This window comes from Pseudoalteromonas sp. Z9A6 (assembly GCF_011378805.1).
Lineage (GTDB): Bacteria > Pseudomonadota > Gammaproteobacteria > Enterobacterales > Alteromonadaceae > Pseudoalteromonas > Pseudoalteromonas distincta.
In genome coordinates, this window is the sequence record NZ_WTKZ01000007.1 from 1 (window position 1) to 115,343 (window position 115,343).

The following is a 115,343-nucleotide window of genomic DNA, read 5'->3' on the forward strand; positions in this document are numbered from 1 at the left end:
GAAAAGCCCGAAGCGCAACACTGGATATCACCTATGCGCCAGTGACACTGAAAGTGCCTTACAATAAAAAAGGACACTCTCTCCCAGTTTACTATGTCGGCTGTGCAGAGCGAGGAAACGCTGAGAACGATTTAAGCTGGCACTTATTAACTAGTGAACCAGTCACCAGCAAAGAAGACGCCTTAGCCATCATCACCTACTATGAGCACCGTTGGCTTGTTGAGGAATACCATAAAGTCTGGAAAAGTGATGGCACGAATATCGAAAGTTTACGCCTTCAAAGCCAAGATAACATGGAAAGGTTGGTGACGATTAATGGGTTTATTGCGACGCGAATATTGCAACTAAAGTTCACCAATGAGCAGCCTGATTCTCCAAGTTGTGAACAACTGCTACCTCCTAAAGCATGGAAGTTATTGTGGTTAAAGAGAATAAAAACACCATTGCCTGAAACTGCTCCAAATATGTCATGGGCGTATCGAGAACTGGCAAAGTTAGGGGGTTGGAAAGATACCAAGCGCACAGGGCGTGCATCTGTGAAAGTGTTATGGCAAGGATGGCTTAAATTACAAGCCATCCTTGAAGGCTACGATTTAGCAAAATCTCTTGAGTCAGACTTGTGATCAAGAGACAGCTTTTAAAGCGCCTTTTTATTGTCTTTTAATTACCTCTGGCAATAAACTCAATCCGATTGCCGCTAGGCTCTCTTATCATCATATGTTGGGTTGGGCTGCTACCTAAGTTTTCGGGTGCAAACTCTATAATAATATTATTTTGCATTTTTAAGTGTTCATGTAGCTCGCTTAACTTTTTGATACTTTCAACACTGAGTGCTAAATGGTGTAAGCCCACATTTTCTGCTCGATTAAACTCCACACGTTTTGCATCGTTTTTCACGCGCCATAATGTAATGGTTATTTTATTGTTTGATAAAAAATAAGCAGGATAGGCTGGGTCATTTCCTAGCGTTTTAAAGCCAAGTACATCAGTAAAAAATGCTTCGGATGCATCTAAGTTTGATACGGTTAAACCTAAATGATCAACGCCACCAACCCAGTTTTTAATCTTTTTTGGTGTATCAGCAATAGCTGAGGCTGATAGAAAGAGTAGGGGGGAAAGGCTAAGTAGTAACTTTTGTTTAAGCATGAGATCTCTTATTAATTAAATACAATTAACAAGAAGACCTAGTTAAATACGGTTACCTTACAAAAAAGTTAGGTATTTATAATCTGTTTTAGCAGCTTAATAAACGCTGCGTTACTTTTGATTGAGGGTTTTGAAAAACATCTTCAGTAGGGCCGTATTCAACTACTTCGCCTTTATCGAGTACAACCACATAATCACTGATGTGGCGCACTAGACTTAAATGATGGGTGATCATCACATACGTAAGGCCTGTGTCGCGCTGCAGCTTAAGTAATAAATTCACTATTTGAGCGCGTATAGAAGGGTCTAAAGACGAAACGGCTTCATCAAGCACAATCACCTTAGGATCTAAAATTAATGCACGAGAAAATGCAACACGCTGTAGTTGCCCCACACTAAACATATGCGGGTAGTAGTGTTTATGATCGATTAACAAACCCACCTTTGAAAGCGTTGCATCAATCTTTTCAGTGCGTTCACTAGCATCAAGCTCAGTATTATATTGCAGGCAATCATCAAGCATTTCGCCAATGGTTAACCCTGGGTTGAGCGATGCCGCTGAATCTTGAAAAATCATACGAATATGGCGACATTGATTATCACGTACGCCATTATCTTCGATAATATTATTCTCGAGTAAAATTTGCCCGCTATCGGCACTATCAGCTCCTGAAAGTAGTTTTGCCAACGTACTTTTACCTGCGCCTGTTTCGCCAATTATGGCAATGCTTTCACCTCTACCTACGCAAAATGAAATGTTTTTAAGAACTTCAAACTTTTTACGTGAAAAAAGCCCAGCTCGCACATTAAAGGTTTTACTAAGCGCTTGTACTTTTAACAGTGGCTGCATTACTTCATGTCCTTAATTAACGGAAAGTGACACGCATAACTATGCCCATGATGCTTAGTCAGGGCTGGTGTAACCACACAGGCTTTTTGCGCTTGTGGACAACGCGGCCCAAGGCGACAGCCAATAGGCAAATGTTGCAGAGTAGGGATAGTCCCTTTAAGCGCATAAAAAGGTTCTTTATGTGCTAAGCCTTGTTCGTAGTCTGGCAGGCTTTTTAGTAATGCTTGCGTGTATGGATGGCGAGGCTGTTTAAATATTTCATGGGTTGGGCCTGCTTCAACCATTTGCCCGCAATATAAAACATGAATGCCATGCGACCAATGTGCAATCTCTTCCAGTTCATGAGAGATCATCAAAATAGACATGTTTTTAAGTTGGTTTAAGCTTTTTAGTAATCTAAATACTTGTGCGCGAGTTGTGCTCTCAAGCGCTGTAGTTGGCTCATCAGCGATTAATAACTTAGGCGTGCGGGCAATGGCCATTGCAATCATTACTTTTTGACATACGCCTTCTGAGAGCTCATGAGGGTAACTACTTAGTACTGCTTCGTGGTTTTTAATACCCACCTTATGAATAAGCGCTTTTACTCTGTCTTTTCTCTCGCGGTTGCGCTTTAAAAAGAAACCTTTAGTTGCGATCTCTGGCAATGTTTCGGCAATTTGGTCAAATATTTTAGCGGTTGGGTCAAGGCAGCGACTTGGATCTTGATAGATCATCGCTATATCTTGGCTTACTATTTTACGGCGTTTCTCTGGGCTTAAACGCATTAGGTCTACGCCGCGCCAATGAATACGGTCTGCAGTAATGTCCCAGCGTTCGTTTAATACTCCAATAATCGCTTTTGCTATTAGGCTTTTACCAGAGCCAGACTCGCCTACTAGCGCATGTACTTCGCCTTCTTTTAAGCTAAAACTCACTCTGTCTACGGCTCTAATTACAGTTTCAGAGGTGCGTAGTTCAATTGTTAAGTTACGAACATCGAGTAATTGCATTTAATCAGCCTTACGTGCTTTTAGCACTTGTCGTAGGCCATCGCCTACTAAATTAGTAGATAACACGGCTAAAAATAACAGTACACCAGGTAGCGCTACAGTCCATGGCGCTAAATAAATAAGGCCTAAGTTTTCGGCTAATATTGCGCCCCATTCGGTCGTCGGTGGTTGAGCCCCTAATTTTAAAAATCCCAGTGCTGAAATATCTAATATCGCAGTAGAAAGCGCCATCGTGAATACAACCACAATATGCTCATAAATATTAGGGAAAATACCGCGCGATATTATATGCCAATTAGATGCGCCATCGAGTCTAAACGCAGTAATGTAATCTTTACTTAATTCATCAACAATTAGGTTGCGCACCGAGTGAATAAATTGCGGTAGTAACGCTAAAATAATTGCCCATACGGTATTCATTAAACCAGGGCCGAGTATGGCGATTATTATTATGGCCAATAACAAAGAAGGAATAGAAAGTGTTATATCAAGTAAATGATTTAAAAAGCTTGAACGCAACCCTTTACTGATCCCTGCAAAAGTCCCCACTAATACACCAAACAGGGTCGTGATTAGGGCTGCTACAACAGAAAGTCCAAACGTATATGTTGCACCATTCATTAAGCGCGAGAGTACATCACGGCCTAAATCATCGGTGCCTAAAATAAAGCGTACATCGCCCATTTCTCGCCATGAGGGCGGTATGAGTAGTGCATCACTATGCTGTTGGTTTACGCCATAGGGCGCTAAAAAAGGAGCTGTGGCGGCCAATAATGCAAACGCCATAAATATCCATAAACCAACCAAAGCTGGGTGATTGTTTTTAAATTTGCGCCAAAATCGCGCAAGTGGCGATTTATTCGACTCTTCAGAAAATAAATTAAACTTTGCCATGGGCCTGATTCCGCGAGAGTGGATCGAATAAAGTGTAAGTAAGCTCAGTTATGATAGTGGCTAAAATAACAAATAAAGATACCGCCATTAACCCACCTTGAATTGCAGGAAAGTCGCGCTGATAAATACTATCGATTAACCAACGGCCAATACCCGGCCACGAAAAAATAACTTCAGTAATCATCGCAAGCGTTATCAAGGTGCTAAATTGCAAACCAATTTGCTTAATTACTGGTAGTAGTGCATTACGCAGTGCATGGTGCATGATAAGTTGACGGCGGTTTAGGCCTTTTGCCCTAGCTGTTTTAATAAAGTTTTGATCCATTACTTTAAGCATAGACTCGCGTGTAAAGCGCACTAATACCGTGGTTGGATACATGGCCAGTACAATAGTAGGAAGTGTTAAATGGCGCAGTGCATCAACAAAGGCCATCCCTTTATATGGAAATCCAGCGAGAGCAATATCAATTAATATAAACCCTGTACTGGCGGGTATTTCGTAAAGGAGGCCCATTCTGCCCGACATAGGAAACCAGCCAAGCTTTAATGAAAAAACCATTATCAACAACAATGCGAGCCAAAACACAGGCATCGAATAACCTACCATAGTGACAGAGTTTATAAGTTTATCGGGCCAGCGTTTATGATAGCCAGAGCCTAAAATACCAGTAGGTACACCAATAACAACCGATACAATTAGTGCATATACGCTTAGCTCTAAAGTAGCCGGTAGTAAGTCAATAATATGGCTAAATACGCTATTACCAGAGGCAAACGAAAGCCCCCAATCGCCTTGAAATATTCTCCCTAAAAAGGCAATGTATTGCATAAAGTAATTGCTGTTGTATAAATATTTATCTTCAAGCTCACTATGCTGTGCAAAGTTACCACTTGGTATGCCACTTAAGTTACTTAGCGGATCACCGGGGAATAAATACGCCAGTGAAAACGTAAATACGCTGAGCATTAGTATCATAAAAAAGAACAAACCAAGGCGACGTAAAATATAATCTACGATCATTATTTCTTCCTCGCATTAGCAAGCGAAATAGCACCAAACGGGCCAAGTGTTATGCCTTCCACATCAGCGCTACTTGCTTGAAAGCGCAGGCCATGAGCAATAGGTAATAACGGCAACTCTTTAATAATTAAGCTTTGTGCGTCTTCGTAGTATTTTTTACGTTTGTTTAAATCAGTGGTGTCTAGTGCTTTAGTAAGCAATAAATCAAATTGGGGATTACACCAGTTTGCAGGGTTTTTGCCACTAAAAGTAGCGGTGCAACTCAGCAGCGGGCTAAAAAAGTTATCAGGGTCGGGTGTATCTGCGGCCCAACCAAGTAATACACTGTCGTGCCTATGCTCGCCAATACGTTGAATAAACGTATTCCACTCATATTCTACAATACTGACGTTAACGCCTACTTTGCGTAAATCACTTTGCATAAGCTCAGCCATTTTACGTGCGTTGGGATTATAAATACGACTCACAGGCATAGCCCATATCGTCATATCAAAGCCATTAGGCAACCCTGCTTCAATAAGTAACTTTTTAGCAAGTTCTGGATCAAACGTAGGTATATCTTCTTGTGGCTCAAATGCCCAAGAGGTTGGCGGCAAAATAGATTGTGCGCGAGTACCGTTACCGTAATAAACCGCCTGCATTATTTTATCTACATCTATTGCGTGCGCAAGCGCTTGGCGTACGCGTAAGTCGTCAAACGGGGCACGCTCTGTATTAAATGCCCAATAACCTATGTTTAAGTTTGTTTCTTTTTCGACGTTTATATCATCACGTTGCGCTAAAATGCTCAATTGTGCACTACTTGGATGAGCCGTTACATCGCACTCTTTAGTCAGCATTTTTGCTATGCGCGTAGTGCCATTAGGGGTTATATCGTAAACCAATTGCTCAAGTGCAACGTCATGCTTCCAATAAAGTGGGTTACGGTAAAAGCGCACAAGATGATCTCGGCGGTATTCTTTATAAATATACGGGCCGGTGCCAATAGGGTACTGATCAAATAAGTTTTTTTGATTATTTTTCTTAAGTTTCATGGCGTATTCTTCTGAAAGCACCACGGCAAAGTCGGTAGCCATATTAGCTAAAAAACTACTTTCAGGATTAAACAATTCAAAACGGACTTGGTAGTCAGACACGCGCACAATTTTGCGAATAAGTTGATCAATTCCTACACTTTGAAAATAAGGGTAATCGGCATCGCCCACAAAGTGATATGGATTATATACATCGAATAATCGGCTAAAGGTGAATATAACGTCGTCGGCGTTAAAGTCCCGCGATGGGGTAAAATAAGAAGTTGTATGAAACTTTACATCTTTACGTAGGGTAAAGGTAACCGATTTACCATCTTTGCTAATTTTCCAATCGGTCGCCAGCTCACTTTGAAACTCTGCCGTAACAGGGTCAATGCTAATTAAGCGGTCGTATAATTGGTTAGCAATTATATCAATAGTTGAACCGGTGGTCGTGACTTGCGGATTAAACGACACAGGGTTAGCTTCAGCGCAATAAACTAAGCCTTGGTTTTTTTCTTCTATGATTTCTTCTTTGCTATCAAGGCAACCAACTAAAGTGGTGGTAAGCAAAACAAGTAATAATTTATGCACCCGCATAACCTCTGACTATTGTTGATCCAACAAGTTGTATTTTTTAAGATAACCACGTAATTGATGATACGTTAAACCAAGTACTTCTGCAGTTTTCTTTTGATTAAATTGGCTATGTTCGAGTGCCTTATTAATCATGTTTATTTCAAAGTCGTTTGAACGCTCTTTTAAGCTGCACGGAAATTGAATATCAACGGCTGAATCATTGCTTGTTTGAGTAATCGGCGGCGCAACAACAATAGGCTCTGCATTAACCGTTTGAGCCGCTACAGGTGCTTTAATACGCGCTTTTGGTCTAAATGGGCTATCGAATGGGTCTAAAATAATCTGGTGAACGGGAATATGTTCACTACCGTGGCGATACAAACTGCGTTCAACCACATTTTTAAGTTCACGAATATTACCAGGCCAATCATAACTAAGCAGTGTTTCTGTTGCGCTTCGGGTAAAACCGCTAAACAGTTCCCACTCTAAATCGCGCGCCATGTTCATCGCAAACTGCTCAGCAAGAAGCATAATATCGTCTTGGCGTTCGCGCAGTGGTGGTAGGGTAATTACATCAAAGGCAAGGCGATCGAGTAAATCACTTCTAAATTCACCTTGCTCGGCCAAATAAGGAAGATCTTCGTTTGTCGCACACACTAAGCGGGTATCTACTTTTACAGTTTGTTTGCCGCCAACACGTTCAAACTCACCGTATTCTATAACGCGCAGCAGTTTTTCTTGTACCATAGCTGAGGTATTAGCTAATTCATCTAAAAACAGTGTGCCGCTGTTAGCGCGTTCAAAACGACCTTCGTGACGTTTACTTGCCCCCGTAAAAGCACCGCTTTCGTGGCCAAATAATTCACTTTCGAGTAGGTTTTCGTTAAGCGCTGCACAGTTGAGTTTTACGTAGTTTTGATCCCAGCGTTTTGATAAAAAGTGTAAGCGTGCTGCTATTAGCTCTTTACCTGTGCCGCGTTCACCAATAATAAGTACCGGTTTATCTAAATTAGCCAGTTGCGATACCTGATCTAATACAGACAGAAAGCTATCTGATTGGCCGAGTAAATTATCCTGTTGGCGATATTGGCTCATATTTCCTAACTCTTGGTCATTTTTACTAACAGTTAGTGTATTTCATAATTAAGGATAACTAAAGAAATTTGTATATTTAGTTTAACGTAATGAAAATAAAGTGTATTTTAACTTTTAAAAAGTTGGCAAGCATATTGATACTAGTTATAGCAGACTAACTAAGTTTTAATTACAGAGGTAAATGTTATGGGAATTTTTTCACGTTTTGCAGATATTGTTAATTCTAATATCAACGCCATTTTAGATAAAGCAGAAGACCCAGAAAAAATGGTTCGTCTGATTATTCAAGAGATGGAAGATACGCTTGTTGAAGTACGTTCTACATCAGCTAAAACATTGGCTGAGAAAAAAGAAATTGTACGCCGCTTAGATACACTTAAAGCGCAGGTAAGTGATTGGCAAGATAAAGCCGAACTGGCTTTAAGTAAAGACCGCGACGATTTAGCGCGTTCAGCATTACTTGAAAAGCAAAAGTCGGCAGATGCAGTTGCTTCAGTAGCGAGTGAGCTTGAACATGTAGAGTCTCATATTGAGAAATTACAGCAAGAAGTAACGACGTTACAAGAAAAGCTAGCAGATGCTAAATCTCGTCAAAAAGCGATTATACTTCGCCAGCGTTCGGCTGAGTCGCGCCTTGAAGTGAAAAAGACACTTGATAGCTCAAAAGTAGAAGAAGCACTTAACCGCTTTGAACGTTACGAAACCAAAATTGATGGACTAGAATCTCAAATTGAGTCGTACGATTTAGGTAAAAAGACGTTAGCGGATGAAATTGCTAATCTACAAAAAAATGAAAAGATAGATGATGAGCTAGCCGAACTTAAAAAGAAGTTAGCTGATAAATAATTACATATAAAAATATATGGGGCCCATGTGCCCCAGCTTAAAAACATCAAAACGGATTGTCAGGAGAGGATTATGTTTGATCCAGAGATATTAGTTGCACCATTTATCTTGTTTATGATTTTTGTTGCTCCGCTGTGGCTAATTTTGCACTACCGTAGCAAAAAACAAGTAAGCCAAGGTTTAAGTGAGCACGAACATCGCCAATTACTTGAGCTTGCACACAAAGCTGAAAAAATGGCTGATCGATTAGAAACACTTGAAGCATTGCTTGATCAAGAGTCACCACAATGGAGACGCAAAGTATGAGTGCCAAACGCGAATTATTAAGAGACCCACAACGCGGTAAAATAGCCGGAGTATGTGCGGGATTAAGTGACTACTTTAATATGGAGTTATGGTTAGTTCGCATTATATTTGTTAGTGCGGTACTGCTAACGGGTGGCCCATTATTTGTGGTAGCGTATATTGCAGCTTGGTTCATTTTAGATAAAAAAGAGCCCGCAACAGCGCAAACTAAAAACTCAACTAAAACTGACGATCCGCTAGAAGTAAAATTTAAAGTATGGCAAAAGGGCGAGCCACCGCGCCGCGCATTGCAAGATTTAAAAGAGCGTTTAACGCGTGTAGATACTCGCCTTCAAGATATGGAGCGCCATGTTACTTCAAGCGAGTTTACGGTGAGCCGTGAAATTAACAAACTTTAAAGGATTTAATAGCACCTTATTTGCAGCGTGATAAATTACGGCAAATTAGGTGCAAGACACTTTATGAGCCAATCATTTGCAAAAAAGACCTTTAAAAGCATTAAAGGCAAAGCACAAAAAGCCCTTCATCGCAGTTTAGACCAACACGTAAAGCTTGCCGTAACTGGCCTAAGTGGTAGTGGTAAAACTGCCTTTATTACCGCGCTTGTTAAACACTTAACAACCCAAGCGGACGATAAAAACTTACCTTTTTTTGATGTAATGCGCGAGCACCGCCATGTGGCCACTAAAGTTGTGCCGCAAGAGGCGTTAAAAGTCCCTACGTTTAATTATACCCGCGCGCTAAATTCATTATTACCAAGCGATGGGGTGCCTACATGGCCTGCATCTACCGAGCGTATTAATACGCTACGCTTAGCAATAAAGTATCAAAGTAATGCAGGGCTGCGCGGCCATTTTTCACCGCAATCAACGCTTTATTTAGATATTATTGACTATCCGGGTGAATGGCTCCTTGATTTACCTATGCTTGAGCAAAGCTATGCTCAATGGTGCGAGCAGCAATATCCGTTATTAACTCAGCCTTCGCGCGTAAACACATCAAGTGACTTTTTAGCGGCCGTTGAGCAACTTGACTTAAACGCTCCCGTTGATGAAAACGCACTTGCCCATATTGCTCAGCTTTATCAAAGCATGTTGGTAGGGCTTAAAAAAGACACCAAACTCGCCATGTTACAACCTGGGCGCATGCTAATGCCTGGCGACTTACAAGGCGCGCCATTGTTATTGTTTTTTCCGGTATCGGGTAAAATAAACAGTGACGATGTCGTTGCGGGTTCTAATTTAGCGCATTTAATTAAGCGTTTTAACGCCTATATAAAAGAAGTTGTAAAACCATTTTATAATGAGCATTTTAGACACTTCGATCGCCAAATCGTACTTGTAGATGTACTTAGTGCTTTAAACGAAGGGCACGAAACACTTCAAGAGCAAAGCAGTGTAATAAACCAATTACTCGCACACTTTAACTATGGTGAGTCAGGCTTTTTTAAACGTTTATTTAAGCCCAACATAGACAAAATATTATTTGCAGCTAATAAATCAGATCATATAAGTGCAAAACACCATAAAGATTTAGCACTACTGCTTGATTCGCTCGTGCATGAGCAAAGTAATCATTTAAAGTTTGATGGTGTAAAAATAGAAACCATGGCTATGTCGTCAATTACAGCAACGCAACCGCGCCAAGTTACCGACAAAGGCCAAACGCTTGACTGTATTTATGGTAAACCGCTAAACGAGCCAGATTGGCTTACGTATTTACCGCCGCAACCTCCCTCGCGGATGCTTAATAAAAATGAGTGGCCAGCACAGGGATTTGAGTTTTTATCGTTCTCTCCAATGCCGAGCCCCGATAAACAACTAAAACATATTAGATTAGATCATGTCATGCAGTACCTGCTAGGAGACAAATTAACATGAGTGAGTCAAACCAACCATTTCAAGCAGGGCGTCGTATAGATACGCAAAGCATTGAGAAAAACGAACCTGTTTTAGCACCTGCAAAAATTATTCAGCACGGACAAAGTGATTACGAAGAACTTGAAGATGAAGCACTAGAGCCAGAAATAGATCTGGAACCTGTTTACAAAAAGTCAAAGTGGCAAACACTTAAAGGTGTTTTTGCTATTAGTTTTATAGTGCTGGTGCTTTTAGAGTTTGCATACTCGTTAGTATTTGCTTTCGAGCAGTCAATTATTTTAGGCAGTGTTTATTTAACCGCGGTTGTAAGTGGTGTACTGCTAATAGGGCGCTTATTGTGGCGAGAGTACCGAATGCTGCGCAGTTTAAAGCGTAACCAACTGCACCGAGTTGAAGCCGACAGGCTTTTAAACAGCGAGCAAGTAGGCGGTGCATTACCTTGGCTCGAAAAGCTCAATAAACACCAGGAGCTTGATAACTTTGAAACCTTTAAAAACCAAGTAGCGATGCATCACAGCGACAAAGAAATAATGACGCTGTACGCCAACAGTTTATTAATAACCCAAGACACCAAAGCTAAAAAGCTTATAAATCGTTTTGCGACTGAATCCGCACTGCTAGTTGCCCTGAGCCCACTTGCGCTGGTGGATATGATGGCTGTGCTTTGGCGTGGTACTAAGTTAATTGAACAAATTGGTAAAATTTACGGCATTGGTTTTGGTTACGCAAGCCGCATTAAGCTTTACCGTATGTTGATAAAACAAGTTATGTTTGTAGGCAGTGCTGAGCTTGTATCTGACCTTGCTGCAACTGCACTAAGTGCTGAGCTTTTAGGTAAGCTTTCGGGGCGGGCAGCGCAAGGGGTCAGTGCTGGTATTTTTACAGCGCGTATTGGTTACAAAGCAATGGAGCTTAGTCGCCCATTACCACGGCTTGAAAACAAGCGCAGCTTACTAAAAGGCACTGTGCAAAGCATCGCAGGTAAAATTATGAGCCGTAAAAAGGCTGATTCAACGTAGTAAAGGTAGTGGCAATATTTGTGTACAAACGTGCGCTGCATGGTTTTTACACAAATAGCCATCTGAGCATCCGGCATGCTTGCTGTTTGTAAGCGCATACGTTTTGATTGTTGAATCGCAAAAACATAATAATCAAAAAATGAGCCTACAATGAGCAAGCATCATATAAACACCCAGTGTATTCACGGACCACAAAAAGCAAACGACCCGCACGGCGCACTCACTTCTCCTTTGTATCAAACCTCTACCTTTCATTTTGAAAATGCCGCACAAGGTGCTGCGCGTTTTGCAGGCGACGAACCTGGCTATATTTATACGCGCTTAGGAAACCCTACAACCACAGAGCTTGAACAAAAAGTTGCTCAACTAGAGAGCTGTGAAGCAGCTGCTGCTACCGCAACAGGTATGGGGGCTGTATCTGCCTCAGTACTGAGCTTTTTATCGCAGGGAGATCATCTTGTTGCCTCAAGTGCTTTATATGGTTGTACCTTTGCGTTTTTCTCGCATATGTTGCCGCGCTGGGGAATCGAAGTCACTTTTGTTGATATGACCAACGAGGATGAACTACGCGCTGCCATCAAAGCTAATTCAAAAATGATATTTGTAGAAACGCCAATCAACCCCACTATGGCGGTTATTGATTTGGCACTTATTGGCGCAGTTGCTAAAGAGCACAGTTTAATTAGTGTAGTCGACAACACCTTTTTAACGCCGCTACTGCAATCGCCTAAAAAATACGGCATCGACATTATAATGCACAGTGCGACCAAGTACTTAAACGGCCACGGAGACGTAGTAGCGGGTATTGTATGTGGATCGCTTGAGCACATAACACACATTAAAATGACCGTATTAAAAGATATTGGTGCAACCATAAGCCCACACGATGCATGGCTAATTAATCGAGGCCTAAAAACACTCGCTATTAGAATAGAACGCCATTGTCAAAGCGCACAAACAATAGCGCAATATCTAGAAGCTCACCCACAAGTAAGCACCGTATATTATCCGGGGCTTAAATCGCACCCAGGTTATAAGTTTATTGGTAATCAAATGAAAGCCGCTGGTGGTGTTATTGCGTTTGAAATAAAAGGCACACTACAAGATGGCGCACAATTTATTGATAGTATGAAACTTTGTACACTTGCAGTAAGCCTCGGCGACGCTGAAACACTGATTCAGCATCCTGCATCTATGACTCACTCGCCTTATACGCCAGAGGAGCGAGCTGCCGCTGGAATAAGTGATGGGCTGATCAGACTCTCGGTTGGGCTTGAAGATGTTAACGATATTATTAGTGATTTAGACCAAGCTTTTACTAAAATTGGTTAGGTGTATTTAATTGTATACACTTAAAAATAAGCTACAGGCCTTTATTTAAAGGTCTGTATTTCTAATGTGCCATTAGTGTAATTTTAAATTTACGATATAGTTGATCGCGCTAAATACTGATGTTAGCCTATCTATTAAACTTTTCTTCACTTTTGCATAGTATGGGGTCATTCGATATTCAACAGGTTTGAGTATCACACTGACACCGATTTAGGGCTCACACCCAAGAAGGTACTTATGGCTAAAGCAAGTAAATACACATCCAAAACACCAGACGAAAATGGTGTTATACACTGGAGTGATGAGGAAAATAAAATTTGGTCTGAGCTTGTAGCGCGCCAACTTGCGTGCATTGAAGGCAAAGCCTGCGATGAGTACATGCAAGGGTTAAAAAAGATTAACCTGCCGCACGACCGTATTCCGCAGTTAAGCGAACTAAACGAAGTGTTGCTGGCCACTACCGGTTGGCAAGTTGCGCCAGTACCTGCGCTTATCGACTTTGATGAGTTTTTTAGATTATTGGCAAACAAGCAGTTTCCGGTAGCTACATTTATTCGTAGCCGCGAAGAATTTGACTACCTACAAGAGCCTGATATTTTCCATGAAATATTTGGCCATTGCGCCATGCTAACTAACCCTGACTTTGCCGAGTTTACGCATAAGTACGGGCAATTAGGTTACGCAGCGCAGAAAAAGGACCGTGTATACCTTGCGCGTATATACTGGTTCACAGTCGAATTTGGTTTAATGCAAACCGAAGATGGCCTGCGTATTTACGGCGGCGGCATTTTATCAAGCCCAGGAGAGACTCAGTATGTATACTCAAATACGCCAGAAATTAGCCCAATGAACGTGCTTGATGTACTGCGTACGCCGTACCGTATTGATATTATGCAACCACAGTACTACACCATAAATTCGATTCATGATCTGTTTGATATATCACAAATGGATATTATGACTTTGGTTGAGCGAGCTAAAGAGCTTGGTTTGCACGACCCAAAATTTCCACCAAAAGAAAAATTAGCCAGTTAAACATTAATGCTAAAAAAGCTAAAAGTAAGGATTTAGAATGTCTTCATTAAGTGCACAAAAATGCGAAGCCTGTCATGTAGATGCGCCAAAAGTATCTGACGAAGAGTTAGCGCAATTAATTACTAAAATCCCAGACTGGGTACCAGAAGTACGCGACAGCATTATGCAGCTTGAGCGTGTTTATAAATTTAAAAACTTCAAACAGGCTATCGCGTTTACTAACAAAGTAGGCGACATGGCAGAAGACGAAGGCCACCACCCAGGTTTATTAACCGAGTGGGGCAAAGTAACCGTTACATGGTGGAGTCATTCAATTAAAGGCCTTCACAAAAACGATTTTATTTGCGCAGCTAAAACAGACGACGTATTTAACGCGCTGTAATTAAAAATTAATTGAGCAAACCCAAAAGCACTTATTTTATAAGTGCTTTTTTGGTTTTGGGAGGTTGTTGCTAACAATGAGCAGCAGCTCGGTATTAATTTTATCGGCGTAGGTTGGGTTGAGTGAAACGAAACCCAACTTTTTACGTCTTAGAATATTCAATTTTATTGTTTTCTCTTAAAGAGTTAGACTCAGAGTGAAGAAAGTTAATCATTTAAGGCTTTTTATATGGAATATGTTTATCACTACACTTCTGCGGATGGTTTAAAGGGAATTTTAGAGAGCAAAAGTTTATGGGCTACTAACGCAGAGTATCTTAATGACTTTAGAGAAATTAAAGAAGGTATTGATAAGATAAAATCGCTTAGAGATAGCTTGTCTGAATTTTCACAAAGAAAGCTTGAAGAAATTTATGCAAAGCATAAAAACTTGCCTTTGGATGTAGTTCAAAAAGCAATGCAAAACGAGGAAGTACATCTTGCGAACCATTTTTTACAATTCCTTTGGGACATCATTGAAAAAACTGAATTAGATGAAATTTATACTACTTCATTTACAACTGAGCGAGATAGTCTAAATCATTGGCTTACTTATGGGACAGAACAAACTTCATACTGTATCAAGTTTAATAAAGAAGAGTTGCACGATGACTTGTACTTTAGGCAACGAAAATTTTTAAGCAGCTATGATGCTGTTGAATATAAGCCGGCTACGAATATTTTAAACTCTGTGCTCGAGAAACATTATCTGCCAGAGCTATTAGGCTATATCTTAAATTCAAATCCAGATGAAAAAGAGCAAGATGAAAAATGTGCAATAGCAGCTATTGAAGCTTTTAATGAAGTTATCTTTAAAGTAGCTAGTATAAAAAATAGAGCATTTGAATACGAAAAAGAATATCGTTTTACATTATTTTATCCTGGAATAGTCTCATTAAATGGTAATGAAAAAGTTGATTATTTTGATTTTATAGACTCGTCACATTTTGAATTCTTGGAACCAGAACATGGCGAGTTTTTTCCTTTACATTATAGAACTTTGAAGTCAGGAGTAATTGCTCCATATAGAGCGATACCTTTTCCTAAAAATTCAATTGAAGAAATTATAGTTGGCCCATCAGAGAACAAAGACTTGGCTGTTAAAGGTCTAAAGTCTCTTTTGAGTTCATTGAATTTTAATGTAGAAGTGTCCAAGACTCAAACTTCATTTAGAAGAGTTTAAAAAGCTCCAAACCAACGGCTTAGAGCTTTTCTATATACAATTAAAGTTTAGCTAAAACACTTAACTTCAACGTATCGTTGGGTTTCGTTTCCCTCAACCCAACCGACTATTAATCATCAATTGAGCGTAGTAGGGCGTTTATGCCAACCTTTTCACGTGTTTGTTGATCTACCTTTTTCACGATAATTGCAGCGTAAAGGCTGTGGGTGCCATCTTTAGATGGTAGTGCGCCTGGTACAACTACTGCGCCTGCTGGTACGCGGCCGTAGTGAATTTCGCCGGTTTCACGGTCGTAAATACGGGTGCTTTGGCTGATATAAACGCCCATTGAAATTACTGCGCCTTCTTCAACAATTACGCCTTCAACAATTTCAGAACGTGCGCCAATAAAACAGTTGTCTTCGATGATAGTTGGGTTAGCTTGTAGAGGCTCTAAAACGCCGCCTATGCCTACGCCACCTGATAAATGTACGTTCTTACCAATTTGTGCACACGAGCCTACAGTTGCCCATGTATCAACCATGGTGCCGTCGTCAACGTATGCGCCAATATTTACGTACGATGGCATAAGTACGACGTTTTTACCTACAAAGCTGCCTTTGCGCGCTACAGCGTTTGGTACTACGCGCATACCACCTTGCTGAAATTGCTCTGGCGTGTAGTCGCTAAATTTAAGCGGTACTTTGTCATAAAACTGGTTTACACCGTCGTTCATTGGTTGGTTGTCGCGAATACGAAACGACAGTAATACTGCTTTTTTAAGCCACTGGTGTACAACCCATTCACCTGATATTTTTTCGGCAACGCGTGCTGCGCCACTATCAAGTAAATCAAGTGCGTCAATAATGGCTTGTTTTACGTCGCTTGATACTGTGCTTGGGCTAATGCTATCGCGGTTGTCCCATGCGTTTTCGATCATCGTTTTTAAATCTGACATGTGTGTCCTCTATTCTGTTTCGGCGTTGAATTTTTTACGTAATGCCTGATGAATTTTTGCTTGCTCTTCATCAGTCAGCGCTTGGTATTCGTTATTAGATACAACAAAGAAATCCTCGGCACGTTCACCTACCGTTGTAATACGGGCAGCGTGAATGTGTAGTAAATGCGCTTGGAAAACTTCGGCTATTTTGGTTAGTAAACCTTGTATATCGACGGCTTGAATTTCTATTAAGCTACGGTCTTTGCGTGCATGTGGGCGCAACACAATTTTAGGTTTAATATTAAAATCTTTAAAGCGTTGAGAGCGGCTCTTTTTAAAGCGAATTTTTTTACGTGGATCGCTAAGTGCTTGCTCAAGCCCGCGTTTAATTGATTGCGCTCGACCACTTGCAATAGGGTCGCCACTTACTTCAAGTATTACAAAACTAAACAGGACGTAACCGTCTTTTGTGGTCAGTACTTGCGCGTGCTGTATTTGTGCTTTTTTAGAGCCAATTACACTCACTAATCTCGCAAATAGCGCACCAGAGTAGGGGCTGTATACAAATACTTGTGTACCACCATGCATTGCTTTGTTAGATACAATTACACTGGGTTGGCTTAAATCGGTGCTACTTAATAAATGCTCACTTTGCCACGATATTTGCTGTTCGCTAAAGGCGGTAAAGTAATTGGCTTTAAAGCGACTCCAAATTAAATCAATTTTATTCTCAGGGTAACCTAAGTTGAGTAGACGTTGTTTAGCTTGGTGCTTTTTATCGCGAATTTGGTCGCGCTGATCCATTGGGTTTTCAAGCCCTAGGCGTAATGCGCGCTGCGTGTGCAAGTACAATTCACGCAGTAGGGTGTTTTTCCAATCGTTCCATAAGTTGTCGTTGGTTGCACGTATGTCGGCAACGGTTAAACAATATAGGTAATCGAGTTGGCGCTCTGTTTTAATACGTGTTGCAAAGTCTTTTATTACGGCAGGGTCGTTAATATCTTTACGCTGCGCGGTAACCGACATAAGTAAATGATTACTTACAAGCCATGCAACTAATTTTGCATCAGAGGATGAAAAACCATGTAATTTAGCAAAGGCTATAGCATCAACAGCGCCAAGTTCTGAGTGATCTCCCCCTCGGCCTTTAGCAATGTCGTGAAATATACCGGCTAAATAAAGTAACTCAGGCTTATCCATGCGAGTGACTATTTCACTACAAATCGGAAACTCGCTAATGCCTGTTTTATCAAAATATTCGTAAATATTTTTGATTAATTTGTGAGTATGCTCATCTACGGTGTAGGCGTGAAATAAATCGAACTGCATTTGCCCAAAGATATTACGCCACTGCGGTAAGTAGGCGGCAAGCATGCCGTGCTTGTGCATAAGCGTAAATGCGCGGCCCATGCCATTAGGGTGTTTAACTAAGCGTAAAAAGGCTTCACGACAGGCTGCATAATCTTGTAAATCCCCCAATAATCGGCGGCGTACTTGGCGAATTGTACGAATAGTGCTTGGGTAAATATGCGTTATTGCAGGGTTGTCTGCTATGTGCTCAAACAATACAAAAAGTTGGTCACGTCTAAAAAATACAGATGGATCTTTTACACGTATTTGATGGCCCACTTGTTCAAAGTTTCTGTCGAGCTCTATCACCGTTTTTTCACTACTTTCGGGCATGATACTTTGCTCAAAGTATGAAAGTAGCATTTGGTTAAGTTCGCGCACGCGGCTCATTATTCTAAATAAGCGCTTCATCATTCGCTCAACAGAGGCTTTACCGTCGCTACCAAAACCTAAAATTTCGGCGGCTTGTGGTTGATGATCAAACAATAAGCGGTTTTCAGCCCGACCTGCGGCTAGATGCAGTGCAAAGCGAATATTCCATAGGTTCTCTAGGCACTCAGAAAGCTCTTGAAACTCTTCATGGCTTAAGTAACCGTGACTTATTAACTCTTGCAGGGTTTCGGTTCTAAAGTGCTTTTTTGCAACCCAAATAATAGTTTGCAAGTCGCGCAAGCCACCGGGGTTTTCTTTAATGTTTGGCTCAAGATTATACGCGGTACCATGGCACTTTTTGTGACGTAAGTTTTGTTCTTGAACTTTGGCAGTAAAAAACTCACCGGAGCGCCATACGGGTGTTTCTAGAATATGCGTTTTGAGTTTTTCAAACTCAATATGATTACCAAAAATAAGGCGGCTTTCAAGTAAGCTGGTGGCAAAAGTAACGTCTTCACGTTTTTGATCAATGGCTTGTTCTATAGTGCGCACGCTGTGACCAATCTCTAAGTTGAGATCCCATAGCATGGTGACAAACTGGCCTATTTTTTCGCATATTTCTTCGCTTGGCGGTTTAGTTACAAGCAATAAAAAGTCGATGTCGGAGTAGGGATGTAGCTCCCCTCGTCCGTATCCGCCTACTGCTATTAATGCTAAATCAGGTTCGCACGCTAAGTCGTAAACATGAAAAAGCTTAATTAGTAGGCGGTCAATAAACTCAGCCCGGGCATTAATTAAATTCCCAACCGGTTGTTTAGAAAATTCGTTATGTAACCATTTATAAAAATAGCTAGAACAATCGCGATAATCACTAAGTTGCTCAGCATCGCTGAGCAACTTTTTTACTTTGTTGGGTAATGCCACGTGGGCTGGCTCCTAATTTCTTATTTATTATTAGTGTTCTATGATCCTGTCGATAGTATCATCTGATCGTAGCGTTAAAATTTCAACACCATTTTCAGTCACTAATAAAGTATGTTCCCACTGTGCAGACAAGCTGCGGTCGCGAGTTACTACAGTCCAATCATCTTTAAGTAGCTTACATTGGCGTTTACCCGCATTAACCATTGGTTCAATTGTTAAGCACATGCCCGCTTTTAGAGTTTCGCCAGTACCCGCTTTACCGTAGTGCATTACTTGTGGTTCTTCGTGAAATCCTGCGCCAATACCGTGGCCGCAATATTCACGAACAATAGAGTAATTAAAACTTTCGGCATATTTTTGAATAGCAGAGCCAATATCACCTAAGCGCACACCTGGTTTTACCATTTTAATAGCAAGGTATAAGCTTTCTTGTGTTACTTCTGAAAGACGCTTAGCTTGGATGTTTGGTGTTCCAACGTGGAACATTTTAGAAGTATCGCCGTGGTAGCCATCTTTAATGACTGTTACGTCAATATTTACGCTGTCGCCTTCTTTTAATGCTTTGTCATTTGGAATTCCGTGACAAATAACATGATTAACTGACGTACAAACTGATTTTGGAAAGCCATGATAATTTAACGGAGCAGGGATTGCTTGTTGCACATTAACAATATAATCATGACAAAGTGTATTTAGCTCATCGGTGGTAACACCCGGCACTACATGAGGGCCGATCATTTCAAGTACATCGGCCGCTAAGCGCCCAGCTACGCGCATTTTCTCTATTTCTTCAGGGGTCTTGATAATAGCGCTCATTGAGGCTCCAAAGTTGAGTTTCTAACATTTATCGCCGAACAAATTTTGCACGCGACGTTGAGTATTTAATTTTAATATGGTATAAAGCGCGCCGTCTTTTTACAAATAAATTCTTAAATGATTTTTTGTATTTAAGGCAAACACAATTTTATTTTAACACACACACGTATCGTCACATACACTTGGGTGCATTTGAAGTTTAATTACTTCGGTGTTGGTGCTATGGGATATGTGGAGGCCTAACCCTAAACAACTATAGAGGATCTATAAAATGGCAAACGTTTCAATGCGCGATATGCTTCAAGCTGGTGTTCACTTTGGTCACCAAGCACGTTACTGGAACCCTAAGATGAAGCCTTTCATCTTCGGCACACGTAACCGTGTACATATCATCAACCTTGAGCAAACTGTACCAATGTTCAACGACGCACTTAAGTTTTTATCAAGTGCTGCAGCAAACAAAGGTAAAGTTCTTTTCGTTGGTACTAAGCGCGCAGCAAGCGACGCAGTTAAAGCAGCTGCTTTAGAAAGCGATCAGTTCTTCGTAAATCACCGTTGGTTAGGTGGTATGTTGACTAACTGGAAAACTGTACGTCAATCAATCAAGCGTCTTAAAGACCTTGAAGCACAAAGCCAAGACGGTACTTTCGAGAAATTAACTAAGAAAGAAACGTTAATGCTTAACCGCGAAATGGAAAAGCTTGAAAAGAGCCTTGGTGGTATCAAAAACATGGGCGGTCTTCCAGACGCGCTTTTCGTTATCGATGCTGACCACGAGCACATTGCTATCCGTGAAGCAAACAACCTAGGTATCCCTGTTGTTGCAATCGTTGATACTAACTCTAACCCAGACGGCGTTGATTACATCGTTCCTGGTAACGATGATGCTATCCGTGCTGTAAGCCTTTACACTAGCGCTGTTGCAGCTGCTATCACTGAAGGTCGCGAGAATAACATCGTTGCTCAAGCTGAGAAAGACGATTTCGTTGAAGCTGAGTAATTAGCTATCATCAAGTCTTCATCTTTTTAAGGTGAAGACTTGTTATTCTTGTAGAGCGGGTAACCCGCTTATCTAAACCAGATTTCAGATTTGAGGATTTACTAATGGCTGTAACTACTGCCCTAGTTAAAGAATTACGCGAGCGCACAGGCGCTGGCATGATGGATTGTAAAAAAGCGTTAACTGAGACTGATGGCGACATCGAGTTAGCGATTGAAAACATGCGTAAAAGTGGCGCTGCTAAAGCTGCTAAAAAAGCAGGTAACATTGCTGCTGAAGGTACTATCATCATCAAGCAAAACGCTGGTGTTGCAGTACTAGTAGAAGTTAACTGTCAAACAGACTTCGTTGCAAAAGACGTAAGCTTTTTAGCATTTGCTGATAAAGTTGCTGAAGCTGCAATTGCTGACACTCTTACTATCGAAGACTTACAAGCTAAGTTTGAAGAAGACCGTGTTGAGCTAGTAACTAAAATTGGCGAAAACATCAACGTACGTCGTCTGCAGTACATCGCTGGTGAAAACCTAGTTGAGTACCGTCATGGCGACCGTATCGGTGTTGTTGTTGCAGGTGTTGCTGATGAAGAAACACTTAAGCACGTTGCAATGCATGTTGCTGCTTCACGTCCAGAGTACTTAACTCCTTCAGACGTACCAGCTGACGTTGTAGAAAAAGAAAAGCAAGTACAAATCGAAATCGCGATGAATGAAGGCAAGCCTGCTGAAATCGCTGAGAAGATGGTTGTTGGTCGCATGAAAAAATTCACTGGTGAGGTTTCTCTTACTGGTCAAGCTTTCATCATGGAACCTAAAAAATCTGTTGGCGATATTCTTAAAGAGAAAAACGCAACAGTTACTGGCTTTGTACGTGTAGAAGTTGGTGAAGGTATCGAGAAGAAAGAAGAAGATTTTGCTGCTGAAGTTGCTGCTCAAATTGCAGCTGCTAAAGGTCAGTAAGATTAACTATTTGTGATGCAAAAGGAAATTAGATGCAATTAAAGTACTATTTGGTTTTGCTTCACAGCTAGAAATTCTTTAAAATAACCGCGCTTTTATGTTTAACATAAGCGCGGTTATTTTTTATCCATAATTCAATAAAAGTTGGCCCCTATACTATGACTATCAATCGCAAACCTATTTTTAGACGTGTTCTTCTCAAATTAAGTGGTGAAGCTTTAATGGGAGACGAAGGCTTCGGCATCGACCCTAAAGTTTTAGACCGTATGGCACAAGAAATTAAAGAGCTAGTAGAGCTTGACGTAGAAGTGGGTTTAGTTATTGGTGGAGGTAACTTTTTACGCGGTGGTTCACTTGCAGAAGCAGGTATGAACCGCGTAGTAGGCGACCACATGGGTATGCTTGCAACGGTTATGAATGGCCTTGCAATGCGTGATGCGCTACACCGTGCATTTGTAAACTGTCGTTTAATGTCGGCTATTCCGCTAAATGGTGTATGTGACGCTTATAACTGGGCTGAAGCAATTAGTTTATTGAAAACTGGCCGCGTTGTTATTTTTGCAGCGGGCACCGGTAACCCATTTTTTACTACCGATTCTGCAGCGTGTTTACGCGGTATTGAAATTGAAGCGGATACAGTAATTAAAGCGACTAAAGTGGATGGCGTGTACAGTGATGATCCTGTTAAAAACCCAGAAGCGACGCTTTACAGCCACTTAAGCTACAATGAAATCATTGAAAAAGAATTAAAAGTTATGGATTTAGCGGCATTTACTCTAGCCCGCGATCACAATATGCCATTGAGCGTATTTAATATGAATAAATCAGGCGCGCTAAAACGCGTAATTATGGGTGAAGAAGAAGGAACACTTATTTCTTCACAAGCCTCAGATGAAATAATCAAATAATTAGGATTAAACCGTGATTAACGATATTCAAAAAGACGCGCAAGCGCGCATGCAAAAAAGTGTAACTGCACTAGGTAGCCAATTATCTAAAATTCGTACTGGCCGTGCACATCCTGCAATCCTAGATGGCATTATGGTGTCGTACTACGGTGCACCAACGCCTTTAAACCAAGTTGCTAACGTAACAATTGAAGATTCTCGTACACTTGCTATTGGTGTATTTGATAAGTCTTTAGCGCAAGCTGTTGAAAAAGCAATTATGGCGTCTGACTTAGGTTTAAACCCTATGTCGGCAGGTACTGTTATTCGTGTACCACTTCCTCCACTTACAGAAGAGCGTCGTAAAGACCTAATCAAAATTGTACGTGGTGAAGTTGAAGGCGGTCGTGTTGCTATTCGTAACATTCGTCGTGATGCTAATGGCGATGTAAAAGGTTTATTAAAAGATAAAGAAATATCTGAAGATGAAGCGCGTCAATCAGATGATGCGATTCAAAAACTTACAGATAAGTTTATCAAAGAAATGGATACTCTATTAGCTGCTAAAGAAGCAGAGTTAATGGAAATCTAAGTAGGGCCTGTTTATCTTTTAAGGTAGAGTTTGCAGTAGTGTGTTTGGTTTTAAGGCAAGGCATAGCCTATGTAGTGTGGTTATTTCCCATTATTAGGCGATAGCAATGCATAAAATCTAAAAACGCGCTGCCCAAAGGGTTCTGCCTAGATTGAATAAATTACAATCCTGAAAGGTCGACAGGACCTATTAAAATTATTAGTTTTGAAACGCCGTCTAGGGTATACTAGGCGGCGTTTTTTTATGGAATACTCGATATTTATGGTTCTAGATGCTGACACAATTTCACAGCAATGTTTACCTAAACATGTTGCTATCATCATGGATGGGAACGGACGTTGGGCACAAGCTAGAAATAGACCTCGTGTGTATGGGCATAAAAAAGGAGTAGACGCAGTTCGTCAATCTGTTCAGTTTTGTACTAAATTAGGGATACAATCGTTAACCTTATTTGCTTTTAGTAGTGAAAACTGGCGCCGCCCTGAAGACGAAGTAAACACTTTAATGGAGCTTTTCTTATTTGTTTTAACAAAGGAAGTTAAAAAGCTTCATAAAAACAATGTAAAACTGACCATTATTGGAGATTTATCACGATTTTCTGAAGGATTACGTAGCAAGGTAGACGCTGCGCATAAGCTGACTGAAAATAATACCGGATTGCGCTTAAATGTTGCAGCTAATTACGGTGGTCGTTGGGATATGGCTAACGCGGCTAAACAACTTGCTTTGCAAGTTGCGCAAGGCACACTCAACGCAGAAGATATTACAGAAGAGCGCTTAGCACAGCATATGAGCATGGCAGATCAGGCTGAACCTGATTTACTTATTCGCACTGGTGGCGATGTTCGTATTAGTAATTTTTTACTATGGCAAGTTGCTTATGCAGAACTTTACTTTACCGAGATACTTTGGCCTGATTTTAATGAAGCAGCATTTGCTGAGGCTATAGCGTGTTACGTTGCCAGAGAGCGACGTTTTGGTTGTACGGGCGAACAAATAAAACAATTACTCGCTCAAACCTAAATAGAATAAGGGTCACATTTTGTTAAAACAACGAATTTTAACCTCACTTGTGCTTGCACCATCGGCATTAGCTTTGGTTTTTTATACACCGCTTACGTTATTTAGTTACTTTGCCGGTGCAATAGTATTATTAGGCGCATGGGAATGGTCTGCGTTTATGGGTTTATGCGATAAGCTCAAACGTGGTGCTTTTGTTGTATTGATTGCAGCCTTACTTGGCCTGCTTAATTTACATTGGCCTATTGAATCACTATGGGAAAATGGCAAGCTAGTAGGTGATGCAAATTACGTATTTACGCTTTCGTTTGCTTGGTGGATTGTTGCTAGTTATTTAATTTGGCGCTATCCAGAAATGGCTAAAGCGTGGAATGAAGGTTTAGTAATGCGCGGCATTGCAGGTTTATTAACACTTGTGCCGTTATGGCTTGCACTAAATACGCTGCGCAGTGCGCAATATGCTGAATCAACACATTTTGGCTCTGTACTTATTTTAGTCGTATTGGGTATTGTGTGGAGTGCAGACGTTGGTGCTTATTTTTCAGGTAAGAGCTTTGGTAAGCATAAACTTATGCCAAAAGTGAGCCCTAATAAAACAATTGAAGGGTTAGCAGGCGGTGTAGTCGCTTCTATCATTTTTGTTTTAGCATTTTGTCACTTTACCGATGTTGACTTAGGTGTTTGGCCTATCTACGCGATAATGACTGCATTTATTGCATTGTTCTCTGCGGTAGGTGATTTACTGGAAAGCATGTTTAAACGTGAAGCCGGTTTAAAAGATAGCGGCCGTTGTTTACCTGGGCACGGCGGTATTTTAGATCGCATTGACAGCTTAACGGCTGCAGCTCCAATGTTTGTAATGTGCTATGCGTGGACTCTTAGTTTATGAGCCAAAAGCAATTGCTGGTTATTTTAGGCGCAACAGGTTCAATTGGTTTAAGTACACTAGATGTTGTATCGCGCAATAAAGAGTTATTTGATGTTTTTGTTTTAGCTGCAGGGCAAAACGCAAAAAAAATGGCTGAGCTGTGTATTGAACACGAACCACTTTATGCGATTATGGCTACCCAGCAAGCCGCTGAGCAGCTATCTGCTTATTTAGCTAATACACAATGCCAAACGCTTGTTATGCACGGCGAGCAAGCAATGTGCGACTTATGTGCTCACCCAGATGTTGATGTCGTGATGTCGGCAATTGTAGGTGCAGCTGGTTTACTGCCAACATTAAGTGCAGTAGAAGCAGGTAAAAAAGTACTCCTTGCTAATAAAGAATCGTTAGTTATGTCAGGTCAGTTGTTTATTGATAAAGTTAAACAACATAAAGCGACCTTGCTGCCAATTGATAGCGAACATAATGCTATTTTTCAATGTCTACCTTCTTCGTTACAAAATGCCAAAGGCGATCAAAATTTACAGCAACATGGCGTAAGTAAAATTTTGCTAACCGGTTCTGGTGGCCCGTTTTTAACGCGCGATATAAACACACTAAAAGATGTAACTGTAAGTGAAGCCGTGGCGCATCCTAACTGGTCGATGGGTCAAAAAATATCAGTAGACTCGGCCACTATGATGAATAAAGGCTTAGAGTTTATTGAAGCTAAGTGGTTATTCAATTGCGACACCAGTGATATAGACGTAGTGATTCATCCACAAAGTATTATTCACTCAATGGTGCAATATCATGACGGTTCTATTTTAGCGCAAATGGGTAACCCTGATATGCGCACGCCAATTGCCCATGCACTTGCATACCCGGAGCGAATTAATGCAGGCGTTAAACCGTTAAACTTCTCTGATATATGTGATTTCTCATTCACCAAGCCTGACTTTTCTCGCTATCCAAATTTACAATTAGCGATTGATGCGTGTAGTGCAGGGCAGGGCGCGACTACAACGGTTAATGCTGCAAATGAGATAGCAGTAAGTGCATTCTTAAACGGTAAAATTGGTTTTACTGATATATACAAAATAAATGCACAAACGCTTGAAGCTGCAACGTATACCAATGTACAAAGCTTAGATGAAATTTTAGAGTGCGATAAATTAGCGCGTATTAGCGCTTCAGAATTTATAACAAAAGTGGCGCATTAATATGTTTGATTTTTTTTGGAATCTTGGCTCATTTATTTTAGCGCTTGGTATTTTAGTGGCCATACATGAATATGGCCATTTTTGGGTTGCACGAAAAATGGGCGTTAAAGTGCTGCGTTTTTCAATTGGCTTTGGTAAGCCATTGTTAAAATGGCACGATAAATATAATACCGAATATGTGATTGCGGCTATTCCATTAGGCGGTTATGTAAAAATGCTTGATGAGCGTGTTGATGACGTGCCGGCAAACCAACGTCACTTGTCGTTTAACGCTAAATCTGTACATGCACGTATTGCCATAGTTGCAGCGGGTCCAATGGCCAACTTTTTGTTTGCCATTTTTGCTCTTGCTGTAATGTATATGGTGGGTGTGCAGTCGGTAAAGCCTGTGGTAGGTAGCATTACCGAGGGTAGCCGGGCAGAGCAAGCGGGCATTATGCCTTCTCAACATATTATAAAAATTGGTGATGATGATATAACGACATGGCAAGATGCCACGTTTGCACTTATGTCTAATTTAGGTGAAGAAAGCGTTGAAGTGATAGTGCGCGATAAAAACCTTCAACCACGTGTTAAAACGCTTAATTTAGAGGGGTGGAAACTAGATCAGCAAGACGTGCCACCACTAAGCTCGTTAGGTATTGTACCGTTTAGACCTCAAGCCACTTTAACAATTGCCGCGGTGACTAAAGATTCAGCTGCAGAACACGCTAATTTACAAGTTAATGACAAAATTTTGGCTGTAAACGGTGAAACAATAAGCAATTGGCAGCAATTAGTTAATCTTATTACGCAATCAGCTAACAAATCTTTACAATTTAGTGTAAAAAGACAAGATACTATAAAAGCCATTACAGTAACCCCTAAAGGGCGCATTGATAATAACGGTATTGAGCAAGGCTTTTTAGGCGTTGCTCCTGTTGTACAGCAATGGCCTGATGGTTATGTAGAGACTAGACATTACGGCCCGCTCGATAGTATCGTGCGAGGCACAAAAGAAACGTGGCGCTTAATTACACTCAGTTTTGATATGATTGGTAATTTAATTACAGGCCAGGTTTCGGTTAAGAATTTAAGTGGCCCCGTGGGCATTGCAGTAGGCGCTGGAACTAGCGTAAGCTATGGGTTAGTGGCCTTTTTAAGCTTTTTAGCCTTAATAAGCGTTAACTTGGGTGTATTTAATTTATTACCCTTACCAGTGCTTGATGGTGGACACTTAATGTATTACATAATTGAACTTTTTCGTAAAAAGCCGGTCTCTGAAAAGACACAAGAGTTTGGTTTTAAAGTGGGCGCCTTGTTGCTCATTTTTCTAACATGTTTCGCTTTGTTCAATGATGTATCGCGTTTGTAGTTTTACAGCGTGGCAAATTACTAATTAGAACACGATTGTAAAGCACCACTTTAGTAGGGTGTTATGCGGTAATACAGTTGTAAAGGATAAAGATAATAAAATGGCTATAAAAAAACATTTGGCAGTAACAAGTTTATTGGGTGCAAGTTTTGCAGCCCTAGGCCAAAACTCCTTTATTGTTGAAGACCTGAAAGTTGAAGGTTTACAGCGTGTAGCACTTGGTGCAGCGCTAACACATATTCCTATTAACGTAGGCGATAATGTTGATGACTATACGATTTCAAAAACAATAAAGTCACTTTATCGTTCTGGGCACTTTGATAACATAAAAGCCCTTCGTGATGGCAACAACGTTATTTTTAAAGTAACGGAACGTCCTACCATCAGCTTCATTGAGTTTGAAGGCAATAAAGACATTAAAGACGAGCAGCTTAATGAGTCTCTTGATCAGCAAGATATTCGCCAAGGTGAACCACTTGATAAAACCGTTATCGATAGTATCGAAAAGGGCTTAGTTGAGTTTTTCCACAGTATTGGTAAATACAACGCTAAAGTAGATATCAGTATTACTAAGTTGCCTCGTAACCGCGTTAAACTTAAATTAGAGTTTGATGAAGGTGATGCAGCTTCTATCCGACAAATTAACTTAGTGGGTAATGAACTTTTTTCTAATGAAGAGCTTCTTAAACTTGCTGAATCGCAGCAAGATTTACCTTGGTGGCAGTTTATGGGTAGCGATCGCTACCAAAAGCAAACCATTGAAGGCGATTTAGAAAAAATTCGTAGTTATTATTTAGACCGTGGTTACCTACGTTTTAATATCGATTCAACGCAAGTATCAGTGAGCCCTGAGCGTGAATCAGTTTACGTTACAGCTAACTTAACTGAAGGCGTAAAATATACCGTTAAAGGCTTTGACTTTATTGGTGACTTGCTTGGCCGTGAAGACTTAATTAAAAGTGTTATCCCACTTAGAGCAGGTGAGCTTTACAATGGCTCAGTCGTTACTTCGTCAGAAGAATTTATTAAAAGCTACTTAGCACGTTTTGGTTACGCTAATGCTGAAGTGCGTACAATTCCAGAAATTGACGACGAAAAGCAAGAAGTACAACTAACACTATCGGTTAATCCAGGTAAGCGTGTATACGTTCGTCGTATTATTGTTGGTGGTAACCAAAATACAGCTGATGAAGTACTTCGCCGTGAAATGACACAACTTGAAGGCGCCTGGTTATCTAATCAAAACCTTGAGCGTTCAAAACTACAAATTCAACGTTTGCCTTATATGGAAACTGTTGATTTTAACGTAGTGCCTGTACCAGGTGTGGATGACCAAGTAGATGTAGACTTTACTGTAAAAGAGCAATCAGCGGGTAGCTTTAATGCTGGCCTTGCTTATGGTTCTTACTTAGGTCTGCAGTTTAATATTGGTGTAACAGAATCTAACTTTTTAGGCACAGGTAACCAAATTGGTTTAAACCTTAATACCTCTACAGGTTCTGAAAGCTTAAGCTTATCGTACACAGACCCATACTTTACGCCAGATGGTGTATCGCAAGGCAGTAGCATCTTTTACAGAAACTACGATGCAAGTAAATTTAGCCTTGTTGAATATAAATCGAAAAGTTATGGTTTAGGCACAAATATTGGTTTTCCAATTGATGCTGTAAATCGTGTTAACTTTGGCGCCCGTTGGATTAAAGAAGAGCTTTCGGATATTGCAGAGTACGAGCAAACGCGTGTACTTCGTGAAACATTCTTAGATCCAGATAACCCAGATGCAGGCTTTGACTTTACTAAGTATGAGCTGAGTGTTGGTTGGTCGCGTATCACCGTTAACCGTGGTTTATTCCCAACAGCGGGTTCGCGTCAAACTCTAAACTTAACAGCAACAACGCCTAACTCAGATCTTCAGTACTTTAAACTGAATTACGATTCGCGTTTTTACTGGCCTATATCAAATGACCACCGTTGGGTATTCTCGACGCGTGCAGCACTTGGTTATGGTAATGGTTATGGTTCTACAAACGGGTATGAGCAAACACTTCCATTCCAAGAGTACTTCCGTATAACGGAAATGGAACTACGTGGCTTTGACCGTAATACAATATTACCACGTGCTGTATCGCGTATACCGCAGTCTATTCCAGGTACGCCAGGTGCAGACGGTACTACAACCGGTAGCATTGGTGGCGCATCAGAATTTGATATTCTAGTGCCACAAGGCCGTATTGGTGGTAATGCTAAAGCAGTGGCAGGTATGGAGCTAATTGTTCCTACGCCATTCTTAGATGAAGAAAATACCAGCTCTGTACGTACGAGCTTCTTTGTTGATGCTGCTAACGTATGGGATACAGAGTTTAATGTAGACCGTTTCCAAAACCTAGCACCAGATGAGCGTGCTAAATTAGATGACTATTCAGACCCTATGCGCTTTAGGGTGTCAACCGGTCTTTCATTACAATGGATCTCTCCAATGGGTCCAATGCTGATCAGTTTTGCGTATCCATTGCAAAAAGAAGAAGATGACGATACGAAAACCATCAGCTTTAACATTAGTAACACTTTTTAAAGGAGTTTTTTATGACTAAATTATTTAAATCAACAGCTGTAGCAGTTTTAGCAACTTTAATGATGGGTACTTCTGCGAGTGCACTTGCACATAAAGTAGGTATTGTTGACATGCAAGAAATCTACAAGCAAATTCCTCAAATGGCTAAAATTGAACAGTCTTTACAAACTGAGTTTGCTGAGCGCCGTCAAGAGCTTGAAAAGCTACAAGGCGATATTCGTTTTGAAGCTGAAAAATTTAAACGTGAAAGTACCACTATGAGCCAAGCTCAAAAAGATACATTACGTGAAAAAATTCAGGGCATGCAAAAAAATCTTGCTGAACAAGGCCGTCCTTTAGAGCAAGAAATTAAAGCACGTCAAAACCAAGAGCTTGCTAAAGTTCAAGGTGTAATCATCAAGACGATTGAAGAGATTGCTAAAGATGGTGACTTCGACGAAGTTAAAGTAAAAGACACAACAATTTACTTTAACCCTAAAGAAGTGACTGATCTTTCATCTAAAGTTGTAGCCGCTGTTAGTAAGAAATAATCACTCTATGCAAAATTATACGCTTTCGCAAATTGCGGAACTTCTAGGCGCCGAACTTCAGGGTGATGGCGCTTTAGAAATAAAAAAAATAGCGACACTTGCAAATGCCCATTCTGGGCATATTGCATTTTTAGCGAACTCAAAATATCGCACGCAACTTGAGACCACTCAAGCTAGCGCTGTAATAGTAAGCCAAGCCGATGCAGAGTACTTTAGTGGTAGTAAAGTTATTGTTGCTAATCCGTATGTAAGTTACGCAAAATTAGCGCAATTTATGGATACGACGCCACGATCAGCATCTACAGGTATTCATCCAAGCGCTACGGTGCATCCAACAGCTATTGTTAGTGACAGCGCCGCAATTGGTGCTAACGCAGTCATTGAAGCTAATGCAGTGATTGGTGACAACGCGCAAATTGGTCCGAACAGTTTTATCGGCGAATGTGTTAAAATAGGTTCTGGCACTAAGCTTTGGCCTAGTGTGACTATTTATCACGATGTTGAAATTGGTTCAGATTGTTTGTTTCAAGCAAATAGTGTTGTAGGTAGTGATGGGTTTGGTTATGCGAACGAACGCGGGCAGTGGGTAAAAATACCTCAGCTTGGCTCTGTGATCATAGGTAATAAAGTTGAAATAGGTGCAAGTACCACAATCGATCGTGGCGCACTGGACAATACCATCATTCATAGCAATGTTATTATCGATAATCAGTGTCAAATAGCGCACAACGTTGAAGTTAATTCAGGCACCGCAATCGCGGGCTGCACCGTACTTGCAGGAAGCGTTACCATTGGTAAAAACTGTCAAATTGGTGGCATGGTTGCAATTAATGGTCACATGTCTGTATGTGATGGTGTTATAATTACCGGCATGAGTATGGTGACAAAATCAATCACCGAACCAGGTATTTACTCATCTGGTATGCCCCATACAACAAACAAAGAATGGCGTAAATCAATAGCTCACTTGCGTAACCTTTCAGACATGAAATCTCGTCTTAAAGCGCTGGAAGCATTGGCTAAGTCATAACGTTGAACACTAATAAGGATGCTATTTTGGCAAACGAATTAAATAGCCTTGATATTCAAGAAATTTTAAGTTTATTACCGCACCGTTACCCGATGCTATTAATTGATCGTGTTATTGATTTTACACCTGGCAAATCTTTACATGCTATTAAAAATGTTTCTATAAACGAACCTATATTTACTGGCCATTTCCCAAATCAGCCAATTTTTCCTGGTGTGCTAATATTAGAATCAATGGCGCAAGCCACGGGTTTATTAGGTTTTAAAACAGTAGAAAATCGTAGTGAAAACGAACTATATTTATTTGCTGCTGTTGATAACGCACGTTTTAAACAGCCAGTGATCCCAGGTGATACAATGCATCTTCATGTTGAGTTTTTAAAAGAACGTCGCAACATTTGGAAGTTTGCTGCAGAAGCTAGAGTCGACGGCAAAGTTGTATGTAGTGCCGAAATTATGTGTGCGAGAAGAGAGTTTTAATAGTGATCCATTCTACAGCAATAATCGAACCTGGCGCTAAACTAGGCAACAATGTCTCAGTTGGTCCGTATAGTTATATTGGCAATGATGTTGTTATCGGTGATAACTGTATTATTGAGTCTCATGTTGTTGTTAAAGGGCCATCAACTATTGGCTCTGGCAATCATATTTTTCAGTTTGCGTCTGTGGGCGAAGCCTGCCAAGACAAAAAATACAACAACGAGCCAACCACATTAATCATGGGTGATAACAATGTTATCCGTGAATGTGCCACTATTCACCGTGGTACAATTCAAGACCAAGGCGTTACTAAAATTGGTAGTAATAACTTATTTATGGCTTATACACACGTTGCACATGATGCAGTAATTGGCGATAACGTAATTTTTGCTAACAATGCAAGTGTGGCCGGCCATGTACATGTAGGCGACTGGGTTATCTTAGGTGGTAATTCGGGAGTTCATCAGTTTTGTAAAATTGGTGCACATGCCTTTATTGGTATGTATTCAGGTGTTAACAAAGATGTACCACCTTTTGTTACTACCATTGGTATGCCAGCAGGTCCTGCCGCTATCAATAAAGAAGGCATGAAACGTCGTGGTTTCGAAAGTGATGAAATTATGGCTGTACGCCGTGCATACAAAGCGTTTTACCGTAAAAGCTTAGGTGCAGACGAAGCGATTGAATCGCTTAGTGAAGATGCCGAAAAGTACCCTGCTGTGAAATTGATGGTCGACTTTGTTAAAAGCTCAGAGCGCGGCATTGTAAGATAATTCGCGCGTTTTGCTCTAAGCATAAAAAACCACCCTAGATGATAAATCGAAGGTGGTTTTTATTGCCCACGGTTTAGACCTAATTCAGTTAATACTCAGCGAGCTCAAGTTAGTATGCATCTAATTTGTATAATAAAAGTCATCCTATGCGTTTACCTAAGTTAGTTGTCACTCTTTTTATTACTTCAGCGTTAGCCGCTTGTAGTAGCCAACCTATTGTTAAATCATCTACTGGAGAGGTTACTCAAGTTGGTAAAGCATCTTTTTATGCTGACAAATATCACGGGAGAACAACTGCCAACGGAGAGCGCTTTAGCCAACAGGCCGCCACAGCAGCCCATTTAGAGTTCGACTTTGGCACTAAGGTCGTTGTTACCAACCTCGCTAATAATAAATCAGTCACGGTAAGAATTAACGATAGAGGCCCGTATGTGCGAGGTCGTATTATTGATTTATCAAAGAGTATGTTTAAAAAGATAGCCGACCCTAAAGTCGGCGTTATTGATGTATCAGTAACGGTTTTAAAACCGGGTAGTTAGCGCAACATAGTCGGGATAAGTGCTACTGAGCTCTTTATGAGAGCCTTGTGCGACTACTTTGCCGTCTTCTAACCATACAACATTATCCATTTGAGCAAGAAGGGCAGGATCGTGCGTAATTGTCAGCACGCTGGCGTTATTCATAACGTGCATTATTGCTTGCATTACCCCTTGCTTAGATTGATTATCAAGACCCTCAGTTGGTTCATCAAGTACTAAAATAGCAGGGTTTTTAAGTAATGCTTGGGCAATGGCTATACGCCTAGATTGACCTTGCGACACGTTACGCCCGCCAGTGCCTAATCGTGTTTTTAAACCTTCTTTTAGCTCATTAAACCATGGGCTCAATTGAGCTAATGCGAGCGCTTCAATCATTTGCTCTTTGGTTGCATTTGGCGCGGCATAACGTAAGTTTTCACTTAATGTGCCATCAAAAATATGGTGCTGCTGGGCGAGTATATTTATAACATTTGCGCGTATATCATTATTTAACGAATGTAAGTCAACAACGCTATTTTGATTGTTTAGCGTTATGCTGCCTTGTTGCAAAGGCCATAAACCAGTAAGTAAATTTACAAGCGTCGTTTTACCGCTGCCGCTTCTACCTACAATTGCTACCTTTTGCTGAGGCATTAGTTCAAAACTGATATTAGTTAGCGCTGTTTGTTCACCATATTGGTAGCTAATATTGTTAAGTACTAACGTGTGATTTTGCGCGCTAAAGTTTTCATCAATGTCTACATGTTTACTTTCAATTTGCGAACTAGCTGCTTTATCTTCAAGTGTAAACAATCGCTCTGCTGCTTTTAAAACACTTGGAAGCTCTATAAACGCGTTGGGTAGTAGTAATACGCTTTCAAAGCTTGCCAGTACAAACAAACTTAACATAGCAAGTTCTACATTTACCATACTGCTTGCGTAAACCAGTGGGACAATGGTTACTATGCTAGCAAGCATGGCTAATTGAACAACCAACAAGCTTAATCCATCTGAGTTTGCCAGTGCTTTGTGGCGAATAAATAATTGCTGATTGTACTGCTCGCTTAATTCGTCGCACTTATTAAGTTGCTGCGAACGGGCTTGATAAATACTAAGCTCTCTAAGGCCTGTAAGTGTATCTGAAAGCTCAGAGCGAAGTTGTGCACTCAGTTGTGTTTCTTTATGGCTGTTTTTAGTGAGCTTTGCGCTGAGTAGGGCAGGTATAACCACACCAATAAGTATAATGCCAGTAAAGCAAATAAGGGCGACGTTGCCATTATAGGCCGACATAAACAGCACGATGATTGGCACACTTAAAAGAGCGACCAGCATAGGAAGTAAAACGTTTAAATAAAATTTATCGAGTGCGTCTACATCGTTTTGTAATCGGTTAACTAAATCAGCGCTGCGGCTCATTGCTAAATCAACATTGTTAAGCTTACTTAACGTTGTAAAGACATTGGTACGTATTTCACTTAGTAATAAAAACGTGGCGTTATGAGTAACTAGGCGTTCGCCATAGCGCGATGCTGTTCGCACAATTGCTAAAAAACGAATCGTGCCGGCAGGAGTAAAATAATTCATTTGCACGCCTGCAATACCTGCAGCGGCCATTGATGCTAAAAACCAACCAGATATAGCCAATAAACCCACATTAGCTAATACCGTAATCGTCGCTAAAAATGTACCCAATAGCATAGCTTTGTAATGAGGAGCACAAAGCTTTAATAAGCGAATAAAATTACGCATGCGCCACCCCTTGTTCAGCCGTTTTTAGTAAGTCAGCAAATGCACCATTTTGCGCTGCAAGTGTTTCAAAGTGACCTTGCTCAGCTATTTTTCCATCGTGCATCACAATGATATTGCTGGCATGTTTAACGGTATTTAATCTATGGGCAATAACTAACACTAAGTTGTTTTTAGCATATTCATTAATAGCATCTTGAATAAGCAGCTCTGTTTGGCTATCAAGGTGCGCAGTGGGCTCATCAAGCACTAAGACTGGTGCTTGTTTTATAAATGCGCGAGCCAGTGCAATACGTTGTTTTTGACCGCCAGAAAGCCCTTCGCCTTGCTCACCTATCAGCGTGTTAAAACCATCGGGTAGGGTATTAATAAATTCAAGCACACCAGCTTGTTTTGCCGCGTGTTCAAGCTCTTGCTGTGTGGCAGTGGGTTTGGCCAATTTAATGTTGGCAGCAATGGTGTCGTAAAATAGCGTCGCTTGTTGTGGTATCCATGCAATATTATTTTGCAAGTAAGTAATATCGGTTGTACTTAAACTCTGATCATTAATAGATAGGTTGTTAATCACCTCAGGGTGAAACCCTAATAAGCAATCAAACAACGTACTTTTACCTGAGCCACTACTGCCCACAACTGCAATTAAGCCTTTATTTGGCAATGTTAAATTTATATTTTTAATCCCTTCGTTACTATCTGGGTATATAAAATTGAGGTCGGTAATACTTATGGAGTTAATTGCATTTAAAGTTAAATTGTTTTCAGGCGAGCTTGTAGTCACTGACGCATTTTCGTCACTTGGCAGTGGTGCATTTAAAATCGCAACCATATCGGCAGCGGCACTAATGCCTTGTAAACGTGCATGGTAATGGCTACCTAGCTGGCGCAGTGGTAAATAAAATTCAGGCGCTAAAAGTAGCACCACAAAGCCAGTAGCAAAATCAAGAGTGCCAAAAAACAGTCTAAAACCAATAATTACTGCGACTAATGCCACGCTAATGGTGGCTAAAAACTCAAGTGCAAATGATGATAAAAACGCGATTTTTAAAACATCGAGTGTAGCGTGTCTAAAATCATCTGAAATTTTAGCTATTTGTTTAAGCTCGGTACGTGTTGCATTAAATAGCTTGAGTTGAGTTAAACCTTGTACGCGGTCAAAAAAGTAATTGCCCAGTACAGCAAGTTGCTTCCAGCGTTTTTGGTTTAAAGCTTCGGCTTTTGAGCCTACTAAAATCATGAAAAAAGGAATGAGCGGGGCGGTTAATAAAAATATCAGCCCAGCTTTATAATCTGTCGGAAAAATAACAACTAATATTGCCAGCGGAATAAGCGCGCTGTAAGCAGCACCAGGTAGGTATTTAGCATAATAGTCGTGGAGTGCTTCTACGCCATTATGTAGGGTATTTAATGTAGCGCCTTGGCCGTGTTGTTCTATATAGCTTGGCCCAAGTAAGCTGAGCTTATTTAGAAGTGTTTGGCGCATAGCCGATTTTATTTTAAGTGCAGCATATGCACTCAAGCGTTCGCTTAACGCTAAAAACACCGCGCGCAATAAAATAATGCCTGCTAAGGGCCATAATAAATGAGTAACTTGGGCTAAATTATTACCTTCAAACATAACGTTGTGAATAGTTTGCGCAAGTAAATAAGCACCTGCAATCATCAGTAATGCGTTAAAGGTACCCAGTGCTATGCTTAACTTTAACCACACTGCAGCGGGTTTACTTTGACGCTTTAAAAAAGCGCGCAGTGATTGCTGCTGCGCGCGATCTGGTCGGGGGTTAGTCGTCATCTTTTGTGTTGTTAGCATCGTTTAATAAATCGTGCATGGCTTGTTCATCATCAGCAATGCTGTTTTTATTTTGATGAAATTCGTACCACATTACATTTATTACACCTAAGGTACAGGCCAAAAGTACACCTAAAATCCAAGCGAAATACCACATAGTTTAGTCTCCTTAGTAGCTACCGTGAGTGTTGTTTTCAATTTCTTCAACCGTTACTCTGCGCCACATTTTTACATAACACCAGGTGGTGTAAGTTAAAATAAGTGGAACAAAAATACACACTGCAACAAACATTACATTGAGCGTTTTATGGCTCGATACCGCATCCCAAATTGTTAAGCTAATATTTGGATTGTTGCTTGATGGCATAATAAATGGGAACAGTGAAACACCGGCCGTCATAATCACGCCAATTAACATTAAGCTTGTTGAAATAAGTCCAAGTGCTGGTTTGTTCGATTTAGAAAACAATAGCGCACTTAGTGCCATTACAAACGCTAAAATAGGAAAGGTCATAGTCCATGGGCGTTCACTGTAATTGCTAAGCCACGCGCCTTGGGCTGTTGTTACTACTTTAGCTAATGGATCTGCATGACTTTGTGTATCAGGCATAGATACAATTTGGTAACCCGTTAAATTAGCAACCCAAAAACCAGCGCCTGCAAACAGTATAATAAACACAATCAGTGAATAACGACCATATTGCCCTGAGCGTTCTGCTACTGCATCAGCTGTACGAAGCTGTAACCACATACCAGCATGAGCAATTAGCATAGTGATACTCACTAAACCAGCAAGCAAACCAAACGGGTTAAGTAAACCAAAAAATGAACCTTGGTAGCTAACACGCATTAAGTTATCAATATTAAATGGTACGCCTAAAAATAAGTTACCAAAAGCTACACCAAAAACTAATGCTGGAATTGCGCTGCCTGCAAGCAGACCCCAATCCCAGTTATTACGCCAGCGTTTTGAGTCTACTTTACTGCGGTAATCAAACCCTAGTGGTCTAAAAAATAGAGCAAATAGTACTAGCATCATGGCAAAGTAAAAGCCCGAAAATGCAGCTGCATAAACCATAGGCCACGCTGCAAATAACGCGCCACCTGCGGTAATAAACCATACTTGGTTACCATCCCAGTGTGGACCAATGGTATTAATTACCGTACGGCGCTCTGAATCTGTTTTACCAACTAGGCGAAGCAACATAGCAACGCCCATATCCATGCCATCGGTAATAGCAAAGCCAATAAGCAGCACACCAATGATCAACCACCAAAGCATTTTTAATGTTTCATAATCAAAAATCATGATTGCTCTCCTTCAGTTTTCTCAGCTTTGTTTGGTAATTCAAAATGATACTTACCAGTATGAAGCGAGCTTGGTCCTTGCTTAACAAAGCGGATCATCAGCCAGCCTTCAACAATGGCTAAACCAGTATAGAAAACAATAAACCCAGTTAAGCTAATTAAAATATCGTTTACTGTTAGTGACGACGTGGCTAAAAAGGTCGGCAGTATTTCAGATATAGCCCAAGGTTGACGACCATACTCGGCAACAATCCAGCCAAACTCAATCGCTATCCAAGGTAGTGGAATACTCAATACGGCAGCCCATAACAACCAGCGTTTTTGCTCAATAACGCGGTGTGCGTTGTAGTAAAATGCCAATATAAATACACCTAGCATGGCCACACCACAGGCAACCATAATCCTAAATGACCAAAACATAGGGCCTACTTTAGGAAAAGAGTCTTTAACAGCTTTTTGAATTTGTTCTTCAGTAGCATCTACAACATCAGGTGTGTAGCGCTTAAGTAGCAAGCCATACCCTAAATCATCTTTTAGAGTATTAAATTTGGCAATATTATCTGGCGTATCTTCACCGTTTCTGAGTTTTGTAAGGTATTCATAAGCAATCATACCGTTGCGAATACGTACTTCATGTTGTTTTTCTAGGTCGTTAATACCCGTTACTTGCTCATCTAGTGAGCGCGTAGCAATTAACCCAAGTGCGTAAGGTATTTTAACCGCCGCATGTGTTACTTGCTCTTCTGAATCAGGAAAACCAAATGCGGTAAACGCAGCCGGAGCTTCTTCTGTGTGCCATTCGGCTTCAATTGTGGCAAGTTTCACTTTTTGGACTTCGCCTACTTCGTAGCCTGATTCGTCACCGAGTAAAATTACACATAAAATTGATGCTAAACCAAAGCCCGATGCGACCGAAAAAGAACGTTTAGCAAACGCTAAATCACGACCTTTTAATATGTACCAACTACTTATGCCCAGTACAAACATAGATGCAGCTACATAACCTGCTGATACGGTATGAATAAACTTAACTTGTGCTACAGGATTAAACACAAGCTCAGCAAAGCTGGTCATTTCCATGCGCATGGTTTGATAGTTAAATTCAGCACCTACTGGGTTTTGCATCCAACCGTTGGCAATCAAAATCCACAGCGCCGACATGTTAGTACCAATGGCCATTAAAAAGGTTGCACCTAAATGTTGGCGTTTAGAGAGTCTGTCCCAGCCTAAAAAGAACATACCTACAAAGGTCGATTCTAAAAAGAATGCCATTAAACCTTCAATTGCCAGGGGAGCCCCAAAAACATCACCTACGTAATGGGAGTAATAAGACCAGTTAGTACCAAACTCAAATTCCATGGTAAGGCCTGTCGCCACACCAATTGCAAAGTTAATACCAAACAATTTTCCCCAAAACTTAGTCATATCACGATAAATTTCGCGACCGGTCATAACATAAACCGATTCCATAATAACTAAAATCCAGGTCATACCTATCGTTAACGGTACGAATAAGAAATGAAAGAGAGCGGTAACAGCAAACTGTAATCGCGATAGATCCACAAAGGTTTCATCTATCATTATTGGCTCCTTGAGAGTGACGGATTAACAGGGCAACATTTAATTGGCAAAGTTAAGGTTTAATGAACTTTCAGTAATTACTGAAAGTTTGTAATAGTATTTACTTTTGTGCAATTTTTGTCAACATACATATTAGTAAAACTTAATATATATTTCCTATGCTACATCAGTATTAAAAACAAACAACATAAAGCCTTAACTTACGTGATAAAAAACCAGTTATTTAAAGCGTTTAACCAAACAGTAAAACACGGTAAACTAACAAGCATGAACGCCTGGTTTACTTGTGAAATAAAATCAAATGAATAAAGATAAAAAACAACTACGAATTGGTATTGTGGCAGGTGAACTGTCGGGCGATATTTTAGGTGAAGGTTTAATTAAAGCCCTTAAAAAACATTTTCCGGACGCCATTTTTGAAGGAATAGCAGGACCTAAAATGCAAGCGCAGGGCTGTAAAACACTTTACGACATGGATGAGCTTTCGGTAATGGGGCTTGTTGAGGTGCTAGGGCGTTTGCCGCGTTTGCTTAAAATACGTAAACAACTCGTGCAGCATTTTGTAGATAACCCACCTGATGTATTTATTGGTATTGATGCACCCGATTTTAACTTACGCGTTGAAAAGCCACTTAAAGATGCGGGCATTAAAACAGTACAGTATGTAAGTCCATCTGTTTGGGCGTGGCGCGAAAAGCGTATACATACAATAAGTGCAGCCACTAACTTAGTGCTTGCGTTACTGCCATTTGAAAAAGAGTTTTACGATAAACACCAAGTGCCATGTACATTTGTAGGACATACCTTGGCTGACGACATTGCACTTGAGCACGACGATACTAAAGCACGTGCAGAACTCGGCTTAAGCCTTGATGACAAAGTACTGGCGTTACTTCCTGGTAGCCGAGGCTCAGAAGTTGGTTTACTAAGCGAAACTTACATTAAAACAGCCGCAGAGCTGCAAGCTAAAAACCCCAACCTTAAAATTGTGGTGCCGTTGGTTAACGTAAAACGCAAAGCGCAGTTTAGTGATATATTAAACGCTACCGCACCGAAACTTAATGTTAACCTGCTTGATGGGCAATCTAAATTAGCGATGCAAGCTGCTGATGCTATTTTATTAGCCTCGGGCACTGCAACACTCGAAGGCATGCTTTATAAAAAGCCAATGGTTGTGGGCTATAAAATAAAGCCTTTGAGCTATTGGATTTTTAAAACTTTATTTACGTTTAATATTAAGTACTTTTCGCTGCCTAATTTATTAGCCGACGAAGAGCTTGTGCCTGAGTTTTTACAAACCGAGTGTAATGTGACTAACTTAACAAACGCACTTACCCCTATGCTCAACACAGATAACAAAGAGCTAAAAGCACGCTTTTTAGCTATTCACGAAAAAATTAGATTAAATGCCAGTGAACAAGCAGCCAATGCTGTGGCGGAGTTAATAAATGCAAATTGATAGACCCAATGTATCCTTAATTGCTGGTGTAGATGAAGTAGGGCGCGGCCCGCTTGTTGGTGATGTAGTCACTGCCGCCGTCATTTTAGATCCCACTAAACCAATTGCAGGCTTAGCAGATTCTAAAAAACTAACGGATAAAAAACGCCAAGCACTTGCAATTGAAATAAAAGAAAAAGCATTGTGCTACGCGTATGGACGCTGCAGTCCAACAGAAATTGATGAGTTAAATATTTTGCACGCAACGATGCTTGCCATGAGTCGCGCAGTGGAGGCATTAAGCACACAACCTGAATTTGTATTTATAGATGGTAATCGATTGCCAAAACTCACTATGCCAGCACAAGCTGTTGTTAAAGGTGATAGCTTAGTGGCCGAAATTTCAGCAGCGTCTATTTTAGCTAAAGTAGCGCGCGATGACGAAATGCTTGAGCTTGATAAACGCCACCCAGAATATGGTTTTGCAGGGCACAAAGGGTATCCCACTAAAGCGCACTTTGCAGCGCTTGAACAGTACGGTGCAATTGACGAGCATCGTAAAAGCTTTAAACCTGTGCAGCGCGTTTTGGCGCAAGCCAATGGTGAGGGCTAAGCATGGCTGCTCCTGATTTTGTTCATTTAAGAGTTCATTCAGACTTTTCGATGGTTGATGGCCTTGCTAAAACAAAGCCAATAGTCGCAAAAGCGCAAGAGCTGCAAATGCCAGCCATTGCAATTACTGATCAAATGAACTTTTGTGGTTTAGTGCGTTTTTATGGCGCCACGCATAATGCAGGTATTAAACCTATAGTGGGTGCTGACTTTTGGGTTCGTAGCCCAGAGTTTCCTGATGAGCCAAGCCGCTTAACCATATTAGCCAAAGACAACGACGGCTATAAAAACATTACCTTATTAATATCTAAAGCGTATCAGCGTGGGCATGTATTTCATCGCCCTGTGATTGACCGCGAGTGGTTAGTTGAGCTAAAAGCAGGCTTAATTATTCTCTCAGGCGCTAAAGACGGTGACTTAGGTAAAGCGTTATTAAAAAATAATCCGACTGTAATTGAATCGGTTGTTAGTTTTTATAAGCAGCATTTTAGCGATAACTACTACCTAGAGCTTGTTCGCACCAACCGACCGCTTGAAGAAGATTACTTACACATGGCGGTAGAGCTTGCTGCTAAAGAGCAGCTACCGGTTGTAGCCACCAACGAAGTGGTGTTTTTAAAGCCCGAAAACTTTGAAGCGCACGAAATTCGTGTTGCTATTTTTGACGGTTACACGCTCGATGATAAGCGCCGCCCTAAACGGTTCTCTGAAGAACAATATCTAAAAACACCTGAGCAAATGGCTGAGTTGTTTAGCGATATTCCAGAAGCCCTACAAAATACCGTAGAAATCGCTAAGCGTTGTAATGTAACTGTGCAATTAGGTACTTACTTTTTACCTGATTACCCAACCGGCTCGCTTAAAATTGAAGACTTTTTAGTTAAAGTGTCACAAGACGGCCTAGAAGAGCGACTACAGTTTTTATTCCCCGACGAAGAAGATAGAAAAGTAAAACGTGTTGAATACGATGAGCGTCTTGCAATTGAGCTCGGTGTAATCAACCAAATGGGATTCCCAGGTTACTTCTTAATCGTAATGGAGTTTATTCAGTGGAGTAAAGATAATAATATTCCAGTTGGACCTGGTCGTGGTTCAGGTGCGGGTTCGTTAGTTGCGTACGCGCTTAAAATTACCGACCTTGATCCACTTGAGTTTGACTTACTCTTTGAGCGATTCTTAAACCCTGAACGTGTATCAATGCCCGATTTCGACGTCGATTTTTGTATGGATAGACGAGACGAAGTAATTGATCACGTGTCGGCTTTGTATGGTCGAGATGCGGTTTCGCAAATTATTACCTTTGGTACCATGGCTGCAAAGGCGGTAATACGCGATGTAGGGCGAGTGCTTGGCCATCCTTACGGGTTTGTTGACCGAATTTCAAAATTGATTCCGGGTGACCCCGGGATGACACTTGCCAAAGCGTTTGATGTAGAACCGCGCTTGCAAGAAGCCTACGATGGCGACAATGAGGTAAAAGACTTAATCGACATGTGTCGCATCCTTGAAGGGTGTACACGTAATGCCGGTAAACATGCGGGTGGCGTAGTAATATCGCCAACCACTATTACCGACTTCGCTGCGCTTTATTGCGATGACGAAGGTAAGTTTCCAGTAACACAGTTTGATAAAAACGATGTAGAAACAGCCGGCTTAGTTAAGTTCGATTTCTTGGGTTTACGTACACTGACTATATTGCAGTGGGCGGTCGATATGACCAATGTGCGCATGAAGCGCCAAGGTAAAGACCCCGTTGATATAAACACCATTCCACTGGATGATAAAAAAAGTATTGAGTTGTTACTTCGCGCTGAAACGACCGCTGTATTCCAGCTAGAGTCGCGTGGTATGAAAGACTTAGTACGCCGCCTTAAGCCCGACTGCTTTGAAGATATGATTGCACTTGTGGCTTTGTTCCGACCAGGTCCACTGCAATCAGGCATGGTAGATAACTTTATCGACCGAAAACTGGGCCGCGAAGAAATCTCATACCCAGATGCGCAGTATCAGCACGAAAGCTTAAAACCAATACTTGATCCAACCTACGGCATTATTTTGTATCAAGAACAAGTAATGCAAATTGCGCAAGTACTGGCAGGTTACACGCTAGGTGGCGCCGACATGCTGCGTCGTGCTATGGGTAAGAAAAAACCCGAAGAAATGGCAAAGCAGCGTTCAACATTTGAAGATGGCGCAAGAAATAACGGCATTGACGGCGAGCTTGCGATAAAAATCTTCGACTTGGTAGAAAAGTTCGCAGGTTACGGTTTTAACAAATCTCACTCAGCAGCTTACGCACTCGTATCGTATCAAACATTGTGGATGAAAACGCATCATCCTGCAGAGTTTATGGCTGCGGTAATGTCGGCCGATATGGATAACACCGACAAAATAGTTATTTTGGTGGATGAATGTGAAAACATGAAGCTCACCTTATTACCACCAGACGTAAATGCAGGTGAGTTTAAGTTTACAGTAAACCTTGAAGGTGAAATTGTTTACGGCATTGGCGCGATAAAAGGCGTAGGTGAGGCTCCGGTTGAAGCAATTTTAGAAGCGCGTGCAAAAGGCGGCCCATTTAAAGATTTATTTGATTTTTGTGCCCGTGTTGATTTAAAACGCTTAAATAAACGTGTTACTGAAAAATTAATTTACGCAGGTGCTTTGGATCAATTAGGACCAGAGAAAACCCAATCTGGGCGTGCTACATTACTAGCCAGTTTAAAAGATGCTATGCGTGCGGCCGATCAACACAACAAAGCTGAGCAATTAGGACAAAGTGACTTATTTGGTTTATTAGCCACTGAGCCTGATGAAGTTGAACAAGCTTTTATTAAAGCCACAGGGCTTACTGATAACGAGTGGTTAGATGGCGAAAAAGAGACGCTAGGCCTTTATTTAACTGGGCATCCAATAAATCAGTACCGCCGTGAGCTTAGGCATTACACTAGCGGAAAAATAGTTGATTTACAGCCAACTAATCGTGATGTGTTTGCAACGGCAGCTGGTTTAGTTATTGCTTCTAGAGTATTAATTAATAAAAAAGGAAATCGTTGGGCCTTAGTAACTTTAGATGACAAGAGTGCACGGATTGATGTACGCTTGTATTCAGACGAGTTTGAAAAGTACCAAGATATGCTCCAAGTTAACAATATCCTGGTAATATCTGGACAGGTCAGCTTTGATAACTTCTCCGGTGGTATTACAATGACCGCCAGAGAAATAAACACCATTGCTCAAGCGCGTGAAAAGCGTATTAAAGCGATTAAAATGACGCTGAACATGGTGCAAATCGAGGCAGGTTTCTTCGATAAATTACAAAAAGTACTCGAACCCTATAAAATGGGAACGTGTCCGATCAAGGTTTATTACCAACGTCCAGATGCGTTGGCGCAATTAACTCTTGGGATCGAATGGTGTGTTACGCCAAGTGACGACTTAATCCATAAGTTATCACTAATGGCTGCGCAAGATGTAGAACTAGAATTTAACTAATTAGGTAGTTTAGAGCATGAGCCTCAATTATCTTGATTTTGAGCTTCCAATTGCAGAATTAGAAGCAAAAATTGAAGAATTACAAAGTATCAGCCGCGCTGGCGAATTAGACCTTGAGTTAGAAGAGGAAGTCAGCAAATTAAAAGAAAAAAGTGCCAAACAAAAACAGGAGATTTTTTCTAATTTAGGCGCTTGGCAAGTATCACAGTTAGCACGTCATCCGTTGCGTCCTTACACTCGAGATTATATCGAGCGCATTTTCACGGAATTTGACGAGTTTGCTGGCGATCGTACTTTTGCTAACGATCCAGCTATTTTAGGTGGCATTGCGCGTTTAGATGGCGAACCAGTAATGGTTATTGGCCAACAAAAAGGTCGTGATACTGCTGAAAAAATTAAACGTAACTTTGGTATGCCAAAGCCAGAAGGTTACCGTAAAGCATTACGCTTAATGGAAATGGCTGAGCGTTTTAAAATGCCAATCATGACCTTTATTGACACACCAGGTGCATACCCAGGTGTTGGCGCTGAAGAACGTGGTCAATCTGAAGCAATCGCACGTAACTTAAAAGTAATGGCGTCACTTAAAGTGCCGACAATATGTACGGTTATTGGTGAAGGCGGTTCAGGTGGTGCATTAGCAATTGGTGTTGGCGACAGAGTTAACATGTTGCAGTACAGCACTTATTCTGTAATTTCGCCTGAAGGTTGTGCGTCTATTCTTTGGAAAAGCGCTGACAAAGCACCGCTTGCAGCAGAAGCAATGGGTGTAACTGCAGAGCGCGTTAAAGAGCTAGACTTAATCAACAACTTAGTTGATGAGCCACTAGGTGGTGCACATCGTAATTACGATGCTATGGCACGTAACTTAAAAGTACGCCTTAAGCGTGACCTAGCAGACTTACAAGCGCTTACGCTTGAAGAAATGCTTGATCAACGTTACAAACGTTTAATGTCGTTTGGTTATTGCTAAACACATTAATTGTTAAAAAAGCCGCTTATGCGGCTTTTTTGCTTTAAAATGTTCAGAGTTTTTATATAAAAGTGCGGCCATATGCATACAACAGCAATTTATCAGCAATTAAAAAAATCACTAAATAGCTATATTGAGCAAGGTAACACTGTTTTTACTGTGGCGCTTTCTGGTGGTGTTGATTCTGTGGTGTTGCTGCATTTAATGCGTGCTTTAAGAGCCGATAATCCTGCAATTGATGTATCGGCTATTTATGTTCACCATGGCTTGAGCCAGTATGCTGATGACTGGCAACGCTTTTGCAAGAATGTATGTATTGAGCTTGATGTGCCTTTTAAAGTCGCAAAAGTTGTAATTGAGCAGCAGTCGCGTACGAGCCTTGAAGCCCAAGCTCGCGATGCACGTTACAAAGCACTTGATGAGCTAAGCCCACAAGGCAGCATTGTTTTATTGGGCCAACATTTAAACGACCAAGTAGAAACGTTTTTACTGCGCTTAAAGCGTGGCTCGGGTTTAAAAGGGCTTGGCGCCATGCACCAAGCGCGTTTTCTGCAAAGTGGCCGTGCATGTTTTAGGCCATTGTTAAACGTAAAGCGAAGCGATATAGAAGCGTTTGCAGCGCGCTTTAGTATTAACCACATAACTGATGACTCAAATACAGATGAAAGTTTTGACCGTAACTTTTTACGCTCAAAAATAGTACCTGTGTTAGCCGAGCGCTTTACTGGGTTTGAACAATGTACAGCACGAAGTATTGAGCTACTACAACAGCAGCAAACACTACTTGATGAGTACACTCAGCTTGATTTAAATAAGTGTATTAACGAGCACCAAGCACTGTGCATTAGCCAAATAAGTGAATACAGCTCAGCGCGTATTGCAAATATAGTACGTGCGTGGCTTGCATTATTTACACAAGTCATGCCATCGCAAAAGCAGCTTGAGCAAATTATTAATCAAGCAATGTGCGCAAAAAACGACGCACAAATGCGTATTGATTTGCTCGATGGGCAAATACGTCGCCATCAAGGTTATTTGTATTTTGTAACACCAAGCGAAGTATTAACTGATATTGAGCTGAATCATTCGCAGCTAAAACTTGCAGACGGGCGCTTATTAATTAAAAGCATTGGTTTTGGAGTAAGACCTCCACACTCAAATGAGCAAGTAATAGTGCGCTTTAATTGTAATAGCGCACGTATTAAACCATTTAAAAAGCCTGGTAGTAATACAGTTAAGCATTGGTTTAAAGATGCAAAAATAGCGCCGTGGCTACGCGCCAGTGTGCCACTTATTTTTTATAATGATGAATTAGTTCAAGTGGTTGGTTATTTTATAAGTGCTAAGCATGTTGATGAAAATGGTATTGTTTGGGAGTGTAAATAAATGAGTAAACAGCCGCATGTTGGCTTATCGTTAGTAACAAAAGCGCCAATGGGTATGCTAATAACAGCGCTTATTGCTGTTATCGCTAATGTTTTACTTGAGTTAAATATAGTTACGTTAGGTTATGCAGTCGCTGGTGGGATTGCATCTGCAGTACTTTTATTAGCTTATTGGTTAGGTAAAGGTGGATTGTTTTTTATTTTAGGCGTGAGCCTGCCACTGCTTTTAGTATTATTTACACCGCTTGCGACTATTACTGCATTACTTAATTTAATTAGCGGGTTCTTTTTTGGTTTTTGTGCTGCGTTGTTTATTTATAAATTGGTAAGTGCAAAGCCTAGCGGGGGAAGCTAGGCTTTTTTATTTAATGCAGTTAAGTAAAGGCTAATATGCTTTTGCGCAGTTTCTACCTGATGCCTTTGCTTTGTATAAACCTTTATCTACTCGAGCAAATATCTCAGTTTCGCAATCTTGGCTGTTAGCTAAAGTAAAACCAATACTGGTTGTTACTTTATACTTAGACATTAATGGCGATTTTCTTACTAAGCACATTATACGCTCAGCAATCACTTTATTAGTTGTAAACTCAGGGTCTTCAATAAGTAAAGCAAACTCATCACCACCAAATCTAAATACCGAATCAGTGCCGCGTATACTACTACACAGTACTTTTGAAAATTCTTTAAGTGTATCGTCACCAATTTTATGGCCGAAGTTGTCGTTAACTTGTTTAAAGTTATCCAAATCAAGCAACATTAAACTAAATGGACGTTGATAACGGCGACAGTTTTCAAGCTTTTGAAGTAAAAAGTCATTAAATTGACTACGATTATTTAAACCGGTTAACGCATCCTTTGTGGCAAGCTTTAGTACGCGGTTATACATCATCGCATTACGAAGTGGATAAACCAACGCAGTATGTAATGTATGTAATTTTTTCTCAATTGCGTGACCAAGCGGGAATTTACTAAAATAGATTAGCTGCCCTAAGTGGTCTTTATTAATCGCTAAATCAAAAATATAGGGTGTACTACTTGTATCACTTTGTGATGTTTGAGCAGTACCTAAAGTTGATTGAAACTGCAATCCAGAAAAATTGAGCAATTGTTTTGCAAATTTAGCGTAAATAGCCAGAACATCCTCGATCACTAAGCTTGTTTGTAGCTCTGCGACGAGTTCATGCGTTTCAGTTATTTCATTTGTTGGCGAATGTTCAGCTGAAAACGGCAAAAAATCACTGCGACCAGACACACGCTGCGTCAAAATATGGACGTTTTCCATTAAATTCTCCCCCGAGGGTGTTACTTTGCAATAACTAAGCTATTTTTGTGCCATATTTTAAAATTGCATGAAAAACATATGGTTGTTATATTTACTTACAAGCTACTAGTTTAATTTAAACGCGAGGCTGCATTTGCAAAGTATTAATGCTCAAATTTTTGGCTTATTAGTCGCGGCAGTTCTTTTTGTGTGGTTTTTTAAGCGCATTGGCTTGCCGCCTATTTTAGCGTACCTAGCAACGGGGGTTTTAGCCGGTAGTCATGGTATTGGTTGGCTTACACAATCTCACGAAATAGAGTTTGTGGCTGAATTGGGCATTGTATTTTTGTTATTTAGTTTAGGGCTAGAATTTTCTGTTTCTCGGCTAATGGCAATGCGAAATCTAGTATTTGGTTTGGGCTCATTACAAGTAGGTATAACCAGTTTACTCTTCATTATTATTCTATATTGCTTAAACTTTTCATTACTCACCAGCTTTACCATTGGCACAATTATGGCGCTTTCTTCAACTGCTGTGGTTGTTAAGCTATTAAAAGAAACGGGTGAGCTTAATCAGCGCCGTGGGCAATTGGCTGTTGGTGTTCTACTTTTTCAAGATATTGCTGTCGTTCCTCTATTAATAATACTTCCTTTATTTGCATCAAGTGACTCTCAAAGTATTGGCTGGGCTTTAGCGTTTGCCCTAAGTAAAGGCGCATTTGTATGTGTGCTTCTTTGGGCAATTGGTAAGTGGGTATTGCCCATTGTGTTTAAAGAAATAGCGCAAGTACGAACCGATGAGTTATTTGTACTTACCACCATATTAGTCGCGTTGTTTGCAGGTTTTTTAACGTATATGTTTGGCTTGTCTATGGCGCTAGGTGCTTTTTTAGCCGGAATGATGTTAGGTGAGAGCCATTACAGGCATCAGTTAGAGGCCGATATACGCCCATTTCGCGATATTTTAATGGGGCTATTTTTTGTTACTGTTGGTATGCAGCTAGATATTTTATTTGTACTAGGGCATATCATAATAATTATTGGTGCCTTGCTGGGTTTACTGGTATTAAAAATTGTAGTGGTAGCCTTTAGCGCGCGGCTAATGCATGAGCGAAACCAAGATTCACTCGCCTGTGGCATTATGCTGTGGCAAATGGGGGAGTTTGGCTTTGTACTTATTGCACTTGCTGGCCAGCATCAATTATTAAACTCAGAGCAAGCTTCATTTTTAATTGCCCTTGGTGTGCTTTCAATGGCATTTACTCCATTTTTGATTGATAAAACGCCAGTAATTTTAAAGCGTTTAGGCATACTCGATCGCCCAAGTTTGGCGCTCGAGAGTGAGCCACAAAGTAGTACGCTTTATAGCGACCATGTTGTTATTTGTGGTTTTTCGCGAGTTGGGCAAACTATAGCGCGTTTTTTAAAGCCCGAAGCAATTGACTATGTTGCGATTGAAAGTAACCCAATTTTAGTACAAGAAGGCAAAGCGGCGGGTGAGCCTGTCATATTTGGCTATGTTAAACAAAAAGATATTTTAAAGTGCGCAGGAGTAGAGCGAGCTCGCTTGGTTATTATTACTTTTACAGAGTTTGATCATGCACAAGTTGTTATTGATGCCATAAAGCAAATAGCACCCAATGTTAAAATACTCATTCGTACCCGTGACGATAGCCAGCTAGATTATTTAAAAGAGCTAGGTGTAACCGAAGTAGTACCTGAGTCGTTAGAGGCAAGCTTAATGCTCGTGTCGCATGTGTTGTCTATGTCGGGAGTACCGATGACGCGTATTGTGCGCAGAGTAAGTAAAGAGCGTCGTAATCGTTATCCGTTAATGCAAAGCTTTTATGCAGGCTATTTTAAAGATAACGAAGATACATCAAGTGACCGGTTAGAGTACTTACATGTAGTTGCTCTGCCTGATAAAGCTTATGCAGTTAATAAAACAATCGAAAATCTAAATTTAGAAAAGCGTCGAGTACTGGTAAAAGCACTGCGCAGAGAAGGGGCCGAAATAGACACGCCATCAGCACAAACAATCTTATTGGCTAATGACGTTTTAGTGTTACAAGGTAAACCAAGGCGTGTTGAGCGGGTAGAGCACTACCTGCTCGACGGAATAGAATAACGTTTCTGTTTGGGCTTAATCTAGTTCTAAAAACTTGCGTATCTCCGGTAATTTTTTCATACCGTCTTCATAACCAATTTGCATTAAATGCTGGGTGTAGCGTTTTTCAAACAATAGATAACTGGTTAAGCTCGATTGCGAATGTTTTTTAACACCTATGGTACGTAGCAATACTTTAATGGCCCATGGCATATCGTCGTAATACTGCGCTGCAATTGCGTTAAAGTTTTGCGAAGGGTTAATTACAAAGGTATCTATTTGTTTAAGTTCTTGATGTTTATCACGAGCGGGTAATAGCCCTAATGTTCGGTTAACACGAGCCAAACGCTCTAAATCCGATTGCATAGTGTCGGTAAATACACTGTCTAGTAAATGCCCCGCAACAGCAGATAGTCCAGGATAATGTGGCGAATAACCCGGCGGGTGTAATTCTTTAGGTTGGTCTACCCCAATAATAAATATTTTTTCAGCGCCTAAATGAATCGACGGACTCAGCGGAGAAAGTTGATGTATAGAGCCATCACCAAAGTAATGGTTATAAATATTTACACTTGGAAACACCATAGGAATGGCACTTGATGCCATTAAGTGCTCAACATTAATACGAGTTGCGCGGCCTTCGCGTTTAGCACGTTGCCAAGATGTTTGTGTATTAGATTGAAAAAATGCAACCGAGTCACCCGTTGTATAACTTGAGGCTGTAATCGACAGCGCATCTAAATAATTACGGTGTAAATTGCGCTCAATGCGGTGTAAATCTAAAATCTCGTTTAATAAACTACGCAGAGGGCGGTTATTTAGCAGACTCGCTGGCGGGTGGTTAATATGCTCTGACTGAAAGCTCGTTAAGATATTGCGAGCAATATGACCAAACACGCTTAAAAAGTCACTTTTATAGACCATAGAGGTTGAAAAGTTTTTCCAAACTGATTCAAGCTTTCGTACAGCCAAATGCGCACAAGAAGCGTAACATGCCAATGCAGCTGAGTTAATAGCGCCAGCGGAGGTGCCATTTATTACTCTAAATGGCAATGGAGCAGTACGAGGCATACTATGAGCTAGCGCTTTTAGCACACCGACTTGATAAGCAGCTCGTGCGCCACCACCTGTAAGTAATAAGGCAGTTTTAGGTTTTTGTGGATCAACTTGCTTGATTTTCATATTGGTGGTTAAACTGTTCTACGTCTTTACTTTATTTATTAACTGTAAGTCTTTAAGCTAGAAGAATCAAAGGATAACTGCCCTAATGCTTATTACATTATTTAATCACCCAATTTAGTAGGTAACTTACTTTGCTATAATTGCCGTATTATAAAATGTCATAGTATTTGTGTAAGAATGAATTTAATCCACTTAGCGTACTCTAAGTGATATCGCATTTTAATTTTTATGGAGTTCGTATGTCAGATAAACCAGAAGCATCAGATGTTCAAAAACGTCCACCTAATAACAATATTCTTTTCGCCGTTATTATTTTAATAGTCGTAGCATGTGCGGCCGCCTTCGTATTGCTCACACCAAGTGACGAGCAAGAAACACGCACTGAGGTAGAGCCCGCAGTTAAAGAGCAACCTATGATGGAGCTTAAACCCGAGAATGACCCAGTGGTAGACGCGCCATCTGTAATGCCAGAAAAACCAGCCGAGCTTGAAGTACCAGCACAAAGCCCAAGTGAGCCAGTGCCTGAAGTAAAACCACTACCAACACTTAACGAAAGTGATGCAGTTGTGGTTGCTAAAATGGATGAGTACCTAAGCGACTCAGTAATGAGCCTAATGGTGACCGACGATGTAATTCGCCGTGGTGTTGTATTTGTAGATAACCTAGCTAAAGGTAAGGTAGCTAAAAAGCACACGCCTGTTGTACAGCCAGAAGAGAAATTTAGCGTTAATGAAGGGGATATCCTCACAATTAACCCTAACAGCTACGAGCGTTATACCCCGTATGTGAAAATATTTACCAGTATGAGTGCAGCGCAAGCCGTTCGCATGTACGAAGAGTACAAGCCACTTATAAATAATGCATACAGTGAAATTGGTTACGGCGATGACGAGTTTAATCAAACGCTAACCGATGCAATCGATTTATTACTTGATACGCCAGAGCCTGAAGGTGACTTGCCGTTACTTCGCGATTCAGTGACGTATCAGTATGCGTTTTCGGAGTGGGAGCAATTACCTGCTGCGCAAAAACAGCTTTTACGTATGGGTCCAGAAAACATGAAAAAAGTAAAAGCAGCACTTCGTGATATAAAAGCGCAGTTAGAGAACAATTAATACGCACTAAAACAGCTAAATACGTCGCGATTGTATATGAAGTATGCAATCGCACTTTCTTTTTAGATTATCCCTTGAATAACAGGGCAAAAGTAGAGATAATCCTTCCCGCGCCAACCAAGGCCCTCAATGGTAGTCTTATTGGTCCTCTCGCAACACTAGCAGGCGAACCTGGTCAGGCCCGGAAGGGAGCAGCCACAGTTTGTGACGTGTGTGCCGAGATGTGGCTGGTAAGACTGCCACCCAAATTCCTCATTTGGGTGTTTGAACTAATAAATTTATCTCTTCAAAATAATTCATCTTATTTAATAATACGATTTGTTCATAGATTACTTTATAAATTTCCTTATAGATTTTTGTGTCGTTTTTGTAAAAATTATTACTAATAACCACATTATAGTGTTAACTAAAAGTAAAATAACCTCCCTTTTAAACATTTTGTTCATCCTCGATTCGTAAATACGACTTAAGTCTAGATTGTGTAGTACGAAGTTAGGATTAGAATAATGCCAAATTTAGAAAGGGGCTCAAAATGAACTTGGAACGTATTCGCAATAGTAATCTGCATAATAAAGTTATGTCTGCTGAGCAGGCAAGTCTGTTTATTAAAGATGGAATGACTGTAGGGATGAGTGGCTTCACTCGTGCCGGAGAAGCTAAAGCAGTACCCAGAGCATTAATTGAGCAAGTCAAAAAAAATCCTATCAAAATAAATTTAATGACGGGCGCATCATTAGGTAATGATCTCGATAAGCTATTAACGGAAGCGGGCATTTTAGCGCGTCGTATGCCTTTTCAAGTAGATAGTACTTTGCGTAAAGCGATTAATAACGGCGAAGTTATGTTTATTGATCAGCATTTATCTGAAACGGTTGAGCATCTACGAAATCATCAATTAACCATGCCTGATGTAGCTGTTATTGAAGCCGTCGCTATTACCGAAGAAGGGCATATTGTGCCTACTACATCGGTCGGTAACTCAGCCAGTTTTGCTATTTTTGCCAAACAAGTCATCGTTGAAATTAATATGCTGCATAACCCGAATCTTGAAGGTTTGCACGATATATACATTCCTTCGTATCGTCCTACTCGCCAACCAATGCCGTTAGTTAAAGTAGATGATAGAATTGGTAGTACTGCTATTCCTATCGATCCTGCAAAAATTGTTGGTATTGTTTTTACTAACCAAAGCGACTCGTTTTCTACCGTTACCGACCCAGATGAAGACACCGCATCTATCGCGCGCCATTTAGTTAACTTTTTTAAAGATGAGGTGGCTCAAAATAAATTGCCAGCTAATTTAGGTCCGCTACAAGCAGGCATTGGCAACATTGCAAATGCGGTAATGATGGGATTACTCGACTCTGACTTTAAAGACCTAACAATGTACTCTGAAGTACTACAAGATTCGACGTTTGACCTAATTGACGCAGGTAAGCTGAGCTTTGCATCAGGCAGCTCAATTGTTTTGTCAGAGCGTTGTAACGCGCAAGTATTTAATAATTTAGAACAATACAAACACAAGCTAGTGTTACGCCCTCAAGAAATTTCGAACCACCCTGAAATAGTGCGCCGTTTAGGTATTATTGCAATAAACACTGCACTTGAGTTTGATATGTATGGCAACGTAAATTCAACGCATGTTTGTGGCACACGAATGATGAATGGTATTGGCGGCTCTGGTGATTTTGCTCGTAATGCTCATTTAGCAATATTTGTGACTAAATCGATTGCTAAAAATGGCGCTATTTCAAGCGTAGTGCCTATGGCGAGCCACGTTGATCATAACGAGCATGATGTTGATATATTAGTAACTGAGCAAGGTTTAGCTGATTTACGCGGTTTAGCACCGCGTGAGCGTGCTGTACAAGTTATTAAGCATTGTGTGCACCCAGAATATCGCGAAGCGATGTTAGACTATTATGAGCGCGCTTGTGAGCGTGGCGGGCATACCCCTCATTTACTAGAAGAAGCGTTTAGCTGGCATATTCGTCTTGAACAACAAGGCAGCATGAAAAAAGTATCTGTAACCGATGCTCAAGTGCAACTGTCTGCATGAGCATTTTGGTTTATTAATATTGAATTAGTAAGTTTTATACTTACTTTTGAACCGCACTAGTGTCAGCTCAATCAGCTTTGATTAGTGCGGTTTAATAAAAACTTTAAGCCCAAAATAATTTTATACCTACTCTTTGCATACCTTTCCCAGCCACCTTTTATTATTTTATTTACTTAGGTTTAGGTGCTATTACCGTTATTAAGTGTGTAATGTGTTTATTAAAAAATAGAGATGCTTAAATGGCGTTTGACAGAGGGTTAGAAGAGCGACCTTACAGTAAAACTAGTTAAGGGCTTGGTTTATATTTTGCCTGAAGGTTTTGAGTCTGATTCTGATTTAGCATATTGGGTAAATACGTGCGTTAACTTTGTAGAGTCTTTACCGCCCAAACCTTTTAAAAAACGACCCGCACTTAAGTAAATTAGCGAAGTATCACCTTAATTAAAATAAGCACTGCAATCAAATTACTGGCGCTATGAGTATGAATAACGCATAATTGAGCGACTGCTCACTTATGCGTTTTTTTACTTATGTATGATTCATACTGTTTCAAAAGACGCTTTAAATTTTTTAGTAAATAAAAGAGAGAATGTAATGATTAAAGTAAGCGTATTATACCCAAATAATGAAGGTGCTACTTTCGATATGGACTACTACTGTAAAACACATTTACCCCTAGTTGCAGAGTTAGTTGGTAAAGCGCTTATATCAAGTAGTGCAGATGCAGGTTTAGCAGGTGGCGCACCGGGCGAAGCGCCAACTTATATTGCTATGGGGCATTTAGTGTTTGAATCGGTAGAATCTTTTCAGCAAGCCTTTGCACCTCATCAAGAAGTAATAGCGGCTGATTTAGTTAATTTTACTAACGTGTCTCCAGTAATTCAAATTAGCAATATTGCTGGGTAAATTACACGCTAAAACTAATTTAAGAATTACTTAATAACCCCTACTGTATTTAATACAGTAGGGGTTTTATTTTAACTGCAATAAAAGGGCTAGCGCTCTGTTTTAAGTAATATTAGTTCTAATATTTAGATGTATTAAACCCGCCCTTGTGTTGATTATGAAAATGATAAAAGTTATCATTTAGATTGTTGGCTATCTGCACTTTTCCCAGGAATTATCATGTTTAACCCTAATTATTTGGCATTAAGTATTGCTGCGTCTTTATCTGTTTTTTCTAATATAGCTTTTTCACAACAAAACGACGATATTGAAAAAATAGAAGTAACTGGCCGTGCCCAGCAATTTTACCTAGAAACCGAAAGTAAAATTGGTACTAAAACGGATTTAGATCTTATTAAATTACCGCAATCTGCGCAGGTATTAACCGAGCAACTTATTATTGACCAAGCCGCGCGCGACATTACCGATTTATACCGCTCAATTGCGGGTGTGAGTGAATACAGCTACTCAGGTGTAACTTTTCGTGGTTTTAGAGATGACGCCAATGTATTTTATGATGGTGTGCGTGGCGACCCATATTCGGGCTTTGGTGTACCGCAGTTATTTAATGTTGAACGTGTTGAAGTATTAAAAGGGCCTGCCTCTGCTTTGTATGGCGGTGGCGAACCTGGTGGGATGATTAATTACGTAACCAAAAAGCCAAGCTACACACAAAAACGCGAACTAAAGCTTACTTTGGGTAACTACAACACCCGTGGTGCATCACTCGATATGACAGGTGGTTTAAGCGATACAATGGCTTATAGATTGGGTGGTTACTATGAAGAGCAAGACAGCTTTCGTAACAATGCAGACTCAAAAAATACCGAGCTGACAGGTGGATTGTTATTTGATTTAAGTGATTCAACAACCCTAACCACAAGTGTTGACTACATTAAACAAGACCTAGGCGGAAACCGCTTACGTGGCGTACCGGTAGATGACAACGGCAACTTTTTAGTTGACCCAAGTTATAACGCTAATGAAGCGGTTGATTATCAATATATGGAAGCGTTGGTGCTTCAAGCCGAGATAAGTCATTACTTTAGTGATGATTTTTCTGTAAGTAGCACACTGCGTTACATGGATAACGAACGCGATCAAGGCTACCATGAGTCGCAAAGTTGGGTAGATGTAAATGGTGATGGCGAAGCAAACATTGATGACGAAACCATCAAACGAGAATACCGTAAGCAATTTCGTGCCAATAAAGAAGCAAGTATAACCACCGACTTTGTTTATAACTTTGGAAAAGGACAATTAACCCATCAGTTTTTATTTGGTGGTGATTACCACACCGTTGATACCGAATATGACTACTTTCGTGCCCGATATGAGGCCGATGGCGTCGCTAATTTAAATATTTTTAATTTAAACTACGGTGAAACCGACCCAAGCACTTATAACCTCACCGACATGAACCGCGATGGCGTTGATACCGACCGATTTGGTGTATATGCACAAGACGTAATTAGCATAGGCGAGCAGTGGACAATTATTGCAGGTTTACGCTATGACCATTTTAAAGAGTTTAATCAAGAAACTGGTTTTAGTTACTCAGATAACGATATAACGCCGCGCGTTGCTGTTACTTATCAGCCAGTAGAAAACACATCGGTATATATTAACTACTCAGAGAGCTTTAACCCTACATCGTCAGCCGACCAAGAAGATGTAGAAGGCGAAGGTAATTTAGAACCAGAAACCGGCAAGCAAACCGAACTGGGTATGAAAAACCAATGGCTCGACGGCAAAATTATGAGCACCTTTGCAATTTATCAAATTAATAAAGAAAACGTGGTAATGAGCAACCCTGACGATACGGGAGCTGGAGATGGCATTGCTGCACTTTTAAATATAGGTGAAGTAGAAAGCCGAGGGTTTGAAACAACTTTAGTCGGCGATTTATCAGCGCACTGGACCGTAACGGCTAACTACGCATACAACGATACGCAAGTGGTAGACGGCGTAACGGGTGATACGCTTTCAAATACATTTGGAGATGGTTCGCGCTTTGCTAATGCACCACGCCACCAGGCAGGTTTATGGACTCGCTACGCTATTGATTCAATTGACTCATCAATTGCCTTTGGTGCAAATTACGTAAGTGAGCAACTGAGTACCGGTGGTCAAAAAGTAAAACCATTTACCGTATTTGATATGAGCTGGACGAGTCGCTTTGACAACGTATTGCTGAGTGTAAATATTAATAACCTGTTTGATAAAGAATACGCGGTTAGTGGCTTTACTGAGCGTAATGGCCACTTTCCCGGTAGCCCTCGCGAAATTATTGGGCAAATAACCTACAAGTTTTAATACTTATTAGCGCGAGAGTTACTCGCGCTTTTTTTTAAGTGTCGCCTTGCACCTTTTTATCACTATTAAATTTAGCGGCCTCTTGAGTCGTGTTAATAGCCGTAATAGGGAAGGGAATTACAATACCTTCTTTTTTATAGCGTTTATGCAAGGCTTTTATAAAAGCAGATTTAACCCAAAAGCGATTAAAGTACTCTTTAGCTCTAAGCATTACCGTAAAGTTAATGCTTGATCTATCAAAGGTATGAAAAACCACAAAGGTATTGTAATCATCAACGCCCCATTCGTGTGAAATAAGTATTTCACGAGCTACTTCAAGTGTTACTTGTTCAACAAATTCTAAATCTGAATCGTAATGTACACTTATATCAACAGGTACGCTTAGCTCTTTTTCAGGGTAAAAGTAATTAATAATACGCGACTTAGATAATTGGCTATTAGATATAATAATCATATTGTTAGGTAGCATTTTAACCCATGTAGAACGCCAGCCTATATGATCAACAAAGCCTTGCTCCTTAGATTCAAGCTCAATAAAATCACCCACCCTTATAGGTTTATCTATTACTAGCTGCACGCCAGAAAAAAAGTTTTCAAGGGTGGGTTGCAAAGCAAGAGCAACAGCCAGTGACGTAATACCTAACGAGGCAATAATGGGCGTAATAGAAATACCTAACGTGCCCATTAAAACCAGTAATCCCACTGACGATAATGTAACGCGTATCACGCCTTTAATTATGCTTTTTGAATTAAAAACCACGGCAGATTGTTTACCATAGTAATTAATAGTGCCAATAATAAAGCGGTCTAAAAACATAATAAGTGCAAGCAGAGCTAATACAATATTAATGCTATTAAAAGGGATCTGTTGAGAAATAGAAGTACTAATAATGAAAGTGTCGTGCTCTAAAATGGTGAGTAGCACAATAATTGTGCACAGTGTTAGCGGCTTAGATATTGACTCTATTAGTAAAGTGTCGAATATAAACGTGGTTTTTGAAGTCCATTTTTTTAGCCAGTACATTACAAAAAAACGAATTAAAAACAGTAGTATAGCTATAAGTAAAAGGGAGGGTGCTGCGCTTAACCAAGGTGTGCTGTTAGAAAATTCCAGCGCTTTATTTAGCATAACTTAAACCTGTTCAATATAGTTTTATATATATTGCAGCAAGTTATGTACCTTTGTTTGGGTAAAGTAGCTGCCGAGTTTAGTCGGCAGCAAATATTATACTTTTTTGGCTAACCACATACCGCCTAGGACGGCTGCAAAAAACAATAAAAACTCCATTTTAAGAGATACCAATTGAACCAAACCCGGGCCTGGGCATATACCACTTAAACCCCAGCCTAAACCAAAAAGTACCGAGCCGATAATTAAGCGTGCATCAATTTTTTTTAAATCACTTAAATTAAACGTTCCTGAAAGAAGTGGCTTCTCTTTTTTTGCAACCCATAACCATGTCAGCATCATTATTAGCATGGCAACAGCCATCACTATAATTAAGCTTGCGTCCCATTGGTTTCCATAGGTAAGAAAGTTAATCACTTTAGCAGGGTTTGTCATCCCGCTAATAATAAGTCCTAAGCCAAATATAAAGCCTATAACAACCATCATAATTGCTTTCATTATTTATCCTACAAGGTTTGCTGTAATGAAGGCGACAAGCATAAATGTGCATGTTGCAACCCAAGAGCGAGTAGAAAAGCGCGACATGCCGCACACACCATGGCCACTTGTGCACCCATTAGCTAACGTTGTACCAGCGCCAACTAAAAGCCCTGCAACAACAATAAGCCAAGGCGGTAATTGCAATTCGCCTTCTAATAAAGATGGCGCAAATACCCTTACGGCCACTCCTGCCAACAACAACCCTAAAATAAAGTATAACTGCCAACGAGAGTCTGAATTTGCTTTAGCGAATACAGACTTAACAATGCCTGATATGCCCGCAATTTTTCCGTATAAAACCAGTAATAACGTACACGCTATACCTATTAATGCCCCGCCTATTGCAGCCGATACTGGGGTGAATTCTGTTATCATTTTTAAATTTCCCAAACAATAGAAACGCCTAAACCGGTTTGTTTCATTTCGATTGATAATTGTTGATTAGGCGCTAAGTAGTTAGCACCCGTTACTTTTTTTGCTGGCGAATAAAAAGCCATAGCGTTTAATTGTACCTTGTTGGTAAAAGAATGGCTAAAGCCAGTAGTAAAATGCCACTCTTGAACACCCGGCGCTAAAATATTTAATATAACTTGAGAAGAAGGAATAGGCTGCTCGGTGTAAGACACCCCAAAACGAATCTTTTGTTGCGATGTACGCTGCCATTGATAACCAAGCTTATAAATAGTCATATCGTTCCAGCCAAACCCAGCGCCGGCGTTAGCTCCTAAAGGCGCTGACATTAAATTATTGACTGGATTTGCAATGCTTTTTACTTCGCTGTAATTTATTTTTTGCCAATCAAATACAACCTGATTACTTGGGGTAAGCTTGTAGGCTGCGCCAAGTTGAAACGAACTTGGTAGATCAAATCCGCCTTGCTCTGCAAACAAACCTTTATAGCTATCAAACTCTTGCATAGACACTGATGAGCGGTAACTTGCCCCCCAGCTTAATGACGAATTTATATCTTGGCTAATACCCAGTTGAATGCCTAGGCCTGTGCTTGTATCGGTACCATTATCAGTGAGCGCCTCTGGTGATTGCGAAAAAGGAGCAAAGTTCCCAAGCCCTTGTGCTTCAAACTGTTGCACCACGTAAATAGGGGATACACCAAGGCGTGTTTGTTCATTCAACTTATAGCTTACTGTTGGGCTAATAAAGAGTTGTTTTAAATCAACGCCTGTTGTACCAGCGTAAAAAGTCCCCTCAGGAGAGGATTCTGCGCCGTACTCGGTATTCATACCGCCGTTGCCATACACTAATAAACCAATATTTACTTTTTCATTTAATTGATGGCCAATAGCAAACTCTGGAATTGCAAATACGGTGTTGTCGCTTTTTTGTGTTTTTGTTTCAAGATAAAATGCGCCAGGGTAAAAAGTATCTACTTTTGATGCAGTATATTTTCGTTCAGGTGAAAAAAGCTCTAAGCCCAGTGATAGCTCTGTTCCTTTAGGTAAAAAAGTTGCTGGATTATTAGCGCCAGACATTAACTCTTCTGACAGCGCTACACCTGCACCAGCCATGCCTTTGTGGGTCATGCCATAGCCGTGAGTAAAATAACCATTAGTAGCAAATGCACTGAACGAACCTAACGCGCACGTTAAAGCTAAGCCTGAAATTAACTGTTTTTTCATTTTAGTAAATACATAAAGTTGGAATGGGCGGACAATAGCTAATTTTTGATATTCTAAAAAGGAATTTAAATAGATTAGTTATAATAAAAGGTAATACGGCAATGGTTATAAAGTTAAAATAAATGAGCGTAGATTGCTATTCAGCCTTAACTTAAGTTAAAAGGTTCGCTAACGTATTGAGCTATAGTGATATTTAAGTATGCAATCGGTAGCTATAAACTTTGGTAGTAAAAGCTTGCTGGTAAAAGGAGCGTTTACGTATTAACAGCAGTTTAAAATATATTTATTAATTAACGTTTAGCTCATCCAAACAATCACTCTTAAATAACGCCATTGTATGTAAAAGCAAAGCGGTGATTAATATCACCGCTTTTAAAAATTACATAGATTCGAGCGTTTTACCGCGTGTTTCTTTTATGTATTTAACAACAAAAAATATGCTTATAAGTGCCGATAACGCATAAAAGCCATAAGCACCGGCAAGGCCAATGTTAGCCAGCATAATAGGGAAGGTCATGGTAATGGCAAAGTTAGCAATCCATTGTGCGCTAGCTGCAACAGCAAGCGCTGCACCACGAATACGATTATTAAACATTTCGCCTAATAATACCCATACAACAGGGCCCCAACTTAAGCCAAAAAATACCACAAATAAGTTAGCCATAATCAGTGCAAACGTACCCATGTTATCGCTAAGGGCAAGTTTGCCTGCTTCATCAAGGCCTGCACTACCAAATATATAAGTAAGCGCGCTTAAGCTAATAAACATACCAATACTGCCTACTAAGAGCAGTGGTTTACGGCCAATTTTGTCAACTAATGCAATGGCAATAAAGGTTGATACAATATTAGTAGTACCTGCGAGTACATTTATAAATAGCGATTGCGACTCATCAAACCCAGCGGCTTGCCAAAGCTCAGAGCCGTAATAAAACACCACGTTAATACCCACAAATTGCTGAAATACACTCAGCGCAACACCCACCCAAACAATTGGGTGTACTTTTTTACTGTTATCAATAAATAAATCACGAATACTTGGCTTTTTATCGCTATGCAATGAGCGTTTAACATCGCTTATTTGCGCATCAACGTTGTCGTTCGAAATTTTACTAAATACCGCTTTTGCATCATCCACTTTACCTTGCGCCACTAAATAACGAGGCGACTCCGGAATAAACAAAACACCGACTAAAAACAACACAGCAGGCACAAGCTCAGCCCAAAACATCCAGCGCCAAGCGGCTATATCAAGCATTAAAATATTTTGCGCGCTGCCTGCTGCATCAGCAATTAAGTAGTTACTTAAAAAAGCAGCAAATAAACCCAATACAATAGCGAGTTGTTGCAATGTAGCTAAACGACCACGTAGTGCTGGTGGTGCCACCTCTGCAATATAAGCTGGCGCTAATACTGACGCAGCACCAATACCTAGACCACCAAATAAACGGTAAAAAATAAACTCCGCAGAGCTTTCGCTAATGCCCGAACCAAATGCACTAATGGCAAAAATAATCGCAGTGATGATCATAATTGCACGGCGACCAAACTTATCAGCCAGCGGCCCCGCAGCAAGTGCACCCAAGGCACAGCCTAGTAACACAGACGCTACATTAAAGCCCGTAGCTACACTGCTTGAATTAAATGCATTACCGAGTGCCGACACTGTGCCGTTAATAACGCCTGAGTCAAAACCAAATAAAAAGCCACCAATAGCAGCCACGGCAGAGATAAAAATTACGTAAAAAAGAGAGGTGTTTTCAGCTGTGTTGGCTGAGTGGGAAGGCGGTGTGTGCGTTGTCATTATATGCCCTGAAAGTTAAATTAAATTTAGGGGAGCATAATATCGTAAAGCGTTATGGTTGAATACATTTGTGCAGGTATAACGATTTAGCGGGGATAAATTAAGCCGTTCTAATACCTTTAAATTAAAGGTATTAGTCTAAAGGCGTTGGATTAAGTACTTTTAACTTAAGTACCGTTTTTTGAATAGCGCAGACTGAATCTCAATAAACAATGTGCTTTGTATGGGAAGTAGCTGTTGAATCAATATTACTGATCTGTACCTTTTGGTTTTTTGCAATTGCATAACCTGGTATGAGGTTATGCAATTGTTTACATGTAGTTATTTGGTGTTAAGGTAAATAAATTGAATATAGGGACATTATCGGTTTATAAGCGATAATTATCGTAGACTGGGCTGTTAGGTGAACTTCGTGGTTTTAATGTATGAGGTATTATGATTAAAGGTTTTTTGAAAAAAATAGATGCACTAGGATTTAGTACTGAGGAACTTGAATCTGGCAGTATTAAAATCGGCTTAGATTGTTGTCCATTTTGGCAGGTGATACTTGAAAACCTCGACGAAGATCGCATGTTACCTTACTTTTATATCCGTCAAAGAAGAGTTGAGGAAGTTACGGATCTACATGACATCATACCAACTGTTTTAACCACTATATCCAAATGCAAAGGCCATAGTTCATTTCGCTTTTTAGGTGAGCATAATGAATTTAGTGGAATAGATGATGAATTATATGGGATGTACTGGTTTCCAGCACAACCTCTCAATGAGCGTATAAGAAAAAATAGTCAAGCTGACCTAAAGTGCCTCTACGATATTCTATTCGATTTATACATTTTTCATATGTATCAAGGAGACATACTTGGTGCAAATGATTCTGATCCTGATGATTTTTCAAGTGAATCACCAGAGCTTGATTTATGGATAGAGAGTATAGTCAATGCTGTTGGAGAAGATGAATCATATGTAGCGAATCTACGGAAGAACCCTAATTGGTTTTATTTCAGAAGCTTTTCTGCAGGGTTTTCTATATTTAGAAGCTCTCATATAGCTCGAACACTAAATGGTTTTGTCTTAAAAAATGAAGGGGGTATTAAAAGTATTGAAGGTGTGGAATCATCAATCGAGATCCATAACGATATTCAAAACTCAATATCACGAAAAGAAAAAGCCTTTGCTAAAGCAATTTTAGAATCCATAGGAGATTGCTCAGAATTCAGGGTTATTCCGCAGGAGAATCAACTAGTATTTATTTCAGATTCGCATGTACTTATGAAGTACACAAATAGTGGTATGGAGTCCGTCAATTCAGAGAAAGAATTGATTAGAGCTCGACAGCAGCATGAAATAGAACTTCTCTTTGGTAGTCAAAAGTTTGTGTGGAATATTTCAGACAGGAGTAAAAGTGCTGAATTTGAAGATTTAGTTCTTGAGCTGCTAAACAGAGAAGCATGGATCTTTTCTGTCAAAAAGGTTGCACCGACGAATCAAGGTGATAATGGTAGAGATTTAATCTGTGAATACAATATGCTTCACAACGAGCATCAAATTTCCAAAGACGAAAATTCAATAAAAATTGGGAAAATGATTGTTCAATGCAAAACAAATTTAAGTACTTCGAAGAAATCATCTGTCGGAAAGGCTGATGTTGATGTTGCAGATACTATTTTTGACTATAGGCCTGAAGGATATATGCTTGTTGTTAATACTCAAATTACAAGAGACCTTACCGAGATGCTAGAGCGACAAAAGGACCGTAAAGAGCAAAACTCTATTGTTTGGTGGAACTCCTTTGATGTGGAAGAGCGCCTACGGAAAAATCCAGATATTTTATCTAGATATAAAAATTTGGTCAGTTATGCATAATTCACCATACAAGTAGTTTAAACGGAATAGAAACAGGCGATTATAGCCAAGCATTTTTATCCGCTTAACTGGCGTGAGGCCGAGGAACTACTCTTTTTAAGAAAAACAGTCTGTTGTATTAGTTGCAAATAATGCATTATCTAACGCTTTGAAATGTTTGGAGTTAATTGAAGGGACTCATTATTTAATTGAATTTGGCTGTTGGAGTTATTCTGCAGCCTTGTTATGTTTAGGCGGCCATACGTGAGAATAATTGATGAAAAACCTTGGAGTTGGACTCTATATGAGCATGATAATGAGTATTTCTTATCTGTGATGTGTGGTTCTGTCGGGTTATATAGTCGAGATATCATTTTAAGCGTTGATGAAACTGAGGGTTATCTAACCCGAGGAATTGACGAGATAATTGAAATGGCAAAGATAATTTCTTTTAGTCCTCAAAAGTTTAAATCCAGGCATATTGTTGGTTTTCATGAAAAACTCGCTGCTATAGTTGCAGATGAAAAATTTTGAAACTATTTTAAAAATACAATCTAACAAGTTGTTCGCTTATCAACGCTAATCCATAACTAACATTAAATATTTTTAGCACTAATCATAGTGCTAAATCTTCCCCAGTCTTTGTCTTACACCTCAAAGTACTCTTTTTGCAATTCTATATTAAGCGCTTTAGGGCGAATGCCTTGTACTAGGCTGTATACTTCTTCTTTTGTGTAACCTGCCGAATTTAAAATAAGCGCAGCGACCAAACCTGTACGTCCTGTGCCGCCTTTACAATGTATGGCAATGGTTTGTTTGTGTTGTATGGCCTGTAATATGTCGGTTTTGTGGGTGTTCCAGCTTGATGTAAAAGGTTGTTTGGGTGCTTCGTCGTCATTTATTGGTAAATGAAACCAGGTTATATCGTGCTTATTGCACTCAGTATTAATTGTTTGTACGTTGTTTTTTCAAGCTCCTTTTGAGGCATAAGTGAAAGCAGCATGTGAGTGCCAGCCGCTTTTAATGTTGCGATTGAATCCGCTAAGTTTTGTGTTTTTGTGCCAGGGCAAGGCGTAAAAATAATATTTGCGCCGTTATTGAGTGATAAAATATCGTACGGGTGCGCGCTCATGGTAAGTCCTTTATTTTTAATGAATTTGCTTTATAAGCTCACTATAGCGTGTTTTAGTTACAAGTTTAAGATTGAATAATAAGCACAAATGCTAGATACTGTTTTTATATACAGTTGTGGCGATATTATGAAAAAAGAATTACCAGCAAAATACTATTTAGCGCATTTTAGAGAGCTTATTGAGTTTGTAACAAGTAAATGTATGCATTTACTTGAGCCCAAACACCGCGAATTTATTAGTAAAATTAATCAGCTAGATGAGCAAAGCCAATGCATGTTGGCGCGTGTGTACTCGCGAAAGCCTTATTTAGTGCAGGCGCAATCGCTTAATTATGAAGAAATAACCTCGCCGCATCAGGCTATTTATACGCTAAAAAAAGCGGGTATTTTATTTGAGCCAAACGAGCAGCATTACCAGCAGCTTTTAGCGCACTTAACTAAACCTTCTTTGGTTGAGTTGCTAAGTAATTACAGTGAGCAAATAAGCTTTAAAAAGAGCGCCGCTAAAGGCGCGCTGGTGGATGTTGCGCGTGAGTTTTTTAAAGCATGCCCACAAGAGCTTGCGCCACTTTATAGCCAGTATGTAATTAACAACCGCAGTGATTACTACGAGTATTTTGAGTTTTTATTTGCAGGCAAACTAAGCAGTGGTGATGTGAATCATCAAAACCGTTTTGTAATGCGAGACTTAGGCTTAACCGCTACGCGCGAAGGACACAGCGAGAGCTTGTCGCGTTTTGAAACACTTGACGAAGCGCAATCAAACTATTTATTAAACCGTTACCGGTTAGCATTTAAAAATATTACAGATGAGAGCGATTACGTCGCTTTAGCGTCGCAGGTTTTAGAGCAAGCTGCACATGGTGCAATAGCCGTTGTATTAAAAAACAAACTATTAGTTAGGCTTTATAGGCAGCTAAAAACAGTTGATAGCGAACTTGCTTTTAGTTTACTTGAAGGGTGCGCGGATGATAGCGAAGCACAAGAAATTCAAATAAGAGAGCAATACAGGCTTGGCAATAAAGAGTGGGTAAAAGCACGATTAGAAGCCATTATCGAAAATCCACTTACTGATGATTTACTTTATTTTGCTGACGATTTTTTAATGCGTAAGTTTAATAAAAAAACACGTTCGCGTTTAAGTGCCATGCTTGCCGACACCCAATGCGTGCTAAAAATAGATGAACTGTACCGAGGTGAAGTAGAGCAGGGCGTAAACGATTATTATACTCGCCAAGGTATGCAGGTATTTAATACCGAAAACACGCTTTGGCAAAGTTTGTTTGGTTTAGTATTTTGGCATGAGTTATTTGTGGAGTCACCTTATCCGCCATGCAATGAGTTTGATATTTATCCGCAAGTATTAAGGCTTGGTAATTTTTATGAAGCGCAGCAAACACAGATAAACGAGCGCTTAGCTCAGTGCCAAACGTCGCAAGCATTACTTAATTTAGTATGCAAACATGCAGCGCAATACTTTGAGCAACCTAACGGTTTGTTTAGGTGGCGCAGCAATTTATTAGAGCCACTAGAGGCGCTTATTTTAAACAGCCCTATTAAGGCGCTAATTGCGCACTTAACAGCCATGAGCAAACATTATTTACAGCTAAAAGACGGCTACCCCGACTTAATGGTAATTAATAATGGCCAAGTACATTTTGAAGAAGTAAAAGCGCCGGGAGACAAACTTAGGCGCAACCAACTTACCACTATTGATAATTTAAAAAATGTGGGCTTTACAGTACACATTGCTGCGGTTAAATGGTTTGTAGATCCTAACCGTATTTACAGTGTGGTCGATATAGAAACCACAGGCGGCTTAAAAGGCGGTAACCGAATTACCGAAATTGGCATCGTTAAAGTGCAGCACGGTAAAGTAATAGATACTTGGACGACTCTTATTAATCCGCAGCGCCATATACCTGGATTTATAACGTCACTAACTGGTATAAGCGATAGCATGGTTTACAACGCGCCTGTATTTGCCGATATAGCACAGCCACTATTAGATAAACTCGCAGGCAGTATTTTTGTAGCCCATAACGTGAACTTTGACTACGGCTTTATTAAAAAAGAGTGTGAGGTTGCAGGGCACTTTTTTAAAATGCCAAAAATGTGCACCGTGGTTGAATCGCGCAAAGCGTTTAAAGGCTTAAAGTCGTATTCGCTGGGGAATCTCTCATCGCATTTTAATTTAAATTTAACCAGCCATCACCGCGCATTGGCTGATGCAACCGCCACTGCAGAGCTGTTATTACTTATTCAGCAATCGCAAATTAGTGAATAAGCAGTAAATCTTAACGTAAGAAGTAGTATAAATTAAAAGCACTTAGCTTGTTTTAGCTAAGTGCTTTTTTCGTGGTAAGAAGCCAGTAACCAGCATAGTGCCTACAATTACAAATAATGCGCCTAGTAACGTATTTGGCCCTATTTTCTCATCTAAAAATAAATGCCCCCAAAAAATGCCAAATAGCGGAATTAAAAACGTGACTGTTAACGCCGAGGTAGGGCCTATATCGTCGATTAATTTAAAAAATAAAATATAAGCAAGTGCGGTACACACTACTCCTAATACGAGTACACCTAGCATAACGTTGGTGCTTGGTATTTCTCGTATTGGCATAAATAAGATAAGAGGTAATACCATAAAGGTTGAAGCCCACATTGAGCCATGGGCGTTATCAAATGGGGCCAGTTTAGGAGCGTTTTTAGTGTAATGCGATGCAATGGCATAGCAAAGTGATGCACTTAATGCCGCTACTATGGCCAAAATTGATTGGCTATTTAATACAAAATGATTTTGCCCAACAAGTATTGCAACACCTATCAAACCCAGCACCATACTTTTTGTGGGCTTTGTTTTAGTCCATAAAATTCCAACTACAACACCCCATATTGGTGTTGTAGAATTTAAAATTGAGAGTGTGGATGCGCTGATAGTTTGAGCTGCGTAAGCAAAAAATAAAAACGGCAGAGCTGAATTAAACGCGCCTATAATAAAAAAGTGTTTTTTGTGTTCAGTAAAGGCTAAGTGGCGTTTTAAGTACAGCGCCACAATAAAGAGGGTGAGTGCGGCAAAGCCTACTCTAAACTCAATTAATACCGCAGGCCCTAAACTATTGGCGGCCATTCGCATAAATAAAAAAGAAGCGCCCCAAATAGCGGCCAGAAAAAATAATCGCAGTAAGCTTGCTAAGGTCATGATAGTATTTTAATTATGCGGATTGGATTTTAGAATAACAGGGTTTATAAAAAGTGTAAGCCATATTCGGAACCGGCATATAAAAATAATAAATTAACGATAAGAATGAAAAAATTCTCAGTAGCTGCAGGTTCATTAAAGCAACAGTAGCAATTTGATTAAATAGTTCCTTTATTAAACTGCATCGGGTTTAAAAGCACAAAATGTAAGTTGATTGTGAGAAATGCGAAGGGACTGTAACAACTTATCTAATTGAGTTGGTTGAATAAAACTAACTTTCGGTTTGCTTCTTTTCAAAGTCGCTTTTAACTATTTCAAGTGCTTTTAGTACTTCTTCTGGAGCAACATCGTGTTGCTCTAGTATCATAATTAAATCTACTGCAAGTTTAATATGTGTAGGGGCTTGATCAAGTGGACTTGTCATTTAACTCTTTCTTTTTTGATATTTGGCTAATGGCAACGTTTATTGCGGTTTGTACACGTTGTTCCATATGTATACGTTCTGATTGCGGTAAATAAAACGCCATATCTACATCGTAGCGAATATATCGTGGCGGGAGCTGATTTAGTACCGTACAACAAAAGTCAGCCATTACATCTTCATCATATTTTTCATCAAGTTTAAGTTTGATAACTTCCTCGACTACAATCTTTTCGTAATAGTTGTGTATGTCTTCGTGTAATCGCATATTCCCACCGCTTTAAAATAATCCGTTTAACTGAGTCTATACTATGGCTTGCTATAAATCGATAGCGGCTTTAAATAGTTGTTTATGAACATTAATTAGTGAGCTCAAATTACGCTGATAACCTCCGCCTAGGCCGAACATTAGTGCGATTTGGTGTTGCTTACAAAAGTTGAGAGTAAAAAAGTCGCGTTTATATACGCCATTGAGCGATACATCAAACAAGCCTAACTCGTCTTTTGTGTAAATATCAGCACCTACATTATACAAAATAATATCGGGGTTATGAATGCGCACGCAAAAATCGAGTGCTTGCTCTAATGTAGCGAGGTACTCAGTGTCGGTTGTTTTAGCGGGCAATGCAAAATCGTAAGTAGACTCTTGCTTATTGCGAGGAAAATTTTGTTCACAATGAATTGAGCAGGTAATAATTTGGTCATGATTTTGAGTGATTTGTGCTGTGCCATCGCCTTGGTGTACGTCGCAATCAAAAATTAAAACAGTGTCGGCTTGCTCTGTATTTATTAAATGTGCTGCTGCAATAGCTAGATCGTTAAAAATACAAAAACCGCTGCCATAATTACTGTATTTATTAAATGTGCTGCTGCAATAGCTAGATCGTTAAAAATACAAAAACCGCTGCCATAATTACTGTATGCATGATGATAGCCACCACTTAAATTAGCCGAAAAACCATGTTTTAGCGCGTGTTCACTACTTTGGATGCTTGCCCCAACTGATAGTAATGTGCGCTCTACCAATTCATTTGAATAAGGAAAGCCCATTTTTTTATGGCTTTATTGCTAAGCGTGCCGTTTAAAAAGTTATTTATATAAGTTTGATTATGGCATAGCGAAAGCTGAGCAGGCGTTGCTTTTATAGGTGAAGTGAAATTATTGGGCGTTAAGCCTAAGCCTTCAATTTCTGCTTTAAGCTTTTGATATTTTTGTATTGGAAAACGATGGCGCTCAGGAAGCGTTAAAGCAGAATATAGCGGGTGGTAAAAAAGTTGCATCAGCGTAACTGTTGTTTTTCGACTTGTTGAATTTTATCTTCGGTGGCAGAAATTGCTTTTCTGCAGCGGCCTAATCGAGCGTGTGTGCTTAATATTTCAAGGTTAAGCTTTTGTGCTTTAGCAGGCGACGCTTTATCCATTTGCATTTTTCGCTCTTCAATCATAAGTACTAAACGGCGTTCAAACTCATGGTTTTGTTTTAATTCGTCGTAAAGCTCATGGGATGATTGCATTACTTTTTGCACAGCTTGCTTATAAACTGTTTGCTTAGGGCGTGGTTTATAATGGCTTTTGTTTTCTTTAACCCAAATAGGCGTTGATTTAATAACATTGAATACAGCTTGTATTTGAGCTGCAATACGTTCAAGCGCGTAGGTATAAGCATGGCGATGCTCGCTTGGCGGTAACCTCGAAACTTCATCTTCTATTTCTATCACGTAATCGACTAGGTTCATGCTTTTGGTACTAAAAACTGCGCGGTCAAACAAGCTAGGTTGTGCTTGCATGTAACGATTTTTAGAAAAAAGTTTAGCTTTATCAAATTGCTCAGCTTGTTGTTTTAGCGTTGCAACTTGTTGACGTAGTTTATCTAAAGCCATTGAATGCATATTAAAAGTAAGCCTCGTAAATTAGTTTTAATGCTAAAAGTATAACCATAGTATTAAATACTGGGCGAATAAATTTGCTACCAAAACGTATTGCTGAATGCGCCCCAAACCATGCGCCTAGCATAATAAAAAAGCCCATTGTTATGCCAAGTAAAAAGTTTACATGGCCGAGTGCAACAAAGGTAATTAAAGATATAAAGTTAGACACAAAGTTCATTGAACGCGCTAAACCACAGTTGAGTAGCAGGTTCATTTTGTAAAGCATGCCATTAGAAGCAGTCCAAAAAGTACCCGTACCTGGGCCTGCTAAACCATCAAAAAAGCCTAATGCTAAACCCTGTAGCCATTGTTTTATTTTCATCGCTTTGTTGAGTTTAGGCAGTTCATCGCCTTCTGTGGTACTTAAATTACCAAATAAGCTATAGGCGGCAACTAAAATAATAATAATGGGTAGTAGTTTGTTTAAAAAATCGATACTTAAATGATCAACAATAACAGTACCTATCAATGCACCTATTGCAGTAGCTATGATGGAGGCTGCCCAAAATTTCGGGCTAAATAAATTCTTTTTATAGTACGTATAACTAGCTGTTAAGGAGCCAAAACTAGCCGCGAGTTTATTGGTGCCTAATGTTAAATGTGGAGGTAAGCCTGCAGTTAATAAAGCGGGCACAGTTAACATGCCACCGCCACCGGCGATAGCGTCTATAAAACCAGCGGCAAGTGCAACAGCACATAAAACAGCCCAGGTTGTTGGATCGAGTGCGAGTTCAAACATTAATAATCTATTTGTCTTTTAAAAGGTGGTAGGGTGTCGAGCATGGCTTTACCGTATCGCTTAGTAACTAAGCGTCTATCGAGAATAGTAATACAGCCTTCATCACTCTCTTTTCGCAGCAGTCTACCACAGCTTTGCACCAATTTCTTTGCGGCGTCTGGTACGGTAATCGTTAAAAACGGGTTGCCACCTTTGCTTTGTACAAACTCTGCTTGCGCTTCTTCTATTGGCGAAGTAGGTACCGCAAACGGAATTTTAGTAATTATTAGGTTCTCTAAATATTTACCAGGTAAATCAAGACCTTCCGAAAGGCTCTGGGTTCCAAATAAAATACTGCCTTTGCCTTCGTCTACATTTTTAGTGTGTAATTTAAGCAACGCTTCTCGCGACATCTCACCTTGTACTAATAAGTTAAAACCTTTTGTTCTAAGAAACTTTGTTACGTGGCCCATTTGCCAGTAAGAAGCGAATAGTACAAGGTTCGCTTTTTTATCATTTAGGTACTCTGGTAAAGTTTTAGCTAGGTGCTCACTAAAGTCTTTATCGGTAGGTTCTACTTTAGATACCGGAATACGTAAAGTGGCTTGTTTTGGGTAATCAAAAGGAGAAGGTACTTTAATAAATTTAACGCCTTCTTCTTTAGCAAGTCCTGTTTCGTAAGCAAAGTGATCAAACGAGCCCAGTGCACTTAATGTCGCAGAGCACAAAACAGCGCCCGCGCATTCTCGCCACAATTTATCTTTTAGGTAATAACCGACCTCGATAGGGCAGTCGCTTAATAAGTGGTCGTGATGGCTTTTATATTCAAGACGTTTTATCCACCGTGCATGGGGAGCACCTTCGCCTTTTTTTGCGTAACTAAACCATAGTTTGTTTAGTTGCTCTAAGCGGTTTATGTATTGACCGCTTTCGCCTAGTATTGGGTCGGCAACGTAAGGTTTTATGTCGCCGTCGCTTACATCTTGGGTAAGGGTGTCGTGCATTTTGTTCAAACAGCGCAGCGCATCTTGCGTGGCTTCGCTTATGTCTTTCGCTTTACTGTGCAATGATTCTGGGATTTCACCGTGCTCAAAACGATAAGTATCGTCTTTTGAGTATTCAAAGTCGGCATTATCAAGAATATCGCGAACTACTTTTAAATCTTTATTCGCATCGTTAATACTGTCGCAAAGTTTAAAGTTTTGACCAATGGCTCTTTGCCCCACTAAAACCTTCGCCATTTTCCCGCTAAACTTGGTGAGCTTATCAAGCCATTCTATTGTGCCTTTAATCGTTGCTGCGGCCGATGAGAAATCGCGTGTTATATGTGCTAAATGATGCGCTTCATCAATTACATAAATGGTGTTGTCGGGCTCTGGTAAAATTTTACCACCGCCTAAGTCTAAATCGGCAAGTAGTAATGAGTGATTAATTACTAGTACGTCCATTTGCATTAATTGATTACGAGCAAGCTGAAACGGACACGTTTGATGCGCCTTCATTTGGCGCTGGCATGAATGTTTATCGCAGGCTATTAAGTTCCACACTCTATCGGGTACAGTATCGGCCCAGCTGTCTCTATCGCCTTGCCATTTTTTATTAACATAGGCGTTATATAGATCATTCAAACACTTGGTTTCCATTGTGCTCAGTGGTGAAGTAAGCGTTGGCATAAAGTCCATTTGTGTTTGGCTATCGCCGTTTACAGCATTATGTAATTTGTGGGCACAAATATAACGATGGCGACCTTTTACCAAATCAAATTTAAAGTCGAGGCCTGAATGCTTTTTAAAAAATGGCAGTTCTTTTGCTATTAATTGTTCTTGCAGTGCAACAGTTGCGGTAGAAATAACTAGCTTCTTTTTTTGCGCTAAGGCAAGCGGTAATGCGCCTAAACAATAGGCAAGAGACTTTCCTGTACCGGTGCCAGCTTCAATTACGCAAATACGCTGCTTTTTATGGTATTCGCCAGCAAGCGTTTTTGCTATTTCGGCTACAAGGTAGTTTTGACTGCTACGAGGGCGATAATCGTTTAGGTTGCTAGCCACATGCTGGTGTACTTGCCTAATTGTTTTTTTTAGTGAGCTCGATAGCATGTGATGATTTACCTAAAGTATGTATATAATTACAGTGCTATGGATTTTAGAGTTATAAGAGTGTAACTACAAGAAGTGATGAGATTAATTTAGCAAAATAAAGTCTCTGAGTGTTTATTTTGGTTGAATGTATAGCTTTAAAGCATTTTGAATTAAGTAAGAACTTACATATATATGTATAAGGTTTAGTAATAGTGTACCTAACAGCCGGTTTTATTGTTTCCTCACATGCTTATGATACTGCAAACGGCATATGTTACGAAGCGTGGTTTTGTAGTGATAAAGGACCTATAAAAACGGTGTCGGCTAACGAAAATGCACTGTTTTTTATCAAAAGCAAAGATGCTGAAATAGCGAATGAAATATTAGCAGCTGAGTCACTTATTTTTAATATTAAAAGTCTTGAGTTAAAAAGCTTTCAGCAAGAAGATATGTCGGCCTGTTACTTCAAGTCACTTAAACACTTTTATTGTGCTACTAAAGCTTTAAAGCAGCGTGGAGTTGTATTATTTGAAGAAGATATTCGACCAATAGAGCGCTACCTAATGGAGCGTTTTATAAAAGGAGGTGCTTGGATAACGGGTAATGTATTTAAGCAAGATGGCTATACATTAATAACCAACGCTAAATTAAAAGCGAATGATGAGTATTCCCCAGCTCTTAATAAACTCTCGTTGGACATTGAATGTAACGAAAGTGGCGTCTTGTTTTCTGTTGGACTTGTGGGCTGTAATTTAGACTGTGTTTTAATGATTGGCGAGCCAGATAGAGAAGCTGCAAACCTAGAGTTTGATATTATTTGGTGTGTAGATGAGGCTGAGCTGTTAAGGGGGGTAGAGCATTTTATTAAGCTTAGCGATCCTGATGTCATAATTGGCTGGAATGTAATTGAGTTCGATTTTTCGGTTATTCATGAAAGAGCTGAAGCACTTGGGGTTAAGTTATTACTGGGTAGGGGAGAACAACCTTTATATGTTCGAAAAGGACACTTTACTCGAGTATCGATTTCCGGGCGATGTGTGGTTGATGGAATAGACACATTAAAAAACGGTACATATAGTTTTGAGAGTTTTTCTCTAGCTAATGTTTCAAATCAAGTGTTGGGTGAGTCTAAATTAATCGACACGGCTAATAGTTTGCAGGAAATTATTAGGCAATTTAACGAAGATAAACTTTCTTTAGCAAAATATAATCGACAAGATTGTATTTTGGTAAATAAAATTTTTGATAAATTAAAGCTACTCGATTTTTCTATTATAAGAACAAAGCTTACGGGGTTAGAGCTTGAAAAAAAGGGCGGCTCTGTCGCTGCTTTTATTAATATGTATTTACCATTACTGCATCGCAGTGGCTATGTTGCCCCAAATATGGGCGATCATGGACATACATTTGAAAGCCCAGGCGGTTATGTCATGGAGTCTATTCCTGGGCTTTATAAAAATGTCATTGTTTTAGATTTTAAAAGCTTGTACCCCAGTATTATGCAAACTTTTTACATTGATCCACTTGGATTAATAGAAGGTCTGCAAAATCCTGAACATAGTGTGCAGGGGTTTAATGAAGCCGTATTCTCGCGAGAGAAGCATCACCTCCCTCTACTTATTAAAAGCCTGGCATCTCAAAGGCAGCTTGCCAAAGATAATCAAGATCAAATGCTTTCTCAAGCAATTAAAATAATAATGAATAGCTTATATGGTGTTTTAGGCTCAAAAGGGTGCAGGTTTTACGATCCTAGGTTATCGAGCTCTATTACGTTAAGAGGGCACGAAATAATGCTACAAACTAAAAAGTGGATAGAAGATCTTGGTTATAGCGTTATTTATGGTGATACCGATTCTACATTTATTAAGTTGGATGATGAGCTAACACCAGATGAGTGTAATGAAATTGGTGTGTTTTTAGCTAAAAAGATAACTATAGATTGGATTAACGAGATTAAACAAACGCACAACTTAACAAGTCATTTAGAAATAGAATTTGAATCTCTTTATAGCCCTTTCTTTTTACCAACAATAAGAGGGAAGTTAGTTGGCTCTAAAAAGCGCTACGTAGGTAAATTAATTAAACCAAACGAATCAAAACTAGTATTTAAAGGGCTAGAAACAGTAAGAAGTGATTGGACTATACTTGCTCAGCGGTTTCAATATGACTTATTTACAAACCTTTTTGATGGAAATTTAAATATAAATGACCTTGTAAAAGACTATACAACAAAGTTATTTAAAGGTGAGTTTGATGATTTACTCATATTTAAAAAGAGATTAGGTCAAAACTTAATCGATTATAAAAAGAATATCCCTCCTCATATTCAGGCAGTTAAGAAACATCAGAAAAAAAATAGCGAATTTACAGTTAATAGAGGCGAATTTGTTACATTCGTTTACACAATAGGCGGAGTTGAGCTGTATCAAGGCCTTCATGGCTATGACTATGCAATTTATTTAGAAAAACAGATTGTACCGCTTTTGGATATGGTAGAGCCGTTAATCAATCAAAATGTAAATAATCCGAAGAAGAATCAGTTTTTATTATTCTAATTAGTATCACAATTAGATGACTTTGATTAAACAATCCACTTTTATGCTTGTAAATCGTACGATACCCCCTATTTCACTAAAAATATCATAAAAAACCTCTTTGCGGTTAATGTTTGATTAACAAAGGTTGGCTTTTTAGTTTTTTTTGTTTACTATTTGTTTGGTCGCTGTTAATGGCATGTGGCAATAAAAAATAATTAAATAATAGTTGCTTCTATAAAGTTGTAACACCAGGGAGAATCAAATGTTAAATAATCAAGTTTCAAAGGCAGTTCGCTTAGCGATTGCATTTGGTGCAGTATCTACTGCTGCATTTTCGGCAAGCTCGTTTGCTGCAGAAGAAGATAGCGTAGAAAAAGTAGAACGAATTGAAGTTACTGGTTCACGTATTAAACGTACAGATTTAGAAGGTGCTTCGCCAGTAAACATTATTACAGCAGAAGATATGCAGATTGAAGGTAACTTCACTGTGGCTGATGCACTTCGAGGCAGCAGTTTTAACTCATTCGGTTCATTTTCAGAGCGTTCAGGTAGCTCTGCACAATCTCAAGCTACTATTAACTTACGTGGTGCTGGTTCTAGCAGAACGTTAGTTTTATTAGATGGTAAGCGCATGCCGGGTTCACCAACACTTGGTGGTCAATCAGCAAATTTGAACTCAATCCCAATGGCTGCTGTTGAACGCATCGAAATTTTAACTGATGGCGCATCTTCAACTTATGGTTCTGATGCAATGGCTGGTGTTGTTAACATCATCATGAAGAAAAACTATGAAGGTCTTCAGTTCCAAGGCGAAGCAGGACACCGTGATCAAGATGAAGGTACAACTTCAGCTAGTTTCTCGGTAACCGCTGGTTACTCTACAGATAAAGGTAATGTAACATTTGCTTTTGACCACCAGAGACGCGAAGGTATATCTGATGGTGATCGTGATTATACTAAAGCTTCAGCAACAGATCTTGATGGTGATGGCGTAATTCAGGCATACGAAGAGACTAAAGGTTGGTCTATCTACGGTGCGACTGTAGCTTCACCTGATTTTTCAGAGGCTCAAGCATCACCAATATGTGACGACTTAACAGCAGAGTACGGTGAGGATACTTTCCGTAAGTTTGCAGCTGACAATGACTGGGGCAGTGAAGGCTCTACTTACTGTATGTTTGCTTTCGCAAATGTATCTTATAATAAAGCTTCTATCGACCGTAATACTGTTTATTTAGATGCAAATTATGAATTGAATGACGATATAGAATGGTATGGCCGTGCTATGTTTGTTCAAAATAGCTCATTTGGTCGTTATGCTCCACCTGCCGCAGCATGGAATAATTTAGCTGCAGACAATGAAGCAAACCCTTATGATGAAGAAACAACTGGTTACTGGCGTTGGGCAGGTATTGGTAATCGCGATGGTAACGTTGATGATTACAGCCAAGACTACCTAATGGGTTTACGCGGTGATTTAGAGTGGAATAATGCATCTTGGGATGTTTATTACCATACCAATAAAGCTGATAACAAATCTGTAGGTACTTATTACCTTAGCTACGGTGGCTTAGCTTACAACCAAGCAAATGGAATTGATTTAGGTTCTGATGAAGGTGTTGCAAATATGAAAGCAACAACTCTACAAAGCTCATCTTCTACTTTCAATCAATACAATGCCGGCATCGGATTTGATTTGTTTGAATTACCAGGCGGTACGGTAGCGCATTATTTTGGTGCTGAATTTTTAGAGCAAACGTATGCTGATATTTACGATGGTCAGTCAGAAGCTGGTTTAATAGGCGGCTCTGCAGGTAACTCTGCGCTTGGTGATCGTGACATTACCGCTTTCTTTTATGAAGTTGCAATGCCAGTAGTAGATTCTCTAGAAGTTAACATTGCCGTACGTTACGATGACTACTCTGACTTTGGTGATAATGTTGCTCCTAAGATATCTGCTCGTTGGCAGGCAACGGATACTGTTGTAGTACGTGCTTCTTACTCTGAAGCTTTCCGCGCACCAGGTCTTGACCAATTAAATGCCGCTACTACTTTTAGTGCTGAATCAGCGATTGATTACTCTCAAGGTGATACATCGTCTAAGCAAATTGATACATACTACAAATCAAATACAGAGTTAGGTCCTGAAACATCAGAATACACTAACTTAGGTATAGCTTGGGATGTGATTGAGAACTTCGGTGTTAAAGCTGATTACTTTAATTTATCAATTGATGACGTTATTCAAACTAAAACTGTTCAAGGTCTTCTATCGGATGAAGCGGCTGGCAGAATAACTGCTTTCGCACCTGGTTCTGATGTAAGTAATGAAACTTTTTACTTAATACGTTCAGAAACTGGTCGTTTATTAGAAGCTGGTACTGGTTACTTCAACGGCAATGGTTTTGAGATTGAAGGTTTAGATTTAACTCTTTACGGTCATATCGATACTAGTGTTGGTGAGTTCCGCATGAACACTGTAAATAGTTTTGTATTATCTTACGATGAAGAGCGTGGCGGTAGAGTTTATAATACTGCTGGTTGGAGTGGTCAACCTGACTTCAAATCTAATACTACATTAACTTGGGCGCTTGACGACCATAGTGTAGCTTGGAACATGAACTACACGTCATCTACTTCTGAGAATGAAGCACCAAATGAAGATGGTATTTTAGAGCAAGATGGTGAACTTGAAGATTGGTTGATTCATAACCTTACGTACAGCTATAACGCAGGTGTTTATGGTACAGTTCGCTTATCAGTAAGCAACTTAACAGACGAAGATCCTGTACTTACATCTACAGGCGCTTACGATAACGCTGATTTATATAACAACTATGGTCGCGATTACCGTATCAACTATACAATTAACTTTTAACTTGTTAATTTTTTAATAAAAAAGGGCTGAATTTATTCAGCCCTTTTTTTATAAAAATGCTTCGTATTAATGTCTGTTTATGCATCAGGATTTTTAAATGAAAAACTTAAAAACTTCGCGTACTACATACCTAAAATAAGACTATATCCAGAACTTTAAATTAGCAGAAGTAGATAAAGTGAAGGCATCGTTACCATAACAAGCCCTAAGTATAAGAGTGCCTATGATTAATACTGTATATTTTATCTGAAATAGACTGGGTTGCTTGAAGCTAATATGTCCAAATCCTCGCACGAAGATTTTACACCTCTCACTGTACCACTACAAACGCCAACTCGAAAAGAAAATGAAAAATCTCATTCATAATAAAATGCTTTCTGTAATTGATAAAGAGTGTGGTGCAAATATAAGAAGAAATATGAAACAGATTTCTCTAGTAATGCACGACTCTGGAAATAACAACTCAGAATCTGTTTGCTGTGCTACTCATTAGTTACAATTTATATCAGTTGTATTGGCATAGCATAGAGAATGGTTAGGAGGTTTAAGCTAAATTTTATTGAATAAATGTAACTCATTAAAAAGTATAATAATACTCGTTTAGCAGCCAATATTTATATACAATAAAATGAGACTGTACTTAATTATTAGAAATAAAATATCAAATTAAGTGCATAAAAAGCTCGGCACTTGAGCCACTGGCTCTCTATTAAAATCTTCAACTTATCTCAGAACAGGACAAAATAATGATGAAAAACTATTGGAGTGATTATTGGGCTCAAGGCTATCTAACCTCATTTGGACAAGATATAGAGAGTAATTATACGGGTAAATTAAAGTCTTGTTGGTTGGAGTTTGCTGAAAAGTTAAATTTTAATGACAAAGTACTTGATATTGGTACAGGGAATGGTGCTCTTATTCGATTAATTCAAGAGAATAGTAGCGTTCAATTTAATGTCATAGGTGTAGATAAAGCTATTGTTAATGAAAAAGTAGCCGGTATAGAGTCATTAAATATTTTATCTAATGTAAGCGCTGAAGTCTTGCCTTTTGAAACAGCAGAATTTGATGCGATAGTAACACAGTTTGCTATCGAATATAGCGAGTTAGCGAGAAGTATCCCAGAGCTTTTTAGGGTATTAAAGAAAGGAGGTCTATATCAAATTGTGTGTCACGAAATGGATTCGGATATAGTGAAGCCAAATGTACTAATATTAGAGTCTGCAATTCGGGTGCAGAGTGAATTATTAGTTCCTTTAAAACAACTAATAAGCGCACTAAAAAAAGAGGATAAAGATCTGATTAATAGCAATATTTCTATTATTAATGAATATGTGGAGTTAGAAAAAAAGATACACCCACTTGCAATAAAAGGTACCAGGTACACTGATTTTTATCATTTTATTTTAAAGAATAGAAAGATAGATCTCGAGAAAGCTTATTACCTATTTTCTCAAGAGTTAGAAGGGCTGATTTATAGGTTAACTGATTTAAAGCAAGCCGCTTTGAATGCCCAGCAGCTTAAACAACTGTTAGCTTCAAGAGGGGATGTGTATAAAGAAGTTCTTGTTGATTCAAATAAAGAGTATATAGGCACACTTTACAGGGGCTATAAACGCTAAAATTAAGTCTTATTAGCCTATTCTAATATTAATATCCCTACCTGTTAAAAAGCAATAAAATCTCCCCATCTATAATTATCTTGGGGCATATCTAATGAGGCTGTCACTTCAACTGATAGAGTCGCAGCCGTCTTCGTATTCTTTAAACAAAGCTTTATTAAATTGTGTTGTTGAAAGCAAACTTCAAATTTACTCTATAGTCCAACGAATCAGGGCAGTGTTTTAATATCGTTGAGTTATAAAAGTCATTATTTGCGTCACATTGCTCCAGTCATAACGATAGCATATCTCCTATGTTGCTTTGAATAAGGGACAATGTATGTTGCATATTTATACTACTGTTCCCTAAAACTGTGCCTAAGCATTTTTTATCGGGATATCTGTGCGTGCTTCCGGTTCGCTTCTATCTCATCATTTTTTGCTACTTTTATATCTATATTTCTCATCCCTAAAAGAAAATTAGTAATTTACTTAAGATGATTATTAAGATTTAATTTTGCAAAAAAAAACAAAAGTTAATGTTTTGCAATAATGCAATAATGCAAAAATAACATCATGTTTGTTTTTTGTTGCGTTAGAGCGTTGTAAGCGTTGTAAATAAAGGGGTTTATTTGGTTAGCTAAGTGTTGACCTTTTGCATAAGTTGGGACTACTATTCAAATCGAAATAGGTATTGTGATTAATTACAGACCGTTTTGAAAATAAAACAATTAAAATAGTATTCTAGGGAAAATTAAATGTTAAACAATAAAGTTTCAAATGCTGTTCGCTTGGCGATCGCTTTTGGTGCTGCTTCAACAGCAGCTTTTTCTGCAAGTTCATTTGCTGCCGAGACGGGAGTGGATAAAGTAGAGCGTATTGAAGTAACAGGCTCTCGTATCAAGCGAACTGATCTTGAAGGTGCATCACCTGTAAATATAATTACTTCAGCGGATATGAAGGTTGAGGGTAATTTTACTGTTGCTGATGCATTACGAGGAAGTAGTTTTAACTCTTTTGGCTCATTCTCTGAGCGCTCGGGTAGTTCAGCTCAATCTCAAGCTACTATCAATTTACGTGGAGCTGGCTCGAACCGAACTCTTGTTCTGCTGGACGGCAAACGCATGCCTGGTTCACCTACATTAGGTGGTCAATCTGCAAATTTGAATTCTATTCCAATGGCTGCTGTTGAGCGTATCGAAATATTAACCGATGGTGCATCATCTACTTATGGTTCAGATGCAATGGCTGGTGTAGTAAACATCATAATGAAAAAGAATTATGAGGGTTTACAATTTCAAGCTGAAGCCGGTCATCGCGAGCAAGATGAAGGTACTACCAATACAGGCTTTTCTGTAACGGCAGGGTACTCTACCGATAAAGGTAATGTAACAATTGCATTCGATCATCAAAAAAGAGAGGGGATTGCTGATCGCGACAGATCTTATACAGCACCACAACTAATCGACCGTGATGGTGATGGTACTATTCAAGCATATGATGAAACTGTAGGCTGGTCTTGGTATGGCGCAACAGTTTTATCACCTGATTATTCTGAGGCACAAGCATCTCCAATTTGTGCAGATCAAGCTGCAAAATATGGTGACGATGCGTTTAAAGAAATAGCAGCAGATACTGATTATGCACCAGGCTCTAATTACTGCATGTATGCGCACGCTAATGTATCTTATAATAAAGCTTCTATTGATCGTAATACAGTTTACATAGACTCAAATTATGAGTTAAGTGATTCAGTTGAGTGGTACGGACGTGCAATGTTTGTACAAAATAGTTCATTCGGCCGTTACGCACCGGCTGCTGCACAATGGGCATCATTGAGTGCTGATAACCCAGTAAATCCTTATGGCGAAGATGGAGCATTAGGTTTATGGCGCTGGGCTGATTTAGGTACGCGTGATGGTAATGTAGATGATTATAGCCAAGATTATTTAACTGGTTTACGCGGAGATTTAGATTGGAACAATGCTACTTGGGATATTTATTTTCATACAAATAAAGCTGATAACAAATCGGTTGGCACCTATTACCTGAGTTATGGTGGGCTTGCACATAACGAAGCGAATGGTATTCCTCTTACATCAGACGTTGGTGTAGCTAATATGAAAGCTACCACTTTACAAAATTCATCATCAACATTTAATCAAATTAACGCAGGTTTTGGCTTTGATTTATTTGAATTACCAGGTGGCGATGTAGCACATTATTTTGGAGCTGAGTATTTAGAGCAAACTTATGCCGACATTTATGATGGTCAATCTGAGGCAGGACTAATCGGTGGTTCAGCCGGTAATAGTGCTAGAGGGGAGCGTGATATAACAGCCTTTTTCTACGAAGCGGCTCTACCGGTTTCAGATTCAGTTGAAGTAAATTTAGCTGTTAGGTATGATGACTATTCAGATTTTGGCGATAATTTAGCACCAAAAGCTTCAATTCGTTGGCAGGCAACGGATACTGTTGTTGTTCGCGCTTCATATTCTGAGGCATTCCGTGCTCCAGGTTTAGATGAATTAAATGCTGCAACAACATTTAGCGCTGAGGATGCAACAGATTTTGCTCAAGGAAGTACATCAGATCAGCAAGTTGATACATATTATAAATCTAATCCTGATTTAGGCGCAGAAACTTCAGAATACTTAAACTTTGGAGTTGCTTGGGATATTGTTGAAAACTTTGGCGTTAAAGTAGATTACTTTAATTTATCAATCGATGACGTAATACAAACTAAAACCGTTCAAAGTTTATTATCAGATGAGTCGGCAGGCTTAATTTCTTCGTTCTTACCTGGGTCAGATACATCTAATGAGACCTTTTATCTAATCCGTGCTGAAAATGGTCGCTTACTAGAAGCTGGTACGGGATATTTCAATGGTAATGGTTTCGAAATTGAAGGTCTAGATTTAACTCTGTATGGTAATATTGATACTAATGTAGGTATGTTCCGCTTTAACTCTGTCAACAGCTTTACCTTTTCTTATGAGGAAGAAGTTGGAGGTAGGGTCTATAATACAGCGGATTGGAGTGGCCAGCCGGATTATAAATCGAATACAACGATAAGTTGGTCATTAGATGAGCACAGTGTTGCATGGAATATGTCTTACACAGCATCAACATCTGAAAATGAAATTCCAAATGAAGATGGTGTATTAATTCAGACTGGTCGCTTAGATAGCTGGTTGGTTCATAATCTTAACTATACCTATGATGCAGGTGATTTAGGCTCGATCAGTCTTGCTGTTAATAACCTAACAGATGAAGATCCAGTTCTAAATTCTAAGGGTGAATATACAAACCCTGAGTTGTACAACAACTACGGTCGTGACTATAGAGTTAGCTATACTATAAAATTCTGATAGCAGTAACCAAATGCAGAATTTATTTAGTAATGCCGTTCACTTAAGGTGAGCGGCATTTTTGTTTCTGGTATACCATTGCTTTCAGGGCTTGGCTGATTCTGACGAAACTTCCTCTCCTAAAAGCCGTAAAAGTAAGCTTTCTGTGGTCGCATAAAATAACTAGGTATTATTGCCGCTACTAAGGAATATACTAACCTTATTATTTTAAATAAACGACTAATAAAACTCAGTTGGTACCGTAAGAAATCTCCCTTAAGTGTGTTGTGCACCCCATTATCTGTATGTAAAAAACTTCTTAATATTAATAGATTATCAAGCATATAATGCTTTTTCTTGATGACCAATTATTATATAAGTTGCTAATATTCGGCTGATAGGTAACGCATTGGCTCTGTCATCAAGGTCAGTATACTTATGATTTTCTTTTCGATTAACTAACCTAGCAATAAGTATATAAGGAAGCCTTGGTTAACTGGCTCAATGTAAGTTGAATTGATTTATCACTTATGCTAATGCGTTAATAACTTTATATAGAATATTCTTTAAGTGGAATTTATAAATGAGATTTATTATCAGCTTTTTGTCATTATCAATAACTATGCAGATCAAAAATCAAACTGTTGATTCTAATGTCAGCCTTCTTTACCTTAAAGTAACAACCCTGGTCATTTTATAAGTTTCTTAGGTGAGCGATAAAGGAAGCAAGTCTACGAGTTTTTCTACTTAATAGGTTTGATGTTATTAATAATTTTGAGTGAGCTAGAAGTTTGCATTAAAAAACCTGAATTTCTCAAAGTAATTCGCCTCTCACATAGCCAAGGAGCTATTCAAGAGCTCTCAAAGCTTCTGTATTTAACTTTTTATTTTTAATTAAAGTTGGAAATACCTTAATTATTGATTATATTAAATGTTGTATATAATTTAAACTTAGTATTTTATAGAGTTTAAGACTGATTAATGGATATAATTCTTATAAAGAGGGAAATATGAAAGCGATAGTAAAGTTACTGCTCATTTTCAGTGTATTACTGTTTAGTCAAAATGGCCGTTCAGAAGAAATTACTGAGTGCGATACAAAAGTATGTAAGCAACGTTTTAAAGATTTTAAAAAATATGCGCGCAAAGATATTCCACAGGCGACGGAGGTATTAGGGACATTTTATTACAAAGGGTATGGTATAGAAAAAAATCATAGTAAGGCACGACGTTATTTTTTGAATAGTGCGAAATATGGAAGTCCCACAGCCCAATTTAAACTAGGGTTAATGTATTTAAATGGTGAAGGTGGAAATGTTGAAGTTAAAAAAGGAATTAATTGGTTAGAGTGGGCTGCTAAAAATGACGTTACTGCAGCAAATTACTTTTTAGGTCTATTTTATATTGATGGTAAGCTAATTGATAAAGATTATAAAAAAGGTAAGACTTATTTAGAGGCTGCGTCCAATGATGATTATCATAAAGCTCAGTTTGTTTTAGCAAAGTATTATGAATTAGAGGAAAATAACCAAGAAAAAGCTGTTGAGTATTATAAAAAGTCAGCATATTTTGTAGAAGAGTCTAATCTTCGTTTGATCTCTTTAGGTATAAAATTGCCACAAACAGATCCTAACTTATCAATTGAGAGGATTGAAGTTAAATCAGAATCGTTAAACGACATGTTCGATGAATTACTAGCTGCACTGAGATATATACCTGCTCCAGGCAAACCTACGGGTTCAAATGTAGTTGGAATGGGTTGCCGAAATCAAGATTCCAATTGCGGATTTATTGTCGATCCAACTGAAATTGAAAGATTTATAAGAGATATGCAGTGGCAGTTTTCTGATCCAACATTAACACAGGCTATGAGGCCAGTTGATTTGTAATATTTGACTTAAATTTAATATAACATAGTAATTTAAAGTATTACTTGGTTTGTTCTAACGTATTAAATTACAATACTATCAAACTTGATTTACTTATTTAGTGAGATACAAATGAAAGAAGTCCGATCTTTTATTAAAACAGCATCATTAACAGAGCTTGAAAAAGCTCAACAGCTTATCAATGATGCAATTTCAAAATATACCCAGCAGCAAAAAGCGAAACAGGAAGTTTTGGATCTTTTAAAAGAAAAAGGACTTACGCTAGAAGATTTACAAGATGGAGCATCAGACAAGCGCACCAAAGTTAAGCCTAAGTACCGTATGGAACTTAATGGTGAGACTATTGAATGGACTGGCCGTGGCCGTCGTCCTAAAGCGTTTGAAGGTGTTGAGCTTGAAAAGTTTTTAGCTTAAAGCTAAATATAAGAGAAGCTAGCTTTTAAACTCAATTTTACCCACTTCAAGTTTAAATTTACCTTCTTGCTTGCCTGCAATAATAAAGCCTAGCTGTTTTATATCGTCAAAATCAATAATCGGTTGTTGCTCAAGCACGCGGCCGCGATACGTTAAAGTAAAATCACTCGGAGCAAAGTTTATATCTACCCATTCATTTTTTACTGTTTTAAATGAGTGAGTGTACGCTGCGCCATTAAGGTAATTGGTAGTTCTGAGCCTAAGCTGATAGGTTTGTCCATCACCTTTAACACGCAGCGCTATAGCTTTAGTATTTTGGCTTTGTGTATTTAGCTCTGTACGTATTGATGCAAAACCGCCGTTATTATCAAGCGAAACATTGCCTGTAAAAAGCAAACTTTCTTGAGTTTGTGTTACTTGGCTATTAGATACACCGCCCATTACTGAGTCGTTAATAACGTACCAGCGCTGGTTTGCATTCGCTTGTGCACTTACAACTAATAAATTAAATACAAAAAGTGAGGATAGTTGTTTGGTGATCATGGCTTACTCCTAATTACTTTAAGCTTATCAATACGGATAAACATATTATCTGTTCACTTATTTAAAGCTAATTATTTTTACGGCTCCATTTTTTCATGATTTTTTCAAATATAATTTCTTTATCAGTTTTATCCTCAGGGCAGGGTTTACCGCTACCTTGAGGCATACCATTGCTACCAAATACGGTGGAAGTATCAATTAAATAGCATTTACCATTAAATTTTTCTAATCGTCGTGTGCCTGTTGTATTTTGGCTAATAACTTCTGAATTATCAGATTTTACTGGTGTTTTAATTGTGGGCTTATTGTTTATTTCTTCATTTCCAGAGCTTTTATCTTCACCAAAGGAGACCATTTTTTTATGAGTCATATTATTTACAGGAGTGCCAAATAGCGGCGCGTATGGATTTAGCTTTTTAAATGTTTGAGAGGCTTTTGTTATAGACTCTGAAGGCGCGGCTACCAGGGGTCCAACAGGTTTTACAGAGGCTTTTTTAAGCTCTGTTTGTGCCTTTGGTAACGTGATGGTTTTGGCTTGCGTTTTTTTAGTTGCCCTTACTTTGGCTTTTGTAGAATCTTTTTTTATAGGTGTAGTGTTAGAGGTCGCTGAATTTGGTGCATCAGTTTTAGTGTTTACAGTTTTTATATCAGGCGCATTGGTTGTTGTAACAACTGAGCTTAGCTTAGGTAGGCTTGCTAAATTAACCGTAACATAGGCCTGTATTATTGCGTTTTTTTCCTCCTTTGGCGGCGCAACTTTAATAGATTGCGAAAACAAAAAGTACAACACAATAGCGTGTATACACAACGAGATAACCCACGGCCATGCATTCCCTTTATTCACATCAAATCCTCAACATAATAGTGCTGTTATGAGTCAATAAAATACATTTAGTTCACCTAAAGTTAATGTGTTTTACTTTGTGGCTTTATTGCAGATACAACAAAACTATTTTGCAGTTTCTGTTGTTTTTGCAGGTGCTTGGTTACGTTATTATGAGCGCAATCAAACTTAGGAGGCATTATGACATTACTTTTTGAACCAATAGAACTTGCAGGTAAAACATTAAAAAACCGTATTGTTATGCCCCCAATGACCCGCTCGCGTTCAACACAGTCTGGCGATATAGCTAACGACTTAATGGCAACATATTACGCACAGCGCGCAAGTGCCGGGCTAATAGTAAGCGAAGGCACGCAAATTAGTGAGCTTGGTAAAGGTTACGCTTGGACTCCGGGTATTTATTCAAATGAGCAAATTGCAGGCTGGAGTAAAGTAACAAGCGCAGTACATAGCGCTGGTGGCGTGATGTTTGCTCAGCTTTGGCATGTTGGTCGCGTAACTCACAGTGACAACACCGGTGGCGTGCAGCCTATTTCAGCCTCGGCCATTGCTGCAAAAGACGTAAAAGTATTTGTAGATACAAATGGCACACCGGGTTTTGTAGATACTCAGTTACCACGCGAAATGAGCAAACAAGATATTACGCAAGTCATAGGCGAATTTCGTCAAGCTGCTAAAAATGCAGGTAATGCAGGATTTGATGGCATAGAGCTTCATGCTGCAAATGGTTACCTTATTAACCAATTTTTAGACTCAGAGTCAAATGCTCGCACCGATGAATATGGTGGCAGCGTGCAAAACCGTATACGCTTTTTAATTGAGGTGGTAAATGCTGTTAGCGACGAAATTGGTAGCAACAAAGTAGGTGTAAGACTTGCCCCGTTAACAACCCTTAATGGCACAGTAGACGAAAACCCTGAGGAAACTTACTTAGCGGTTTCTGAGGCATTAAATAAAGCCGGTGTAGGTTACATGCATATAGCCGAAGCCGATTGGGATGACGCACCTTTAATGAGTGTTGAATTTAAAAAATCGATTCGCAAAGCCTACAGTGGTGTATTAATTTACGCAGGTAAGTACACCAAAGAGCACGCAGACGAAGCACTTAGCGCAGGCTGGGCCGACATGATTGGCTTTGGTCGCCCGTTTGTATCAAACCCAGACTTACCAGCACGCTTAAAGCAAGGCAAGCCTCTTAACAGCCACAACCCCGACACCTTATTTGGTGGCGCAGAACAAGGCTATACCGATTATCCAACGGTATAATTGCTAGTAAGTAATAAACATTGAGTAAAAACATGAAGGGCTGCATTTTATGCAGCCCTTTTTTGTGCATTGATTCTAATAGCTTTACCTTGAGCAAAAAATAAAAAACGCGTAAGTTAACCGGGTTACCTATTTTAATAACAAGAAAATAAATGAAAGCCACAGAAATAGAACAATTAGAATTATCAAATTCTGAAACCCGAGAAGTTATTACACCCTACGCTTTTAAAATTGACAGCGCTTTACTGGGCTTGCCTTTAGCTACACCTATTCAGCGTGCACTAGCGATTATTATTGATGTTGCACTGATATTTTTAGCAGCCAAACTTAGCGCTGCTTTAATAGCATTTGTTGCTGCAATGGCTTTTTATAAAGGTACAGCACAGCAATACCTTCCAAAAATGTCGGATGTGTGGCGAAGAATCTTAAAAATAACGGCAGCAAGTATTTTATTTGTAAGCGCACTTACTGTGCTTTCAATTGGCATTGATTACCTAGAAGACGATAACACTGATCAAGGTTTAGCTGTTCAGGGCGTAAAAATACAAGATGAAATTCAGCTTACCGCCACAGAAAAACAACAGCTAAATACTTATTTAGCGCAAACAGCCGATGACAGCTGTGAGCAACCCTGTCAACAAAACGCGTTTAATAATTTAATTGGGCAAGTTCCCAAATTAGCAGAAATGGACGACCTACAAAGCTCTCAACTTGCTACCGTACTTTTACAACTATTAGTGCTCAGTGAAAATAACGAAATAAAGCCTGCACAGTTAATAGAAGAAAAACCTGCACAAACAACCACAAATAGTATTTTGCAGTGGAGCAAAGGCATTATTCAAGACTTGGGCTTAGGTTTTGGCTGGGCTGCTGTTTACTTTACGTTGTTCTCGTTACTTTGGCGCGGCCAAACACCGGGTAAAAAGGTTTGTAATATCCGTGTTGTCGCCCTAAGCGGTGAGCCATTAGGTTTATTAGATTGTTTTGGTCGCTACGGCGGCTACGGTGCAGGCTTTGCCACAGGCTTGTTAGGGTTTTTACAGATATATTGGGATCCAAACAGACAAGCCATTCAAGATAAAATATCAGCCACTGTGGTTATTAAAGGCAACTTGAATCAAGTTGTAAATGTTGAAACGGTAGAAGAGACTGTAAAAAGTTAAGTTTGCTCTTGTTAATTACAAGGATGGTTATGAAAGCTTTATTAATGGCATTTAGTTATCTGTATTTTATTGCGGTTTCGTATGCGTCAGAAAATATTGTGTTAGCAAAAACACATCAGCTTAAGTCTATTACTTTAGGCGAGCAGCGCAGTTATAGTGTTTATTTACCGCCAAGCTACAAGCAAAACCTCGAACGAGTATATCCTGTTATTTACTTGCTTGACGGCGACCCAACCCATTTAAAAGCCTTAGCGGGGCTTGTTGAAGCACTCAGCACTGAGCGGCTAGAAAAACAAATTCAACAAGCAATTATTGTCGCTGTTCCTAATAGTAAAAATACGATAAGAGAGCGCGACTTTACCCCTACCAATGTCGATTGGACTTTTAACGGCAAGCTACTCGAAAAATTTGAAAACATTGGCAATGCCGCAAACTACACCGCTTTTTTTGAAAGAGAACTTATTCCCTTCATTAATAAAAATTACCGTACATCAAATAAGCGGGTATTAATTGGGGAATCTTTCGGCGGCTTGTTCGCAAGTTATGTTTTACTTACAAATCACTCTTTATTTACTGATTACTTAATTATTGATGCAACCTACCTTTGGGATAATAATTATCTCAATCGTTATTTTGACGAGCAACAGCTTATAAATAAGCAGCTTAAAGGCAATGTATATTTTACTTTAGCTAATAATGCAGCTTTTGGTGAAATTGGAGAGGCTAATTATAAATGGGGCTTAGAGCTTGCTAAAAAACTAAAAGCGCATCCGAGTAACAGTTTATATATAAATCAACGTTACTTTGAGGAAGAAACTCATGGCACGGTGGCAGCGCTTAGTTGGTATTATGGTTTAAAAAGCTTATTACAAAAATAAATTTTAATTTATATACTAGTTTAGTGAAAGAAGTGATTTTGGGTATACCGTTAACGAAATTCAGTAGTGAAAAATTAAAAGGGAATTAAATGAGTAATAATTTTAATGAGGCTATAAAGGGCTTTTTTTGGGGGATAGGGTTTGTAATAGCAATACTCGGTGGTATCAGTGTGTACGCGCTAACAATAGCCGCTGAAGTTGATAATGGCTTTAAAGAGCAGGTATCAAATAAAGCATTGGAGGGCACTAATGGCTTAAATAGTGATTATAAACTTACCCTTTCTGATATTTTTAAAGAAAATGGGCGAGTAAGAATAACGGCTGAGTTAAAAAATATCACCAATGAAAGCATATATGCAGGTGGTGTTATAGCATCTACATTCGATAAAACGGAAAGTTTGTTGGTAATTGTTTAGGTAAAAGCGATGATATTTTTATAGAACCAAATAAAAGTAGCTATATTGATATTCATTGTAATCTACTGAGGCCACAGGTGAGCAGAGTACACTCAGCAAAGCTAAAGTTTAAGTGGTTTTGATAGTTGCTGTAAACTACCCCCATAGAAAGCAAAAAGCATAACGAGTAGTTATGACTAAAAAGTTATTTAGTTGGGAGCGAGGACGCCAATAGTCGGGTTACGATAAAATGTTACTATGCTGTATGCTAGCCTCATTTAAATTTGATACTTAATTAAACTCCCGCAAGTAAGTGAAATAAAGTCGCATACCGATAAAGTTAAAGTCGGTCGGCATTCAGGCTCAATCTCAATATTGTATTGATGTATGCCGTTAAAGGTGGTGAGTTTATCTGTCAAAATCCAATTATAAATTTCAGTCGAGTTTAACTTTTTAAACCTGATATTGAGCAACACCAAGCATTAAAAATAGAACGAAGCTCGTTATATTTTTAGCATAGGCTAGATTAAAAAGTAAATTTGCGTAGGTTGGGTAGAGCGAAGCGAAACCCAACAATAAACACTTTTTTAAATAGCTGTCCACCGACAGCTATTAATTTTAATTCACTTTCTCAACCTAACCCCAAACCCAACAAGCCCCATCAAAAACACCAATCCCCACACAAATATGTTTCCGTATTGGCTGTACACGCTGTCGCCTTTTATGAGCTTAATGTTGGCTTTCAATATGGTAGCTTCAAACTGAGGCATGGTTTGTTGTGTGTGGCTTATGGGGTCGTATACGGCGCTTACACCATTGTTAGTAACACGCACTAGAGGGCGTTGTAGTTCGAGCGCGCGCATACGGGCTATTTGCATGTGTTGCAAAGGTCCAATAGAGTCGCCAAACCAGGCATCGTTACTTACAGTAAAGAGTAGGTCGGAGTCGCTTTTGTAATTACCGCGTACTAAATCTGCAAAAACAATTTCGTAGCAAATAGCAGGGAGTAAGTTATAGCCATTGGCGCGCAAGTTGTTTTGCACTTTGTCGCCACGGGTAAACGATGACATAGGCAAATCGAATAATGGGGCAATAGGGCGCAAAAAGTCTTGAAACGGTACAAATTCGCCAATAGGTAGTAGCTGGTGTTTTTGATAGCGGTTTTTATCAAGGTAATGGTAATGCCCATGCTCGTCGCCACGTTCTTTATTACCGACCACAATAAGTGTGTTGAATATATTTTTGGTGTCTCGCTGGTAGTCAACAATACCGGTTACAAGGGCGGTTTGATTAAACGAGGCGGCACTGTCTAAATTGGCTAGGTAGGAATCGGCAAGCATTTCTATTTCAGGCACTGCGGCTTCTGGCCATACTATTAAGTCGGCATCCCAATGTGGGCGTGTCATGTCTTGGTATTTGCTCATTGTGGTCCAAAACTCACTTGGCTCAAAGCGCAGGTGTTGCTGTATGTTGCCTTGTACGAGCAATACTGACATGTTTTTATCTGTGTAATGAATGCTGCCTGTGGTATTTGCGCCTGTAAAAATAAGCGCAACAGCTGTCGCAGTAACCGCCGGGGTTTTAAAGTCTTTTTGGGTTAAGCGATAAAGTGCAAAACCAATCGCGATACACACGAGGGTTAGGCCAAACTCGCCAATATAAGGGGCAAGCAGCCTTAAAGGTCCGTCGGTTTGTGTGTAGCCAAAACTTAACCACGGGAAACCGGTAAGTACGGTGCCACGTAAATACTCACTAATTGCAAAGCAGGCAATTAATAATGCGCCAAAGCTTTTAGGGCCACTGGCAAAGCGTGTAGTTGCCCAAAAGGCAAGTGCGGGAAATAATGCTAAGTATGAGCACAAAAAAGCCATTAACGAGAGCGACGCTATAAGCGGCATACCGCCAAAGGTGGCAATAGAAACATGTACCCAGCTTATACCTGCACCAAACCAGCCTAGGCCAAATATAAAGCCATATTTAGCGGCGGTTTTTGCGTGTGCTTTACCGGTATTATTGGGATTAATGCAAAAAATTATGGCGCCAAGACTAATAAATACGATGGGCCAAATTTCAAAAGGGGCATAGCCAAAAGTTAAAACAAGGCCCGCAACGAGTGCGAGCCATGCTTTTTTATCTTTTGCTAATAGGGTAAGTCTAGTTAGCAGTTTCTTCACTGTCGTTATCATCAGCCTTAGGAACGGTGACTTGCAGTTGCAAAATACGACGATTGTCGGCGTTGGTTACTTTAAATTGGTAACCTTCTATGTCAATCGTTTCACCACGGCTTGGCATATGGCCAAATGCGTGCAGTACAGTTCCGCCAATAGTATCGGCTTCGTCTGTGCTGTAGCCTGTTTTAAAATGCTCGTTAAAGTCATCTACAGGAGTGAGTGCTTGCACTACGTGGACATGTTTAGCAAGTTGACGAATATCTTGATGTTCTTCTTCTTCGTCGTGCTCATCTTCGATTTCGCCAACAATTATTTCAAGAATATCTTCAATCGTTACTAAGCCTGATACGCCGCCGTATTCGTCAATAACAACAGCCATATGGTAGCGTTGCTGACGGAATTCGTTTAGCAATGTATCAACACGTTTGCTTTCAGGTACTACCATTGCTGGGCGTAAATAATCGCGTATTGATGGTAAATGCTCGTCTTTATTTAAGATCAGTGGCAATAAATCTTTAGCGAGTAAAAAACCTTCTACATGATCTTTGTCTTCAATCACCACTGGAAAACGTGAGTGAGTTGAGTCAACCATCATTGGAATTAGTTCTTCAAGCGGGCTGTCGATCTCAAGAGTGATCATTTGTGAGCGCGGAACCATTATGTCTCGCACTTTAAGCTCAGACACGCCAAGCACACCTTCTATCATCTCTTTTGTTTCTGGATCGATTACGTCTCGTTCTTGCGCATCGGCAATAACTTCGACCAGCTCTTCTCTATTCTGGGGTTCCCCTTGCAACATTTGGGCTATTCTGCCCAACCACGTTTTGCCAGAAGAACCCTGGCTAGATTGCGAGTTACCGTCGCTCATTGCGTCTAATTGCTCCGTTAATTTAAATATCGTCCCGGTATGGGTCTGCTATGTTTAGCTCTGCAAGTAATTGCTTTTCGATGCTTTCCATCTCTAAAGCATCGTCACTCTTTATATGGTCAAATCCAAGCAAATGCAAGCATCCGTGAATAACCATGTGAGCAAAGTGGTCATGAAATGACTTCTCTTGCTCAATTGCTTCAGCTAATACAATGGCTGGGCAAATAATTAAATCACCAACCAAGGGAATATCTATGCCTGGTGGTGCTTCAAATTCGAACGACAGTACGTTGGTCGGTTTATTTTTACCGCGATAGTCGTTATTAAGTTGTTGCGATTGCTCTTCGTCGCTAATAACGATACTGAGTTCGGACTCGTCACGGTATTGGCTAAGGGCTTTGTCGGCCCATAGTGCAAATTGTTCTTCGCTTGGGAGGTTGTCAAACTCACAGGCTATTTGTAAATCAAGTTCGGTTGTCAAAGTATTACTCTTTAGTAGTAGGCTGTTGAAGAGCAGCGAGTGCGTCTTTTGCATTTTGCTTTTCAATGCGCTTAAGTCGCTCGCTTTCGTCGTTACGCTCGTAGGCTTCAACTATGCGTGCTACAACAGGGTGGCGTACTACGTCGTGGGCTTTGAAGTAGTTAAAGCTAATTTCGTTTACGCCATCAAGTACTTCAATTGCATGGCGAAGGCCTGAGCGTGTCCCACGAGGTAAATCGACCTGTGTAATATCGCCTGTAATCACCGCTTTTGAGTTAAACCCTATACGGGTTAAAAACATTTTCATTTGCTCGGCGGTGGTATTTTGGCTTTCATCTAAAATAATAAAGGCATCGTTTAAAGTACGTCCGCGCATATAAGCAAGCGGTGCGACTTCGATGATATTTTTTTCGATGAGCTTTTCTACTTTTTCAAAACCTAGCATTTCAAAAAGCGCATCGTAAAGGGGGCGCAGGTATGGGTCTATTTTTTGACTTAAGTCGCCTGGTAAAAAGCCAAGCTTTTCGCCAGCTTCTACAGCAGGGCGCGTTAGTAATATACGGCGTATTTCTTGGCGCTCAAGAGCGTCGACGGCGGCTGCAACTGCAAGGTAAGTTTTACCAGTACCTGCAGGGCCAATACCAAAGGTAATGTCGTGGTTTAGAATATTAGCCACATAAACACCTTGGTTGTCGTTACGTGGTTTAATAACACCACGGCGGGTTTTAATAACCATTTCTTTGCCATAAGCGCTGCTGGATGCATCTTGCTCTAAGGCTTTTGATTCGGTAATAGCTAAATGAACGGCGTCGGGTTCTATTTCGCCTAAAACACCACGAACGGGCTGAGTATCAACATAAAGGTTTTTTAAGATTTCTACAGCGCCGGCGCAGTTGTGTAGTTTACCGGTTACTTTAAAAAAGTTGTCACGGTGAATTATTTCAACAGCCAGGTGGCGTTCAATTTGTTTGATGTTTTCGTCAAACGGGCCACATAAAGAAGATAGGCGTTTGTTATCGGCAGGTTCTAAATAAATCTCTAATGTTTTTAACTGATTACTCAAAATTGCTTCCTATAGTACTGCGCCAGCGTTAACTGGCGCTAATTGTGTGACTAAGGAACGAAAGTAGCTACGCCAATTTCGTTAACAGTGTCTGGTTTTGGCTCTGCAGCTGCAGCTTTAGTTAAAATAGCTGAAGGAGCGACTTCACGTCGTAAGTTCATTTCTGATTCTGTACGAATTAAGTCACCACGTAAAGAGTTAGGTAGTGCTTCGGTAATACGTACATCAACAAACTGTCCGATCACAGTGTGCGGGCCAACAAAGTTTACTACACGGTTGTTTTCTGTACGGCCACGTAATTCCATAGGGTTCTTCTTAGAAGGACCTTCAACAAGTATACGTTGCTCTGTATCGAACATTTGACGACTAATTTGCTGCGCCATTTGTGTAATACGGTTTTGTAGTAAGTATAAGCGTTCTTTTTTCTCTTGCTCTGTTACGTCATCTGGCAAATCTGCCGCTGGCGTACCTGGGCGTGCGCTGTAAATAAAGCTAAAGCTCATATCAAAACCTATGTCGCTAATAAGCTTCATGGTTGCTTCAAAGTCTTCTTTGCTTTCGCCTGGGAAACCAATAATGAAATCTGATGACATGCTTAAGTTAGGACGAATTTTACGTAACTTACGAATTGTCGATTTGTATTCAATTGCCGTATGGCCACGTTTCATTAGGTTTAATATACGGTCTGAACCACTTTGTACTGGTAAATGTAAGTGATCTACAAGCTCTGGTACATCGGCGTAAACGTCGATTATATCTGGGGTAAATTCTACCGGGTGCGATGTGGTGTAACGAATACGGTCAATACCATCAATAGCTGCAATAAGACGAATTAAATCAGAGAAGTAACAAATTTCGCCATCGTGCGTATCGCCGCGGTATGCGTTTACGTTTTGACCTAAAAGATTTACTTCACGTACGCCTTGCTCTGCAAGTTGTGCAACTTCAAGTAGTACGTCATCTACTGGGCGACTAACTTCTTCACCACGAGTATAAGGTACAACACAAAAAGTACAGTACTTAGAACAGCCTTCCATAATTGATACGAAAGCAGATGGGCCATCTGCTTTTGGCTCTGGCAGGCGGTCAAATTTTTCAATCTCTGGGAATGAAATATCAACAACCGATGAGCCTTTGTCGCCTTGCACTTGTTTAATCATTTCAGGTAAACGGTGTAGCGTTTGCGGACCAAAAATAACATCTACAAATGGTGCACGTTGGCGAATAGAGTCACCTTCTTGTGAGGCAACACAACCACCTACACCAATGATTAAATCTGGCTTGTCGTCTTTTAATAACTTCCAGCGACCTAATTGGTGAAATACTTTTTCTTGTGCTTTTTCACGAATTGAACAGGTGTTAAGTAAGATTACGTCGGCATCTGTTGCATCTTCAGTTAGCTGGTAGCCGTTGGTGGCATCTAAAAGTTCAGCCATTTTCTGAGAGTCGTATTCGTTCATCTGACAACCCCAGGTTTTAATATGCAGCTTTTTGCTCATTGAAATATAGCCTCGTGTTCAATTCGATAGTGGCACAAAAATGTGCTTGAAACAGGATTAAGGAGCAAGCATGCTCACTCAAAGGAGGCGTATTTTAGCTGGATACCCGTCCAGATCCAAGTATAGTTTTCATGTTTGTGATCTCAAATCAATACGAGGCGAGTTTAATCAGCTGTTAGGTATATCCTCTGGTATAAAACAAATTAATTTTGATACAATCAAAACAGACTCAAGTAATAATAAAATGATGAAAAACATGACTAAAAATAATGTGATAGTAGTTGGTGGTGGCATGGTTGGCGCGGCTATGGCGATAAAGCTTGCTCAACAGGGCTTTGGCGTACGCATAATCGAAAAACACCTAATAGATCCATCACAGATTCTTAGTAGTGATAAGGTTGATATTAGAGTGTCGGCTATTAATCGTTTTTCAGAAAATTTACTTGATGAATTAGGAGCAATGCCGCTTTTAAGGCAAAACCGCATAGCGCCTTATCAACAATTAGAGGCATTTGAGCGCGGTGGTGATAATTTATTGTTTGACTGCGCCGATATAAACACCACGCATTTAGGCCACTTAATTGAAAATAGTTTAATTCAAGCAAGTTTATGGCAGCAATTTGATCATTATAAGATTGAGGTTATTGAGCAAGCCACACCTATTACTAAAATAGAGCAAACGGATGATTTAATTACGCTTGTGTATGGAGCTAAAACCTATACCGCTGATTTAGTGATTGCAGCCGATGGCGGACAATCGCAGCTGCGTGCTAAAGCTAATATAGGAATTACCGGCTGGCAGTATCAGCAGCATTGCATGGGGGTATTAATTAAACTCGATGCGCCGCAACAAATAAAAACATGGCAGCAGTTTACGCCAAGTGGGCCACTCGCATTTTTGCCAATGCAGGCACCATACGCTAATTTAATTTGGTACGACGATGCAAATACACTGCAAGCATTTAAAGGGCTAAACCCAGCTCAGCTAAAAATGCACATACTTAATAAATTTCCTGAACTTGCTGGAGACTTTGAAGTACAGACTCATGCAATATTTCCGCTTACTCGCCAACATGCTAACAGCTATTCACAAGGGCGCTTAGTTTTAGTCGGCGACGCTGCACATACAATAAATCCGCTTGCAGGGCAGGGTGTAAATTTAGGTTTTCAGGATGTAGTGGCACTTGCTGAAGTTTTAGACAATGCAGGGGATATAGGTTGCCCGTTAACGCTTAAAGAATACGAGCGAGCTCGCCGTAAGGCTAATTTATTAATGATGAGCATGATGGACGCGTGTTACTTTGGCTTTTCTAACCAAGTCGCGCCACTTAAATGGGCACGTAGCCAGTTTTTAAAAGTGGCTAATAATACAGGCCCTATAAAAAACTGGGTTTTAAAATACGCAATTAGCGGTGATTTAGGCTAAATTTAAAGTAGAGATTAAAAAGGCTCATTTATGAGCCTTTTTTTATGTCTGTTTTTTAAGTGAACAAATAGTGACCCAGTTATATTAAATAAAATTTTAATCTGACTAGGGTTATATCACTAAACCGCAATTTAATAATTTTAAAGAGCCTATGTGTGGATAATTTTTTTTCAGTAATAATTATTTTAGGTGCGCTACTGCTAGTTGCTAGCTTAAAAACAACCTTTAAAGTTTGTAAAAAAACATCGCAAAGAGCGTGGAGTGTACTGTTATGCGCTATTGTCTGTTTTATTTTAGGGTATTGGTGGATACTTTATTACTTTTCAAATTACGATACGGCACCAATAATAAGAAATGCAGTTGCCACAATATTATTTGGTGGTGCAGGGTTTGTTTTCTTAGTTGTCAAACTGAGTTTGAAAAGCATCCTTAAAATAGAGCAAGCAACGCAGTATCAAAAATATCAAACTGAGCACGATAACTTAACAACCTTACCCAACCGCAATAGCTTTTTTAAATCCTTGAGTAAACAAGTCGATTACCCTTCTTCATTTGCATTATTTTATATTGATTTAAATAATTTTAAACAAATTAATGATGCGTTTGGTCATCAATGTGGTGATCAACTACTGGCTGCTTTTGCTAATAAGTTAAGCAAAGAACTATGTGGCATTGCTAAATTATATCGAATAGGGGGGGATGAGTTTGCGTTCTTACTGAATACCGATACTGATGAAAGCATGGCTCACTGTGTAAATATTATAAACTCAGCCGTCAAAGCTCCGTTTTGTACACATGAGCAAATGGTTAAAATACAATTAAGTATAGGCGTAAGCCGTTTCCCAGATGATAGCCGATTACCTGACCAGTTATTAAAAAAAGCCAACTTGGCATTGCATGAAGCAAAAAAGACATTTCAACCTTTAGTAAATTACTCATCTGAAATAGGTAAACGAGCTGAGGACTTTTTTGATTTATCAGTCAAAATTAAAGCCGCGTTACACAAAGGGAAGTTCGAGCTTTATTTACAACCAATAATGAACTCCAAAGATATTCAATTGCATGGCCTAGAAGCGCTGATCCGATGGCCGCAAGCTGATGGTAGCTTTATTAGTCCTGAAAAGTTTATAAGTGTAGCTGAGCGTACAGGGCTTATTTTTGTTTTATCGAAATGGGTTGTACAAGAAGCAGTTAACCATATTAGAAAACTTAAACTGTTTGGGTTCACCGGCACTATTCATGTCAACTTATCAACGAAAGATATTGAAAGCAGCGAGTTTTACGAATTTATAATTAGCTTACTTACTACTGACCCGACTTTAAGTGATTCACTAATATTTGAAATTACAGAAGGGGCAATGATGACAAACATACCCGCAGCAAGAAAAATGATGCAGCAGTTAAGTATGCGTGGATTTAAATTTAGTGTTGATGATTTTGGTACGGGGTTTTCGTCACTGTCGTTATTAAGGGAGTTGCCCATAAACCAGATAAAAATAGATCAATCGTTTATCAAAGATATGCTCATTAATCCGCCTGATTACGCTATTGTAGAATCTACGTTGTTTTTGGCGAGCCGATTAAATTGCGATGTAGTAGCTGAAGGAATAGAAACCAAAGAAGTAGAGCAAGCGCTATTGAGTATGAACTGTGATTATTTACAAGGGTATTTATATAGCAAACCAATAGATATAGACGAATTTATAAATGTATATTTAAGTACAGAAAAAGTAAGCTGAATTTAATGAATATTGAGAAGTTTTAGAGAAGGAAGTCAAATTGGCTGGGATACCAGGATTTGAACCTGGGAATGCCAGGATCAAAACCTGGTGCCTTACCGCTTGGCGATATCCCAACTATAAATTTGATATTAATTTTAGTTCTTAATAAGAACATGGTGCGGAAGGAGAGACTTGAACTCTCACATCCTAAGATACTGGAACCTAAATCCAGCGCGTCTACCAATTCCGCCACTCCCGCATCACTAATGTGCTCATTTAACCTCTAAGCTAGAGTAATTCTTTTATTCAACTTTCCTTGGTAGAAGAAGTTGGCTGGGATACCAGGATTTGAACCTGGGAATGCCAGGATCAAAACCTGGTGCCTTACCGCTTGGCGATATCCCAACAAAGAATTCTTTTATAATTTTAGTTCTTATCAGAACATGGTGCGGAAGGAGAGACTTGAACTCTCACATCCTAAGATACTGGAACCTAAATCCAGCGCGTCTACCAATTCCGCCACTCCCGCATCACTAATTTGCTTATTTAAACTCTAAGCAAGAGTTATTCTTTTATCCAACTTTCCTTGGTAGAAGAAGTTGGCTGGGATACCAGGATTTGAACCTGGGAATGCCAGGATCAAAACCTGGTGCCTTACCGCTTGGCGATATCCCAACAAAGAATTAATTGATATTTTTAGTTCGTATCAAGAACATGGTGCGGAAAGAGAGACTTGAACTCTCACAACCGAAGTTACTGGAACCTAAATCCAGCGCGTCTACCAATTCCGCCACTCCCGCATCGTTTGTGTTATAAAACACAGGTAGTTATTTTAGACTCTTCATTGAGTGCAATTTAACTCTTGCAGAGCCACTTCTAAAAAAAGAAATGGTGGCTAAGACGGGATTTGAACCTGTGACCCCATCATTATGAGTGATGTGCTCTAACCAGCTGAGCTACTTAGCCATTGTTGGCTGGGATACCAGGATTTGAACCTGGGAATGCCAGGATCAAAACCTGGTGCCTTACCGCTTGGCGATATCCCAACAATAACAATTGATAGTTTTAATTCTTATCAAGAATTATGGTGCGGAAGGAGAGACTTGAACTCTCACATCCTAAGATACTGGAACCTAAATCCAGCGCGTCTACCAATTCCGCCACTCCCGCACACAAGGTAGTTATTTTAAACTCTTCATTGAGCAACAAAAAAATATGGTGGCTAAGACGGGATTTGAACCTGTGACCCCATCATTATGAGTGATGTGCTCTAACCAGCTGAGCTACTTAGCCATCTTTTTTTGTTAGCACTTCATCGCTGAGTGCGGGGCGTATTATGCTGATATGACCCAAATTCGTCAACACCTTTTTTGCAAAAAAACACTTAACTGTGTTTGTTTGCAGGAAAATTAAGCTAAGCGGCTAAATTTTAATAAAAATGATGATTTTTTGAGTGCAATTCACATACAAAATTCGTCGCTAAATAAAAAAAGCAAAAACCAATAGTTTGAAGCTGTTTGATTATTCAACAAATTATTACGCTCTGGTTAAATCTTAACATTAATTTATTTAAGAGGTACTTATTATTGAGGTTTGATCTTCTGCTTAGGGTGTTTTTTTAAATTAAACGTAGGCATTTAGGTTGGGGCTATATCAATGTTATAAGTTTATAACGTTGGAGGTACAAAAAAGGCTCGTAAAAACGAGCCTTTAAAATTATTACCAATACTAATTTGGTTTCATTTGACTTATACGTTGAACAAGAAGTTCATTACATCGCCGTCTTTAACAATGTACTCTTTACCTTCTTGACGCATCTTACCTGCTTCTTTTGCGCCGCTTTCACCTTTAAAGGCAACAAAGTCGTCAAAAGCAATCGTTTGCGCACGAATAAAGCCACGCTCGAAGTCGGTATGGATTTTACCCGCTGCTTGTGGCGCTGTTGCACCTACAGGGATTGTCCATGCACGCACTTCTTTAACACCCGCAGTGAAATAAGTTTGTAATTGTAGTAATTCATAACCACCACGAATAACAAGATTAAGGCCGGGCTCTTCTAAGCCAAGATCAGCCATAAACTCAAGCTTATCCTCGTCATCTAATTCTGAAAGCTCAGATTCGATAGCAGCACATACAGGAACAACAATCGCATCTTCAGCTGCAGCAATAGCGCGTACACGGTCAAGGTATGGATTATTTTCAAAACCATCTTCAGCAACGTTTGCAATATACATAGTTGGTTTAATAGTTAAGAAGTTGATAGAGCTGATTGCTGCTTTTTCTTCTTTAGTTAATGCTAAAGCGCGTAAAGTTAAGCCTTCATCAAGATGCACTTTTACTTTTTCAAGTACGGCATTTTGCTCTTTGGCGTCTTTATCACCACCTTTTGCTTTTTTTGCGTTACGGAAAAGGGCTTTTTCAGCGCTATCCATATCAGCAAGTACTAACTCAGTGTTGATTACGTCAATATCGTCAGCAGGGTCAATAGTGCCTGCTACGTGAATGATGTTTTCATCTTCAAAACAGCGAACTACGTGGCCAATTGCATCGGTTTCACGAATGTTAGCTAAAAACTGGTTACCAAGGCCTTCACCTTTAGATGCGCCTTTTACCAAGCCAGCAATATCTACAAATTCCATACTAGTGGTAAGAACTCGTTGAGGATTAACAATTTTAGCAAGTTCGTCTAGACGAGGATCTGGCACAGGCACCACACCTGTATTAGGCTCAATGGTACAAAAAGGAAAGTTAGCGGCTTCAATACCCGCTTTAGTTAGTGCATTGAAAAGCGTTGATTTACCTACGTTAGGCAAGCCAACGATGCCACATTTAAAACCCATAGTAAGATACCTTGTTTAGAATTCGTTTAAACGGTGTACTTGGACCCAAGTTACTAGGGTTTAAACGAATGTAGTCTGTTTTGTGCTTTTAACACACCATCTTTTGCAAGTATTTCCATGCAACGAACTGCTTCATCAACAGCAGCATCCATTTTTTCTTGGTCTTCTTTGGCCGCTTTTCCAAGCACCCAACCAGTTACCATTTCACGATGCCCCGGATGACCTACACCAATGCGCAAGCGCATAAAGTCTTTTTGATTTGCCATTTTTGCAATAATGTCTTTTAAACCATTATGACCGCCATGCCCGCCACCTTTTTTTAATTTGGCAACGCCTGGGTCTAAATCCAATTCGTCATGGGCAACTAAAATGTCCTCGACAGGGATTTTGAAAAAATTAGCTAAACTACTGACCGCTTTACCACTTAAATTCATGTAAGTAGTGGGGATCAATAATTTGAATTCTTGGCCTTGAATGATCACTTTGCCTGTGAGGCCGTGATATTTAGGATCGTGTTTTAGAGTGCAGTTATAGCGTGCAGCGATTTGCTCGATGAACCAAGCACCTGCATTGTGGCGTGTGTTTGCGTATTCGGGGCCTGGATTAGCCAGGCCCACAAGCATTTGAATAGAATTCAAGGTTGCGAGACCTTAAATATTATTCTGCTGCTGCAGCGTCGTCTTCAACTGGAGCTGCTTTGTTTGCTTTGATAGTCAGGATAGACTGATCATGGCCTTCGCCTTTAGCTAAATCTACAGAGCTAACGCCTTTAGGGAAAGTTAGGTCAGAGATATGAACTGAATCGCCAACAACAAACTTAGAAACATCTACTTCAATGAATTCTGGAAGTGCTTTTGGAAGACACGTAATTTCAACTTCAGTTAACTGGTGAACAACAGTTGCGCCAGCTTTAGTTACAATCTCTTCACCGATGAAGTGTAGAGGAACTTTAGTTTGAAATTTATGAGTAGCATCTACACGTTGGAAATCAAGGTGAGTAAGCTTAGGCTTGAATGGGTGACGTTGGATATCTTTTAAGATTACTTCAACAGCTTCGCCATCAACGTTAAGCGTAAGGATATGCGTGTAGAAACCTTCGTCTTCTTGAGCTTTGATCATATCTTTATGAGCAAAAGTAAGAGATAAAGCTTCTTTATCAGCTCCATAAAGGATTGCAGGAACTTTGTCTTCGCGACGTAGGCGGCGGCTCGCACCAGTACCAGTTTCTACGCGAAGTTCAGCGTTATACGTATAAGTTTTGTTAGACATGATGTCTCCAGTTATTTAAATGTGTAGGGCCTTTGCGACCAAGGTCCCTAGCCAAAAGGCGCGCTATCATACCACCACGCCCAGATAAAATAAACATCGCTTACAAAAAAAGCGCCAAAAGGCGCTTTTATATTCAGGAATGTTTAATTTTAGTGTTCAAACATCGCTGAGATAGATTCTTCGTTACTAATACGACGAATAGTCTCTGCTAACATGTCAGCAAGCGTAAGTACCTTAACTTTATCAAGGGCTTTAAGCTCATCAGATAGCGGAATTGAGTCAGTTACAATTACTTCATCAATCATTGAGTCACGTAAGTTTTCGGCTGCTTTACCTGAAAGGATAGGGTGCGTTGCATATGCAAATACACGCTTAGCGCCATGTTCTTTAAGTGCTTCTGCGGCTTTACACAATGTACCACCGGTATCAATCATATCATCTACGATAATACAATCACGACCTTCAACGTCACCAATAATGTGCATTACTTGAGAAACATTTGCTTGAGGGCGACGTTTATCAATGATTGCTAAATCGGTATCGTTTAGTAATTTTGCAATTGCACGAGCACGTACAACACCACCAATATCTGGAGATACAACAACGACGTCTTCAAAGTCGCGTTCTTTCATATCTTCAAGTAATACAGGGCTGCCAAATACGTTATCTACAGGTACATCAAAGAAGCCTTGGATTTGTTCAGCGTGTAAATCAACCGTAAGAACACGGTCAACACCAACACTTGATAAGAAATCTGCAACAACTTTAGCGGTAATTGGAACACGAGCAGAACGTACACGACGGTCTTGGCGCGCATAACCAAAATAAGGAATGACGGCAGTAATACGACCTGCAGATGCACGACGTAGAGCATCAACCATAACGATAAGTTCCATCAGGTTATCGTTTGTAGGGGCACAGGTTGATTGCAAGATAAAAACGTCCGAGCCACGAACATTTTCATTTATTTGAACACTGATCTCACCGTCGCTAAAACGGCCAACAACAGCATCGCCTAATTCAATATATAAACGTTTTGCAACTTTTTGAGCTAACTCAGGTGTTGCGTTACCAGCGAAGAGCTTCATGTCAGGCACGGTAGGGTTCCTCAGGCACTGAATATTTGGACTAACGGGCAATGATAAATATCACTGCGGGTTAACTTATGATTACTTGTACGTTACTTCATTGATCGAATATGGCGGTTAACTCCGTATGAGCAGGTGAGACATTTGCGCTTGAAGCCACAAAACCCTGCCAAGTATGGGGGAGATTTTCAAGTACATCTTGTGCTTGAACTTGGCTAGCAAATTCGACAAAACAACATGAACCTGTTCCGGTCATCTTCGACGGTGCGTATTTTAGCAACCACTGGAGGGTTTTTTCAACCTCGGGGCAAAGCTTTTTAACTAAAGGCTCACAATCGTTGGTCAAAGTATGGTGTTTCCAGTCGCCTATTATTTTTGGTGTGTCGCGTTTTAAATCTGGATGTGTAAATATTTTTGCGGTACTTACATGTTGGTTAGGGTGTACAACGCAGTACCATTTTTGTTCAAGTGTTACTTGGTGTAGTTTTTCACCAATACCGTGCGCTATGGCGCTTTGACCTTGTATGAACACCGGAACATCTGCCCCTAACTTGAGCCCCAATTGTGCTAGTGTTTCTAAATTTAGTGCCAATTTCCATAACTTATTTAGGGCTAATAAAGTACTCGCTGCGTCAGATGAACCTCCTCCAACACCGCCCCCCATCGGCAAGCGCTTAATTAAATTTATTTTTACACCCAAAGAGGTTTTACAGTGTGTTTGTAATAATAAAGCCGCTTTATAGATGAGATTATCATTTAGAGGGATGTCTTTAGTATCACCACCGACAGAAATACTCCCATCTGTTGTTAACTCAAAATGCAGCTCATCACCAAAATTTAAAAAAGTAAATAAGGTTTCAAGTTCATGATAGCCATCTTCTCGGCGAGCATTAATATGTAAAAATAAATTGAGTTTTGCCGGAGCAATAAGTGAAAAAGAGGTTTTGTTATTCATACTTATTTAAACTGCCAATCGTATAGTTGAATTTTAATTTTTATTTGTTGGTGCCTTAACGTCAGTTTAGTAGGTAACCAGTAACCTGCGTTTTGTACATAAGTGCCATAATCTATTTGCCATTTTTTGCCTGTATTATCAAACCATAATACTTGCTTTGCACGCCCAAGCTCATCAACAATTAAACTTTCATCGTCAATAGTGCCTTTGAGCCAGTTATCGGCATTATCAACCGGTAGTGTAAAACCCGTTAATCTTTTTAAAAGCTCTGCAGCGTTAGTATCAAAATATTGTTCACCGTCAAACTCTAATTCAGCACCGTTAGCTGTTTGTTTAAGCGACAAAATACGAGTACCAATAAATGTAGTCAGTATTAAATTATTGGAATTTGTTGTTTGCTGCCAATTTAAGTTTGCAGATTGACGCTCTTCTGGGCTAATAAATGCAAGCTTACCTTCTACTTGCCAAGTTTTTTGAGCAGCTAAACGTGGTTTCCAATCATCATAAAGTGTTGTTTTTGTATCAATTTGATGAGCACAGCCACCTAAAAACAAAAAAAACATGAATAAAATCAAATATTGTCGAATCAAATGTTGTTCCTTACTTTCCATATTCCGCTGATTTTTGGTAAAATTACCGCCTTTGAAGTAGGGCTCAGCAATATTTGGCAAATATGACCATAATAGCACTAGGTATAAATCACAAAACCGCATCCGTAGAATTACGTGAAAAAGTGGCTTTTTCGCCTGAGCAAATTTCAGAGGCGTTGCAACAATTAAGTGGCCATGCCGACTTTAATGAAGCGGTTATTGTGTCTACCTGCAATCGAACCGAGATCTATTGTAGCCTCGCTCAGCAAAATTCCCAAACACTGTTGAACTGGCTTGCCAGTTTCCATGGTTTGGATGAACATGAACTGAGCAAAAACACTTATTGCTACGAAGATAACGATGCTATTAATCACTTAATGCGCGTGGCGTGTGGGTTGGATTCTTTGGTGTTGGGCGAACCGCAAATTCTGGGGCAAATAAAGCAATCGTTTTTTAGTGCTAAAAACCACGATGCAGTAGGTGTTACGTTTGATAGGTTGTTTCAAAAAACATTTTCAGTAGCGAAACAAGTTAGAACTGAAACCGATATTGGCGCAAGTGCGGTATCGGTAGCGTTTGCTGCAGTTAACTTGGCAAAGCATATTTATGGCAAGCTTGATAAGACCAATGTGTTATTAATTGGCGCAGGTGAAACCATTGAATTGGTTGCTAAACATCTATACCAAAATGAGCCTCAAAATATCACTGTTGCAAATAGAACTATTGAGCGAGCTCGTAACTTAGCTGACGAAGTGTCGGCAGATGTGATTGCTTTGGCGCAATTGCCTGAGCGTTTGCATAAAGCCGATATAGTGATTAGTTCTACAGCCAGCACTTTGCCTATTATTGGTAAAGGGGTGGTTGAGCAGGCGCTAAAGCAGCGACGTCACAAACCTATGCTATTTATAGATATAGCGGTTCCGCGTGATATAGAAAGCCAAGTTGGGGAGCTAGATGCTGCCTATTTATATTCCGTTGATGACTTACAAACCATTGTAAGCGAGAATATGGCAGCGCGCGAGCAAGCTGCACAGCAAGCGCAAATAATTATTACTGAACGCACCAAAGAATTTGCAATGTGGATGCGTTCACTCGATTCGGTAGATTTAATCCGCCATTATCGAAACGATGTACAAACAATTAAGTCTGAACTTGTAGAGCGTGCTGTTAGTCAGCTCAATACAGGTAAAGATGCAGAAAAAATTATATTAGAGCTCGCCAATAAATTAACCAATCGCTTAATGCACGCGCCTACCCGTGCAATACAAGATGCAGCGAAAAAAGGTGAAGTGGCGCAGCTAAACCAGTTGAAAAAAATGTTAGGTATTGATCAGGAATAACCGTTAAATGAAAGAGTCTGTTTATAATAAATTAGAAACCTTAGTAGAGCGTTATGAAGAAGTACAAGCGCTGCTAAGCGACCCGTCGGTCATTAGTGATCAAAACCGTTTTCGTGCGCTTTCAAAAGAGTATTCTGAGCTTGAAGAGATTGTAAAAACGTTTTTAAACTATAAAGAAACGCAAGACGATTTAGCCAGTGCAGAAGAAATGCTTAAAGATTCTGACCCTGAAATGCGTGAAATGGCGCAAGAAGAATATAAAGAAGCAAAAGCACAAATACTAGTGATTGAAGATCAAATTCAAGTATTAATGTTGCCAAAAGATCCGCGAGATAACAACAACGTATTTGTTGAAGTACGTGCAGGGACGGGCGGCGATGAAGCGGCTATTTTTGCTGGTGACTTATTTCGTATGTACAGCCGCTACGCAGAAAATAAAAAATGGAAAGTAGAAGTTGTAAGCACCAATGAAGGTGAGCATGGCGGTTACAAAGAAGTTATTGCAAATATCAGTGGCGAAGGTGTTTACGGTCAATTAAAGTTTGAATCAGGCGTACATCGCGTACAACGTGTACCAGAGACAGAATCACAAGGTCGTGTTCATACCTCAGCGTGTACTGTTGCGGTTATGGCAGAAGTACCAGAAGCAGAAGCGATACAAATTAATACAGCAGATTTAAAAGTTGATACATTTCGTGCATCAGGCGCAGGTGGTCAGCACGTAAATAAAACTGATTCTGCTATTCGACTTACACATATACCTACCGGTGTTGTGGTTGAGTGTCAGGATCAGCGTTCGCAGCATAAAAACCGCGCTAAAGCGATGTCAGTACTTGCAGCTCGACTGCAACAAGCTGAAGATGAAAAACGCCATGCGGCAGAAGCCTCTGAACGTCGTGACTTGGTAGGTAGTGGCGATCGTTCTGAGCGTATTCGTACTTATAACTACCCGCAAGGTCGTATTACCGATCACCGTATTAACTTAACACTTTATCGTTTAAACGAAGTGGTAGCCGGTGATTTAAGTGCGATTATTGACCCATTAATGCAAGAGCATCAAGCTGACTTACTTGCGGCCATGGGCGACGAGTAATTGTGGCTCACACTCTTGAACAAGCAATTGCTGCAGGTGCTGACTTATTAGCACTTAGCAGCGAAAGTGCTAAATTAGATGCACAAGTTTTACTTCTTCATATACTTCAAAAACCTCGCAGTTACCTTTTTACTTGGCCAGAACATACGCTTAGTGATGAGCAACAATCGCAGTTTAATGTATTTATCCAAAGACGTTTAAAAGGTGAGCCCGTAGCCCATATAACTGGGCTGCGTGAATTTTGGAGCTTATCGCTTGAAGTTAACGCAACGACCCTAATACCTCGACCAGATACTGAAACATTAGTCGAGCAAGCACTTGAAATAGCGCTACCCGCTACAGCAAAGGTGCTGGATTTAGGCACAGGTACTGGTGCAATAGCGTTGGCACTGGGTAGTGAAATGCCTAATTGGCAAATTACTGCAGTAGATAGAGTAAGCGATGCAGTTGCACTTGCTACACGTAACCAGCAGCGATTAGCGATTAATAATGTACATGTTAAACAAAGTAACTGGTTTAGTGAGTTGCATGGCGAAAAATTCAATTTAATTGTCACTAACCCTCCTTATATAGAAAGTAGTGATATACATTTAAATCAGGGTGATGTGCGCTTTGAGCCTCTATCGGCATTAGTGGCTGATGATTGCGGAATGTCTGATATTAAACAAATAATTACACAATCACGTGACTATTTGTCATCTAATGGCTATCTTTTAATAGAACACGGTTTTGAGCAAGGTGAAGCTGTTCGTCATTTTTTTGAAAAAATGACGTTTGTTAATATTAAAACAGTGAAAGACCTTGGTAACAATGACCGTGTAACACTTGCACTGTGGCCCTAGAGAATAATAATTTCCTACTAGTGCGTTAAATAATGCCATGAAGGAATTTCGACTATGATAGGTGGTTTTTTATTTTCAGATGAACCAGAAGAAACAATCGATGAGATTGAACACGGTACCTGGAAAGTATTAATCGTTGATGATGAACCTGAAGTTCATGCTGTTACAAAACTAGCACTGAGTGATTTTGAATTTCAAAATAAACGCTTAGAGTTTATTAGTGCCTACTCAGGTGCTGAAGCGAAAGAGCTCATAAAAGAGCATCCAGATGCCGCTATTGTGCTACTTGACGTGGTAATGGAAACCGACGACGCTGGTTTGCAGGTTGCTAAGTTTATTCGTGAAGAAGCTAAAAATAATCATATACGGATTATTTTAAGAACAGGCCAACCTGGCCAGGCACCTGAACGTCAAGTCATTATTAATTATGATATTAACGATTACAAATCGAAAACGGAGCTAACGGCTCAAAAATTATTTACTGTTATTATGTCGAGCCTACGCTCGTATCGGGATATTATTTCGATTGAGCAATCACTCGAAGGGCTTGAGAAAATAATTATAGCGTCTCGTGATATTTTTTCTGCGCATTCAATAGAGCACTTTATTGAAGGCGTTATGCAGCAATTAACATCTTTATTGGGTATTGCTGATCAAGCTATGTATGCCACCACTTTAGTTGCACAAAACCCAGAACATGAAAAAAATAAAAAACTAATAGTTTGCTCTGGCACTGGCGATTTTGAAAAAAGTGAAGGTAAAGAGCTTGATGAGGTATTACAAGCTGAGCAGTTAAGTGCGTGTCATCAGGCGCTTAATGATAAAAGTATCATTTATAAAGATAATTACTTATTTGCGTACTGCAGTAGTGAGTACAATCATAATTCAATGCTGTTCATATCAGGTGTCCCAAAGGATTTAACGGATACTCAGCGTCATTTAATCAAAATATTTTCTCAAAATGTGCAACTTGCCTTTGAAAATGTGCAGCTTCAGTCTGAAATAGAAGCGACACAACAAGAGCTTGTTTATAGGTTAAGTGAAGCAGTAGAGCAGCGCTCAACCGAGACAGGTAATCATGTTAAACGTGTAGCACATATTTGTCATATTTTAGCTGAGGGCTATGGTTTATCTAAACATGATGCAGATTTAGTAAGGTTGGCGTCTCCTCTTCATGATGTAGGTAAAGTGGGTATTCCTGATGCGATTTTAAACAAACCAGCAAAGTTAGAACCTCAAGAATGGGAAGTGATGAAAACCCATACTGATAAAGGCTATACTATTTTAAAAGACTCTCCCCATGAAATTGTGAGTACAGGTGCAATTATTGCAAAAGAGCATCATGAAAAATGGGATGGGTCTGGTTACCCACAAGGTCTAAGCGGAAACGCAATTAATGTATTTGGTCGCATAGTCGCACTTGCTGATGTATACGATGCACTTCGCCATAAACGGTGTTATAAAGAGCCTTGGACATTACAAAATGTGGTTGATGAAATTAATGCTGAAAAAGGCACACATTTTGAACCAAAAATGGTTGAAGTATTTAACGAAAAGCTTGATGAGTTAGAGGCGGTTCTTAGCCGTTTTCCTGATTAAATTTTTATAAAACAGAAGTACAGGGGCATATGGATTATTTAGCAGTAAAGCACTCGCACATGGCAATTGCGATGTTAAGTGTAATATTATTTTATGTTCGCGCTTTTTCGCGAATGGGCAGTGGTAAATTAGCAAAAAATAAAGCGGTAATGATTGGTAGTCACAGTATAGATACTTTGTTATTAGTGTCTGCACTTACGCTTATATTTATGGCTAAAATTAATCCGTTTGAACAATATTGGCTATTAGAAAAAATAATTTTAGTGGTTATATACATCGGTATTGGGGCTAAAAGCGCCAGACAAACTAAAATGACGGCGAAAGTTGCTTACGTTTTAGTTAACACCGCTGTTATTTTAGCGATAGGTTATTTAGCGACGTCTAAATCAGCTTTTTTGCTTTAAGTAATATCTGACTATTTGAGCTTTATAGTTGTTTTGTAAAGCTCAAATACAACTCCCTCTCAGAAAATATTCAAATACACCTCTATATTGGTATATAGCTTTAAAGTTAGGTAAACTACGCCTTCGTTTTCTAAAATGTTGCAGTATTAATGACTACCCTCGGGTTTGACGAACACGATGAATCTTATCTTGATGATGCTTACGATGAATTTACACCTCCAGCGATTTACCGCTGTATTAAAGCAGAGTCAAAGTGGGACCCTCAGATAGATTTAACACCATGTTATGAAACTTTAACTGACTTTGAACAGCAAATTTCAGCGCTGTGTTTAAAAGTGAGTGATGAGCACGATCGCCTCGAAAAATTATTAGATATGTTTTACAGTGATTGGCTATTTAGTGCATCAGGTTTAAAAGTGCCTGAATATAAATTAAATACATTAAGCTATACGCTTTCTATGCGCAGTGGTTCACCTACAACACTGGCAATTATACTTTGTCATTTTTTACAACAAGCTAACTGTGACGCGAACCTTAGTCTTACCCAAGGTGATGTTGGCGTACATGTGGCGATTAGTGACGAAGAAGGCTACATAATAGAGCCAAGCAGTGGACAACAAAGTTGGTATATTATCCCTGAAAACGCAGATGAAGATGATGGTCAAGAGCAAGAGCCACTAGAACTGATTTTTGATGACGAAGTATATAAGTTATTTTTAGCTCAGCAAAAATGGTCTTTCATTAGCGAAAATAAATTTGGTCATGCTTTAACCTGTGTAGAGATGCTAATGGAGTTAATA

At 39.7% G+C, this 115,343-nt stretch carries 97 protein-coding genes, 10 tRNA genes, 1 other RNA gene and 2 pseudogenes (1 of these 110 running past the window's edge); 57 read left to right on the forward strand and 53 right to left on the reverse strand.

Features of this window, described 5'->3' with window-relative positions:
- A partial coding sequence (locus tag GQR53_RS04200) for an IS4 family transposase (RefSeq protein WP_152995629.1) occupies positions 1-623 on the forward strand: 623 nt, incomplete at its 5' end.
- A 37-nt stretch (positions 624-660) separates the two neighbouring features.
- On the opposite strand, the gene GQR53_RS04205 is transcribed toward GQR53_RS04200, so the two are convergent.
- The 7 genes from GQR53_RS04205 to pspF all read right to left on the reverse strand — a co-directional run bounded on the left by GQR53_RS04205 (position 661) and on the right by pspF (position 7,590).
- Complete coding sequence (locus tag GQR53_RS04205; RefSeq protein ID WP_165742971.1) at positions 661-1,146, reverse strand: VOC family protein; 486 nt, start codon at positions 1,144-1,146, stop codon at positions 661-663.
- 88 nt (positions 1,147-1,234) lie between these two features.
- Positions 1,235-1,996 (reverse strand): ATP-binding cassette domain-containing protein, encoded by a 762-nt coding sequence (locus GQR53_RS04210; protein ID WP_165742972.1) that lies wholly within the window; start codon positions 1,994-1,996, stop codon positions 1,235-1,237.
- On the reverse strand, positions 1,996-2,988 hold the full coding sequence (locus GQR53_RS04215) for an oligopeptide/dipeptide ABC transporter ATP-binding protein (RefSeq protein ID WP_165742973.1): 993 nt from the start codon (positions 2,986-2,988) through the stop codon (positions 1,996-1,998). Before GQR53_RS04215 ends, GQR53_RS04210 begins: the two co-directional genes overlap by 1 nt.
- Positions 2,989-3,882 (reverse strand): ABC transporter permease subunit, encoded by an 894-nt coding sequence (locus GQR53_RS04220; RefSeq protein WP_165742974.1) that lies wholly within the window; start codon positions 3,880-3,882, stop codon positions 2,989-2,991.
- The gene (locus tag GQR53_RS04225; RefSeq protein WP_165742975.1) at positions 3,869-4,903 is read right to left on the reverse strand and encodes an ABC transporter permease; all 1,035 of its coding nucleotides are present in this window, start codon (positions 4,901-4,903) and stop codon (positions 3,869-3,871) included. The genes GQR53_RS04220 and GQR53_RS04225 overlap by 14 nt, the downstream gene beginning before the upstream one ends.
- Positions 4,903-6,510 (reverse strand): ABC transporter substrate-binding protein, encoded by a 1,608-nt coding sequence (locus GQR53_RS04230; RefSeq protein ID WP_024596506.1) that lies wholly within the window; start codon positions 6,508-6,510, stop codon positions 4,903-4,905. The genes GQR53_RS04225 and GQR53_RS04230 overlap by 1 nt, the downstream gene beginning before the upstream one ends.
- Positions 6,511-6,525: 15 nt before the next feature.
- Positions 6,526-7,590 (reverse strand): phage shock protein operon transcriptional activator, encoded by a 1,065-nt coding sequence (pspF, locus tag GQR53_RS04235; RefSeq protein WP_138488751.1) that lies wholly within the window; start codon positions 7,588-7,590, stop codon positions 6,526-6,528.
- 186 nt (positions 7,591-7,776) lie between these two features.
- On the opposite strand from pspF, the gene pspA reads away from it, so the two are divergent.
- The 9 genes from pspA to GQR53_RS04280 all read left to right on the forward strand — a co-directional run bounded on the left by pspA (position 7,777) and on the right by GQR53_RS04280 (position 15,611).
- Entirely contained in the window at positions 7,777-8,436 is a 660-nt protein-coding gene (pspA, locus tag GQR53_RS04240; protein WP_007376832.1) for a phage shock protein PspA, read from the forward strand.
- Positions 8,437-8,508: 72 nt separating this feature from the next.
- On the forward strand, positions 8,509-8,742 hold the full coding sequence (gene pspB / locus GQR53_RS04245; protein WP_024596504.1) for an envelope stress response membrane protein PspB: 234 nt from the start codon (positions 8,509-8,511) through the stop codon (positions 8,740-8,742).
- Entirely contained in the window at positions 8,739-9,140 is a 402-nt protein-coding gene (pspC, locus tag GQR53_RS04250; RefSeq protein WP_165742976.1) for an envelope stress response membrane protein PspC, read from the forward strand. Before pspB ends, pspC begins: the two co-directional genes overlap by 4 nt.
- A 63-nt stretch (positions 9,141-9,203) precedes the next feature.
- The gene (locus GQR53_RS04255) at positions 9,204-10,622 is read left to right on the forward strand and encodes a YcjX family protein (protein ID WP_165742977.1); all 1,419 of its coding nucleotides are present in this window, start codon (positions 9,204-9,206) and stop codon (positions 10,620-10,622) included.
- Positions 10,619-11,641: a TIGR01620 family protein gene (locus GQR53_RS04260; protein WP_165742978.1), complete on the forward strand. Its 1,023-nt coding sequence runs from the start codon at positions 10,619-10,621 to the stop codon at positions 11,639-11,641. The genes GQR53_RS04255 and GQR53_RS04260 overlap by 4 nt, the downstream gene beginning before the upstream one ends.
- A 150-nt stretch (positions 11,642-11,791) precedes the next feature.
- Complete coding sequence (gene megL, locus GQR53_RS04265) at positions 11,792-12,973, forward strand: methionine gamma-lyase (RefSeq protein WP_165742979.1); 1,182 nt, start codon at positions 11,792-11,794, stop codon at positions 12,971-12,973.
- Positions 12,974-13,210: 237 nt separating this feature from the next.
- Positions 13,211-14,008 carry a phenylalanine 4-monooxygenase gene (gene phhA / locus GQR53_RS04270; RefSeq protein WP_010553750.1) on the forward strand — a complete coding sequence of 266 codons (798 nt, stop codon included), beginning with the start codon at positions 13,211-13,213 and terminating at the stop codon, positions 14,006-14,008.
- A gap of 37 nt (positions 14,009-14,045) precedes the next feature.
- Positions 14,046-14,390: a 4a-hydroxytetrahydrobiopterin dehydratase gene (locus GQR53_RS04275; protein ID WP_165742980.1), complete on the forward strand. Its 345-nt coding sequence runs from the start codon at positions 14,046-14,048 to the stop codon at positions 14,388-14,390.
- A 228-nt stretch (positions 14,391-14,618) separates the two neighbouring features.
- The gene (locus GQR53_RS04280) at positions 14,619-15,611 is read left to right on the forward strand and encodes a DUF2971 domain-containing protein (RefSeq protein WP_165742981.1); all 993 of its coding nucleotides are present in this window, start codon (positions 14,619-14,621) and stop codon (positions 15,609-15,611) included.
- A gap of 109 nt (positions 15,612-15,720) precedes the next feature.
- Here the strand turns inward: GQR53_RS04280 and dapD are convergent, their stop codons facing one another.
- The 3 genes from dapD to map are packed head-to-tail and all read right to left on the reverse strand — an operon-like array spanning position 15,721 to position 19,992.
- Positions 15,721-16,548 (reverse strand): 2,3,4,5-tetrahydropyridine-2,6-dicarboxylate N-succinyltransferase, encoded by an 828-nt coding sequence (gene dapD / locus GQR53_RS04285; protein WP_149591838.1) that lies wholly within the window; start codon positions 16,546-16,548, stop codon positions 15,721-15,723.
- Positions 16,549-16,557: 9 nt separating this feature from the next.
- A complete protein-coding gene (glnD, locus tag GQR53_RS04290) occupies positions 16,558-19,176 on the reverse strand; it encodes a [protein-PII] uridylyltransferase (RefSeq protein ID WP_165742982.1) in 2,619 nt (872 codons plus the stop codon).
- Between the two features lie 30 nt (positions 19,177-19,206).
- Positions 19,207-19,992, reverse strand: coding sequence for a type I methionyl aminopeptidase (gene map, locus GQR53_RS04295; RefSeq protein ID WP_165742983.1), 786 nt, complete (start codon positions 19,990-19,992; stop codon positions 19,207-19,209).
- Between the two features lie 271 nt (positions 19,993-20,263).
- Here map and rpsB point away from each other — a divergent pair, with 271 nt between their 5' ends.
- From rpsB to GQR53_RS04365, 14 genes are all read left to right on the forward strand, one after another.
- On the forward strand, positions 20,264-20,992 hold the full coding sequence (gene rpsB / locus GQR53_RS04300) for a 30S ribosomal protein S2 (RefSeq protein WP_002958321.1): 729 nt from the start codon (positions 20,264-20,266) through the stop codon (positions 20,990-20,992).
- A gap of 104 nt (positions 20,993-21,096) precedes the next feature.
- Positions 21,097-21,948, forward strand: a complete 852-nt coding sequence (gene tsf, locus GQR53_RS04305; RefSeq protein WP_002958320.1) for a translation elongation factor Ts — start codon at positions 21,097-21,099, stop codon at positions 21,946-21,948.
- Between the two features lie 158 nt (positions 21,949-22,106).
- Entirely contained in the window at positions 22,107-22,856 is a 750-nt protein-coding gene (gene pyrH, locus GQR53_RS04310; protein ID WP_024596498.1) for a UMP kinase, read from the forward strand.
- 13 nt (positions 22,857-22,869) lie between these two features.
- Positions 22,870-23,427, forward strand: coding sequence for a ribosome recycling factor (gene frr, locus GQR53_RS04315; protein WP_002958318.1), 558 nt, complete (start codon positions 22,870-22,872; stop codon positions 23,425-23,427).
- Between the two features lie 243 nt (positions 23,428-23,670).
- Positions 23,671-24,450, forward strand: coding sequence for an isoprenyl transferase (locus tag GQR53_RS04320; protein ID WP_165742984.1), 780 nt, complete (start codon positions 23,671-23,673; stop codon positions 24,448-24,450).
- Between the two features lie 19 nt (positions 24,451-24,469).
- Complete coding sequence (locus GQR53_RS04325; protein ID WP_024606268.1) at positions 24,470-25,336, forward strand: phosphatidate cytidylyltransferase; 867 nt, start codon at positions 24,470-24,472, stop codon at positions 25,334-25,336.
- The gene (ispC, locus tag GQR53_RS04330; protein ID WP_165742985.1) at positions 25,333-26,538 is read left to right on the forward strand and encodes a 1-deoxy-D-xylulose-5-phosphate reductoisomerase; all 1,206 of its coding nucleotides are present in this window, start codon (positions 25,333-25,335) and stop codon (positions 26,536-26,538) included. Before GQR53_RS04325 ends, ispC begins: the two co-directional genes overlap by 4 nt.
- Position 26,539: 1 nt before the next feature.
- Positions 26,540-27,892 (forward strand): sigma E protease regulator RseP, encoded by a 1,353-nt coding sequence (rseP, locus tag GQR53_RS04335; protein ID WP_165742986.1) that lies wholly within the window; start codon positions 26,540-26,542, stop codon positions 27,890-27,892.
- Between the two features lie 100 nt (positions 27,893-27,992).
- Positions 27,993-30,464, forward strand: coding sequence for an outer membrane protein assembly factor BamA (bamA, locus tag GQR53_RS04340; RefSeq protein ID WP_024606270.1), 2,472 nt, complete (start codon positions 27,993-27,995; stop codon positions 30,462-30,464).
- A gap of 11 nt (positions 30,465-30,475) precedes the next feature.
- Positions 30,476-30,994, forward strand: a complete 519-nt coding sequence (locus GQR53_RS04345) for an OmpH family outer membrane protein (RefSeq protein WP_165742987.1) — start codon at positions 30,476-30,478, stop codon at positions 30,992-30,994.
- Between the two features lie 7 nt (positions 30,995-31,001).
- The gene (gene lpxD, locus GQR53_RS04350) at positions 31,002-32,024 is read left to right on the forward strand and encodes a UDP-3-O-(3-hydroxymyristoyl)glucosamine N-acyltransferase (RefSeq protein ID WP_165742988.1); all 1,023 of its coding nucleotides are present in this window, start codon (positions 31,002-31,004) and stop codon (positions 32,022-32,024) included.
- A 26-nt stretch (positions 32,025-32,050) separates the two neighbouring features.
- On the forward strand, positions 32,051-32,503 hold the full coding sequence (fabZ, locus tag GQR53_RS04355; RefSeq protein ID WP_002958310.1) for a 3-hydroxyacyl-ACP dehydratase FabZ: 453 nt from the start codon (positions 32,051-32,053) through the stop codon (positions 32,501-32,503).
- Between the two features lie 2 nt (positions 32,504-32,505).
- Positions 32,506-33,276, forward strand: coding sequence for an acyl-ACP--UDP-N-acetylglucosamine O-acyltransferase (gene lpxA, locus GQR53_RS04360; protein WP_165742989.1), 771 nt, complete (start codon positions 32,506-32,508; stop codon positions 33,274-33,276).
- 146 nt (positions 33,277-33,422) lie between these two features.
- Complete coding sequence (locus GQR53_RS04365) at positions 33,423-33,815, forward strand: septal ring lytic transglycosylase RlpA family protein (protein ID WP_149602336.1); 393 nt, start codon at positions 33,423-33,425, stop codon at positions 33,813-33,815.
- On the opposite strand, the gene cydC is transcribed toward GQR53_RS04365, so the two are convergent.
- Genes cydC through GQR53_RS04390 form a run of 5 tightly spaced genes read right to left on the reverse strand, consistent with a single transcriptional unit; the run spans position 33,798 to position 40,215 of the window.
- A complete protein-coding gene (cydC, locus tag GQR53_RS04370; RefSeq protein ID WP_165742990.1) occupies positions 33,798-35,543 on the reverse strand; it encodes a thiol reductant ABC exporter subunit CydC in 1,746 nt (581 codons plus the stop codon). The two genes, GQR53_RS04365 and cydC, sit on opposite strands and share 18 nt — an antisense overlap.
- Positions 35,536-37,329: a thiol reductant ABC exporter subunit CydD gene (gene cydD / locus GQR53_RS04375; RefSeq protein WP_165742991.1), complete on the reverse strand. Its 1,794-nt coding sequence runs from the start codon at positions 37,327-37,329 to the stop codon at positions 35,536-35,538. The genes cydC and cydD overlap by 8 nt, the downstream gene beginning before the upstream one ends.
- Complete coding sequence (gene cydX, locus GQR53_RS04380; RefSeq protein ID WP_002958303.1) at positions 37,319-37,483, reverse strand: cytochrome bd-I oxidase subunit CydX; 165 nt, start codon at positions 37,481-37,483, stop codon at positions 37,319-37,321. The genes cydD and cydX overlap by 11 nt, the downstream gene beginning before the upstream one ends.
- A 12-nt stretch (positions 37,484-37,495) precedes the next feature.
- Positions 37,496-38,635: a cytochrome d ubiquinol oxidase subunit II gene (gene cydB / locus GQR53_RS04385; RefSeq protein WP_165742992.1), complete on the reverse strand. Its 1,140-nt coding sequence runs from the start codon at positions 38,633-38,635 to the stop codon at positions 37,496-37,498.
- The gene (locus GQR53_RS04390) at positions 38,632-40,215 is read right to left on the reverse strand and encodes a cytochrome ubiquinol oxidase subunit I (RefSeq protein ID WP_165742993.1); all 1,584 of its coding nucleotides are present in this window, start codon (positions 40,213-40,215) and stop codon (positions 38,632-38,634) included. The genes cydB and GQR53_RS04390 overlap by 4 nt, the downstream gene beginning before the upstream one ends.
- Before the next feature lie 301 nt (positions 40,216-40,516).
- Here GQR53_RS04390 and lpxB point away from each other — a divergent pair, with 301 nt between their 5' ends.
- From lpxB to GQR53_RS04420, 6 genes are all read left to right on the forward strand, one after another.
- Positions 40,517-41,674, forward strand: coding sequence for a lipid-A-disaccharide synthase (gene lpxB / locus GQR53_RS04395; protein WP_165742994.1), 1,158 nt, complete (start codon positions 40,517-40,519; stop codon positions 41,672-41,674).
- Entirely contained in the window at positions 41,664-42,266 is a 603-nt protein-coding gene (gene rnhB / locus GQR53_RS04400; RefSeq protein ID WP_165742995.1) for a ribonuclease HII, read from the forward strand. Before lpxB ends, rnhB begins: the two co-directional genes overlap by 11 nt.
- A 2-nt stretch (positions 42,267-42,268) precedes the next feature.
- Complete coding sequence (gene dnaE, locus GQR53_RS04405) at positions 42,269-45,760, forward strand: DNA polymerase III subunit alpha (protein WP_138488763.1); 3,492 nt, start codon at positions 42,269-42,271, stop codon at positions 45,758-45,760.
- Positions 45,761-45,776: 16 nt separating this feature from the next.
- The gene (gene accA, locus GQR53_RS04410) at positions 45,777-46,733 is read left to right on the forward strand and encodes an acetyl-CoA carboxylase carboxyl transferase subunit alpha (RefSeq protein WP_002958297.1); all 957 of its coding nucleotides are present in this window, start codon (positions 45,777-45,779) and stop codon (positions 46,731-46,733) included.
- Between the two features lie 81 nt (positions 46,734-46,814).
- Complete coding sequence (gene tilS, locus GQR53_RS04415) at positions 46,815-48,119, forward strand: tRNA lysidine(34) synthetase TilS (protein ID WP_165742996.1); 1,305 nt, start codon at positions 46,815-46,817, stop codon at positions 48,117-48,119.
- Positions 48,120-48,473: a hypothetical protein gene (locus tag GQR53_RS04420; RefSeq protein ID WP_024606283.1), complete on the forward strand. Its 354-nt coding sequence runs from the start codon at positions 48,120-48,122 to the stop codon at positions 48,471-48,473.
- Positions 48,474-48,503: 30 nt separating this feature from the next.
- On the opposite strand, the gene GQR53_RS04425 is transcribed toward GQR53_RS04420, so the two are convergent.
- Complete coding sequence (locus GQR53_RS04425; protein WP_165742997.1) at positions 48,504-49,400, reverse strand: GGDEF domain-containing protein; 897 nt, start codon at positions 49,398-49,400, stop codon at positions 48,504-48,506.
- A gap of 133 nt (positions 49,401-49,533) precedes the next feature.
- On the opposite strand from GQR53_RS04425, the gene GQR53_RS04430 reads away from it, so the two are divergent.
- On the forward strand, positions 49,534-51,507 hold the full coding sequence (locus GQR53_RS04430; protein ID WP_165742998.1) for a monovalent cation:proton antiporter family protein: 1,974 nt from the start codon (positions 49,534-49,536) through the stop codon (positions 51,505-51,507).
- A 15-nt stretch (positions 51,508-51,522) separates the two neighbouring features.
- On the opposite strand, the gene GQR53_RS04435 is transcribed toward GQR53_RS04430, so the two are convergent.
- On the reverse strand, positions 51,523-52,668 hold the full coding sequence (locus tag GQR53_RS04435; RefSeq protein WP_002958292.1) for a patatin-like phospholipase family protein: 1,146 nt from the start codon (positions 52,666-52,668) through the stop codon (positions 51,523-51,525).
- Between the two features lie 239 nt (positions 52,669-52,907).
- On the opposite strand from GQR53_RS04435, the gene GQR53_RS04440 reads away from it, so the two are divergent.
- From GQR53_RS04440 to GQR53_RS04460, 5 genes are all read left to right on the forward strand, one after another.
- Complete coding sequence (locus GQR53_RS04440; protein WP_165742999.1) at positions 52,908-53,783, forward strand: DUF3014 domain-containing protein; 876 nt, start codon at positions 52,908-52,910, stop codon at positions 53,781-53,783.
- A 139-nt stretch (positions 53,784-53,922) separates the two neighbouring features.
- Positions 53,923-54,019, forward strand: an RNA gene (ffs, locus tag GQR53_RS04445) — signal recognition particle sRNA small type.
- A gap of 296 nt (positions 54,020-54,315) precedes the next feature.
- Complete coding sequence (locus GQR53_RS04450) at positions 54,316-55,842, forward strand: acetyl-CoA hydrolase/transferase family protein (RefSeq protein WP_165743000.1); 1,527 nt, start codon at positions 54,316-54,318, stop codon at positions 55,840-55,842.
- A 594-nt stretch (positions 55,843-56,436) separates the two neighbouring features.
- Positions 56,437-56,748, forward strand: a complete 312-nt coding sequence (locus tag GQR53_RS04455) for an EthD family reductase (protein ID WP_165743001.1) — start codon at positions 56,437-56,439, stop codon at positions 56,746-56,748.
- A gap of 219 nt (positions 56,749-56,967) precedes the next feature.
- The gene (locus GQR53_RS04460) at positions 56,968-59,103 is read left to right on the forward strand and encodes a TonB-dependent siderophore receptor (protein ID WP_165743002.1); all 2,136 of its coding nucleotides are present in this window, start codon (positions 56,968-56,970) and stop codon (positions 59,101-59,103) included.
- 34 nt (positions 59,104-59,137) lie between these two features.
- Here GQR53_RS04460 and GQR53_RS04465 read toward each other — a convergent pair whose 3' ends face one another.
- From GQR53_RS04465 to GQR53_RS04485, 5 genes are all read right to left on the reverse strand, one after another.
- Positions 59,138-60,232, reverse strand: a complete 1,095-nt coding sequence (locus tag GQR53_RS04465; RefSeq protein ID WP_165743003.1) for a mechanosensitive ion channel family protein — start codon at positions 60,230-60,232, stop codon at positions 59,138-59,140.
- Positions 60,233-60,328: 96 nt separating this feature from the next.
- Positions 60,329-60,730: a DUF6691 family protein gene (locus GQR53_RS04470; RefSeq protein WP_002958285.1), complete on the reverse strand. Its 402-nt coding sequence runs from the start codon at positions 60,728-60,730 to the stop codon at positions 60,329-60,331.
- A gap of 3 nt (positions 60,731-60,733) precedes the next feature.
- Complete coding sequence (locus tag GQR53_RS04475; RefSeq protein WP_021032090.1) at positions 60,734-61,147, reverse strand: YeeE/YedE thiosulfate transporter family protein; 414 nt, start codon at positions 61,145-61,147, stop codon at positions 60,734-60,736.
- A 2-nt stretch (positions 61,148-61,149) separates the two neighbouring features.
- Positions 61,150-62,409: an outer membrane protein transport protein gene (locus GQR53_RS04480; RefSeq protein ID WP_165743004.1), complete on the reverse strand. Its 1,260-nt coding sequence runs from the start codon at positions 62,407-62,409 to the stop codon at positions 61,150-61,152.
- 379 nt (positions 62,410-62,788) lie between these two features.
- Complete coding sequence (locus tag GQR53_RS04485) at positions 62,789-64,213, reverse strand: sugar porter family MFS transporter (protein ID WP_165743005.1); 1,425 nt, start codon at positions 64,211-64,213, stop codon at positions 62,789-62,791.
- A gap of 435 nt (positions 64,214-64,648) precedes the next feature.
- Here GQR53_RS04485 and GQR53_RS04490 point away from each other — a divergent pair, with 435 nt between their 5' ends.
- Both GQR53_RS04490 and GQR53_RS04495 read left to right on the forward strand, forming a co-directional pair.
- The gene (locus GQR53_RS04490) at positions 64,649-66,079 is read left to right on the forward strand and encodes a restriction endonuclease (RefSeq protein ID WP_165743006.1); all 1,431 of its coding nucleotides are present in this window, start codon (positions 64,649-64,651) and stop codon (positions 66,077-66,079) included.
- Positions 66,080-66,322: 243 nt separating this feature from the next.
- Positions 66,323-66,592 carry a hypothetical protein gene (locus tag GQR53_RS04495; RefSeq protein ID WP_165743007.1) on the forward strand — a complete coding sequence of 90 codons (270 nt, stop codon included), beginning with the start codon at positions 66,323-66,325 and terminating at the stop codon, positions 66,590-66,592.
- Positions 66,593-66,705: 113 nt separating this feature from the next.
- On the opposite strand, the pseudogene GQR53_RS04500 reads toward GQR53_RS04495, so the two are convergent.
- A pseudogene (locus tag GQR53_RS04500) lies at positions 66,706-67,190 on the reverse strand (dual specificity protein phosphatase family protein).
- 88 nt (positions 67,191-67,278) lie between these two features.
- Between GQR53_RS04500 and GQR53_RS04505 the strand changes: the two are divergent.
- The gene (locus GQR53_RS04505) at positions 67,279-69,477 is read left to right on the forward strand and encodes an exonuclease domain-containing protein (RefSeq protein WP_165743008.1); all 2,199 of its coding nucleotides are present in this window, start codon (positions 67,279-67,281) and stop codon (positions 69,475-69,477) included.
- 42 nt (positions 69,478-69,519) lie between these two features.
- Here GQR53_RS04505 and GQR53_RS04510 read toward each other — a convergent pair whose 3' ends face one another.
- From GQR53_RS04510 to dinG, 7 genes and pseudogenes are all read right to left on the reverse strand, one after another.
- Positions 69,520-70,392: a DMT family transporter gene (locus GQR53_RS04510; protein ID WP_165743009.1), complete on the reverse strand. Its 873-nt coding sequence runs from the start codon at positions 70,390-70,392 to the stop codon at positions 69,520-69,522.
- Positions 70,393-70,663: 271 nt separating this feature from the next.
- Entirely contained in the window at positions 70,664-70,816 is a 153-nt protein-coding gene (locus GQR53_RS04515) for a YbaM family protein (RefSeq protein ID WP_149591893.1), read from the reverse strand.
- Positions 70,800-71,081: a late competence development ComFB family protein gene (locus GQR53_RS04520; protein WP_002958257.1), complete on the reverse strand. Its 282-nt coding sequence runs from the start codon at positions 71,079-71,081 to the stop codon at positions 70,800-70,802. The genes GQR53_RS04515 and GQR53_RS04520 overlap by 17 nt, the downstream gene beginning before the upstream one ends.
- Positions 71,082-71,132: 51 nt before the next feature.
- Positions 71,133-72,093: pseudogene (locus GQR53_RS04525) on the reverse strand (histone deacetylase).
- A complete protein-coding gene (locus GQR53_RS04530; RefSeq protein ID WP_149591895.1) occupies positions 72,093-72,701 on the reverse strand; it encodes a primosomal replication protein in 609 nt (202 codons plus the stop codon). Before GQR53_RS04530 ends, GQR53_RS04525 begins: the two are co-directional and overlap by 1 nt.
- A 1-nt stretch (position 72,702) precedes the next feature.
- Positions 72,703-73,479, reverse strand: a complete 777-nt coding sequence (locus GQR53_RS04535; RefSeq protein ID WP_024593658.1) for a TSUP family transporter — start codon at positions 73,477-73,479, stop codon at positions 72,703-72,705.
- Positions 73,479-75,554 (reverse strand): ATP-dependent DNA helicase DinG, encoded by a 2,076-nt coding sequence (gene dinG / locus GQR53_RS04540; protein WP_165743010.1) that lies wholly within the window; start codon positions 75,552-75,554, stop codon positions 73,479-73,481. Before dinG ends, GQR53_RS04535 begins: the two co-directional genes overlap by 1 nt.
- 194 nt (positions 75,555-75,748) lie before the next feature.
- Between dinG and GQR53_RS04545 the strand changes: the two genes are divergently transcribed.
- From GQR53_RS04545 to GQR53_RS04570, 6 genes are all read left to right on the forward strand, one after another.
- Complete coding sequence (locus tag GQR53_RS04545; RefSeq protein ID WP_165743011.1) at positions 75,749-78,091, forward strand: DNA polymerase II; 2,343 nt, start codon at positions 75,749-75,751, stop codon at positions 78,089-78,091.
- 244 nt (positions 78,092-78,335) lie between these two features.
- On the forward strand, positions 78,336-80,951 hold the full coding sequence (locus tag GQR53_RS04550) for a TonB-dependent receptor (protein ID WP_121954055.1): 2,616 nt from the start codon (positions 78,336-78,338) through the stop codon (positions 80,949-80,951).
- A 746-nt stretch (positions 80,952-81,697) separates the two neighbouring features.
- Complete coding sequence (locus GQR53_RS04555) at positions 81,698-82,573, forward strand: class I SAM-dependent methyltransferase (protein ID WP_165743012.1); 876 nt, start codon at positions 81,698-81,700, stop codon at positions 82,571-82,573.
- 737 nt (positions 82,574-83,310) lie between these two features.
- Positions 83,311-85,923, forward strand: coding sequence for a TonB-dependent receptor (locus GQR53_RS04560; RefSeq protein WP_165743013.1), 2,613 nt, complete (start codon positions 83,311-83,313; stop codon positions 85,921-85,923).
- Between the two features lie 989 nt (positions 85,924-86,912).
- The gene (locus GQR53_RS04565) at positions 86,913-87,791 is read left to right on the forward strand and encodes a tetratricopeptide repeat protein (RefSeq protein WP_165743014.1); all 879 of its coding nucleotides are present in this window, start codon (positions 86,913-86,915) and stop codon (positions 87,789-87,791) included.
- 111 nt (positions 87,792-87,902) lie between these two features.
- Positions 87,903-88,205 (forward strand): H-NS histone family protein, encoded by a 303-nt coding sequence (locus GQR53_RS04570; protein ID WP_002958250.1) that lies wholly within the window; start codon positions 87,903-87,905, stop codon positions 88,203-88,205.
- An 18-nt stretch (positions 88,206-88,223) separates the two neighbouring features.
- Here GQR53_RS04570 and GQR53_RS04575 read toward each other — a convergent pair whose 3' ends face one another.
- Positions 88,224-88,748 (reverse strand): CIA30 family protein, encoded by a 525-nt coding sequence (locus tag GQR53_RS04575; RefSeq protein WP_165743015.1) that lies wholly within the window; start codon positions 88,746-88,748, stop codon positions 88,224-88,226.
- A 67-nt stretch (positions 88,749-88,815) separates the two neighbouring features.
- Positions 88,816-89,592 (reverse strand): hypothetical protein, encoded by a 777-nt coding sequence (locus GQR53_RS04580; protein WP_165743016.1) that lies wholly within the window; start codon positions 89,590-89,592, stop codon positions 88,816-88,818.
- A 180-nt stretch (positions 89,593-89,772) separates the two neighbouring features.
- Here GQR53_RS04580 and GQR53_RS04585 point away from each other — a divergent pair, with 180 nt between their 5' ends.
- The 4 genes from GQR53_RS04585 to GQR53_RS04600 all read left to right on the forward strand — a co-directional run bounded on the left by GQR53_RS04585 (position 89,773) and on the right by GQR53_RS04600 (position 93,315).
- A complete protein-coding gene (locus tag GQR53_RS04585; RefSeq protein ID WP_165743017.1) occupies positions 89,773-90,858 on the forward strand; it encodes an alkene reductase in 1,086 nt (361 codons plus the stop codon).
- A 152-nt stretch (positions 90,859-91,010) separates the two neighbouring features.
- Positions 91,011-92,021 (forward strand): RDD family protein, encoded by a 1,011-nt coding sequence (locus tag GQR53_RS04590; RefSeq protein ID WP_165743018.1) that lies wholly within the window; start codon positions 91,011-91,013, stop codon positions 92,019-92,021.
- A 29-nt stretch (positions 92,022-92,050) separates the two neighbouring features.
- Positions 92,051-92,899 carry an alpha/beta hydrolase-fold protein gene (locus tag GQR53_RS04595; protein ID WP_165743019.1) on the forward strand — a complete coding sequence of 283 codons (849 nt, stop codon included), beginning with the start codon at positions 92,051-92,053 and terminating at the stop codon, positions 92,897-92,899.
- An 89-nt stretch (positions 92,900-92,988) separates the two neighbouring features.
- Positions 92,989-93,315, forward strand: a complete 327-nt coding sequence (locus GQR53_RS04600; RefSeq protein WP_240917442.1) for a hypothetical protein — start codon at positions 92,989-92,991, stop codon at positions 93,313-93,315.
- Between the two features lie 602 nt (positions 93,316-93,917).
- On the opposite strand, the gene lnt is transcribed toward GQR53_RS04600, so the two are convergent.
- The 5 genes from lnt to miaB are packed head-to-tail and all read right to left on the reverse strand — an operon-like array spanning position 93,918 to position 99,376.
- Positions 93,918-95,468, reverse strand: coding sequence for an apolipoprotein N-acyltransferase (gene lnt, locus GQR53_RS04605; RefSeq protein WP_346774383.1), 1,551 nt, complete (start codon positions 95,466-95,468; stop codon positions 93,918-93,920).
- Entirely contained in the window at positions 95,449-96,333 is an 885-nt protein-coding gene (gene corC / locus GQR53_RS04610; protein ID WP_002958541.1) for a CNNM family magnesium/cobalt transport protein CorC, read from the reverse strand. Before corC ends, lnt begins: the two co-directional genes overlap by 20 nt.
- A gap of 22 nt (positions 96,334-96,355) precedes the next feature.
- Complete coding sequence (gene ybeY / locus GQR53_RS04615; protein WP_165743021.1) at positions 96,356-96,814, reverse strand: rRNA maturation RNase YbeY; 459 nt, start codon at positions 96,812-96,814, stop codon at positions 96,356-96,358.
- Positions 96,815-96,818: 4 nt separating this feature from the next.
- The gene (locus tag GQR53_RS04620; RefSeq protein ID WP_002958543.1) at positions 96,819-97,877 is read right to left on the reverse strand and encodes a PhoH family protein; all 1,059 of its coding nucleotides are present in this window, start codon (positions 97,875-97,877) and stop codon (positions 96,819-96,821) included.
- 50 nt (positions 97,878-97,927) lie between these two features.
- The gene (miaB, locus tag GQR53_RS04625; protein WP_002958544.1) at positions 97,928-99,376 is read right to left on the reverse strand and encodes a tRNA (N6-isopentenyl adenosine(37)-C2)-methylthiotransferase MiaB; all 1,449 of its coding nucleotides are present in this window, start codon (positions 99,374-99,376) and stop codon (positions 97,928-97,930) included.
- Positions 99,377-99,620: 244 nt separating this feature from the next.
- On the opposite strand from miaB, the gene GQR53_RS04630 reads away from it, so the two are divergent.
- Positions 99,621-100,802 (forward strand): FAD-dependent monooxygenase, encoded by a 1,182-nt coding sequence (locus tag GQR53_RS04630; protein WP_165743022.1) that lies wholly within the window; start codon positions 99,621-99,623, stop codon positions 100,800-100,802.
- 155 nt (positions 100,803-100,957) lie between these two features.
- Positions 100,958-102,541, forward strand: coding sequence for a bifunctional diguanylate cyclase/phosphodiesterase (locus tag GQR53_RS04635; RefSeq protein ID WP_165743023.1), 1,584 nt, complete (start codon positions 100,958-100,960; stop codon positions 102,539-102,541).
- Between the two features lie 41 nt (positions 102,542-102,582).
- On the opposite strand, the gene GQR53_RS04640 is transcribed toward GQR53_RS04635, so the two are convergent.
- The 16 genes from GQR53_RS04640 to lolB form a co-directional block, all read right to left on the reverse strand.
- Positions 102,583-102,657, reverse strand: a tRNA-Gln gene (locus GQR53_RS04640).
- Between the two features lie 40 nt (positions 102,658-102,697).
- Positions 102,698-102,782: transfer RNA gene (locus tag GQR53_RS04645), tRNA-Leu, on the reverse strand.
- Between the two features lie 71 nt (positions 102,783-102,853).
- Positions 102,854-102,928 (reverse strand) — tRNA-Gln (locus tag GQR53_RS04650).
- 39 nt (positions 102,929-102,967) lie between these two features.
- A tRNA-Leu gene (locus GQR53_RS04655) sits at positions 102,968-103,052 on the reverse strand.
- Positions 103,053-103,123: 71 nt separating this feature from the next.
- A tRNA-Gln gene (locus GQR53_RS04660) sits at positions 103,124-103,198 on the reverse strand.
- A 40-nt stretch (positions 103,199-103,238) separates the two neighbouring features.
- Positions 103,239-103,323: transfer RNA gene (locus GQR53_RS04665), tRNA-Leu, on the reverse strand.
- Positions 103,324-103,412: 89 nt separating this feature from the next.
- Positions 103,413-103,489 (reverse strand) — tRNA-Met (locus tag GQR53_RS04670).
- 5 nt (positions 103,490-103,494) lie between these two features.
- Positions 103,495-103,569: transfer RNA gene (locus GQR53_RS04675), tRNA-Gln, on the reverse strand.
- A gap of 39 nt (positions 103,570-103,608) precedes the next feature.
- Positions 103,609-103,693, reverse strand: a tRNA-Leu gene (locus GQR53_RS04680).
- Between the two features lie 46 nt (positions 103,694-103,739).
- A tRNA-Met gene (locus tag GQR53_RS04685) sits at positions 103,740-103,816 on the reverse strand.
- 455 nt (positions 103,817-104,271) lie between these two features.
- A complete protein-coding gene (gene ychF, locus GQR53_RS04690; RefSeq protein ID WP_002958547.1) occupies positions 104,272-105,363 on the reverse strand; it encodes a redox-regulated ATPase YchF in 1,092 nt (363 codons plus the stop codon).
- Positions 105,364-105,416: 53 nt separating this feature from the next.
- Complete coding sequence (gene pth / locus GQR53_RS04695; protein WP_002958548.1) at positions 105,417-106,001, reverse strand: aminoacyl-tRNA hydrolase; 585 nt, start codon at positions 105,999-106,001, stop codon at positions 105,417-105,419.
- A gap of 19 nt (positions 106,002-106,020) precedes the next feature.
- Positions 106,021-106,632, reverse strand: coding sequence for a 50S ribosomal protein L25/general stress protein Ctc (locus tag GQR53_RS04700; RefSeq protein ID WP_002958549.1), 612 nt, complete (start codon positions 106,630-106,632; stop codon positions 106,021-106,023).
- A gap of 149 nt (positions 106,633-106,781) precedes the next feature.
- The gene (locus GQR53_RS04705) at positions 106,782-107,729 is read right to left on the reverse strand and encodes a ribose-phosphate pyrophosphokinase (protein WP_002958550.1); all 948 of its coding nucleotides are present in this window, start codon (positions 107,727-107,729) and stop codon (positions 106,782-106,784) included.
- Between the two features lie 88 nt (positions 107,730-107,817).
- On the reverse strand, positions 107,818-108,675 hold the full coding sequence (gene ispE, locus GQR53_RS04710; RefSeq protein WP_138489384.1) for a 4-(cytidine 5'-diphospho)-2-C-methyl-D-erythritol kinase: 858 nt from the start codon (positions 108,673-108,675) through the stop codon (positions 107,818-107,820).
- Positions 108,676-108,677: 2 nt separating this feature from the next.
- Positions 108,678-109,265, reverse strand: coding sequence for a lipoprotein insertase outer membrane protein LolB (gene lolB, locus GQR53_RS04715; protein WP_165743024.1), 588 nt, complete (start codon positions 109,263-109,265; stop codon positions 108,678-108,680).
- An 83-nt stretch (positions 109,266-109,348) separates the two neighbouring features.
- Here lolB and hemA point away from each other — a divergent pair, with 83 nt between their 5' ends.
- From hemA to GQR53_RS04745, 6 genes are all read left to right on the forward strand, one after another.
- On the forward strand, positions 109,349-110,605 hold the full coding sequence (gene hemA / locus GQR53_RS04720; RefSeq protein ID WP_197099057.1) for a glutamyl-tRNA reductase: 1,257 nt from the start codon (positions 109,349-109,351) through the stop codon (positions 110,603-110,605).
- Positions 110,606-110,612: 7 nt separating this feature from the next.
- Positions 110,613-111,698, forward strand: coding sequence for a peptide chain release factor 1 (prfA, locus tag GQR53_RS04725; RefSeq protein WP_002958554.1), 1,086 nt, complete (start codon positions 110,613-110,615; stop codon positions 111,696-111,698).
- 2 nt (positions 111,699-111,700) lie between these two features.
- Positions 111,701-112,540 (forward strand): peptide chain release factor N(5)-glutamine methyltransferase, encoded by an 840-nt coding sequence (gene prmC / locus GQR53_RS04730; RefSeq protein ID WP_165743026.1) that lies wholly within the window; start codon positions 111,701-111,703, stop codon positions 112,538-112,540.
- 54 nt (positions 112,541-112,594) lie between these two features.
- The gene (locus GQR53_RS04735) at positions 112,595-114,139 is read left to right on the forward strand and encodes a response regulator (RefSeq protein WP_165743027.1); all 1,545 of its coding nucleotides are present in this window, start codon (positions 112,595-112,597) and stop codon (positions 114,137-114,139) included.
- 29 nt (positions 114,140-114,168) lie between these two features.
- Complete coding sequence (locus tag GQR53_RS04740; protein WP_165743028.1) at positions 114,169-114,543, forward strand: SirB2 family protein; 375 nt, start codon at positions 114,169-114,171, stop codon at positions 114,541-114,543.
- Positions 114,544-114,692: 149 nt separating this feature from the next.
- Positions 114,693-115,343, forward strand: the 5' portion of a protein-coding gene (locus GQR53_RS04745; protein ID WP_002958558.1) for a tetratricopeptide repeat protein. 177 nt of this gene lie beyond the right edge of the window; only the first 651 of its 828 coding nucleotides appear in the window; it begins with the start codon at positions 114,693-114,695; the stop codon falls past the right edge of the window.

What these genes read in the sequence shown, in the direction of transcription:
- megL (WP_165742979.1), top strand. Translation starts at nt 11,792, where the DNA reads ATGAGCAAGCATCATATAAACACCCAGTGTATTCACGGACCACAAAAA.
- cydB (WP_165742992.1), bottom strand. Translation starts at nt 38,635, where the DNA reads ATGATTTTTGATTATGAAACATTAAAAATGCTTTGGTGGTTGATCATT.
- GQR53_RS04520 (WP_002958257.1), bottom strand. Translation starts at nt 71,081, where the DNA reads ATGCGATTACACGAAGACATACACAACTATTACGAAAAGATTGTAGTC.
- prfA (WP_002958554.1), top strand. Translation starts at nt 110,613, where the DNA reads ATGAAAGAGTCTGTTTATAATAAATTAGAAACCTTAGTAGAGCGTTAT.
- GQR53_RS04550 (WP_121954055.1), top strand. Translation starts at nt 78,336, where the DNA reads ATGTTAAATAATCAAGTTTCAAAGGCAGTTCGCTTAGCGATTGCATTT.
- GQR53_RS04485 (WP_165743005.1), bottom strand. Translation starts at nt 64,213, where the DNA reads ATGACAACGCACACACCGCCTTCCCACTCAGCCAACACAGCTGAAAAC.
- GQR53_RS04215 (WP_165742973.1), bottom strand. Translation starts at nt 2,988, where the DNA reads ATGCAATTACTCGATGTTCGTAACTTAACAATTGAACTACGCACCTCT.
- GQR53_RS04480 (WP_165743004.1), bottom strand. Translation starts at nt 62,409, where the DNA reads ATGAAAAAACAGTTAATTTCAGGCTTAGCTTTAACGTGCGCGTTAGGT.
- dinG (WP_165743010.1), bottom strand. Translation starts at nt 75,554, where the DNA reads ATGCTATCGAGCTCACTAAAAAAAACAATTAGGCAAGTACACCAGCAT.
- GQR53_RS04505 (WP_165743008.1), top strand. Translation starts at nt 67,279, where the DNA reads ATGCTAGATACTGTTTTTATATACAGTTGTGGCGATATTATGAAAAAA.
- pspF (WP_138488751.1), bottom strand. Translation starts at nt 7,590, where the DNA reads ATGAGCCAATATCGCCAACAGGATAATTTACTCGGCCAATCAGATAGC.
- lpxB (WP_165742994.1), top strand. Translation starts at nt 40,517, where the DNA reads ATGAATAAAGATAAAAAACAACTACGAATTGGTATTGTGGCAGGTGAA.
- tsf (WP_002958320.1), top strand. Translation starts at nt 21,097, where the DNA reads ATGGCTGTAACTACTGCCCTAGTTAAAGAATTACGCGAGCGCACAGGC.
- GQR53_RS04460 (WP_165743002.1), top strand. Translation starts at nt 56,968, where the DNA reads ATGTTTAACCCTAATTATTTGGCATTAAGTATTGCTGCGTCTTTATCT.
- GQR53_RS04515 (WP_149591893.1), bottom strand. Translation starts at nt 70,816, where the DNA reads ATGACAAGTCCACTTGATCAAGCCCCTACACATATTAAACTTGCAGTA.
- tilS (WP_165742996.1), top strand. Translation starts at nt 46,815, where the DNA reads ATGCATACAACAGCAATTTATCAGCAATTAAAAAAATCACTAAATAGC.
- GQR53_RS04450 (WP_165743000.1), top strand. Translation starts at nt 54,316, where the DNA reads ATGAACTTGGAACGTATTCGCAATAGTAATCTGCATAATAAAGTTATG.
- GQR53_RS04220 (WP_165742974.1), bottom strand. Translation starts at nt 3,882, where the DNA reads ATGGCAAAGTTTAATTTATTTTCTGAAGAGTCGAATAAATCGCCACTT.
- GQR53_RS04700 (WP_002958549.1), bottom strand. Translation starts at nt 106,632, where the DNA reads ATGTCTAACAAAACTTATACGTATAACGCTGAACTTCGCGTAGAAACT.
- GQR53_RS04565 (WP_165743014.1), top strand. Translation starts at nt 86,913, where the DNA reads ATGAAAGCGATAGTAAAGTTACTGCTCATTTTCAGTGTATTACTGTTT.
- GQR53_RS04600 (WP_240917442.1), top strand. Translation starts at nt 92,989, where the DNA reads ATGAGTAATAATTTTAATGAGGCTATAAAGGGCTTTTTTTGGGGGATA.
- bamA (WP_024606270.1), top strand. Translation starts at nt 27,993, where the DNA reads ATGGCTATAAAAAAACATTTGGCAGTAACAAGTTTATTGGGTGCAAGT.
- GQR53_RS04575 (WP_165743015.1), bottom strand. Translation starts at nt 88,748, where the DNA reads ATGATCACCAAACAACTATCCTCACTTTTTGTATTTAATTTATTAGTT.
- map (WP_165742983.1), bottom strand. Translation starts at nt 19,992, where the DNA reads ATGAGCGCTATTATCAAGACCCCTGAAGAAATAGAGAAAATGCGCGTA.
- GQR53_RS04465 (WP_165743003.1), bottom strand. Translation starts at nt 60,232, where the DNA reads ATGCTAAATAAAGCGCTGGAATTTTCTAACAGCACACCTTGGTTAAGC.
- GQR53_RS04455 (WP_165743001.1), top strand. Translation starts at nt 56,437, where the DNA reads ATGATTAAAGTAAGCGTATTATACCCAAATAATGAAGGTGCTACTTTC.
- phhA (WP_010553750.1), top strand. Translation starts at nt 13,211, where the DNA reads ATGGCTAAAGCAAGTAAATACACATCCAAAACACCAGACGAAAATGGT.
- lpxD (WP_165742988.1), top strand. Translation starts at nt 31,002, where the DNA reads ATGCAAAATTATACGCTTTCGCAAATTGCGGAACTTCTAGGCGCCGAA.
- GQR53_RS04345 (WP_165742987.1), top strand. Translation starts at nt 30,476, where the DNA reads ATGACTAAATTATTTAAATCAACAGCTGTAGCAGTTTTAGCAACTTTA.
- GQR53_RS04510 (WP_165743009.1), bottom strand. Translation starts at nt 70,392, where the DNA reads ATGACCTTAGCAAGCTTACTGCGATTATTTTTTCTGGCCGCTATTTGG.
- GQR53_RS04420 (WP_024606283.1), top strand. Translation starts at nt 48,120, where the DNA reads ATGAGTAAACAGCCGCATGTTGGCTTATCGTTAGTAACAAAAGCGCCA.
- GQR53_RS04740 (WP_165743028.1), top strand. Translation starts at nt 114,169, where the DNA reads ATGGATTATTTAGCAGTAAAGCACTCGCACATGGCAATTGCGATGTTA.
- GQR53_RS04590 (WP_165743018.1), top strand. Translation starts at nt 91,011, where the DNA reads ATGAAAGCCACAGAAATAGAACAATTAGAATTATCAAATTCTGAAACC.
- miaB (WP_002958544.1), bottom strand. Translation starts at nt 99,376, where the DNA reads ATGAGCAAAAAGCTGCATATTAAAACCTGGGGTTGTCAGATGAACGAA.
- GQR53_RS04425 (WP_165742997.1), bottom strand. Translation starts at nt 49,400, where the DNA reads ATGGAAAACGTCCATATTTTGACGCAGCGTGTGTCTGGTCGCAGTGAT.
- GQR53_RS04275 (WP_165742980.1), top strand. Translation starts at nt 14,046, where the DNA reads ATGTCTTCATTAAGTGCACAAAAATGCGAAGCCTGTCATGTAGATGCG.
- GQR53_RS04440 (WP_165742999.1), top strand. Translation starts at nt 52,908, where the DNA reads ATGTCAGATAAACCAGAAGCATCAGATGTTCAAAAACGTCCACCTAAT.
- cydC (WP_165742990.1), bottom strand. Translation starts at nt 35,543, where the DNA reads ATGCGTAATTTTATTCGCTTATTAAAGCTTTGTGCTCCTCATTACAAA.
- GQR53_RS04320 (WP_165742984.1), top strand. Translation starts at nt 23,671, where the DNA reads ATGGAATACTCGATATTTATGGTTCTAGATGCTGACACAATTTCACAG.
- GQR53_RS04280 (WP_165742981.1), top strand. Translation starts at nt 14,619, where the DNA reads ATGGAATATGTTTATCACTACACTTCTGCGGATGGTTTAAAGGGAATT.
- GQR53_RS04585 (WP_165743017.1), top strand. Translation starts at nt 89,773, where the DNA reads ATGACATTACTTTTTGAACCAATAGAACTTGCAGGTAAAACATTAAAA.
- GQR53_RS04435 (WP_002958292.1), bottom strand. Translation starts at nt 52,668, where the DNA reads ATGAAAATCAAGCAAGTTGATCCACAAAAACCTAAAACTGCCTTATTA.
- GQR53_RS04210 (WP_165742972.1), bottom strand. Translation starts at nt 1,996, where the DNA reads ATGCAGCCACTGTTAAAAGTACAAGCGCTTAGTAAAACCTTTAATGTG.
- GQR53_RS04735 (WP_165743027.1), top strand. Translation starts at nt 112,595, where the DNA reads ATGATAGGTGGTTTTTTATTTTCAGATGAACCAGAAGAAACAATCGAT.
- cydD (WP_165742991.1), bottom strand. Translation starts at nt 37,329, where the DNA reads ATGACGACTAACCCCCGACCAGATCGCGCGCAGCAGCAATCACTGCGC.
- GQR53_RS04595 (WP_165743019.1), top strand. Translation starts at nt 92,051, where the DNA reads ATGAAAGCTTTATTAATGGCATTTAGTTATCTGTATTTTATTGCGGTT.
- GQR53_RS04475 (WP_021032090.1), bottom strand. Translation starts at nt 61,147, where the DNA reads ATGATAACAGAATTCACCCCAGTATCGGCTGCAATAGGCGGGGCATTA.
- rnhB (WP_165742995.1), top strand. Translation starts at nt 41,664, where the DNA reads ATGCAAATTGATAGACCCAATGTATCCTTAATTGCTGGTGTAGATGAA.
- GQR53_RS04570 (WP_002958250.1), top strand. Translation starts at nt 87,903, where the DNA reads ATGAAAGAAGTCCGATCTTTTATTAAAACAGCATCATTAACAGAGCTT.
- pspA (WP_007376832.1), top strand. Translation starts at nt 7,777, where the DNA reads ATGGGAATTTTTTCACGTTTTGCAGATATTGTTAATTCTAATATCAAC.
- ispC (WP_165742985.1), top strand. Translation starts at nt 25,333, where the DNA reads ATGAGCCAAAAGCAATTGCTGGTTATTTTAGGCGCAACAGGTTCAATT.
- GQR53_RS04535 (WP_024593658.1), bottom strand. Translation starts at nt 73,479, where the DNA reads ATGTTTGAACTCGCACTCGATCCAACAACCTGGGCTGTTTTATGTGCT.
- GQR53_RS04530 (WP_149591895.1), bottom strand. Translation starts at nt 72,701, where the DNA reads ATGCATTCAATGGCTTTAGATAAACTACGTCAACAAGTTGCAACGCTA.
- GQR53_RS04490 (WP_165743006.1), top strand. Translation starts at nt 64,649, where the DNA reads ATGATTAAAGGTTTTTTGAAAAAAATAGATGCACTAGGATTTAGTACT.
- dapD (WP_149591838.1), bottom strand. Translation starts at nt 16,548, where the DNA reads ATGTCAGATTTAAAAACGATGATCGAAAACGCATGGGACAACCGCGAT.
- GQR53_RS04555 (WP_165743012.1), top strand. Translation starts at nt 81,698, where the DNA reads ATGATGAAAAACTATTGGAGTGATTATTGGGCTCAAGGCTATCTAACC.
- GQR53_RS04260 (WP_165742978.1), top strand. Translation starts at nt 10,619, where the DNA reads ATGAGTGAGTCAAACCAACCATTTCAAGCAGGGCGTCGTATAGATACG.
- GQR53_RS04560 (WP_165743013.1), top strand. Translation starts at nt 83,311, where the DNA reads ATGTTAAACAATAAAGTTTCAAATGCTGTTCGCTTGGCGATCGCTTTT.
- GQR53_RS04630 (WP_165743022.1), top strand. Translation starts at nt 99,621, where the DNA reads ATGATGAAAAACATGACTAAAAATAATGTGATAGTAGTTGGTGGTGGC.
- cydX (WP_002958303.1), bottom strand. Translation starts at nt 37,483, where the DNA reads ATGTGGTATTTCGCTTGGATTTTAGGTGTACTTTTGGCCTGTACCTTA.
- GQR53_RS04225 (WP_165742975.1), bottom strand. Translation starts at nt 4,903, where the DNA reads ATGATCGTAGATTATATTTTACGTCGCCTTGGTTTGTTCTTTTTTATG.
- hemA (WP_197099057.1), top strand. Translation starts at nt 109,349, where the DNA reads ATGACCATAATAGCACTAGGTATAAATCACAAAACCGCATCCGTAGAA.
- GQR53_RS04205 (WP_165742971.1), bottom strand. Translation starts at nt 1,146, where the DNA reads ATGCTTAAACAAAAGTTACTACTTAGCCTTTCCCCCCTACTCTTTCTA.
- GQR53_RS04255 (WP_165742977.1), top strand. Translation starts at nt 9,204, where the DNA reads ATGAGCCAATCATTTGCAAAAAAGACCTTTAAAAGCATTAAAGGCAAA.
- dnaE (WP_138488763.1), top strand. Translation starts at nt 42,269, where the DNA reads ATGGCTGCTCCTGATTTTGTTCATTTAAGAGTTCATTCAGACTTTTCG.
- pspB (WP_024596504.1), top strand. Translation starts at nt 8,509, where the DNA reads ATGTTTGATCCAGAGATATTAGTTGCACCATTTATCTTGTTTATGATT.
- corC (WP_002958541.1), bottom strand. Translation starts at nt 96,333, where the DNA reads ATGAGCGACGGTAACTCGCAATCTAGCCAGGGTTCTTCTGGCAAAACG.
- ispE (WP_138489384.1), bottom strand. Translation starts at nt 108,675, where the DNA reads ATGAATAACAAAACCTCTTTTTCACTTATTGCTCCGGCAAAACTCAAT.
- rpsB (WP_002958321.1), top strand. Translation starts at nt 20,264, where the DNA reads ATGGCAAACGTTTCAATGCGCGATATGCTTCAAGCTGGTGTTCACTTT.
- ychF (WP_002958547.1), bottom strand. Translation starts at nt 105,363, where the DNA reads ATGGGTTTTAAATGTGGCATCGTTGGCTTGCCTAACGTAGGTAAATCA.
- pspC (WP_165742976.1), top strand. Translation starts at nt 8,739, where the DNA reads ATGAGTGCCAAACGCGAATTATTAAGAGACCCACAACGCGGTAAAATA.
- pyrH (WP_024596498.1), top strand. Translation starts at nt 22,107, where the DNA reads ATGACTATCAATCGCAAACCTATTTTTAGACGTGTTCTTCTCAAATTA.
- GQR53_RS04470 (WP_002958285.1), bottom strand. Translation starts at nt 60,730, where the DNA reads ATGAAAGCAATTATGATGGTTGTTATAGGCTTTATATTTGGCTTAGGA.
- GQR53_RS04390 (WP_165742993.1), bottom strand. Translation starts at nt 40,215, where the DNA reads ATGATAGATGAAACCTTTGTGGATCTATCGCGATTACAGTTTGCTGTT.
- accA (WP_002958297.1), top strand. Translation starts at nt 45,777, where the DNA reads ATGAGCCTCAATTATCTTGATTTTGAGCTTCCAATTGCAGAATTAGAA.
- GQR53_RS04365 (WP_149602336.1), top strand. Translation starts at nt 33,423, where the DNA reads ATGCGTTTACCTAAGTTAGTTGTCACTCTTTTTATTACTTCAGCGTTA.
- rseP (WP_165742986.1), top strand. Translation starts at nt 26,540, where the DNA reads ATGTTTGATTTTTTTTGGAATCTTGGCTCATTTATTTTAGCGCTTGGT.